Genomic DNA, 113920 nt, shown 5'->3' with positions numbered 1-113920 from the left:
CAGCGAATCGCCGTGCTCCAGGGCTTCGAGCATCGGTTGCAACGGGTTATCCACAGGGTCTTTGCGTTCGCGGTCGATCAGCACGCCGTTGAATACCCGGTTGATGATGTAGCGGCGCAGTGCGCTCTTGTTCCAGTAGTCGGTGCCGGCCACCGGGCGCGTGGCCTTGCGCAGGTTCTGCGGCAACGACGCCCATAGCAGCACGAAGTCGCCGTGGCTGCTGTGGTTGGCAAAGTAGATGCGCTGCACGGGTTCTGGGGCGCAGCCCAGCCACAGGCTGCGGGCGCCGGTCACTGTGCGGGCCATGGAGGTAATCAGGGTCGCGACCAGGGGTTCGAACATAAGGATTCCTTATCCGGCGAAGGGCAGCCACGGGCTGGCCAGGATGACGGCCAATGTCAGTAACACTTGCGCACCCAGCAGGTAGGCCTGTTTGCGCAGCAATTTGAGGGCGCCACGCCGGCGTTCGGTCCAGGGCCGGCTTGCGCGGTTGGCGGGTTGCAGGCCCAGGGTTTGCAGAGTCTGGTCCAGCTCGCTGGTGCGTTCTATGTCCTTGGCCATCAGCGCAAACAGGTCGGCATCGAAGGCCACCCGTAGCGCCCAGTACTTTTGCAGCAGCCCGAGGATAATCATCCACAGGCTGAGCAACAGGCAGATCGGTGTGATACTGACCATCAACAATTGCGCCAGGCCAAACAGTACCCCGAGCAGGGTCAGGCCTGTGGATAACTGATCCAGCGAACGGCCGCGGCGCAGCAGGCTGGCGACTACCTGGAGTTGCATATCAGCGGGCATAGGGCAGTGCTCCCAAGGCTTGGCGGTGATCGGCATGCAGGACCACATCCGATCGTGCTGTACGAATAATAGCCAGTGCCTCGTCCACCGTGGCCGCCCGTCCACTGTGCAGCAGCCAGGCGGCCACGGCGCTGGCGCTGCGGGAATAGCCGAGGGCACAGCACACCAGCAACGGGCCGTGCTCGCGCAAGCGCTCGATGGCTTGGGCCGCCTCCAGGCACTGTGCCGGTGTGGGTGCGGTCAGGTCGAGGACGGGCAGGGCATGGTAAGCGCGGCCCTGTGGATAAACAGGCAATTCGGCACACAGATCGACCACCGCATTGAAAGAACTCAGCTGCGCTGGCGTCGGAATTCGCCCCAACCATACGTTATCCACAACCCGGTCAGGCTGCGGATGCTTGCGCGTCCACAGCCGCGAGTTGAGCCACGCCGCCGCGAGATAAGGCGCATACAGCCAGCGTGCTGCCGGGCTGAGGCGGCCATCGGCGCGTTTCTGAAAGCCTGCGGCGCCCAGCAGCCAGTAGTTGAGCGCCACCAGCAACACCGCGACGGCAGGCCACAGCAGCCATAGCCAGGCACCGCCCCCGGTAAAGGCCACTATTGTCAGCACCAGGGCGCCCATGGCGTAGCGCAACCCCAGGCGCCAACGTTTCGGGTCTTTGGCCGGCCGCGCATGCAACAGCGGGCTGGGTTGATCCACCGGCCATAGCCACACACACAGCCAGCCGGCCAGGGCGCCTGTGGGTAAGTCTATAAAGTGGTGTTGGTAAGTGGTCAGCACCGAAATGCCAATCAGCGCGAACCAGCCATGCACCAGCCAGCGCCACAGGCCTTGGCTATGCCGCTGGTACATCACCCACAGGATCACCAGCAAAGCGATATGCAGCGAGGGTGCCTGGTTGAACGGTTTGTCGAACCCGGCCAGTACCGCAAACAGCCAGCCGAACACGCCGTCCATTTCCGGGCGCTCAAAGGTGAAGCGCAGCGGCCATAGCAGGAAGCAGCTCACGGCAATCACCTGCGCACTGAGCAGACGCAGGGCATGTTGCTTGAGCTCATGGCGGCTGTTAGGCAGCAGCAGGGAGAAGCCGTAGAGCAGGTCGATCGACCAGTAGGGCACGATGGTCCAGGCCCAGAACGGCATATGGGTTTCCCAGCCGAATACCAGGGTGCCCACGTCGCTGCGCTGGCTGGTGACCCAGGTGGCTAAGCCGTAGGTGCTGAAAAACAGCGGCGCCAACAGCAGCAGCCAGAGCAGGGCTGGTTTGAAGAGACCTGGTTCGCGCATGGTCAGATCTTCTGCGCCAGCGACACGCTGAAGATGCCCCACTCATCCACACGCTGGGTGATCTTGCGAAAGCCCGCGGCTTCCACCAGTTGATCCATTTCCGCCTGGCTGCGACGGCGCATCACCCAGGCCTGGCCCTGGCGATGGCTGGTCAGGGCGCGGGCGATCAGTTCCAGTTGCGGGTGCCACGGTTGGCCGGTGTACACCAGGTATCCGCCGGGCTCCACGGCTTCGGCCAGCCCTGCCAGGGAACCACCGACCATGGCGTTATCGGCAAACAGTTCGTACAGCCCGGACACCACTGCCAGTGTCGGCGTGGGCGCCAGTGCGGCGAGGTCGGCCCGGTCAAAGGCATCGCCTTTGACGAACTGCGCAATCTCCCCCAGGCCTTTCTCGCGGATCAGCGCGCCACCGTCGCGCACGTTGATATCGCTGTAGTCGCGCAACAGGATTGACTCAGGCAGCGGCGAAACGCCCTGCAAGGCTTCCAGAATGTACCGACCATGCCCTGCGGCAATGTCGACGATACGCACTTCGCGCCCGTCGTCGCGCAGCTTGGCCATGGCCAGGCGCAACAACTCTTCAACATGCAGTTTGCGCTGGCGAATCCCGCGCCAGCCGATGGAGTTCAGGTAGTTGGTATCAATCATCCGCCCCAGCGCGCCCTTGCCGGTGGGGGTATTGCGGTACACGTAGTCCAGGGTACTGCCCGAGTCGAAGCCGGTGTCGAAGCCCAGCTTCACGCCCTCGGACAGCTTGCGGCCCAGGCCCATGCTGGCGCGGGTCATGCGCCAGTACAGGTCGCGCAGGGAGTTGTGCGGCAGCGGCGCGGCGAGGGATTCGGATTCGGCGCAGGTCGCGCCGATTTTGTCGGCGTCCAGCAGGCTGGCGCGGTCCAGCGGGTGCGCGAAGTTTTGCAGGATAAAACGCCTGGCGCTGGCCAGTGCCACGGCGCGGTCACGTTCGCCGAGGGTGTCGTGGAAAAAGCCGGGCAGGATGTGCAGTTCCTTTTTCAGGCTGCCAAGCCGCTCGAAGAACTGTTGCTGGGGTTTGCGGTGCACCACAAAGTCCGAGCCGGAGATCAGCAGTTGGGTCGGCACCTGGATCGCCTGGGCATCGGCGACCACGCGGTCGGCCGCTTCGTACAGGCCCAACAGCACATTTACCGAGATCGCCTTGGTGATCAGTGGGTCTGTGTCATAGGACGCGACACGCTCGGGGTCATGGCTGAGGAACTTGGCCTTGACGTAGCTGTTGACGAAAAAATTGCCGCGAAAGCGCCGCATCAGCGCCAGGCCCGGGCGAGCGAAGGGCACGTAGAGCTTGACCTTGAACGCCGGGGAGGCGAGCACCAGGGCCCTGATATTCGGGGCGTAGTCGTGGACCCAGGTGGCGGCAATCACTGCGCCTACGCTCTGGGCGATCACTGCAAGGTTTTCTGGCGCGATGCCATAGGTGGCGCCGATATGGTCGCAGAAGGTCTGCACGTCCCGCGCGCTGGTGGCAAAGCTCGGGCTGTCGCCACGCTCGCCGGGGGACTGGCCATGGCCACGGGCGTCCCAGGCGAAGAAATCGAACTGTGGCAGGTCCAACTCGTCCACCAGGTGCGCAATGCGCCCGGAATGCTCGTGGCCACGATGGAACAGCAGGATCGCCTGGCGTGGCTCAGGCCCGGTGGCACTGGTCGCGGGCCAATGCCGATAGAAAAGCTCTACGCCGTCATGGGTACTGAAGGTGTGCTGTTGCTGTTCGCGCATCGCAAGATCCTTATGCCGTCGGAGAGATGTCGGATTGTTCTTTGAGGCCCTGGCGCACACGGTTGACCAGGGTGTAGGCGAGCAATGCCGCCACCAGCCACATCACCCCGTCGACCCAGCCGGCGCCGAGCCAGCCCAGGGCCACGCCGGTGGCGAGTACGCCAAGGACAAACGCCCGATCACTCTTGCCCATGGGCCCGTCGTAGCGGCGCGAGGCACCGACCATCGGCCCGAGTACGCCGGCGTATTCGCTGAACACCGCCAGCAGCGTCACCAGCAACACCGGCGCCAGGCTGACCCCGGGGAGCAGGGCAAATGGCAGGATCAGCGCGCTGTCGGCGATCACGTCGCACAGTTCATTGAGGTAGGCGCCCAGGCGTGATTGCTGGCCGAATTCCCGGGCGAGCATGCCGTCGATGGCATTGAGGGCCATGCGCAGGATCATCCACAGCGGGATCAGTACGAACACCCAGGCGTGCTGGGCGAACCCCGCGATCAGCAGGCCGACGAGCAACGACACGATCCCGGCCAGCACGGTGATCTGGTTGGCGGTGGTGCCGTTGTCATACAGGCGCTGCACCAGGGGCCGCAGCAGGTTTTGAAAACGCGGTTTGAGCTGATAGATCGAAATCATGAGGGTGACGCTTCCTTGTCCGTGATCCCACGAAAAATCTGCTGTGAGTGTGACGATAAATCGCGGTGCGCACTAGTGATGGCTCCTACAACGGTTCAGGAAACCAGGAAAATTTTCACGGCGCTGTAACGCCCCTGCGGCACCTCACTCTAGTGCTGTGTCGGGACTGGACAAACCGTTCAGCCGACCCCCTACAGACCCATGAGGAATACCACAATGAACTTCAAGAACGCTGTTTCCGGTGCTGCCCTGGCCATTGCTGCCGCCACGATGTTTGCCGGTGTCGCGACCCAGGCGCAGGCCGCCGATGAGGCGAACGTGCATTGCTACGGCGTGACCTCCTGCAAAGGCATGAACGACTGCAAGACCGCTGAAAACGCCTGCAAAGGCCAGGCTGTCTGCAAGGGCCATGGCTTCAAGGCAATGACCAAGGCCGCTTGCGATGCGGCTGGCGGCAAAGTCGGCGAGTAACCGCGAATACGTGATCCCGCAGCGGTGTGCACGTCGCTGCGGACACTTTCCAGGAGTTCGTCATGTCGGTATCGGTTCCTTGCCTGGGCTACGGCCTGGGGCTACGCAGTCATTACTATCAACACATCATCGAGCAGTCGCCGGAGGTGGACTGGTTCGAAATCGTCTCCGAGAATTATCTGGTCCAGGGCGGCAAGGCCCTGTACTACCTGGACGCCATCGCCGAGCGTTATCCGCTGGTGATGCATGGGGTGTCCCTGTCCATTGGCGGCCCCCATGCCCTCGATAGGGACTACCTCAAGCAACTCAAGCAATTGGCCGACCGGGTCAAGCCGGCATGGGTCTCCGATCACCTGTGCTGGAGCCGGGGCAACGCCCATCAACTGCATGACTTGTTGCCGCTGCCCTACACCGAAGAAAGTCTCTACCACGTCGCCACCCGTGTGCGGCAGGTACAGGCGGTGCTGGAGCGGCCGCTGGTATTGGAAAATGTCTCCAGCTATGTGCGATCCAAGGCCGATGAATTCACCGAGTGGGAATTTCTCAGCGCCTTGAGCCACCTCAGCGGTTGCGAGCTGCTGTTGGACGTCAACAACGTGTATGTCAGTTCGCGCAACCATGGCTTCGACGCCTGGACCTTTATCCGCAACCTGCCGCCGCAGAGCATCCGCCAACTGCATTTGGCCGGGCATATGGACTACGGCGACTACGTGGTCGATACCCATGACCATCCGGTGTGTGATCCGGTGTGGCAGCTGTTTCAACAGACACTGGAACACCTGGGGCCAGTGGCGACGTTGCTGGAGCGCGATGACCATTTCCCGCCGTTTGCCGAGCTGCTCGACGAGTTGGGCAAGGCCCGTGAGTTGGGGGCGGATGCCTTGGCCCGGAGGTCGCTATGCGCCTGACCGACTGGCAACTGGCGTTTGAACGGCATTTATTGGCAGACGCCGACGACACTGGCTTTGCCGGCACCTTGATCGGTGGCCCGACACTGGATGTCGACACCGGCCTGGCGATCTACCACAACGCCTATCGGGCCCGTTTGCTGGAAGTGATGCAGGGGGATTTCCCGGCGGTGTGGCATTGGCTGGGGGACGACGAGTTTGCCGGGCTGGTGGTGGCCTATGTGCAGTGCTATCCATCCACGCATTTCAGCCTGCGCTGGCTGGGGCAACGGTTTGCAGACTTTATCGACGAGCATCTGGTCGCCGAACAAGCCGCCCCCCTGGTGGAGCTGGCGCGCCTGGAATGGGCCTTTACCCTGGCGTTTGATGCGCCTGCGGGCCAACCCCTGACTCTTGAAGACATGGCCCGGCTGGCGCCCGAGGCCTGGCCGTTATTGCAGGTTGAGTGGACGCCGGCGGTGCAGCAAGTGCTGTGTCGCTTCAACAGCCTGCAGATCTGGCGTGCGGTCAAGGCGCAGGCTGGGTTTCCCGGTAGCCAGGCGTTGCCGCTGGCCGAGGTGTGCCTGATCTGGCGTCACCAACAGGTGTGCCGTTACCGGAGCCTGGAGCCTGCCGAGGCGTACGCCCTGGCCGGGATGGCCGACAGCGGGTGGAGTTTTTCAGAACTGTGCGCCGAATTGGCAGTCACTTATCAAGAGGGCGCGCCGCTGCAAGCTGTCACGTGGTTGAAACAGTGGGTTGAGGACGGTTTGCTGCAACGTCGGGCACCATAAAAGGGCGTTATTGAACCGATAGCCTGCTAATTTTTGTGGATGGTCTACCCTCATTTCGGACGTCTGAAACAAGGGGGGACTACTCATGCTCGCGCAACTTCCACCGGCCTTACAGAATCTTCAGCTACCGCTGCGTCTGCGACTCTGGGATGGCCATGAATTCAACCTGGGCCCGGAGCCCAGCGTTACCATCGTGGTCAAGGACCCGGTGATGGTGACGCAACTGACCCACCCCACGCTCGATTCCCTGGGCGCTGCTTTCGTTGAAGGCAAACTGGAGCTGGAAGGCTCGATCAGCGATGTGATCCGGGTGTGTGACGAATTGAGCCACGCACTGCTAGAGGAGGACGAGCACGCCGGCCCGGTGCGTTCGATTCACGACAAGGCTACGGATGCGGCCGCGATTTCCTACCACTATGACCTGTCGAACGAGTTCTACCAGCTCTGGCTGGACCGCGACATGGCCTATTCCTGCGGTTACTTCGAGACCGGCAGCGAATCCCTCGACCAAGCCCAACAAGACAAATTCCGCCACCTGTGCCGCAAGCTGCGCCTGCAGCCTGGGGAGTACCTGCTGGATGTCGGTTGTGGCTGGGGCGGGTTGGCGCGTTATGCGGCCCGCGAGTTCGGGGTCAAGGTGTTCGGCATCACCCTGAGCAAGGAACAATTGGCACTGGCCAAGGAGCGGGTAATCGCTGAGGGCCTGGAAGACCTGGTTGAGTTGAAATTGCTCGACTACCGCGACCTGCCCCAGGACGGGCGGTTCGACAAAGTCGTCAGCGTCGGCATGTTCGAGCACGTCGGCCACGCCAACCTGGCGCAGTACTGCCAGACCCTGTTCGGCGCCGTGCGTGAAGGGGGGCTGGTGCTCAACCATGGCATCACCGCCAAACATACCGATGGCCGCCCGGTGGGGCGCGGTGCCGGCGAGTTTATCGAGCGTTACGTGTTCCCCAATGGTGAGCTGCCGCACCTGGTGATGATCAGCGCCGAAATCAGCGAAGTCGGCCTGGAAGTGGTCGACGTGGAAAGCCTGCGCCTGCATTACGCACGCACCCTCGACCACTGGAGCGAACGCCTGGAAGACAACCTGGAGGCGGCGGCAAAAATGGTCCCGGCCCAGGCACTGCGTATCTGGCGCCTGTACCTGGCGGGTTGCGCCTATGCGTTTGCGCGTGGGTGGATCAACCTGCACCAGATCCTGGCGGTCAAGCCCCATGCCGATGGCAGCCATGAGTTGCCGTGGACGCGGGAAGATCTCTACCGCTGAGCCAACCGATGGCTGAGTGTGGGAGCTGGCAAGCCAGCTCCCACCTTCTGTCGGGCGCAATTTATAAGATAGGGGAAATCAGCCGCGCCACGCGCATGCCCAGTTGCTGCAGGCGGCGGGTCTGCTGGCTTTCTTCCTGGCTGGTTTCGTGGGCCTGGGCGAAGTCATCCAGCAGCATGTGTTCCACCTCGCTGGCGAAGGCTTCGTCGACTGTCAGCAACATCACTTCGAAGTTGAGGCGGAACGAACGGTTGTCCAGGTTCGCACTGCCGATGGCGCTGATTTCCCGATCTACCAGCACCACTTTCTGATGCAAAAAACCCGGTTTGTAGCGGAACACCCGGACCCCGGCGCGCACCGCTTCAATCGCGTACAGGCTGGAGGCGGCATACACAATGCGATGGTCGGGGCGTGACGGCAGCAGCAAGCGCACGTCCACGCCACGCAACACCGCCAGGCGCAGCGCGGCGAATACCGCCTCATCGGGGATGAAATACGGGCTGGTGATCCACACCCGCTCAGTCGCCGCATGAATGGCTTCGACGAAAAACAGCGAACAGGTTTCATACGGGTCCGCCGGACCGCTGGCCAGCAATTGGCAGAGCACGCCGTCATCGGCATAGGTATCGGGCAGGATCAGCGGCGGCAGTTCGCGCGCGGCCCAGAACCAGTCTTCGGCAAACGATTCTTGCAGGCACGCCACCACGGGGCCGCTGACTTGCACATGGGTGTCGCGCCAGGGGGCGAGCGGCGGCTTCTTGCCCATGTATTCGTCGCCGACGTTATGCCCGCCGACAAAACCGGTCAGGCCATCGACCACGACAATCTTGCGGTGGTTACGGAAATTCACCTGAAAGCGATTGAGCCAGCCGCTGCGGGTGGCAAACGCCTTGATCTGCACCCCGGCATCGCGCAGCGATTGCACATAGCGGTGGGGCAGGGAGTGGCTGCCGATGCGGTCATACAGCACGTAGATGGCTACACCTTCGGCGGCCTTGGCCCTGAGCAGTGCATGCAATTGGCGCCCCAGTTCATCGTCATGAATGATGAAGAACTGCACCAACACGGCAGTCTTGGCGGCGCGGATGGCGTCGAAGATGGCGCTGAAGGTGGCATCGCCATTGACCAGCAAACGCACCTGGTTGTTCGCCAGACACGGCATGCGTCCCAGCTTGGGCATGGCGCGCAGGGAGGCGTAGGCCAGGGAGTTACGCGCAGCCAGGGCTTCTTCGACCCAAGGGCGCCAGTTCAACTCAGTGATTGCCTTGTGCATTTCCTGGTTGGCCTGGCGCCGCGCCTGGATATAGGCGTCGAAGCTGCTGCGGCCAAAGATCAGGTAGGGGATCAGCGTCAGGTACGGCATGAACATCAGCGACAGTGCCCAGGCGATTGAGCCTTGGGCGGTACGCACGGTGAGCACCGCGTGCAGGGCAGCCAGCGAGCCGAGAAAATGCAGGGTTGCGATGAAGTAGCCAAGCAAGTGCGGGCCGAAGAAATCCATGGGCAACGGTACTCCTGACAATCCAATGCGTAACAGACCATGTTCGGCGGCGATTGTCGCTATTTTATTGAGCATGCAACGCCGACCACTTTACGACGTCTAACGCCGACAATTACCCAGGAGTTACCCGATGAATGCTCGTCTGCTTGGTTTGGCCATGGTTGTTGGTTTGACGCTGCCGGTGGCAGCGCAGGCGCAGATGTTGGCGCCGGGCTTGTGGGAATTGACCACCAGCAATATGAAAGTCGATAACCAGAATCTGCCGGACTTGTCGTTGATCCTCGGTCAACTGAAGCAACAGATGACCCCGGAACAACGCGCAATGCTGGAAAAACAAGGCATCACCATGGCTGGCAAGGGCGTGCAGGTCTGCCTGACCCCGGCCCAGGTGGCCTCTGATTCCATCCCGCTGACCGACCCGCAATCGGGTTGCAAGCAAGAGGTCACAGACAAGACCGGCAACCAGTGGAAATTCCGCTTCAGTTGCCCGAAAGCCCAGGGCACTGGCGTGGCCACGTTCCAGAGCCAGAAGGCGTTCACCACCACGGTCAACGGTACTTTCAATGCCACCGGCGTGCAGCAGAACGGCAGCCTCGACACCCATGCGCAGTGGCTGGGCAACGACTGTGGCACGGTCAAACCCCGGGCCTGAACGGCTCCTGGGTTTTAGCGCAGAAAATGCAGGGGCAGCCCCTGGCAACTGTCGATCACCTGCCCCTGGTGCCAGGCCACATGGCCTGACACCAGAGTAGTGCTGACGCTATGGCGAAAGCTGCGCTCGGCAAAGGGTGTCCAGCCGCAGCGGGCGAGGATCGGTTGGCTGCTCACCGGTTTGCCTTCGGGCTCGGGTTTGATCAGCACCAGGTCGGCCCAGTAGCCCTCGCGCAGGTACCCCCGGTCGGGAATGGCGAACAGGTCGGCAACGCGATGACTGGTTTTCGCCACCAATGTGGTCAGGGGCAACAGGCCGTCCGCCACCAACTCCATCAATGCCGGTAGCGCATGTTGCACCAGGGGTAACCCCGCTGGTGCCTCGCGGTACGGCCGCTGTTTTTGCTCCCATGTATGAGGCGCGTGGTCGGTGCCGATCACATCCAGGCGATTGCTCAGCAGTGCCAGGCGCAGGGCATTGCGGTCGGCCCGGGTTTTGATCGCCGGGTTGCATTTGATCTGGTGGCCGAGGCGGGCGTAGTCGCGGTCGTCGAACAGTAAGTGGTGCACGCACACTTCTGCCGTGATGCGTTTTTCTGCCAGCGGTTTATCTTCAAATAACGACAGTTCCCGGGCGCTGGTCAGGTGCAGCACATGCAAGCGCGTGCCGTGGCGGCGCGCCAGCTCCACGGCCAGGGACGAGGAGCGATAGCAGGCTTCGGCATCGCGGATCAGCGGGTGGGCGACGGCGGGGATCGCCTCGCCAAACCGGTTTCGCAAGCGTTGTTCATTGGCCTGGATGCTCGGCGTGTGCTCGCAATGGGCGAGGAGAATGGTCGGCACCTCAGCAAATAAACGCTCCAGGACGCGTGGATCATCCACCAGCATATTGCCGGTGGAGGCGCCCATAAACACTTTGACCCCGGCGACCTGCCGCGGATCAAGGTCAGCCACGGTGTCGAGGTTGTCGTTGCTGACACCAAAGTGAAACCCGTAGTTGGCTACCGAGTGCAGTGCGGCGCGGCGTTTTTTGTCGGCCAGAGCTTCCAGGGTCAAGGTCGCGGGCTGGGTGTTGGGCATATCCATGAAACTGGTAATGCCCCCGGCCACTGCGGCGCGGGACTCGCTGTAAAAACTGCCTTTGTCCGGCGCGCCAGGTTCGCGGAAATGCACCTGGTCGTCGATCATGCCCGGCAGCAGCCATTGGCCTTGGGCATCAATCTCAATCTCGGCTGTTTGCCCCTGGATGCTGCCGGCGATTTTTTCGATACGGCCGTTGGCGACCAGCACGTCGGCATCGAATTCCTGGCCTTCATTCACCAGGCGGGCGTTGCGGATCAGCAAGCGGCTCATGTTTAGAACTCGTTTTGCAGGGCTTTGTAGCCGCGCACCAGGTCGACATTGGTACGCGCCACGTCTTCGGAAAACTCCGATGCGCTGATGCTCACGGGCGGGAACTGCGACAGATCGGTGTTGGGGCCGATGCGCGTGGTGGACGGCACATAGAACGCGGCGGGCAAGTCGCGGCCATCGACCACCGAGTTATGCCGCACCACGCAGCCATCTCCGACCACACAGTTGAACAGCACACTGTTGAAGCCGATAAACACCCGGTCGCCGACAGTGCAGGGGCCGTGGACAATCGAGCGATGGGCGATCGAGCTGAACTCGCCGATAGTCACCGCCGCACCGGATTTGGAGTGGATCACCACGCCGTCCTGGATATTGGAATTGGCGCCGATGGTGATCGGGTCCATGTCGCCGGTGGCATCGACTTCGTCGGCGCGGATCACCGCATAGGGGCCGACAAATACATTCTCGCCGATGATCACCTTGCCGCAGATGATCGCGGTTTTATCGACGTAGGCCGACTCGGCAATGACCGGCAGATCGCCGGAAGGGTTCTTGCGGATCATGCTGTAGGTTCCTTGAGAGGCGCGGTGATGATGTGCACTTGATCGTTTTCGATAGCGTTGTAAAAACAGGTGGGTCGGCCGGTATGACAGGCAGGGCCTTGTTGGTCGACGATCAGCAACACGGCATCGCCGTCGCAATCCAGGCGTGCTTCGATCAACTGCTGCTGGTGGCCAGAGCTTTCGCCTTTGCGCCACAACTGCTGGCGCGAACGTGACCAGTAGCAGACCTGGCCGCTGGCGAGGGTCTCGTCGAGGGCCTGGCGGTTCATCCAGGCCAGCATCAACACTGCGCCGCTGCCGTGTTGCTGGGCGATGGCGGCGATCAGGCCGTCACTGTTCCACGGCAGGGCATCCAATACGGGGGCCAGGGGAAAACGGCTACCCACGGCTGCCGCTTCCAGGTCGAGCATCGTCAGCTTCATGGGGTGCCCGAGGCGCCTCTCGTCCAATGGCTTTCGGCCACGGCGTCATGGGCGTGCAGGCTTTCGGCGTGGATGACTTTGAGTTGGATGGCTTGCACCGCATCCGAGCGTTTCAGTGCCAGGTTCAAGCGGCGCGCGGCGTCTTCGCAAAACATCAGGTTCTGGCCGTTGGCCAGGGCGAACGCCTGTTCATCGGCGCGCTTTACAGCGGTTTGTACGGCGGTGCCGAGGGCTGCTTCGGCCTGGTCGATCAAGGCTGTCAGGGGTAAGGCTTGGACGTCGGGTTGCAGATGGACCTGCAACAGCGCACTGCTGCGTTGGCTATGGGGCGTGGCGACGATGCCATTGGCGCTGCCAAGCCAGGCCAGTACATCTTCGTGTTGCAACGACTTGTTGCCGAAGTGATCGACAAATTGCTGTTGAATCAACTGCCTGGCGAGGGCCGCAGAGCATGGGCAGGTGGAAGAGTAGGTCACGTCAATTTTTAGTTCCACGTGGAACATCTGTTTTTCCAGACGCGCTTCGATGGTCACCGGGTAAGTCTTCCAGCCCGATAGCGGGCTGACCAACGCCGGGCGTTTGAGCAGCAAATCGGTGTGAATCCGCAGGTAGGCGCTGCTCGATAACCCTTCATGGCTATCGAGAAATCGCTGCAACACCTGACGCAGCAGCGCCGGTTGCAGGTCTTGTTGCTCGAGCATTTCCAACGCCAGGTACAGGCGCGACATATGAATGCCCCGCGCCTCGCCGTCATCCAGGCTCACGCCGGCATCGGCCTTGGCACTCAAACGTTGGCCGTCGATCAGGATGGGAAGAGCAATGCCGCACATACCCACCCAGTCGAGGGGCAAGGCTTGGCGAGAAGCCTGCGCGGCGATATCGGGCAGAGTCAGCGCATTCATGAGCAGGTCCATCGTTGGAGATAATCTGGCATGTTATAGTATAACAATTAGATCGACGATGATTTTTCTACGACCGCTCTAGCACCCGCTGATACGGCTGCAGGTGAACTTGGCGCTGGAGCCTCCGGAACTGGAGAACCGGTTGATCGTGGTCCAGCCCACACGCCGTGTGTAGCCGACCCACGCCTCACCGTCTGAGGCCAGACCGGTAAAGAACGTCAATTGGCCGTAGCGGCTATTGGTCTGCGCCCAGTAACGCTTGCCGATCACCTCGAATCCGCGCAAATACGTGGTGTTGCCTGCGGTCGCGACACTGTAGGCATTGCCCTGGGCATCGACACAGGCCAGCAGGGTGGCGCTGCGGGTGCATGTGGCCAGGGGGCTGGCTACTTGGGCGCCGGCCTGGGTCGCTACCAGCAGCAACACACCGCATAACAGGGATTTCATCGCGTTTCTCGGGGCCTGGAGGCGTTCAAGGATTGTGCCCTTCGTCGTGACGGGCAAGAGGGGATTAGCTTATTTGTATTGTTATACTATAACATCAAAATACAGCCTGACCCGTGAACCGACCTGATGACTGAACAAGACCTGCTCGCTCAACCACCTGCTGATTATATGAATGAGGCCCAGCAGGCCTTTTTCCGCGAGCTGTTGTTGGCTCAGCGCTATGACCTGCAAGCGCGCATCGAAGCCGAGTTCATCGTGCTGCGCGAGCAGGAACCCCATAGCGATCCCGCCGATGTCGGCAGCGCCGAAGAACAGCGCCAATGGCAACTGCGTCTGCTGGAGCGGGAAAAGAAGCTGCTGGACAAGATCGACGAGGCCCTTGAGCACCTCGCCCGTGGTGAGTACGGCTGGTGCCGTGAGACAGGCGAGCCGATTGGCCTCAAGCGCCTGTTGCTGCGGCCCACGGCCACCCTGTGTATTGAAGCCAAAGAACGTGAAGAGCTGCGCGAACGCCATCAACGGGCGATTTGACCGGCCAACCTGATGAGGAACACCCGATGACCGACCGTCTACCCGTAACCGTGCTGTCCGGCTTTCTCGGCGCCGGTAAAAGCACGCTGCTCAATTACGTCCTGCGCAACCGCGAAAATCTGCGAGTGGCGGTGATCGTCAACGATATGAGCGAAATCAACATTGATGGCGCTGCGGTACAGCGCGACGTCAGCCTCAATCGCGCCGAAGAAAAACTGGTGGAAATGAGCAACGGCTGCATCTGCTGCACTTTGCGCGAAGACTTGCTCGTTGAGGTCGGAAAGCTCGCCAGGGAGGGTCGGTTCGATTACCTGCTAATCGAATCCACTGGCATTTCCGAACCGCTGCCCGTGGCAGAAACCTTCACCTTTCGCGATGAAAACGGTCAGAGCCTGGCCGACATTGCGCGTCTGGACACCATGGTCACCGTGGTCGACGGCATGAACTTCCTGCTCGACTACCAAGCCGCCGACAGCCTGGCGTCACGGGGCGAAACCCTGGGTGAAGATGATGAACGTTCCATCACCGACCTGTTGATCGAGCAGATCGAGTTTGCCGACGTCATCCTTATCAGCAAGATCGACCTGATCAGCAGCCACGAACGTGAAGAACTGGTGGCCATCCTTGAACGCCTGAATGCCCAGGCGCGCATCATTCCCATGGTCATGGGCGAAGTGCCGCTGGCCGAGATCCTCAATACCGGGCGTTTTGACTTCGAGCGCGCGGCCCAGGCGCCGGGCTGGCTGCAGGAACTGCGCGGCGAACATGTGCCGGAGACTGAAGAATATGGCATCGCCTCCACGGCCTATCGGGCGCGGCGGCCATTCCATCCCCAGCGTTTTTTCGACTTTATCGACCGCCCGTGGGTCAACGGCAGGCTGCTGCGCTCCAAGGGATTTTTCTGGCTGGCCAGCAAACATCGCGACGCCGGCAGTTGGTCCCAGGCCGGTGGCTTGATGCGCCATGGTTTTGCTGGTCGCTGGTGGCGCTTTGTGCCCAAGAGCCAATGGCCCGAGGACCAGCAAAGCGTCGCGGCGATCATGGAGAACTGGCAACCGAGCACCGGCGATTGCCGCCAGGAACTGGTGTTTATCGGGCAGAACATCGACTTCGTGCGCCTGCGCGCGGAGTTGGACGCGTGCCTGCTGACCGACGATGAAATGGCCCAGGGCGTCGAAGGTTGGCGCCTGCTGGTCGATCCTTTTGGCCCTTGGTATGAGGAGGCAGCCGCCTGATGTTGGCCCCTGTGATTCAACTGCGCCCGGTGATTCGCCAGACCCGTGGTGAAACCCCGTTGGCGCTCGCCGATATCCTCGATAACGGGGTGAACCTGGCGCTGTGGCAGCGTCAGTTGCCGCTGCATATCGCCGAGTTTGGTGCGTTGCTGGTCTCGCTGAACGAGCCGCTGGCAGAATCGCTGGTGGTTGAGTTGGACAGTGAAGATGCTGAGCCCAACTTGCAGGGCTTGGCCGCAGGTTGTCGTGACCTTGAGGGCTACGACGGGTTTATCGCCGATGTGGCATGGCTGGTCAGCGCCTTTGCCTGCCTGCTGGGCGCCAAGCGTATTGGCGTGCGGTTAAGGCTGTTGGACAAGGCTATGTGCCCGCGTTTTCACGTCGATCATGTGCCCGTGCGCTTGATCACCACCTATGCCGGTATCGGCAGCCAATGGTTGCGCGAAGGGGTGATGGACCGACGTCAGTTGAGTCAGGCGGACGCGGAGCCCACCGAGCGCATCGAACAGATCCACTGCGGTGAAGTCGCCCTGCTCAAAGGCGAAAAGTGGCGTGGCAATGAAGGCTACGGCTTGATTCATCGTTCGCCGGCGCTGGCCGCCAATGAACGACGGCTGATTCTGACGCTGGATTGGCTGGCATAACCGGGTAGGATCAATCGTCTCTACACGGCCTGAATAATGTCCACGATGCTGCAGAATATTCCCACGCATGTGATTGCCGGCCCCTTGGGGGCTGGCAAGACCAGCTTGATCAAGCACCTGTTCACCCAGCGCCCGGCCAATGAGCGTTGGGCGGTGTTGATCAATGAGTTCGGGCAGATTGGCCTGGATGCTGCGCTGCTGACCCTGGATGACGACGGTATTGCCATCGGCGAAGTGGCCGGTGGCTGTTTGTGCTGTGTGAATGGTGCGCCATTCCAGATAGGGCTAGGTCGCCTGCTGCGTAAGGCCAAGCCGGACCGCCTGTTTATCGAACCCTCAGGGTTGGGGCACCCGGCGCAATTGCTGGCGCAGTTGCGCCAGGCGCCCTGGCAAACCGTGCTGGCCGTCCAGCCTTGTGTGCTGGTCCTGGATGCCCAGGCACTGGCGGCAGGCAGACCGTTGCCCGACGCGCAACGCGAGGCATTGGCCAGTGCCGGGTTGCTGGTGCTGAACAAGGAAGAAGGGCTGGATGCCGCGCAACGCAGCGTTATCGAAAACACATTACCAGCCTGCGAGGTTTACTGGACTCGACAGGCGCAACTGCCATTGGTCCGCCTGCCAGGGTTCGGCGCACAGGCTGGAGCGCCTGTGGATAACTTTGAAATGCCCAAGGGGTTGACGCAAATCCCGGCAATCTGGAGCGATCCGTGCGTGCCGATTTGCCTGCACCAGGCGCAGGCAGGCGGCTGGAGCATCGGTTGGCGCTGGCACCCGAGCCAGCAGTTCGATCCCGCGTTGCTGCGGCAATGGTTGCAGGGCCTGGACTGGCGCCGTGCCAAATTGGTTATCCACAGCGCAGATGGTTGGGTTTCGGCCAACGCTGTGGATAACACCATGCTCACTTGGCAGCCCAGCGAATGGCGCCGGGACTCACGCATCGAGCTGATCTTCAGTGAAGAGAAGGACGTGGCAGAACTGCAAAAGGCCCTGGCCGCTTGCCGTCAGTGACGGCTCTTGCCGTGCTCCTGACGCCACTGGCTCAGTTCAATCACTTCGGCGCTGGGCGGCGGGGTCTTTATTTCAAACGGGTAGGGCGCCAGTTCGATCTGCGCACTGTGGGCCCCAAACTGGGTGATGGTGCCAGGGTGGCGGGCCTCACCGGTCACGGTGAACTCAAAGTTGTAGACCCGCGCCAAACGCCGGCGGCCGCTGGCGTCCTTGACGAAGCCGATGCGTTTCAAGGCCACGGCGCCGTCGAGCAATTCGATGTCGAGCTTGGCGCAATGCTGTTTGACCCTCTCCAGCGCACGCTCGCGCAAGCCGTGGTTGTGCCACACCCAGGCGGCAGCCGCCGCCAGTAGCATCAGCACAAAGATATTTCCCAGGGTCAGCATGCGATTTGCTCCAACAAAGTAAGGCCAGCTTAACTGTGTCTCCGGTCTGTCGTACAGGATGCTTTTAGTCGCATACTGCGCGGCCAGAATTCAACGGTTTTACGGAAGTTTCCTGCATGAAACGCACACCTCATCTGCTTGCGATCCAGTCCCATGTGGTCTTCGGCCATGCCGGCAACAGCGCCGCCGTATTTCCCATGCAGCGAGTGGGGGTGAATGTCTGGCCGCTCAACACCGTGCAGTTCTCCAACCATACCCAGTATGGCCACTGGGCGGGAGAAGTGTTGGCGCCGCAGCAAATTCCGGCGCTGGTGGAGGGGATTGCGGCGATTGGCGAACTGGGCAACTGCGATGCGGTGCTGTCCGGCTACCTGGGCAGCGCCGCCCAGGGGCGGGCGATCCTGAGCGGGGTGGCGCGGATCAAGGCGATCAACCCCAGGGCCCTGTACCTGTGCGACCCAGTGATGGGCCATCCGGAAAAAGGCTGCATCGTGCCCCAGGAAGTCAGTGATTTTTTGCTGGACGAAGCGGTGGCCATGGCCGACTTCCTGTGCCCCAACCAACTGGAGTTGGACAGCTTTTGCGGGCGTAAACCGCAGTCGCTGTTCGATTGCCTGGGTATGGCGCGCGCCCTGCTGGCGCGGGGGCCCAAAGCGGTGCTGGTCAAGCACCTGGACTACCCGGGCAAGCTGGCGGACGGTTTCGAGATGCTGCTGGTGACGGCCGAAGGCAGCTGGCACCTGCGCCGGCCGCTGCTGGCATTTGCGCGCCAGCCGGTGGGGGTGGGCGACCTGACATCGGGCCTGTTCCTGGCGCGGGTGCTGCTGGGCGACAGCCTGCTGGCCGCGTTCGAGTTCACGGCGTCGGCTGTGCATGAAGTGCTGCTGGAAACCCAGGCATGCGCCAGTTACGAGTTGGAATTGGTGCGGGCCCAGGACCGTATCGCCCATCCGCGCGTGCGCTTTGAAGCCACGCCGATCAGTCTGTAACACCCACAATCCCCCTGTAGGAACTGGCAAGCCAGCCCCTACAGGGGGATTGTGTTTTACAGCGCGTCGGCCTTGATTTCCTGGTAGCGCTTCTCCAGCTCCTGGCGAATCTGCCGGCGCTGTTTGCCCTGGATAAACCGGCGCTTGTCTTCACTGTTCTGTGGCTGCAACGCTGGCACGGCGGCCGGTTTGCGGGCGTCGTCGACGGCAACCATGGTGAAGAAGCAACTGTTGGTATGGCGCACCGAGCGCTCGCGGATGTTCTCGGTGACCACCTTGATCCCCACTTCCATTGACGTGTTGCCGGTGTAGTTGACCGAAGCCAGAAATGTCACCAGTTCGCCCACATGGATCGGCTCACGAAAAATCACCTGGTCCACCGACAGTGTGACGACATAGCGGCCGGCATAACGGCTGGCGCAGGCGTAGGCCACTTCGTCGAGGTACTTGAGCAGGGTACCGCCGTGGACATTGCCTGAGAAATTGGCCATGTCAGGGGTCATCAATACCGTCATTGACAGCTGGGCGTTTCCGGGTTCCATAGCACACTCACGGTTGTAGGCATTGGTTGGGGGGGGGCACCTCTGCGGATGCTCGAATCATTACAGCGCCATCCCTAACGGGACGCCGGGACGGGGCTTGCCGTCACGCCCAGGGCGATCTGTTTCCATATATTGCACCGGCTTTCTGCCGCAAGTCGCGGTGTTACCCTTGAAAAGCCCATTTCAAGGGCATTTCTTACGAATAAGGCAGACTTTTCCTTCCGCATATTGCGCGCCGTTGTGGCGGCTGCCTGGAATTCGGGACAGTGCCAGTACCCTCAAGGAGCCCCTCGCCATGCACGCCATCAGTTTTATCCAGGACTTGGCCGTGATCATGCTCGTGGCAGGGGTGGTGACCATCCTGTTCCATCGCTTCAAGCAGCCGGTCGTCCTGGGGTACATCGTCGCCGGCTTTATCATCGGCCCGCACACCCCGCCTTTCGGCCTGATCCACGACGAAGACACCATCAAGACCCTGGCCGAGCTGGGGGTGATTTTCCTGATGTTCTGCCTGGGCCTGGAGTTCAGCCTACGCAAGCTGTTCAAGGTCGGCGCCACGGCGTTTATCGCGGCCTTCCTGGAAATCATCCTGATGATCTGGATTGGCTATGAAATTGGCCAATGGTTCGACTGGAACACCATGGATTCACTGTTCCTCGGTGCGATCCTGGCGATTTCCTCGACCACCATCATCGTCAAGGCGCTCAACGACCTGAAGATGAAAAACCAGCGCTTTGCCCAACTGATCTTTGGCGTGCTGATCGTCGAGGACATCCTGGGCATCGGCATCATCGCCTTGTTATCAAGCATCGCCGTCAGCGGCACGGTCAGCTCCGGCGAGGTATTTTCCACGGTCGGCAAGCTCTCACTGTTCATGATCGTGGCCCTGGTGATTGGCATTTTGCTGGTGCCACGCCTGCTGGCCTACGTGGCCAAGTTTGAAAGCAACGAGATGCTGCTGATCACCGTCCTGGGCCTGTGTTTTGGCTTCTGCCTGCTGGTGGTCAAGCTGGAGTACAGCATGGTGCTGGGCGCCTTCCTGATCGGTGCGATCATGGCCGAGTCCCGGCAATTGCTGAAAATAGAACGCCTGATCGAGCCGGTTCGCGACATGTTCAGTGCCATCTTCTTCGTTGCCATTGGCTTGATGATCGACCCGCAGATCCTGCTGCAATATGCGTGGCCGATTGCGGTGATTACTGTGGCCGTGGTGCTGGGCAAGATGCTGTCCTGTGGCCTTGGCGCGTTTATCGCCGGTAATGACGGCCGCACCTCGTTGCGGGTGGGCATGGGCCTGTCACAGATCGGCGAATTTTCTTTCATCATTGCGGCGCTGGGGATGACCTTGCAGGTCACCAGCGACTTTCTCTACCCGGTGGCGGTGGCCGTTTCCGCCATCACTACGTTGCTCACGCCATACCTTATTCGTGGCGCCGACCCATTGTCCTTGAAGATCGCGGCTGTGATGCCACAGCGTCTGAGCCGGGTGTTTGGCATGTATGGCGAATGGCTGCGCAGCATTTCGCCCCAGGGCGAAGGCGCGATGCTGGCGTCGATGATCCGCAAGATCATCTTGCAGGTAGGGGTAAACCTGGCGCTGGTGGTGGCGATCTTCTTTACCGGCAGCTTCTTCGCCGCGCGCATTGGAGGGTATCTGGAAGGCTGGATCAGTGATCCGAGCTGGCAGAAGGCATTGATCTGGGGTGGTGCGTTGCTACTGTCGCTGCCGTTTCTGATTGCCGCATATCGCAAGCTCAAGGCGCTGTCGATGCTGCTGGCGGAAATGAGCGTGAAGCCGGAAATGGCTGGGCGCCATACCCAACGTGTACGGCGGGTGATTGCCGAACTGATCCCGATTCTCTCGCTGCTGGTGATCTTCCTGCTATTGGCGGCCTTGTCGGCCAGTATTTTGCCGACCAACAAGTTGCTGGTATTGATTGCGGTGGTGACGGCCGCAGTGGCTGCCGTGCTCTGGCGCTGGTTCATCCGCATCCATACGCGCATGCAAGTGGCCTTGCTGGAAACCCTGGATAATCACAAGGACACGCCGGAGCATTGAGCGTATGTGGCGAGGGGGCTTTGCACACCGCCCCCTTGTCACTGGTTTTGGCTCAGCTTTCCAGCCACACGTCCCGCGCCCAGTGCCACACCGATTCCCATGACTCTTCGGTTACCAGTTCTTCTTCGCCGGACCACAAGACCACCGTGCCGTCTTCTTCGACGCAGTAGTAGTCGTCGCCATCCTGGCAAATCGGGATCAGTTCGCGAGGCACGCCGATATCCCAGGCATTGGCGGCGACTTCCGGCAGGTAAGTGTGGGACTGGGGGTCGGTGATGGTCACCGGTTCCAGGCTGCCATACACCACATCGCTGACGGTCAGCAGGAATTCCTTGAACACAAACGGGATGTTGATAAACAGCTGTTCTTCGACTTCCACCAACTGGTCTTCGTCGGGCAGTTCCAGAGGAACCGGTACCGGTTCGTTGGCTTCACGCAATTGTTCGATAACTTCTTCCACTGCCGGGATCCTCATGCTAAATGGCGCGGTTTATAGGGGCGTTTTATACAGTAGCTCGCTATAAGTGCAACCGCGAAATAGAAAACCCGGGGTTATTGGTTAAAACTGCTTTTCCAGCTTTAGGCTGATGCTGTTTTTATCGTAGGAATAAAGCCAGTCGACATTGCTGACGACCTTGTTGTACTTGACCGTCAGACTGGGCACCACATCCATCACCGCCAGGCGTGGGGCGCGCAGGATAAAGGTGTAGCCCTGTTCATCGTCGTTGCGTCGCTCATCGACAATGGCGCTGTAGGCATCGTATTGGCGCTGGCGGTATGAGGCGAACAGCACAGCGCTGACGCCCACCTCGAAATCCTTGGCGACGCCCAGTCGCACACCTTTTTGCAGGTAAGCCTGGGTGCTGTCCCGGGCGTTGCGCTGGCTCAGGTCCACGCCGCCGAACAACGTCCAGCGCTGGGGCAGGGCCTGCCACAGAGTGGCGTAGAAAGAACTGATGCCGCCGTCGAGGTTGCTATTGATTTCGTGTTTGTAGGCCATGTCCTTGTATTCGCCTTCCAGCTTGAACATCCGCGTGGCTGACAGCGTGTGAATCCATTCGCCGCGCAGCCCCCAGGCGCTGTACATGGCGTTGTCGGCGATGGTGTTGAATTCATAGGATGGCCCGAGGGCGTACTGGTTTTTCGCATCGTGATAGCTGTAGCCGGCGTTGTTGATAATTGTGCTTTCGTTGTACTTGCTCTCCTTTTCATACGCCTGGCCGTACAACAGCGAGCGCATGAACACCCCGTGATGGCCGCTAAGGGCGATGCGCTTGTTGAGCGTTGCCTCGTAATCGGTGCCGTGGGCAGACACTGCCTTGGGCAGCGAGCGTTGGACCAGAATGGTTTCTTCGGCAGTGACATAGCGATACGTCACTGTGCTTTCGGGGGACTGGTTGAGATTTTTGCCCCAGGTCGGGCCGATGGCGAAGGAGCCTTGCCAGTCTTCACGGTGATCCAGGGCCTGCTTGAAACTGTCGACGGTCTTGCCCAGGCCCATGGCCTGCGCGTCGGAGGGGCTGAGGCCACTACTGATCTGCTGGAATACGGCGTTGGACTCGCCATCCTTGCGGCTTTCGAACAGCACCCGCGCCAGCTCCAGGCGGCCCGGCAGGAAGTCGGACTGTATCGCCAGCAATTGGCGGTAATAATCTTCGGCTTGCTCCAGGTCGCCATCGGCGCGGGCCAGGCCACCCTTGGCATAGGCGGTGAGCATCGGGTCGTGGCCGGGCAGGGCGGTGTAGCGTTTGAGGTAGTCCCTGGCTTGGGACCAGTTCTGGCGCGAGATCGACACATACACTGCACGGCCCAACTCATCCAGGGTGTTGCCAACGGTGTAGTCCTGACCGTCGATGTTCAAGAGTGGCGCGGCACCGTCGCTGGGCATTTCATCTTTGAGCAACTCGCGCTCTTGCTGATTGGCGCGGTACTCGATGGTCTGGTTCAGGCGCAGGCTGGTGTCCTGGTCGGCAGCAAATACCGTAGGGGTTATGAACAGCAGTAGGAAAAAGGGCAAAACGTGTAGCGTGAGGGATCGCTTGCAGTAGGGCTGGGGCATTACCGGGCTCTCGGGATCGCTTCAAAACGCCCAAAGCGAGTGCCTGGGGGCAGGCACTTGCTTAGGTGGTGCTACAACAGGTTCAACCGACGATTACTTGGCGACACCACCGAAGGCGGTGTCGTAGTTGCGATCGGAGAACTTAGCGATACCGGCCAGCGACGCGGTGGAGCCTGCGCCGAAGAAGCTGCCTTGGGTGGTGCCGGTTGACAGGCTTGCGTTACTCACGGCGTCACGCGCTCGTGCAGTACCGGCGAAGCTGGCATCGGCAGTGTTGATGTTGGCCGACAACTGGACTTTCAGGGCGCTGTTGCTCAACGAGCCGGTCAGGGTTGGTGCCGCTGTACCGAAGGAAGCGGTCAGGTCGCCGGACAGTACGTTAGCGCCGGAGTAATTGTTAATGCCCTGTACCGCATAGGTCACGTTGGCAGTTGGCAGTACGCGGCCAGTGGTGTCGCCGGAGTAGTACACAACACGGGTTGGGTCATTGTTGGCGCCGGTTTGCGACCACTCGCCGTAGTACACCTGTTGGTTGGCGACTTGTTTGAAGTCAAAGTTGCCCAGTGTGGAGTGGGAAGCCGGCATCATCGCGGTAGTAATGGTGGATACACCATTTGCGTCGTTGGCAGCCATGCCTTTCAAGCCGCTGAAGGCAACTTTTGTACCGTTGTAAAACGCTTTTACGCCAATGGCAGGCTGACCCGCCGAGCCAGGGTGGTTCGTAGAGCCGGTGCCACTGGAACCGTCAACAACGATGGTGCCATCGTAACTTTGACCAGAAGAAGTGGCTGCTTGAGCAACGCCAGCCAGACCCAGAAGTGCCACTGCCAATACTGTGTGTTTGAAAGATTTCATTTCATCATCCATTGAGTGATTTAAATTAAGTCAACACGTCAAGCATTTGCCGATTGCTTCTTTAGCCTCCCATGTCACACCTCGCAAGTTGGAACGTAGTGATAAAATGATTTCAATAGAAACTTATGTTCATTTAACAACCCCGCCGAAAGCGGTGTCGTAATCACGATTCGTAAATTTGGCGATACCGGGCAGCGATGCATTGGTGCCGGCACCGAAGAAGCTCCCCTTGGTGATGTATACGTTGGACATTTAATTCAGGCGTTACTGTCTCTGGTTTGCTGAGCCTTGAAATTTAAAAAGTGGTAGTAAATGCAAGTTTTAATGTGCGGCCGGGTGCGGGCATGGCCGAACGCGTCATCGGGTCGATATAGTAGAGGTTGCTCAAGTTAGTGCCCGTCAGCTCGATGGAGGCATCATCGGTCAACTTGTAGTTTACATAAGCATCATAAGTGACGATTTTGTCCCATGACATGGGCGTGTTGATGTAGTAACTGACCATGGCGCTGTTTGGGTAATTGCTGTTGAACTTGCTCTCGTGCTGACGGTAATAAATCGCGCGGCCACCGATCTCTAGTTTACGGTCGAGGAAACGTGCACCCAATCCAAGGTTGGCTGACCACTCGGGCTGAGACATGCTCACCAAGTAACCGCCCACAAAGCCATCATCCACGCAGTCAGGGGTACTGCCATCGGTGCTGATGGATAGGGCTGAATCTTCATCACAGACTTTATTTTTCAGGACATGGGCGAGGCTGAAATCGGTGAAAAAGCGCCCGCTATCGTAGCGACCTTGAAACTCCACGCCGGAGGTCATCTGTTTTTCCAGGTTACTGAAGCGCAGTTGGGGGCTGCGTTCAATCACGTTCTTCGTGGTGTTGTTGTAATAGGTCAATTTGACGTCGGCGCTCTCACTACCACCCCACCCGGCAAGGTTATGAATGTAAGCGACTTCGTAGTTATAGGCGTGCTCCGGCTCAAGTCCCCAAGGGTTTGTAGACGACGAGAATCCTATGGTGCTTTCAAACATGCTTGGGTAGCGGATGGCTTCACTGTAGCGAAGATAAACTCGACCATTTTCCGAGGTGTAAAAGGTCACTGATAAATTTGGCACCCAGCCGCTGTCTTTCTGATGTTTGGCACTGATATCTTTTTGCTCGGTAATATAATTGTCGTCTGCTGTGCACTGAATAATATTTTCCCCAGCGTTCACACCATTAATACACGGATTGTTATCGCGTGAATAACGACCTTTTCCATCATGTGCCCAGTTAACAAGGTGTTTGGTATCTTGAATACGCTTCGTATCTCGTTTGATCCGTTCTACATCCTCTAAACGCTCTTCATCCGTCATACCGAAGCCATCCCAAAACTGGCTCTCGTACGCTATTTTTTCATCAATCAATACTTTCAATTCGTGGTCTGTCAGCGTTTTTTGAGTGACGTAAGACACTCGCCGACCGGTTGGTACGTCTTGCGTTATTGTCCCTGTCTTGTCTTGGTCGCCTTTGAGATAGTCATCAAATGCCCAATACGATGAATAACGCATCCCGGCGTTGAATCGGGCAAATGTGACGGGTCTCCAATCGAAGTTGAAGTTGTACTCTTTTTCCACCCGGCGTCCGGCGCGGGGATACATGCGCAATGTGTCGCCGATGATGGGGTCTTGATAGTTATCGTTCGAGCCCAGCTTTTCATGTTGGTAGCTGCCGCCGAGGGTCAGGTCGAGGCTGTCGAGCAGCTTGAGTTTGTTGCTTGCAGTCAAACCGACGCGGTCATGCTGGGCATTGGCTACGGCCGTGTTCCGGTACACTCGATCATCTTCGGTGGTCTGATTGGGTACACCGCCGCTGCTGTAAGTATCGCTGCGGGTATTGGTTGCCCAGAGGTTGGAATAGAAGTCCACCCATGGGTTGCCCTCAGGCTTGAGATTGTATTCCAGGTTGTAGGCTTTGCTTTGTACATGACTCAAGGGCCACTGCGGTACGCCGTAAGTGGCTGCGTCATAGAGGTCCTGGGGCCTGAAGAACGAGATGCGCGATGGCATGATTTCGCCATATAGCGCATCCGTATCGCGGTAGCCGAACTCCAGGGATTGGCCTTCATCGATCTTGAGTTTGGCCTTGCCCAGCCAGGACTCCATCTTGCTGGAAGTGTTGGGTACCTCATCGCCCGGCTTGTAGATATTTGCCAGGTTGGGGATGTAGTCAAATTGGCCGTTGATCTGTTTACCGGTGGAGTAAAAGTCGGTCTTGTTCTTGCCTGCGTAGTGGTTGCCCTTTTCCCGGAAGGCGTAGGCCGCCAACAGTTCGAATTTCTCCTGACGTGTGCCCAAGGCTAAACGATAGGCAGAATCATCGCTGGACAGGAGTTTGTTGTTACTGCTCGTGCGCGGATGTTTGTACAGCGAAGGATCGTAGTAAGAGTGGAGGGGAATGTGCTGATAGTCGGGACTGCGCGTCTGCCCGGTCAGCAGCGTCGGCAGCTTGGGCGACACCGAATTGTTGCTGCCTTCGATCTTGAGTTCGCCACCGAACGCCTGGTCTTCCTTGAGTATGTCGTCGACGTTCAGGGTGTTGGCTACCACTGCCCCCCCGACGCCGCTGTAGACGTTACGCTCCAGGTTCGGGCCCTTGAGCACCTTGATGCTGCCGATCAAGTTGGGGTCGATGTAATTACGGTTGTTGGCGCCCATGTAGCCGCGATAAGCGGTGATTGCCTGCTCGGTGCCGTCGATGGTCACCGGCACGCGGCCGGGGCCCTGGATGCCGCGGATGTTTGGGTCCAGTGCGCCGCTGTTGCGCGAGTCGCCGCTGTACACGTTGAGCATGCCCTTGAACATATCGGCGGGGGCCGCGCCTTTGTAGCGTTCGATCTGCTCCTTGCCGGCATACACCGAGGAGATGTCCTGGTCGTAGATATCGTTGTAGCCCTTCTCGTCCCGGGACTGCTTGCCTTCCATGCCCATGATGTACGTCGGATGCAGGTCGCCGGCCTGGATGCCCGCCGAGTTCGGCATCGATTGCACTTGGATGATCGGGCGTTCGGCAGAGCCGGTGAGGCTGTAGCTGACCCCTTGGTTGGCCAGCAGCGTTTGCAGTGCGGCATCCAGGGAGAGGCGACCCTTGACTGGGTTACCGTAGCTTTTGGTGAGGTCGTTACTGCCCAGGTAGAGCTCGACACCGGCTTGACGCGCCAACAGCACCAAGGCTTCGTCCAGCGCCAGGGTGGGTACGTTGAACGTGTATAGGTCAGTGGCCGGGGCGTGGTTTGCACTGGCGGCTGGTGCCGCCAGCACCGCGCTGATGGTCGCGGCATCGGCGACCAGCGCAATGACGGCCAACTGGATCCCCAGGCTCAGCCGGGTACGTTTTGTTCCCTGGCGTTTTTTGTTGTTCTCTTGCGTCTGCAAAACCGGCCTCACTAAAGTAAATAAGATTTATTCACATGTAGTAGAAACGGCCCAGCTGCAAAAACGCGATAGATCGTTATGATCTATGTATGTAGTTTTTTATCCGATTTAGAAACTTACGCTGCCTGAGGTTACTCAGTAGATCAGCGTCAGCCCTGGCAGGTCGACCATGCGCCCGTGGACTTGCGCCACCAGGTGTTCAAGCGCGTCGTCCAGGTTATCCAGGCGCATCACCGCGCTGACCCGGGCGTTGCGCAGCGCCTCGCCCTTGACCAGCACCAGCCCGGGTCGGTAACGGTTGATGCGGGCGGCGACATCGGCAAGGGACTCGCGCTGGAATACCAGCCGGCCTTCCTGCCAACTGGCCAGTTCCTCGGGGTTGGTGTTCAGCGGCACCAGGCCCGTTTTGGGGCTGAAGCGCAGGCTGTTACCCTGCTCCAGCAGCGCGGAGCCGGCGGCCTCATCGCGCCCGTGCGGGGTCAGGTTGACCTCGACCCGGTGTTGCAGCACACCCACCCAGCCTTCGCGATCCTTGCCCACACCGACCAGATAACGCGTGCCTCGCGCGGTGATATCGGCCCCGGGCGCTTGTACGGTGAAGGGCCGCCGCTCCTGTTCATTCATTGGCGCAGGGGTGAAGACCGCCTCGCCCTGGCTCAGGCGCACCCGCCGGGTCTGATCGTCGTAGACCAGGCTCAGGATACTGTGGCTACCCAATTCCACCTGGCTGCCATCGGCCAGGGTGATCTGGCGCACTTCGCCAAAACCGGTGTGATAGTCGCTGTTCAGGGCTTGTAGCCAGAAGGGTGGGGTCAGCAGCATCCAGCAGCCCAACACCAGTGCAGCCACGGCGCTGCCGCCGACCACCGGCATGCGCAACCAGGCAGACCGCGGCGGGCGCTGGGGTTTTACATAACCGGGGCGTTGCTTGAGCTGGGCGGTAGCCTGCCATGCACGATTGGCGCGCTCGGCGGCGGCGGCGTGCAACGGGTCGGCGGCCAGCCAGCGCTGAAAAGCCTCGAGTTCACGTGCCGAAAGCTGTCCTTGGCGATGGCGCATCACCCAGTCGGCAGCTTTGCGCTCTACCGGGTCGATAGTCTGTGGGGAGGCGTTCACGGTTCGGTCTATTTACCTTTTGGCTCTTTGTCGTACACAAGGCTCAGCCCTCTTGGCCCGGCTCAAGCGCCCGGCCAATCCTGGCCAGGGCCATGGCCATGTGTTTTTGTACAGAGCTTGTGGATATCCGTAAATAGCGCGCGGTCTCTTTGTGCGTCATGCCCTCCACCCGGCACAGCATGAACACATCGCGGGTACGCGGTGGCATGCGCTCCAGCAGGCTTTCCAGGTGCTCCAGTTCCAACGCGCCGAGGGCCTGTTCTTCAGGGCAACTGGTTTCGTCGACCAGGGTGGCGAAGAAGGCGCTGGGGTCGTTGTCGTAACGCTTTTCACCATAGCGGCGGTGATGGTCGATCATCAGGTTGTGCGCTACCCGAAACAGATAGGACGGCGCGCACAGCACGCGCTCCAGGCTCTCCAACTGGGCGATGCGCAGGAAAGTGTCCTGCACCAGGTCCGAGGCCAGGCTTGGGGAGCACTTTTTGCGCAACAGATAGCGATGCAACGCGGGTGCATGTTGAGTGAACAGTTTTTCCAGCACGGCGGCACTTTCCTATGCTCGGGCAGAACCGGGGAGGGCGAGTATAATGAGAGTCGTTCTCATTAATCCAGCAAAACCCCATGCCGACTTTTCCACAGGCAAAAAAACACCCCGGCTGTGCAGGCTTCTTAAAGCGCTGCACAAGACCGGGGTGTTCGTTACAGCAGGCTGTAGGCCTTTGCGGATCAGCCGTTCTGGCGGATACCGGCTACCAGCCATGGCTGGTTTTCGCCCTGTGGACGTTCCATGTTCCAGCTTTCGCTGAACACTTCGCCCTGGTCGAAGCGCGAGGTCTTCGACACACCGCTGAAGGTCAGGGTGGCGATGGTCTTGTCGGCGCGGTCATCCACACCTTCCAGTTGTACGCGCAGGTCGTCGATATAGGTCGACTGGAAAGCGTCGCCCAACTCGGCACGTTCGCGCTTGAGGAACTCCAGCAGTTGCGGGGTCACGAACTCGGCGATCTTGTCCATTTCGTTGGCGTCCCAGTGTTGCTGCAGGGACTGGAAGTGGTTGCGGGCCGCTTCGACGAAACGCTCTTCGTTGAACCAGGCTGGCGCATTGATCACCGGACGGGCGGCAGCAGCCGGTGCCGCCGAGCCGCCGAAGATCGAACCCATGGCAGGCTTTTGCTCGAACACTTCACGCTGCATCGGCGCGCCGGCTGGAGCCAGGTGCTCCTGCTGCTTGCGGCGACGGGCGGCGATAAAGCGGAAGATCACAAAGGCGATGACGGCCATGATCAGGATGTCGAAGATCTGCATGCCCTGGAAGCCGCCGCCCATGAACATGGAAGCGAGCAGGCCACCGGCAGCGATACCGGCCAGAGGGCCCAACCAGCGCGAAGCACCGCCGGCCTTGGCAGCAGCGCCTGCGGCACCGGCTGCACCTGCGGTGGCAGCCGCTCCGCCCATGCCGCCAGCGGCTGGGGCCATTTGGCTGGTCTGGTGGCTCGGCGCTGCGCCGGAGCTTTTACCGCCACCGAAGCGTTTGGCGTTGGCGTCGAGGCTCATCGTCAGGCCGATGCACAACGCCATGGCGATGCTAAGAAAACGTTTCATAAAGGGAATTCCCATTTGTGGATTGCACGCGCGCCATGTTGCACAGGTGTAGAGGCAGTGGCTAGCGGCATAATGTTTCGGGCTTTTGCGTAAGACCTATTCGGAATGGTCTGTAGGACTAATTACAGATATTGGCCCGTACGTGTGAAAAACAAGGGCAAGGCGACCCATTACACCCAGGCAGAGCGTCCGGGCGCTCCCACGCAGAGCGTGGGAACGCTCAGTCAGACCGCTTCGAGCTTGGCGTAACCCATCATTAGCCACTTGCTGCCTTCGGCGAAGTTCACCTGCACTCGGGCCTGGGCCCCGGCGCCTTCGAAGTTGAGGATCACCCCTTCGCCAAAGATCGCATGCCTGACCTGCTGGCCAAGGCTGAACGGGGTCTCGGGAATTTCCGAACCGGCAAACATGCTGCTGGAGTTCTGCTGCTGGCCGCCGCCAAACGGCCGGCTGACGCTATTGGACAAGCGCACTTCCTGAATCAGCCCTTTCGGCACTTCCCGTACGAAGCGCGAGACCTTGTTGTAGGTTTCGCTGCCATACAGGCGCCGTGTCTCGGCGTAGGTCATCACCAGGTTCTGCATCGCCCGGGTGATACCCACGTAGGCCAGGCGGCGTTCTTCCTCAAGGCGGCCGGGCTCTTCCAGGCTCATCTTGTGCGGGAACAGGCCTTCTTCCATGCCCACCAGGAACACGTAGGGGAATTCCAGGCCCTTGGCACTGTGCAGGGTCATCAACTGCACGCTGTCTTCGTGCTCGTCGGCCTGGGTATCGCCCGCTTCCAGGGAGGCATGGCCGAGGAACGCCGCCAATGGCGACAGGTCGGCATCTTCCTCACTGTTCTCGAACGCCCGGGCGGCGCTGACCAGTTCCTCAAGGTTTTCTACCCGGGCCTGGCCTTTCTCGCCTTTTTCCGCTTCGTGATAAGCGATCAGGCCGGACTGTTCGATCACGGTCTGGGTCATCAGGTGCAGCGGCATTTCCAGGCACTTGGCGGCGAGGCTGTCGATCAACTCGACAAACCCACCCAAAGCCCCGGCAGCGCGGCCGGTCAGGCCTTTATTGGCGATCAGCAGGCGCATGGCCTCCCACATCGACACATCGCTGTGACGCGCATGCTCGCGGATCGCCTCGACGGTTTTCTCGCCGATGCCCCGTGCCGGTACGTTGATCACCCGCTCCAGCGCTGCATCGTTGCCGCGGCCTTCCAGCAAACGCAGGTAGGCCATGGCGTTCTTGATTTCCGCACGCTCGAAGAAGCGTTGGCCGCCATAGATGCGATACGGGATGCGCTCGCGCAGCAAGGCTTCTTCCAACACCCGCGATTGGGCGTTGGAACGGTACAAAATAGCGATATCGCTGCGGGCCAGCCCGGTTTTCAGGGCGCTTTCAATGGTTTCGACCACATAGCGCGCTTCGTCGTGCTCGTTGAAGGCGGCGTAGAGGTTGATCGCCTCGCCTTCGCCGCCATCGGTCCACAACTCCTTGCCCAGGCGCCCGGTGTTATTGGCGATCAAGGCGTTGGCGGCCTTGAGGATCCCGGCGGTGGAGCGATAGTTCTGCTCCAGGCGAATAGTCTCGGCGTCGGGGAAGTCGTCGGAGTACTGGTAGATGTTCTCGATTTTCGCGCCGCGCCAGCCGTAGATCGACTGGTCGTCGTCGCCCACCACCATCAGGCTGTCGCCGCCCTTGGCCAGCAGGCGCAACCAGGCGTACTGCACGGCGTTGGTGTCCTGGAACTCGTCCACCAGGATGTGCCGGAAGCGCTTCTGGTAGTGCGCGAGCAAACCGGGGTTGTCGCGCCACAGGTCGAGGGCGCGCAGTAGCAGTTCGGAGAAGTCGATGACGCCGGCACGCTGGCAGGCCACTTCATAGGCTTCATAAATGCTGCGCATGGTGGCCAGGAACAGGTCGCCACTGGCCTGGATATGTTGCGGGCGCAGGCCTTCGTCTTTCTGGCCGTTGATAAACCACTGGGCCTGGCGGACCGGCCAGCGTTGTTCATCCAGGCCCAACTCGCGGATTACCCGCTTGACCAGGCGTTGCTGGTCATCGCTGTCGAGAATCTGGAAGGTCTGGGCCAGGCCTGCCTCCTGCCAGTGGGCCCGCAACAGGCGGTGCGCCAGGCCGTGGAAGGTGCCGACCCACATCCCGGCCGGGCTGATGCCCATCAACTGCTCAATGCGGTGGCGCATCTCGGCAGCGGCCTTGTTGGTGAAGGTCACCGACAGGATCGAATGCGGGGATGCGTTCTCGACCTGGATCAACCAGGCGATACGGTGCACCAGCACGCGGGTTTTACCGGAGCCAGCACCGGCCAGGACCAACTGACGGCCAACGGGGGCTGCTACGGCCTGGCGTTGGGCATCGTTGAGGGAGTTCAGCAAAAGGGAGAGATCATCGCGCATCGGCGCATTCTAGGGTGCCGGGGGAAGGGGGGCAAATCCCATTGCCGGGTGGTCGCTACAAAAAAACCGCCGGCGCTGTTCAATCGGTAAATATTCCAGCCACGGTGATGACTGGTAAGTCATCCTCTGCAGCCCGCGCCCTGTCTTGTTCAGCCCCTCTGGGTCCATGGTTTGCGGGGGTTTATTCGCGGATTTTTATGATCCAGAGCAGTTTGGTCTGCCCGTCTGCTTGTGTATGCTCCGTCGACGTTTCGGGCTCACCATTATAAGAACACTGCCTATGACCCTCAGCACTGACTTGCCCGGCCCTTCTGTCGCGCCGGAGCAGGTTATCCGCAAGCACTACGCCATGGAGATGGCGGTCGAGCGCACGCGTCTGTTGTACCAGGGGTCGTTGCTGCCCACGTTATTGATGCTGATTAACGGTCTGGTCTGCGCCTGGTTGCTCTGGAGCCCGCAGCGTTATGTGCTGGTCGGCAGTTGGCTGGTGTGGTTGCTGGCCCTGGTGGCGATGCGCGTGATCCAGGTGGCGGCCTTCGACAGCGCCTTGCCCAGCCGACAGGCTCAGCCGGTCTGGCGGCGGATGTTCATGCTCGGTTCGGCGGCCAGTGGCCTGACCCTGGCGAGTGCGGCCATTGCCCTGGTGCCGTTGGATAGCTTCGTGCAGCAGGCCTGGGTCTTTGGCCTGATTGGCGCGGCCACTTTATCGGCCAGCGTGGCCTACGCCGTGAGTTTGCCGGCGTTTTTGTCGTTTGCCTTGCCCTGCCTGGTGCCCACCATCCTCTATCTATTCTGCAGCGGCGAACCGCAACTGCAGGGTTGGAGTTACCTGGGCCTGATCCTGCTGGCATCCCTGAGCCTGGTGGCATGGCAGGTCAACCGCCTGATCCAGCGCGGTTTGCTGAGGCGCTTCCAGAACCAGGCCCTGATCGAGCACTTGCAACAGGCACGTCAGCGTAGCGAGCAGTTGAATCAGGACCTGGTGCGCGAGGTCGAGCAGCGCCGCCAGATCGAGCAGGAACTGCGCGAGGCCCAGGTCGGCCTGCAACAGCGCGTCGAACAGCGCGGCCAGCAATTGGACGCCGCCAGCCTGGCCCTGAGCAAAAGCGAGGCGCGCCTGGCCATGGCGTTGCAGGCCAGTGAGCTGGGATTGTGGGACTGGAACCTGCAAACCGATGAAGTCCACCACACCCAACTCAAGGAGTTGTTCGGCCTGGAGCCGGAATACGTCACGGCGATGCTGCGCGACCTCAAGCCACGCCTGCACCCGGACGACTTGCCGCTGCTCAAGTACGCGCTGGTGGAGCACTTGAAAGGGCGCAGCGAGGACTATCAGGTGGAGTACCGCGTGCGCCATGGCGACGGGCGCTGGGTGTGGATCGAGGACCGCGGGCGCGCCGTAGAGCGCACCGCCAGCGGGCGCGTGACGCGCATGCTCGGTACCCGGCGCGATATCAGCGCCGGCAAGGCGGTGGAAGAGCAGTTACGGCTGGCGTCCACGGTGTTCGAGGCGGCCAGCGAAGGCATCGTGATCCTGGACCCGGAGTACGTGTTGATTGCGATCAACCAAGCCTTCAGCCGTGTCACCGGCTTTGATATCGACGACATGCTGGGGCGCAATGTCGTGGAGTTGCCGTGCAGCCGCGACGCTCGCCGGCACTTCCCGGTGATTCGCCAGGCCCTGTTGAACCACGGCAGTTGGCAGGGTGAACTGGTAGAGGCGCGCAAGAACGGCGAGCTGTACCCGCAATGGCTGCAATTGAGCGTGGTGCGCGATGTTCGGGGAAATGTCAGTCATATCGTGGGCTTCTTCGCCGATTTGTCCGCCCGCCGCGAGTCCGAGGAGCGCATGCGCTACCTCACCCATTACGACGAACTGACGGGCCTGGCCAACCGCTCGCTGTTCCGCGAGCGCCTTCGTGAGGCCCATCAACGGGTGCGTCAAGGCGGCCGCAGCCTGGCGTTGCTGCATATCAACCTGGACCGCTTCAAGCTACTCAATGACAGCCTGGGCCACGAAATTGCCGACCAATTGCTGCAAAAAATGGCCAGGCGCCTGATCAATGCCTTGCCGGAAGCCGACACCATTGCGCGACTGTCTGGCGACGAATTCGCGGTGTTGTTCGACGCCTATGGCAGCCTGTCGAGCCTGGCGCGGGTGGCCACCCGACTCTTGGCCAAACTGCGGGTGCCGGTGGCGGTGGAGGGGCATGAGTTGGTGGTCAGCGCTTCAATCGGTGTCAGCCTGTTACCGGATAACGCGCGGGAAATTTCCGCATTGGTCAGCCAGTCAAACATGGCCATGCAACACGCCAAGCATCTGGGCGGCAATAACTTCCAGTTCTATACCGACAGCTTGCAGGCCAGCACCCTTGAGCGTTTGCAGCTGGAAAACCAGTTGCGCAAAGCCATTGATGAGCGCCAGTTGAAGGTGTTCTACCAACCCAAGCTGTGCCTGGCCACCGGCAAGATGAACGCCGCCGAGGCGCTGGTGCGCTGGGACCATCCGCAGTGGGGCAGCGTGCCGCCGGGTGATTTTATCGGGCTGGCGGAAGAGACCGGGTTGATCGTGCCATTGGGCGAGTTTGTATTGCGCCAGGCCTGCTGGCAGGCCTGTGAATGGCAGCGCCAGGGCCTGGCGCCGATCCGCGTGTCGGTCAACCTGTCGGTGCACCAGTTGCGCCAGGGCAAGTTGGTCAGCCTGGTACGCCAGGTGCTGGACGAAACCGGGTTGGCCCCGCAGTACCTGGAGTTGGAGCTGACTGAAAGTCAGTTGCTCGACAGTGTCGAGCACATCATCGCCACCTTCCAGCAACTGCGCGATCTGGGGGTGAAGCTGGCCATCGACGACTTTGGCACCGGCTATTCGTCCCTCAGTTATCTCAAGCGCATCCCGGTGGATTACGTGAAGATCGACCAGACCTTTATCCGCGGCCTGGGCCAGGGGCGTGAAGACTTGGCGATTACCCGGGCCATCATCGCCATGGCCCATGGGTTGTCGCTCAAGGTGGTGGCCGAGGGTGTGGAAGATCAGCAGCAGCTGGATTTCCTGCGCGCTGAAAACTGCGATGAGGTGCAGGGCTATTTGATCAGCCGGCCGATCGAGGCCGAAGGACTGGCGGATTTGTTACGGAAAAATGCAGATTTTCCTGACGGCTAGCCAGGCGCCATCGGGTGCTACATCGCATTTGCCCGCTGATTCAGGGGGCAGTAGGGCGATTTAGTGATGCATCGAGCGGGCAAATCAGCAATTCTTGTAGTATAACTACAAGCTTGCTACATCCCTGGCGTCTGCCAATAACAAGAGTCCTGCCCTTTGAACCTGTTGCAACATATCGCCCAGTCGCGCCACCTGTTACGCAAATCGGAACTCAAGGTTGCCGATCACGTGCTGCTTGACCCTGCGGCCGTGATGCACAGTTCCATGGCTGACCTTGCCCACAGCGTGGGGATCAGCGAGCCGACCATCGTGCGCTTCTGCCGCGCCATCGGTTGCTCGGGGTTCCAGGACTTGAAGCTGAAACTGGCCCAGAGCCTGGCGGCCGGTGCCAGCTTCGGGCAGTTCGCGATTCATGAAGACGACTCCGTCGCCGACTACAGCCTGAAAATTTTCGACACCACCCTGCACACCCTGATGGAAGTGCGGGAGAAGCTCGACCCGATCGAGCTGCAAAAAGCCGTGACTGCCATGTCCCAGGCCCAGCGCGTGGAGTTCTATGGCTTTGGTGCGTCGGGTGCGGTGGCGGCGGATGCCCAGCACAAGTTCTTCCGTCTGCTGCTGACGGCGGCGGCCTACAGCGACCCGCACATGCAGGCGATGTCGGCGGTGACGTTGAAACCCACCGATGTAGCGATCTGTATTTCCCAGTCGGGCCGTTCCAAGGACTTGCTGATCACCGCCAACCTGGTGCGTGAAAGCGGCGCCTCACTGATCACCTTGTGCCCGAGCCAGACGCCATTGGCGGAGCTGTCCACGGTCAACCTGGCGATTGATGTGCACGAAGACACCGAGATCTACACCCCGCTGACCTCGCGGATTGCCCACCTGGTGGTGATCGACGTGCTGGCGATGGGCGTGGCCATGGCGCGTGGTCCGAGCCTGGTCAACCACCTCAAGAGCGTCAAGCGCAGCTTGCGCAGCCTGCGGCTGTCGCCCAAGTCCGTCAAAGCCCTCGACGACTGACCCAAGGTGGCACTCGGTCAACTGTGAGAGCAGGCAAGCCAGCTCCCACAGATTTGCTCGGTGTTGCACCGGCAAGATTCATCGTCCTGTAACCCGCGTGCCGCCAAACCGTCATCCCCCGCGCCCATCCTGAACTCCCCGTACTCGCATTGGGAGACTCGAAATGGCCCGGCACTACGAAGACAGCACCAGCACCGTCAAAACCCGTCGTCAGCAGGAAGACCAGCGCCGCATGGCGTTCCGTCGTGCAATTGAAGACCGTTGTGACCAGCGTCAACTGCTGCAGAGCATCAGCGACTATCCGGAGCTGCACTGGCAGGCGCCCGCGGCTGCCCAGCGAAGCGTTCAGCCAGCACGCTGATTTGCACCCGCTCGCTGCGGATAAAGCCCAGGAACGCATGGGCCACCGGTGACAGGCGCTTGGCCTTGGCCTGCACCAGGCACCAGCTGCGGTACAGCGGCAGCTCTTCCACCGGCAACTCCTTGAGCCCGCCGGTGGCCAGCTCCAGGTTCAGGGCGTGGCGCGTCAGCAGGGCCACGCCCAACCCCGCCACGACGCACTCGCGCTGTGCCTCGGCCGAGGCCACTTCCACCGTCTGGGTGAAGTGCACGCGCTTTTCCTTGAAGTACTCCTCGCAGGCCAGGCGCGTCCCGGAGCCCGGCTCGCGCAGCAGCAAGGTGTAGGGTTCCAGATCCTGCAGGCGCAATGGGCCTTGCAGGTTCAGTGGGTGGTCCGGCGGGGCCACCGCGACAATCGGGTTGTTGAGAAAGGGCAAAAATTCCAGGCCCATGTCCTGCGGCACCATGGACATGATCACCAGGTCGTCACGGTTGTCCGACAGCCGGCGGATCACCTGGGCGCGGTTGACCACCGTGAGGTGCAACTGCACCTCGGGATGCTGGCGCTTGAAGGCGGCGAACAAGTGCGGCACGAAGTATTTGGCACTGGACTCCACCGCCAGCTTCAATTGCCCCTGCAGCGAGCCCTGCATGTCCGAGAGCTGCATATCAAGGTTTTCCAGGCGCCCGAAGATGTCCCGGCTGGCCCGCTGCAGGGCTTCGGCGGCTTCGGTCATGTAGAGCTTTTTGCCCACATAGTCGAACAACGGCTGGCCGACCAGCTCTTCGAGCTGGCGAATCTGTAGGCTGACGGCGGGTTGTGTAAGGGACATTTCCTCGGCAGCGCGGCTGTAGGAGCGCAAATCGCAGACTTCATTGAAGATCTGCAATTGACGTAATGTCATACGCATCAGTGACTTACGCATAATTCAAAGCGGCTCGCAGGGGGCTGTGGGGTCAACTATAAGTCTTTACTTATACACAACCCAATAATTATTGATTTTTGTTAATCCCTAAGTGCGCATAGTGTGTGTCTGGCGACTGACCTGAAACATTTAGTCACGCGCCGACCTGGTCTAGCAGGTCGAAGAACGCAGCAATCGGCTCAAGGGAATTTCCAAGTGATAACAAAGATCCTGATCGCCAACCGTGGTGAGATTGCCGTCCGCATTGTGCGGGCCTGTGCCGAAATGGGTATTCGTTCGGTGGCGGTCTATTCCGACGCTGACCGGCACGCCTTGCACGTCAAGCGCGCCGATGAGGCCCACAGCATTGGTGCCGAGCCCCTGGCCGGTTACCTGAACCCGCGCAAGCTGGTGAACCTGGCTGTGGAAACCGGCTGCGACGCGTTGCACCCTGGCTACGGCTTCCTCTCGGAAAACGCCGAACTGGCGGACATTTGCGCCGAACGTGGAATCAAATTCATTGGTCCATCGGCCGAAGTCATTCGCCGCATGGGCGACAAGACCGAAGCGCGCCGCAGCATGATCAAGGCCGGCGTGCCGGTGACGCCGGGCACCGAAGGCAACGTCGCCGACATCGCCGAGGCGCTGACCGAAGGTGACCGCATTGGTTACCCGGTGATGCTCAAGGCCACCTCCGGTGGTGGCGGTCGCGGCATTCGTCGCTGCAACAGCCGTGAAGAACTCGAACAAGCCTTCCCCCGCGTCATCTCCGAGGCCACCAAGGCCTTTGGTTCGGCGGAAGTGTTCCTGGAAAAATGCATCGTCAATCCCAAGCACATCGAGGCGCAGATCCTCGGCGACAGCTTTGGCAACGTGGTGCATCTGTTCGAACGTGATTGCTCGATCCAGCGCCGTAACCAGAAGCTCATCGAAATCGCCCCCAGCCCCCAACTGACCCCCGAACAGCGTGCCTACATCGGCGACCTGTCGGTGCGTGCGGCCAAGGCCGTGGGCTATGAGAACGCCGGCACCGTGGAGTTCCTGCTCGCCGAGGGCGAGGTGTACTTCATGGAGATGAACACCCGGGTGCAGGTGGAACACACCATCACCGAAGAAATTACCGGCATTGATATCGTTCGCGAGCAGATCCGCATCGCGTCCGGCCTGCCGCTGTCGGTAAAACAGGAAGATATCCAGCACCGTGGCTTTGCGTTGCAGTTCCGTATCAACGCCGAAGACCCGAAGAACAACTTCCTCCCAAGCTTCGGCAAGATCACCCGTTACTACGCCCCCGGCGGCCCCGGCGTGCGTACCGACACGGCAATCTACACCGGCTACACCATCCCACCGTTCTACGACTCCATGTGCCTGAAACTGGTGGTATGGGCGCTGACCTGGGAAGAAGCCATGGACCGCGGCCTGCGAGCCCTGGACGACATGCGCCTGCAAGGCGTGAAGACCACCGCCGCCTACTACCAGGAAATCCTGCGCAACCCGGAATTCCGCAGCGGCCAGTTCAACACCAGTTTTGTGGAAAGCCATCCTGAGCTGACCAACTACTCGATCAAGCGCAAACCCGAAGAGCTGGCCCTGGCCATCGCCGCCGCCATCGCCGCCCACGCAGGCCTGTGAGGAATATAACAATGAGCAAGAAGATCTTCGTTACCGACACCATCCTGCGCGACGCCCACCAATCGTTGCTGGCCACCCGCATGCGCACCGACGACATGCTGCCGATCTGCGACAAGCTCGACAAAGTCGGCTACTGGTCCCTGGAAGTCTGGGGCGGCGCGACCTTCGACGCTTGCGTACGCTTCTTGAAAGAAGACCCGTGGGAGCGCCTGCGCAAACTGCGCGCCGCGTTGCCCAACACGCGCCTGCAAATGCTGCTGCGTGGGCAGAACCTGCTGGGCTACCGCCATTACAGCGACGACGTGGTCAAAGCCTTCGTGGCAAAGGCAGCGGTAAATGGCATCGACGTGTTCCGTATCTTCGACGCCATGAACGACGTGCGTAACCTGCGCGTGGCCATCGAAGCGGTAAAAGCGGCCGGCAAACACGCCCAGGGCACCATCGCCTACACCACCAGCCCGGTGCACACCATCGAGGCGTTCGTGGCCCAGGCCAAGCAGTTGGAGTCCATGGGGTGCGACTCCATTGCGATCAAGGACATGGCCGGCCTGCTGACCCCGTATGCCACTGGCGAACTGGTCAAGGCGCTGAAGGCCGAGCAGAGCCTGCCGATCTTTATCCACTCCCATGACACCGCCGGTTTGGCCGCGATGTGCCAACTCAAGGCTATCGAAAACGGTGCCGACCATATCGACACCGCCATCTCCAGCTTCGCCTGGGGCACCAGCCACCCGGGTACCGAGTCGATGGTCGCCGCCCTCAAAGGCAGCGAATTCGACACCGGCCTCGACCTGGAGCTGTTGCAGGAGATCGGTCTGTACTTCTATGCCGTGCGCAAGAAGTACCACCAGTTCGAAAGTGAATTCACCGCCGTCGACACCCGCGTGCAAGTCAACCAGGTGCCGGGCGGGATGATTTCCAACCTGGCCAACCAGCTCAAAGAGCAGGGCGCCCTCAACCGCATGAGCGAAGTGCTGGCGGAGATCCCACGGGTACGTGAAGACCTCGGCTTCCCGCCGCTGGTCACGCCAACCTCGCAAATCGTCGGCACCCAGGCGTTCTTCAACGTGCTGGCCGGCGAGCGCTACAAGACCATCACCAACGAAGTGAAGCTGTACCTGCAAGGCGGCTACGGTAAGGCGCCGGGCACGGTGAACGAGAAGTTGCGTCGCCAGGCCATCGGCAGCGAAGACGTGATCGACGTGCGCCCAGCCGACCTGCTCAAGCCGGAAATGACCAAGCTGCGTGGCGAAATCGGCGCGTTGGCCAAGTCCGAAGAAGACGTGCTGACCTACGCGATGTTCCCGGACATCGGCCGCAAGTTCCTTGAAGAGCGCGACGCCGGCACCCTGGCCCCAGAAGTATTGCTGCCGATCCCGGAAGCCGGCGGCGTGGCCCGTGCCGGCGGTGAAGGTGTGCCGACCGAGTTCGTGATCGACGTGCACGGCGAAAGCTACCGCGTGGATATCACCGGTGTTGGCGTCAAGGCCGAAGGCAAGCGTCACTTCTACCTGTCCATCGACGGCATGCCGGAAGAAGTGGTGTTCGAACCGCTCAACGAATTCGTCGGCGGCGGCACCAGCAAGCGCAAGCAGGCCAGCGAGCCGGGCCATGTGAGCACGGCGATGCCGGGCAATATCGTGGATGTGCTGGTCAAGGAAGGCGACGTGGTCAAGGCCGGCCAGGCTGTGCTGATCACCGAAGCGATGAAGATGGAGACGGAAGTGCAGGCGGCCATCGCCGGCAAAGTCACCGCCGTTCACGTAGCCAAGGGCGACCGGGTCAACCCGGGTGAAATCCTGATCGAAATCGAAGGCTGATCCCCAGCCTTCGAGACTACCGCTTAATCCTCGGGGGGGCATGTGCCCCCTTTTTTTTCGTCTGCAAACCGTGCGAAATCAGAACGTCAGGGTCCATTGGCCCATCACGGCCTGGTTGCTGCTGCGCGCGCCAAAATCGCCGGTGTAGGTCAGGCCCACGCTCTGGGTGGTTGATACGCCCAGCCCCAGCCCGGCTTGCAGGGCCATGCTATTGCGGTCCAGGGCAGTGCCCTCGATGGTGAAATCGCTGTTGAACACCGACCTGTCCACCCAGGCCGAGGACTGGCGCACGCGGTTGCCGACATCGCCATACAGGTGTTTCCAGCGGGCGCTGAAATGGGGTTTGAGGGGCATCTGGTTGTCCAGGGTATAGAGGCTGGTCATGCGCAGGCCGAAGGTGCTGCTCAGGTTCTGCTGGGTCTGCTCGCCGACACTCAGGGCGCTGAGGCCGCCTTTTTCCTTGAAGCGCTCGCGCTGGTAGCGCTGATAACCGAGGCCCGCGAACGGTTCGACGGTAAAACTGCCGTGGTCCGCGCGATAGCCCATTTCGCTGAAAACCGTCTGGCTTTGCGCGGTGTACTTGCCCTTGAGTTGTTCGCGATGGTCGATGAAATCAAAATCCACGCTGCGCTTGTTCAACCCGGCGTGGTTGCTGTGGATCGCCCCCAGGCGCAAGGCCAGCGGCCCATCCTGGCGCACCGCGTAAGCCCCCAGGTGCCAGCTGTCGAGCGCGGCCTTGAAGCGTTTGGCGCTCAGGTCACTGGTCGTCTTGGCCCCCATCACACCCATGCGCCAGGCGGGGTCCACGGCCCAATCTGCGCCCAGCACCACGCCCTGGTTACGCTGTCGCAAATCGCCACCGCCGTGCTGGCCGTCCAGGCTGCCGGCGTTGCCCAGGCCCTGTAGCCAGACACGACCGTTGGCATCGCCGCTCACGTCGCTCATGGCCGCCAGCAAACTGCTCTGCAGTGGCTTCAGGCTGTTCTGGGTGGCGCTGCCTAGGTTGGCGTTCTGGCTGGCAGCCAGTTGCTCCAGCACCGCGCCGATTCTTCCAGGGGCCAGGTTGCCCATATAGCGGGCGTCATCTGCAATCAGATACTTTTCTCGCGCGCTCAGGTCGCCCGACTCCAGCAACGCATCCACCGCACGGTCCAGCACCTGGGCCACAGCCCGGCCATTGCCGGTGGTGGCGTAGTCAATGAAATAAAAAGGACTGGCCGGTTCAGGTTCGCTGGGCGGCGACCCCATATCCCCGCGTGCAGCGGCCAGTTGAATGCTCAACGCACTCAGCGCGAAAGTGATGACAAGGGCGAGTCGTTTGGATGTGCAGGGCATAGGTCCGAACCTCTGAGATGTGAGGCGGGAAATTTAGCGAGGCGCTGGAGGGATAACTGTCAGGGTAAGCGTTTGCGGTTTGCGGGAGAGATCTTCAGTGCCAGGTGAATAAAGGCGTAAGGGTTGTGGCCTGGAGGAATGTGTATTTTATTGGATACACGCGCCTTGTTGATCGAGAGTGTGGAGCAGGGCCTGGCCGAAGGCACCCTGCAGCTCGGCGAAGCCGTGCGCCGGCTGCGCGTGGAGGTCACCGGCCTGCACCAGGGCCAGTTCGCCAGGATGTGCAGGATTTCCCTGCGCACCCTGGTGCATATCGAGCACGGCGAGGGCAATCAGATGCTCAAGTCGTTGAACGCGGTGTTCCGGCCGTTCGGCTTGCAGATGGGCTTGGTCAAGGTTCGGCGTCCGTTGAGCTGAACGTCAGCCCCGGCATTCAGTCAGGGTTTTCGCCTGTCCATCGGCCGTCTGGTTAGCCTCGCCAAGCCAGGCCTCAAACCCGGCGCCGACCTTCGGCCATTCTCCATCGAGGATCGAGTACCACGCCGTGTCGCGGTTCTGCCCCTTGACCACCATATGCTGGCGGAACACCCCTTCAAAACTGAACCCCAGGCGCTCGGCTGCGTATTTGGAGCGGGCGTTACCGTTGTTGCACTTCCATTCCAGGCGCCGGTAGCCCAGCTCAAACGCGTGCCGGGCCAGCAGATACACGGCCTCGGTGCTTTTCGGTGAGCGCTGCATTGGGGCGCCGAAGGTGACGTGGCCGATTTCGATGCGGCCCTGGGCCGGGACGATCGACATCAGGCTAAGGATGCCCTGCACGTCGCCGCTGGCGCGGTCGATCACGCTGAAAAAGTACGGATCGCTATTGGCCGCGTGGTTGTTTAGCCACGCATCAAAAGCGGCGCGCTCGGTAAACGGGCCGTAGGGCAAATAGTCCCACAGCTTGGGGTCGGCACCGGGGCCCTGGAGGGCTTGCCACAGGCTATCGGTGTGGCGGGCCGGGTCGAGTTTTTCCAGGCGGATAAAGCGCCCTTCGATCAGTTGGGCGGTGGGCGCCGGGGCGCCTTTCCAGTCTGCGAGTGAGGTCGACATGCTGTGCTCCTTAAAGGCCTTTGCGAAACTGGATAAAGCCGGGACGTTCGGCGATGCGTTCGTATAACGCAATCGCAGTGGCATTGGTCTCATGGGTCAACCAGTGGACCTTGCAGCACCCCTCGGCCTTGGCGGTGATGTAGACGAATTCGATCAATTTGCGACCAACTCCGGCACCGCGCTGGGTGGCGTCCACGAACAGGTCTTGCAAGTAACAGGAGCTTTCGATGCTCCAGTTGGAGCGGTGATAGATGAAGTTGACCATACCCACCGCCTTGCCGTCCTGCCAGGCCAGGGCCGAATGGGTCGGCTCGTTGCGGTCGAGCAGGCGTTGCCAGGTGCTGGTGCTGACGGCGTCCGGCAACTGCGTGTCGTAGAAGCGCAGGTAGGCCTGCCACAGTGGCAACCAGGCAGCGTGGTCGGCGGCTTGCACCCGGCGGATGTCGATCTGGCTCATGAAGGCTCCTTGGGAATGAATCGGGCGAGGGTTTGGTCACGCACGTCAAAGCTTGCGGCCAGCCCTTCGCGTACGCCGGCGATATCCGCCGCGCTGCGGTTCTGGCTGAGCTTGCGCTTGCCTTGCAGGCGCTGGATCGGCAGGGCGAACCCGACGATGGCCTTGAGCATGCCGTCGATGTAGTCCGCCGGGGCATCGCTGACTTTCCACGGTTGGGCGCGCCCGTTTTCGTGGCGGTCGGTCAGGGCGCTGACCAGTGTGAGCAGGCGCTCGGCATCGGTGAACACCTCGGCCTGGCCATAGGCGTGGACCGCCAGGTAATTCCAGGTGGGCACCACTTTGCCGTGTTCGGCCTTGGCCGGATAAAACCCTGGGCTGACATAGGCCTCGGCACCGGCAAAAATCACCAGGGCCTCGCTGCCGTTCTGCAGGTCTTGCCACTGGCGATTGGCCTTGGCCAGATGGCCGTAGAGGGTGCCATTGGGTCCTTCATCGGGGTTGAGCAGCAGCGGCAAATGGCTGGCCTGCAGGCCGTGCTCGCCAAAGGTCACCAACTGCGCCAGGCGCGTGTGCCGGATCAGTTGCTGCAGTTCGGGCAAATCGTCGAGGGCAAAGGCGCGAGGCGTGTACATAAATATTTTCCTTGGCGAATGCCTGCATCCTAGGCAGGCTAATGGTCTGTTGTAAGAGCCATCTCAGGCCAATTTCATAGGTCCAATATGTCGCCCATGTCATTCAACCCTGCGGGTATTGAGCTGGATCGCCGTCAGGGCCTGACACGCCAGCTGTACGAGGCCCTGCGCCAGCGGGTGCTGGATGGGCGGCTGGCCAGTGGGACCCGGCTGCCCGCCAGCCGGGATCTGGCGGCGGCGTTGTCGATTTCCCGCAACAGCGTGGTGCGGGCCTACGATCAGTTGTATGCCGAAGGCTTTATCGAAGGACGGGTGGGCGATGGGACCTATGTGGCGCAATTGCCCACCACCGACCCGGGCACAAAAAAATTATCCACAAAAGTGTCCACAGGGTTATCAACAGGCTTATCCCCAGCCTTATCCACAAAACCCGCAAATATAACTGGGAATTTATCCAGTGAAGTTATCCACAGTCCCGCTCTGGGTCGTCTGGAAAACAACCATTTACCGCTGCCACCCAGTGGCCCTCCACGGGCTTTTCGTGTCGGTGTACCGGCCTTCGATCTGTTCCCGTTTGACGTCTGGGCCAAGCTGAATGCGGCTTTTTGGCGCAAGCCTGACCTGCAACAACTGTGTTACGGCAACCCGGCGGGGGATGAGCGATTGCGTGGGCTGATCGCGGCTTACTTGCGCAGCTCGCGAGGCATGCAATGCACCGCTGAGCAAATTGTGATCACCAGCGGCGCGCAACAGGCAATCAGCCTTTGTGCACAGCTACTGGTGGGCCCTGGGGATAGCGTGGCAATTGAAAATCCCGGCTACCGGGCGGCAGGGCATGCGTTTGCCAATGCCGGGGCAAAACTCCAGGGCGTGGAGGTGGACGCAGAGGGCATCGACTGCACGGCATTGAACGCGCTCAACGATTGCCGCCTAGCCTATGTCACGCCTTCCCACCAGTACCCGACGGGGGTGGTCATGAGCCTGGCCCGGCGCCTGGAGTTACTGGCCTGGGCCGAGCGCACGGGCGGCTGGATCATCGAGGATGACTACGACGGTGAGTACCGTTACAGCGGCGCGCCCCTGGCACCGCTGGCGGCCCTGGATCGCAGTGATCGGGTGCTCTATGTGGGGACTTTCGGCAAAGTCGCATTCCCGGCGTTGCGCCTGGGTTATCTGGTGCTGCCGCCGGGCTTGGTGAGCGCCTTCACCCAGCGGCGCGCCGTGGACGTGCGGCATTCGGAGGTCAGTACCCAGGCGGTGATGGCCGAGTTCATGGCAGCGGGGCACTTCCAGCGGCACATCCGGCGCATGCGCCGCGCCGCCTTGAGTCGTCGCAATGTCTTGCTGGCCGGTTGGCCCGACGACGTGCCTGGCGTGGGTAGCCTGCCCGGTGTCGCGGCAGGCTTGCACCTCACGGTACGGGTGCAAAGCCTGGCCCGTGAGGCGCAGTTAGTCGCCCAGGCCCTGGCAGCGGATGTAGAAATCAACGCCCTGAGCAGCTATTGGCTGCCCGACACCCACTCGGCACCGGCCCAGCGCGCCGGCCTGGTGCTGGGGTTTGCCGCCGTGCCCGAAGCGGCTATCGCCCAGGCCCTGGCGCGGCTGCGCAAGGCCTGGCGGGTGGGATGATCTGGGCGCGCGATCGCTTTCGGTGAGGTGGCGCCGGGGCCGGAGAGGGTGCTCCCCGGCCATGATTGCTCAGGTCCCGGACTTGATCTTGGTCCAGGCGCGGGTCCTGGCGCGCTCGGCGTCACGGGTCAGCGGCTTGAGGGTGTAGAGCGTGGCCATCGCCGCCTCGGTCGGGTACAGGTTAGGGTTGTTGCGGATCGCCGGGTCCACCAGCCCGGTCGCGTCCTTGTTCGGGTTGGGATAGCCGACAAAGTCGCTGATGGGCGCAATGACCTGGGGTTGCAGCAGGTAATTGATAAAGGTGTAGGCGTCCTGCGGGTTTTTCGCGCCCTTGGGAATGGCCAGCATATCGAACCAGATCGGCGCGCCCTCTTTGGGCAGGCGCATGTCGACAATCACCCCGTTCTTGGCTTCCCTGGCGCGGTTGGCCGCCTGGGAGAAACTGCCGGAGTAGCCGACGGCCACGCAAATGTCACCGTTGGCGATATCGGCCATGTACTTGGAGGAGTGGAAGTAGGTGATGGAGGGGCGGATCTTCATCAGCAACGCTTCGGCTTTTACATAGTCCTTGGGGTTGCTGCTGTTGGGGTCCAGGCCCAGGTGCTGCAAGGCCAGGGGCAGGATTTCCGATGGCGAATCCAGCAGCGCGACCCCGCATTGCTTGAGCTTGCTGATGTTCTCGGGCTTGAAGATCAAGTCCCAGCTGTCCACCGGCGCGTCGGCCCCCAGCACGGCCTTGACCTTGTCCGGGTTAAAGCCAATCAGGATGGTGCCGTACATATAGGGCACGGCGAATTTATTGCCCGGGTCGTTGGCTTCAATCAACTGCATCAGCTTGGGATCGAGGTGGTTCCAGTTCGGCAACTGGCTGCGGTCCAGGGGTTGGAACACCCCGGCCTCGACCTGCTTGGCCAGGAACACGTTGGACGGCACTACCACGTCGTAGCCGGAGTTGCCGGTCAGCAGCTTGGCCTCCAGGGCCTCGTTGGTGTCGAAGATGTCGTAGATCAGTTTGATCGCCGGGTTCTGGGCCTTGAAGTCGTCCAGGGCCTTGGGGGTGATGTAGTCGAACCAGTTATAGACCCGCAGGGTTTTTTCTTCGGCGTGGGCGGCGGTGCTCAGCACGGCGGCACAGAGCACAAGCGACTTGAGCATGTTCATTGGGCAGCCCCCTCAAAACCTTCGAGAACGTTGACGGCATTGATGCCGATTTCTTCCACCGCATAGCCGCCTTCCATCACAAACAGCGTCGGCTTGCCCAGGCGAGCGATACGCGCACCCATGGCCAGGTAGTCCGGGCTGTCGAGCTTGAACTGCGAGATGGGGTCGTCCTTGAATGTGTCGACGCCCAGGGACACGACGATGATGTCCGCGCCATAGCCTTCGATTGCCTGGCAGGCCTGCTCCAGTGCGGCGCTCCAGGTGTCCCAGGCGGAACCGGCCGGCAGTGGGTAGTTGAAGTTGAAGCCTTCACCGGCACCGTCGCCCAGCTCATCGGCGTAGCCGAGGAAAAACGGAAACTCTGCCTCCGGATGCCCGTGGATCGAAGTGAACAGCACGTCACTGCGCTCATAGAAAATCGACTGGGTGCCGTTGCCGTGGTGGTAATCGACATCGAGGATCGCGACCTTTTTGCGGCCCTGATCGAGAAAGGCCTGGGCGGCGATGGCGGCGTTATTGAGGTAGCAATAACCGCCCATCAAGTCACTGGCGGCATGATGCCCCGGCGGGCGGCACAGGGCGAAGGCACTGTGGGCACCGTTTTGGATCGCGTGTTGTGCGGTCAGCGCGACCTGCGCTGCGCTGTAGGCGGCTTGCCAGGTGCCGGCGGTGATCGGCGCACCGCCATCGAAGCTGTAATAGCCCAGTTGACCATGCAGGCTGGTGGGCAATACGCGGCGCAGGGTGCGGGCGGGCCAGGTGTAGGGCAGCAGGTCACCGTCCTGGCCGAAGGCCGTCCAGCGTTGCCATGCCCCTTTGAAAAACTCCAGGTAGTCGCGGCTGTGAATACGTTGCAGCGGCGCCAGGCCAAAGTCCTGCGGCGCTTGCACCGGGCCCAGTTCACGGTCCTTGACCCGTTGCAGCACATGGTCGGCGCGCGAAGGCATTTCGAAGCAGGGCATCAACTGGCCGTCCATCAATTCGCAACGGCCATGGTGCAGGTGGTGATCGTCCGAGTAGATCGTCAGCATTTTTATTGTTCTCCGCAGGCAGCTTGGGATGCCTTGCAGTGTTGCGGTGTACGCAGGTTTGGAGAACGGCAGGAGCGGCCAAAAGGGGATAAATATGGCCAAATTGTCTGTCCGAAATTCGCCCCTACATGGGGCGTCATGCTCGAAATTGACTCGGCGCTACACCGCTCCAGCGTACAAAGGCATGCCGGAAGCTCGCGGTCTCACTGAAACCCAACTGCTCGGCGATGCGGTAGATCGGCCACTGGTCTTGCGCCAACAGTTGCTTGGCGCGCTCAAAGCGCAGTTCGTCCAGCAGTTCCTGGTAGCTGCAGCCCAGGTCATGCAGGTGCCGGCGCAGGGTGCGGGGTGAACAGTTCATCTGCTGGGCCAGGCCATCCAGCCCGGGGGCGGCGTGCAGTTGCGCCGCGAGCAACTGGCGCACCCGCCCCAGCCAGGCCTCGCGCCCGGTGAATTCGGTGTTCTGTTTGCGGCAGCGCTCGGCCATCGCCCGATGGGTCACCGTGTCGGCCAGGGGCAACGGTTGGGCGAGCCAGCGTTGGTCAAAGGCGAACGCATTGGCAGTGGCCTGGAATTGCAGCGGGCAGTCGAAACACTCGGCGTAGCGCGCCTGATAATCCGGCGCGGCATGCTCAAAGCGCGCACCCAGCAGCGGCAGCGGGTGGCCGAGCAAGTCGTCGCAGATTACCTTCAGCGATCCCAGGCACAGCTCCACATTGAAGGCGGTCAGTGCCGGGCTTTCGCGGTAATCGCTGGCGGTGAACCAGATACGCTCACCGTCTTGCTCCAGGCTCAGCTCGAACAGTGTTCCCAACAGCGCCGGATAACGTAGGGCCAGGCGCAAAGCGTCACCGAAAGTGGCACTGGTGAGCAGCGCATAGCCGAGCATGCCGTAGGCCGATACGTGCATCCGTCGCCCCACGATCAGCCCGATATCACGCTGCAAGGCCACGGCATTGGCGCACACCTGCATTTCCTGGTGCGTGGCGATGCGTGTGTCGGCGCGGCTCAAGTCCGCCGCACAGATGCCACTGCCGGCCAGCAGCGCTTCGGCGGGCAAGCCTTCGGCCTTGAAGGTGCTGAGCACCAGGGAAACGGCATTGAGGGTGGTGAGGTGGGAGTGCAGCATGGGAACTTCCAGCCAGGGGATGGCTGGAAGTGGAGCAAGTTATATGCCGCTCAGCTCAGTTCACCGCACAGGTCCAGTTCGACCAGACGCCGTACTGCGTCGTTGGGCAGCCCGGCGCCGAGCAGGGCTTGCAGCTTGCCGAACACGGCTTCGCGGGTCATGCCGCCACCGGACAACACGCCGACCCCACGCAAGCGGCTGCCCGCTTCATACACGTCCAGTTCCACGCCACCTTCATGGCATTGGGTGATTGCGACCACCACCACGTCCCGATCCAGCGCGCGCTGCAGGCTGGCGAGGAACGCCGGGTTATCGCTGGGCCCGGTGCCGCTGCCAAAGCATTCGAGCACCAGCGCCTGGATGCCGCTGGCGACCAGGGCGTCCAGTTGCCCGGCATCAATGCCCGGCACCAGCGGCAACACACCGACATTGGCCAGGGCCTTGGGCTGGCGGTAGTCCAGGGCGGCGGGCAGGGCCTGGGCCTTGGCCACGCCACCGTTGCGCTGCAGTGCAGCAAAGGGATGGCGGCCAAAACTGCGGATTTTCGCGCAGCGGGTCGGCGCCATCAGTGCGCCGTGGAAGTACAGGTGCACACCGGGCGCGAGGCCTTCGCCCAACGCTGTCAGGGCGCCGCTGACGTTTTCCCAGGCATCGCTGTCAGGCACGCCGGCCGGCAGCATTGAACCGGTGAACACCACGGGCGCCGGTAGGCCCAGCAGCTGGAAACTCATGGCTGCCGCGCTGTAGGCCAGGGTGTCGGTGCCGTGCAAAATCAGCACGCCATCGCAGCCCTCGTCCACAGCCTCGACCACGGCGCTGCGCAGGCGTTGCCAGTAGGCGGGCGTCATATTGGCGCTGTCGATCAGCGGCGACATTTCCCGAAAGCGCCAGGCTGGCGCAGGCAGGTGGGCAAGCTGTTCGCGCATGCGCGCTTCAAAGCCCGAAGCGGGCGCCAGGCCGTTGGCGCTGGCCTGCATGCCGATGGTGCCGCCGGTGTAGAGCACCATGATGGTGTTAGCTTTGGACATCGAAGAATCTCCTGAACGAAAAACGCCGCCGGGCCCAGAGCATGCCCAAGGCCGGGCGGCGTGTCATCTATCTAGGCTCAGCGTTGCACTTGGGCGTTCAGTTCAGCAGTCGCTTGAACCGTTGGCTCCGGCTGCACCGGGTTGGCCGGCCAGGCCTTGCGGTCCAGGTCCAGGTCAGGGAACTGGCTGGAATCGAACACCGGGGTCTTGATGCCCGCCGCGCGCTGGCTGTCGTAGTCGTTGAGGATGCGCATAGCGATCTTGAACAGGAACGCCAGGGCGAACAGGTTGACGAACGCCAGCATGGTCATGGTGATGTCGGCGAAGGCGAACACGGTGCTCAGGTTCTCGATCGAACCCCAGAAGATCAGCACCAGCACCAGCGCGCGATAACCGATCAGCACCTTGCGGTTGTTGCCCACCAAAAAGCGCAGGTTGCTCTCGCCCAGGTAGTAGTTGTACATGATCGAGGTGAACACGAACAACGCCAGGGCCACCGAGATAAACATCCGGCCCCAGTCACCGACCACCGCCGCCAGGGAGTTCTGGGTCAGGGCAATGCCGTCGCCTTCAAAGCCTGGGGTGTAGAAGCCCGAGAGCAGGATCAGCAGGGCAGTGCAGGTGCAGATGATGAAGGTGTCGAGGAACACGCTGAACGCTTGCACCACACCTTGGGCGACCGGGTGTTCCACCGAGGCCACGGCTGCCACGTTGGGCGCGCTGCCCAGGCCCGCTTCGTTGGCAAACACGCCGCGCTTCACACCCATGATGATCGCGCTGCCCACCAGGCCGCCGAAGGCCTGGTCCAGGCCAAAGGCGCTCCTGACGATGGTCGCGAGCATGGCCGGCACCTGGTCGAATTGCAGCACGATCACGTAGACCGTCACGGCGATATAGACCAGGGTCTTGACCGGTACCAGCAGGTCGGCAATCGAGGCAATGCGCTTGATCCCGCCGATAAACACCAGGCCCAGCAACACCGCCAGCGCCAGGCCGGTGTAGGTGGTGTCGAAGCCAAAGGCGTTGTTCAGCGAGTGGGTCACGGCATGGGCTTGCAGGCCATTGAAGGCGAACCCGAAGGTCACCAGCAGCAGAAACGCCATGACCATCCCCAGCCAGCGTTTTTGCAGGCCGTGCTGGATGTAATAGGCCGGGCCGCCACGGTAGGTGCCTTCGGCGTCGGTACGTTTGTAGAGCTGGCCCAGGGAGCACTCGATAAAGCTCGAAGACATGCCCACCAGCGCGGTGACCCACATCCAGAACACTGCGCCCGGGCCGCCCAGGGTCACGGCAATGCCGACCCCGGCGATGTTACCGGCACCCACTCGTCCGGCCAGGCTGAGCATCAGCGCCTGGAACGAGCTGAGTTGGCCGGCACTGCTTTTCAGGCTGTCGCGAAACACCGCGAACATATGAAAGAAGTGACGAAACTGAACGAAACGCGAGCGGATCGTGAAGTAACCACCGAGCCCGACAATGAGCACGATCAGTACTTTTCCTGAGAGGAAGTCGTTGATGACTTCTAGCATGGAGTATTCCTCGCTGTTTTCTGTAAAGGCAAAAGCCGGACGGCTCGACTCCACACCATTTCGCAGACAGCACGATAGGTGGGGCGAGGGCTCGTCCCGGTTCCATGTCGCGGGTTGTTATTAGTTCGGCGTTCGCATGCGGCTGACGATCGTGCATGCGAAGAGGGGCGGCACTATACCTAGGTGTGCGCCAGCCGTCTGCAAGCAGCGCAATTGAGCGAGGAATGGTCGAGTGTCACACTGACCTAATGTGGGAGCTGTTGAGCTTTGGTGAGGCTGCGATGGGCATGAGTCTCTACGCGACTTGCTCTTTTTTGGTTGTTGGGTATGAGTACATATCCGTTGCTGCGGTCATGGCGGCTATTGGTTCCGCTCTTACAGCGGGTCACTTTTGGAAAAGAGCCCCAAAAGTAACCAAAAGGGCTCCTGCCCCACCACTCGGCACCTCGCCTAGGCTCGGTGTGCCCGTCATCCGACATTGATTTGGGGGGCCGCCGCGATGGGCCATCCCTGGCCCAGCGCGGCTAAACCGGCGTCCTGCCGGTTTACCCCCCAAATCAAAATCGGATGACGGCCAGCGTGGTTTAACGGGGCGCCTCAGATCAAAAGCAAAGCGAGACGGCCTGACAGCCGACCTGATCGTCTAGGCGTACGCTTATACCTGTGGGAGCTGGCTTGCCTGCGATGGTGGTGTATCAGTCGATAAATGTATTGGCTGATGTACCGCCATCGCAGGCAAGCCAGCTCCCACAGGGAATGCAGCTTCGCGCTCTGGCTTTGCTGTTGCTGTGGCTCTGCTTTTGATCTGGCTTTTGATCTTGATCTAAGGCGCCCCGTTAAACCACGATGGCCGCAGGCAGGTATTGCGCAGTGGGCACCCCGGCATGGATGCCGGGGTAGCCGCGACACGGCCATGGATGGCCGATCGCGGCGGGCCCACGGAGCAATGCCTGACTGCGGGCATGCCGAGCCTAGGCGAGGCACCGAGTGGTGGGGCAAGAGCCCTTTTGGTTACTTTTGGCTGGGCCGGCACTCCGGGCTCTTTTCCAAAAGTGACCCGCTGTAAGAGCGGAACCAATAGCCGCCATGACCCCAGCAACGGATATGTACACAAACCCAATAAGCACCAGAGAAAAGAGTTGTGTAAAGACTCATGCCTATCGCAACCTCGCCAAAGCTCAACAGCTCCCACCTTTGATTTTTGTTGCCTGGTTAGAAGTAGTAACCAATATTCACGTTGGTGCGGTAATACCACTCGTTGCTGCCCACCGAGCTGGTATTGGTAAAGCCGCTGCCATTCTCGGCCCCGCCATAGGGGTTGGCGTTGCGCGCCCAGGTAAAGTCGACCCAGGCCATCACCGGCATCGCCAGGAACTGCGCGCCCACGGTGAACATCTGCGAATCATCCCAGGCGCTCTTGTCTTTCATCATCCGGCTGTAGTCGGTGTACAACTTGACCTTCTTCAACTGCCCCAGCGTCGGCGTGTAGACGTCATAGCCGAGGTTGATCGAGGCGAGGGTGGCCTTGGATGCGATCAGGTACGCGGGGGTCAGGCCGTTGCCACCCATCAGCACCGAGTCCTTGCTGACGCCGGTGGGGTTTTCAGGGTCGTATTCGTAGCGGATGGCCTGGCTGGTAACGGTCCACAGCCCCTTGTTGATGATGGCGTGTACACCGGCGGCCCAGTAGTCGCCGTCGTCCCGGGTGGTGGCGTTGTACAGCTGGGCGGTGGCCAGCGAGGCGCCGATCTCGGTTTTCCAGCCATCGCTGTTGAAGGTCCGTGCTACGCGGGCGTTGAGTTGGTTGCGCTTCTCGTTGTCCTGGCGCGATTGGATCGCGGCAATCGCATTGTCCTTCAGGTCGGCGTAACGCCCGACTTCAGGCGAATAGCGAAGGTCGCTGGGCAACATGCGCGGGAAGAAGCCAAGCTGCACGTCCCAGTCCTGGTCCTTGTAGCTGTACTTGAGGCCGGTGCCGGCACTTGAGGCATAGCCCATGAAAAACGGCAGGTGGTAACTCCAGCCAAATTGCGGATACGGCTCCAGGCCAAACGGCTTGAACGGCGCTCCCAGTTGCACGTTGGAGTTGGCATTGAGCCGATAGCCGACGAAACCACGGTCGATGGAGCGCTTGCCGTCGTCCTGGAACCAGTAGCCGATATCGCTGTAGAGGCTCTTGTAGGTGGCCTGCACGTCCAGGCGGAACGTGTCGAAGAGGAAGCGGCCATTGTTCTCGGTGGTGTCCCAATGCTCGTCGCGATAGTTGGTACGCAACGCACCGCCGATATCCAGGCTGGCGTCGCCGGCCTCACTGCGCCAGGCAATATGCGGGAATGGTTTATTGGCGGCGTTGGCCCGCACCGGTTCGGAAGGGATGGGTTCTGCGGCGAAACTGCTGAAACTGGCAAACATCAATCCTGCACACAAGACACGCTTCATAGAGACCTCTCTACCGGGTAATCGGCAACACTCGTCCGCTTGCCTTTAAAGGCAACTAAGGAGGGAGCGGGTCTTACCGGGTTTAAGTGTTGGTTATTATTGTTTTATCGGCGAAACGCCGTTTAATCAGTGAATGCACAGGGGTAGAGCAGGAAGTGTGCCAGGCGGCGTATTTACTGGGGTTTTATAAAAACCTGCTTGAAAACAATTGTTTATATGGGAAACAAAGCGCTTTGTATAACCCATGAAACAACCTGTAAGTGCGGTAACAAAGTTGCTCGGGATAGGTGCGTCTTTATTGCACGCTGCCAATGAAACGGGCAATTTTGTGTTTTACGGGTGAATAATAAGTTGCCTACTTATTTACTCGATAGATCGTCTGCCTGACATCGTGGCGAGGGGACAAGCCCCCTCGCCACAACAGCCCCACCACCGAGCCTATGCAGACTAAAGGTCCAGCACCAAGCGCCGGCTCTTGCAGCCCGAAACGCACACCATCATCGACGTGTTCGCCGCACGCTCGGCCTTGGTCAGTACCCCGTCGCGGTGGTCGATCTCGCCTTCCACCACCCGCGTTTCACAGGAGCCGCACACCCCCTCGCGGCAGCTGTGGTCAATGTCGCAACCGGCTTCGAGCAACACATCCAGCAAACTCAAACCGGGCTCCACCGACAGCGTCTTGCCGGACTTTTTCAGCTCCACGCTATAGCGGCTCTGGGCATCTTCGCTGGGCGGCAGTTCGGCGGCGGTAAAGCGCTCGATATGCGCATGGGGATAACCCAGGCGCTCACAGGTGCCCTCGAACGCATCCAGCATCGGCGTCGGCCCGCAGCAGTAGAAGTGCGTATCTGCCGGCTGGCCAGCGAGGTAGGCGGCGAGGTCCGGCGGCACGCCTTTCTCGTCGTTGAAGTGGTACACCACCCGCGCATCCAGGCCGTTCAAGGCTTCCACCAATGCCGCTTCCTGGCGCGAGCGCGCGCAATAGATCAGCTCGGCGGATTTTCCCTGGGCCAGCAACTGGCGGAACATGCAGTAGATCGGGGTAATGCCGATGCCACCGGCCACCAGCACACTGTGGCTGGCGCTCAGGTCCAGCGCGAAGTTGTTGCGCGGCGCCGAGATCGACAGCGGCATGCCGACCCGCAGTTGGCTGTGCACATATTCCGAGCCGCCGCGGCTGTTGCGGTCACGCAGGATGCCCACGGTGTAGCGCCCCTGGTCGCTGGGGGAGTTGAGCAGCGAGTAGCTGCGCACCAGGCCGTTGGCCAGGTGCAGGTCGATGTGCGAGCCGGCCTCGAACGGCGGGAACACGGTATCGCCCAACGGCCGAAACTCCACGCTGATGATGCCTTCGGCTTCATAGCGCAGGGTATGCACGCGGGCATTGAGCAGGGAGGGCTTAGACATCATTCACCTCTGTGACGGTACGCAGGTCGACATCGAGCTGGGCACTGGCCTCGATCTCGACCCGTAGTTCAGGAAACACCAGTGCGTTGACGGCCACCAGGGTGGACGTGGGAAACACGGCCTGCCCGGCGAAAAAATCCCGTCGGGCGCGGCCCACTTGGTCTTTGTCGGCGATATCAGTGAGGTACACCGTCAGCCGGTAGATATTGCCCACGTGCCCGCCGGCCGCCGTCACCAGCGCCTGGATCTTGCCCAGCACCACCAGGGTCTGGGCGTAGCAATCCAGGGGGGCCTCGCGGCTGGCGGGGTGCGCGGTCATCCCCGACATCACCACTTCGCGGCCGATCAGCAGCGCATTCGACCAACTGGCCCCGGCGGGCGCCACCACGACCGCGTTCATGGCAGTTGCTTCGCGTCGATCAGTTCAAGCTGGGCCTTGGCCGCGTTTTTCAGGTAACGGCGCATGCGCACCACGCCCAGGTCGTGCTGGTAGAGGTTTTCGCGCTGGTTGGCGTCCGGCTCCATGAATTCCAGCAGCACCCGATCCTGCTCCAGCACGGCCCAGTGCCGCGCTTCCAGGCGGTTCTTGTAAAGGAAGCGCCAGGTGTCGCGCTGCCAGCCGGTCAGCGGTCGGCAGCGCCAGTGGAACACCGCCGAGAGCGCGCGGCTGCTCGGCGTGTAGCTGCCGATAATGGTGAAGTTGCCGCCCGGGCCGCCGGTTTTCGGGTAGGGGATTTCCAGGCGCAGCCAATGGCAGCCGTTGTCCATGAACTCGGTCCAGTCGAAGTTCACCCCGCGCTGGCCTTCCTTCTCGAAGAAGAACCCGTTGTCGGTGTCGCGGGTGACGAACTTGGCGGTGGCTTCGCCTTCACTCATCGAGTGCGACATCTTGTGCAGGTAGGTGCCGTGCATCGGGTCCATGACGTTGTCGATCACGTAGCGGTAGTCGCCTTTCCACTCGGTGTAGCAGACGAAGCTGCTCCACTCCGGCGAGGTCAGTTGCTCGGGCAGCACCAGTTCCGGCGGGGTCTCTAAATGCGCGTCGGTGGCATTGAACAAAAAGATCGCGCCTGCCGCTTCGCGGGTATGGAACATGCGGGTCGGGCGGCTGCCTTCGAGTTTGCAGCCGGGGCTGCCGGGCACCTTGGTCACGGTGCCGTCACAGCGCACTTCGACGCCGTGATACGGGCATTGCAGGCGATCACCCAGCACCGGGCCCTGGGACAGCGGCGCGCCGCGATGGGGGCAATGGTCTTCGAGGGCGTGTACGCGGCCATCGTTGTCGCGCCACAGGGCGATCTTGTAGCCGAGGCGGCGCACCGACACCGGCTTCTCCCCCAACAGGTCCGAAGGCAACACCGGGAACCAGAGGTCTTTGAGGCCATTGGCCAGATGGTTTTCAACAGGGTCGACGGTCAATTGCATAGTCATTGTTCTATTCCTTCTGCCGGGTCATTCGCCCAGCCGGGCCATCAGGGTTTGATAGGCATCTGCCGTCCACTCGCCGCTGGTCAGCGGGCAGGGCGGGCCGGCCAGGTTGAGGTGGGCGAGCAGCGCCGGCAGCTCGGTCACGCCGTTGCCGAAGGCGCGTTCGATGGAGTCGCCCAGCAGCTCTTCAAACTGGGTATTGGGCCGTTTGCGCGCCTGATGGGGCTCGAGGAAGCGTTCGGTAGTGCTCATGTCATTGACCTCCGTTGCGTACCCGTTCGCGGATGGTTTCGCGCACGGGGATAAAGTCGTATGTCGGGAAAACTTCAGTGCTGAACACGCCCCACGCCGAGCGCTCAAGCTCGACGTTAAGGGCTGGCAGCAGGCTCGGCGGCAAGCGCAGGGTGACGATCTGGCCCAGGCCCATGGCCACGGTCCAGCTCACCAACTCCACGCCCTGCGGTGGAAAACGCTCCCACCAATCCTGCTGCTTCATATGCCGCTGAATGTCTTCCAGGTTCTTCGATTGGTCGTGCTTGAGCAGCACGGTCACCAGCAAGCTGTCGCTCATGTTCAGGCCGCGCTTTGGATGGGGATGGTCCAGGCGTCGTAGCCATAGACCCAATCGGCGTTGCCGCCGTCCTTGAGCCACTGGTTGCCCCGCGAGCCGATCTGGATCTGGCTGGTGCGTTCCAGGCGCGCCTGCTGATAGCCCTGCAAGGCCGCGGCGACCTGGGACGGGCTGTCGAGGTCTTGCAGGTAACGGGCGAGCACCACCGCATCCTCGATGGCCTGGCCGGCACCCTGGGCCATGAACGGCATCATCGGGTGGCAGGCATCGCCCAGCAGGGTGATCGGGCCCTTGGACCAGAACGGCAGCGGGTCGCGCTCATACAGCGCGGTCTTGAGCACATCGCTGCACGCATCCAGCAGGGCACGGGCGTCGGGGTGGAACGCCTGATAGTGGCTGCGCAGCTCGTCGGCATCGCCAGCGCTGGTCCACGACTCTTCGTGCCAGCTGTCCTGGGCGGTGGTGGCGAAGATAAAAATATCTTTGCCCTGGTTGAGCGGGAACGTAACGATCTGGCTCTGCGGGTTGGGGCCCCACCACTTGGTAAAGGCCTGGATATTCGGCACATGGGCCACCAACTCGGCCGGCACCACCGCGCGGTACGCCACCACCCCGGTAAAGCGCGGGTGCTCTTCGCCAAACAGCGCGTTGCGCACCACCGAGTGGATGCCGTCGGCGCCGATCAGCACATCGCAGCGGTGCTGGCTGCCGTCCTTGAAGTGCAGGCAGATGCCGTCGTCAGTGTGCTCAACCCGCTCGGCGCGCTTGGCGAATTGCACCTGCTCCAACGGGAACACTTCGGCCAGGGCAGCCAGCAGGTCGGCGCGGTGGATGGTCAGTTGCGGGGCGCCGTACTTTTGCTCGGCGGCGTCGGACATTTCCAGGCGTGAAGTCTCTTCGCCGCTGTCCCACATCCGGCTGATGCGATGGGTCGGCCGGGCGGCCGGGATGCGCACGGCGGCGCCAATCCCCAGGCCATCCAGCGCACGTACCGCGTTGGGGGTGAGGTTGATGTCGGCGCCGACCCGCAAAAAGGCCTTGGACTGTTCAAACACGGTGACCTGGTGACCGGCGCGGTGCAGGGCGATGGCGGCGGTCAGGCCGCCGATACCGGCACCGGCGATAGCAATATTCAGGGAAGGCATGGGCGACTCCTGCTCAGGATTTGGGTTTGTCGGTGAGGAACTTGCCTTGCGGCGCCTCGACGTGTTGTTGGCGCCGGGTATTGCCGTCGATACCGCCGGCAATTGCCCATTCGGCGAACACCGTGGGGCCCGGCTCAAAGGTGCGTGGCTGCCATTCGCCGGTCAGTTGATCTTCGTCGGCGTAGTACTCCACCAGCGCGCCGGCGGGGTTCTTGAAGTACCAGAAAAACGCCGAAGACACCGGGTGACGCCCAGGGCCGATCTCGGTCGGCCAGCCGCTGCGGGACACGTGCATGCCACCGCCAAACACCTCGTGCACATCGCGCACGGTAAAGGCCACATGGTTCAGTCCCGCCCGTGGCGCCGGCAGTTGCAGCATGAACAGGTCGTGGTGGCCGCCTTCCTCGGCGGTGCGCAAAAAGGCCCCGCGATCCGGGTAGCGGTCCGAGGCCTGGAAGCCGAAACGCTCGTGGTAGAAGGCTTCGCAGGCGTTCACGTCCTTGACGAAAAACACCACGTGACCGACTTCAATCGGCGTGGCGCGCTCGTAGATCGGCGCCGCCTTGTTGATCCGGCCCTTGGTCTGCCAGGTGTTGTGGCCGCTGCACTCGATCTCCAGCTCGCGCTTACGCGTGACTTGCAGGCGGATCGCTAGGCCGTTGGGGTCGGTGCAGCCGATGCGCCCGTTACCCTCGATAAACCCCGGGTCGTTGGCGATGCGTTCGGCGTACAGCGCAAGGTCCGTCGCGTCGGCCACGCCCCACACCACTTCGCGCACGGTGGAGCCGGCCTCGATGGCGGGCGGCAGGCCGGGTTTGTTCAGGTCGGCGAGCACTACGCGGCAGCCATTGAGGGTCTCGAAGATCACCTCATCGGGTTGCGTGCTGACCTGGGTCAGGCCCCAGTCGCTGAAAAAACGCACGCAGGTGTCGAGGTCCTCGACGCCATAGGTGACTTCATCAATACCTAAAACGCTCATCACGCTACCTCGTGTGGCACACCGGCCCAGGCCAGTGGCTGTTGGTTCATGCCCCAGTAGAGGCTCTTCTGTTCCATGTATTGCAGGATCCCCAGGCGGCCTTTTTCGCGGCCCAGGCCGCTGTCGCGCCAACCGCCGAACGGTGTGGAAATCGAGAACTGTTTGTAGGTGTTGATCCACACGGTGCCGGCCTGCAAGCGCCGGCCCAGGGCCCAGGCGCGCTTGTAGTCGCGGGTCCAGATGCCTGCCGCGAGGGCGTACAGGCTGTCGTTGGCCTGCTCCAGCAATTGCTCTTCGTCGTCGAAGGGCATGGCCACCAGCACCGGGCCGAAGATTTCTTCCTGGCATACCTGTTGTTGGTTGTGCAGGCCCTCAAGGATGGTCGGCGGGTAGAAGTAGCCCTGGTCATACAGGCCACCGCTGGGGCGCTGCCCGCCCAGGCGCAGGCGCCCGCCTTCGGCCAGGCCGAGGGCGACATAACGTTCCACCGATTCACGATGGCCGGCGCTGATCAGCGGGCCCATCTGCGTGTTTTCGTCGGCCGGGTCGCCCATGCGCAGGTTCGCGGCGGCGGCTACCAGGCGTTGCATAAAGGGCTCGTACAGGGCGCGCGCGACAAACAGCCGCGAGCCGGCAATACAGGCCTCGCCCGAGGAGCTGAAAATGCCGTAGAGCACGCCCGCCACTGCGTGGTCGAGGTCGGCGTCATCAAGGACGATGGTCGGCGACTTGCCGCCCAGCTCCAAAGACACCGGCATCATCTTGTCGGCGGCGATATGGGCGATGTGCTTGCCAGTGCGGGTGCCGCCGGTGAACGACACGCGCTTGACCAGCGGGTGGCGGGTCAGGGCGTCGCCCAGCAGCGAGCCCTTGCCGGGCAGCACGCTGATCAGGCCCTTGGGCAGGCCGGCCTCTTCGCACAGACTGGCCAGGCGCAGGGCCAGCAGCGGGGTGATTTCCGCCGGTTTGATCACCACCGCATTGCCCGCCGCCAGGGCTGGCGCGACCTTCTGCGCCTCGCTGGCAATCGGTGAGTTCCACGGGGTGATCGCGGCGACCACGCCCATCGGCTCATACACGCTCATGCTGACGAAATCACCGCGCGACGGGGTGATGGTTTCTTCCAGGGTTTCGCAGGCGGCGGCGAAGAACTGGAAAGTGCCGGCCGCACTGGCCACCAGCGCACGGGTTTCATTGATCGGCTTGCCGTTGTCCTGGCGTTGCAGCTGCGCCAGTTCCTCACTGTGCAGGCGGATCAGCTCGGCGATGCGGTACAGCACACCGGCCCGCTCATGGGGTTTGCGCTGGGCCCAGCCGCTGTGCAGGAAGGCCTGGTGCGCGCCCTGGATGGCGTCTTCCACATCCTGCAAATCGGCAGCGTTAAGCCAGGCCACGGCCTCGCCAGTGGCCGGGTAGCGGCTGGCGTAGCGCTCGCCACGGCCCAGGCGCCAGTGGCCGGCGATGCAGATCGGTAAAGTCTGTTCGAGGGTCATCGACGGGCTCCTAAATTGAGATGGCATGGGCGTGGTTGCCCAAGGCACGGACCACGCTGTACACGGTCAGCGCCGAGGTCTTGGGGTTGGCCAAAAGCGGCTTGCCGCGCAGGCTCAACTCGAAACGGCCAAAGGCGCCACGGGCTTCGAAGTGGTGGACGTTTTCGTCGCTGTGGGGGTCGGCGATCAGCGTGACGTGGGTGCGATCCAGGCCCAGCCCGGCCAGGGACAGGGTGGCCGCAACGTTGGCGTTTTTCGGGTACAGCCGCGCGGCCTCACGGGCACTGCCCTGGAAGATCACCGTGGCTTCGCGGATGCTGTCCAGGTCGCAAGCCTGCTCGCCGGGAGTGTTCTTCCAGGCGCGGGCTGGCTTGCGCCCGGTGTAGTTGACCGAGTCCAGGCCGCCGACCTTGGCCGCCGACAACGCATCAATACCGCCAATCGCCCCGGGCAGCAGCTCGATGCGGGTCTTGCCGCGCTCGGCGGCGGCCTCCAGGCGTTCCACCAGGCCCACTTCGGACAAGGCACCGACCGACACAATCAGGCAGGCAATCCCACGCTCCAGGGCCGGCAGCACATGCTCTTCGATGGCGCGGTGGCCGGCGCACTCCACCAGCAAATCCGGGCGCGTATCGGCCGGCAAGGCGGTCAGCACCTGCGGCGGTTGTTTGAAACTGGCCAGGCGCTGGCGCACCAGGGCTTCGGAGCCCTCGGAAGCGATGACGTAATCCACGCACAACTGCGGATCGTTCTCCAGCAGCTCCAGCACGCCGACGCCAATGGCGCCGCAGCCGATCATGGTGATATGCAACATGCGACGATCCTCAGGCGGTGGCCTTCTGGGCTTTGGTTTCGCTGTTGGGCGGGCCGGCGAACTGGGTGGCGAAGTTGCCCACGCTGAGCATGTCCACTTCCAGCAGGAACGGGCCGGGCTGGCTCAAGGCGCTGTCGACCACCTTGCCGAAATCCTTGAGGTCGGTGACCAGGCCATGGCGCAGGCCCATGGATTCGGCGAGCTTGGTGTAGTCCGGGGTGTGCAGGTCGACATAGCAATGCCGGCTGCCGTAGACCGCGTCTTGGATATTGCGGATCACCCCGTAGCGCTGGTCGTTCATCAGCAGAATCACCAGGTTGGCGCGCTCCTGGACCAGGGTCGCCAGCTCTCCCAGGTTGAGGATGAAACCGCCATCGCCCGCCAGGGCAAACACCTTGCGCTCGGGCGCGGTTTCAGCGGCTGCCACCGCGGCACCGATGCCCATCGCCAGGCCCTGGCCAATACCGCCGCCCAAGGCGTGAACCCCGGCGCGTGGGTGGTACAGGTTGAGCAGGCGGTTGCCCCAGATGCTGTTGGACAGGGTCACATCGCGCACCCAGGAGAAGTTGCGCCCGGTGCTGGCCTGCAATTGCTCGACCATCGCCGAGTACGGGCCCAGGTCTGCCACCAGTTGGCTGCGCGACTGTTCACGCACGGCCTTGAGTTCGGCGAGGAACTGCGGGTCGGTGTGCAGGCGGCCTTCCAGGCGGTCAGCCAACCCTTCCAGGGCCAGGGCCGCGTCGCCGCAGATAAACAGTTCGCTGGCATAGCTGCGGCCTTCGATGGCCGGGTTGGCGTCGATGCGCAGCGTGTTCTGCGGCAGCTTGAGCGCGTACTTGAAGGTCTCATTGCTGCGCAGGCGCGACCCGACGATCAGCAGTGCATCGCAGGTTTGCAGGAACTGCTCGACCCGCTTGTTCTGCGAAAAGGCCCCCAGGCAACGTTCGTCGTCTTCGTTAACCACGCCGCGACCCTGGGTCGAGGTGATCACCCCCACGCCCATCGCCAGCAGGCGCTTGACCTGCGCCCCGGCATGCCGCGCGCCGCCGCCGAGCCAGAGCATCGGGCGTTTGGCACTGGCCAGGCGCGCGGCCACCAGGTCGAGGGCTTCCGGTGCCGGTACAGCGACCGGGATCGGCAGTGGCGACAGGTCGGTGGGCATTGGGATAAAGGCCGACTGGATGTCGATCGGGATCTCGACGCTGACCGGGCCGGTGGGCGCGGTGAGGGCGGTCTGCACCGCGAGCTTCAGGGTGCTGATGGCGGTCTCGACGCTGCGCACGCGGAAGGCGGCCTTGGACACGGCCTTGAGCATGTTCAACTGGTCGCGGGCTTCGTGGATATACGCCAGTTCCTGGTCCAGGTACGGCGTCTCGATCTGCCCGGTGATGTGCAGCACCGGGGTGCCGGCAGTCTGCGCTTCAACCATGGCCCCAGCCGCATTGCCGGCGGCAGTGCCGGTGGAGGTCAGGCACACGCCCAGGCCACCGGTGGTGCGGGCATAGGCGTCGGCCATGTTGGCGGCGCCGGCTTCACCCCGGGCCATGACAAAGCGGATATTGCCGCGCACGGCGAAGGCATCGAGGATCGGCATGTTGTGGATCGAGATCACGCCAAACGCGGCCTTGACGTCGCATTGTTCGAGAAAGGCGGTGATGGCAGCGCCCACGGTGACAGTGTTTTCATTACGCATGGCGGGACAGGCCTCCAGAGACATCGATATGGCTGCCTGTGGTGTAAGCCGACAGAGGCGAGGCCAGAAACAGGATCGCGCGGGCCGCTTCAATCGGCAGGCCCAGGCGCCCCAGGGGAATATGTTTTTGTTGGGCCAGGCGGGCGGTCCATTGCGCCCAGTCGAGGTCGCGTTCTTCACGCGCTTCGAAGCGGCGGCGCCATTGCCCGGACTCCACCAGGCCAATCAGGATGCCGTTGACGCGGATGCCTTGCGGGGCGAATTCGGTGGCCATCGAGCGCACCAGGTTCTTGATCCCGGCGCGGGCAGCGGAGGTGGCGACCATGTGCGGTTCCGGCTGGCTGGCCAGCAGTGAGTTGACGCAGACAATCGCGGCGTCGGCCTGGCTTTGCAGCTGCGGCGTGAAGGCGCGGACCGGGTTGATCACCGAAAAAAACTTCAGGTGCAGCTCTTCGGTCCAGGCGCTGTCGGTGGTGTCGGCAAAGGTCGAGACCCGGCCTTGCCCGGCGTTGTTGATCAGCACGCTGGCGGCGCCCAGCGCGGCCAGGCTGGCGCTGGCAAAGGCGTAGACCGATTCGCCATCGAGCACATCGCACACCTGGGCCAGCAGTTGGCCTTGCGGGAAACGTTGGCGCAGGTCGCTTTCGGCACGGCGCAGGCGTTCTGCATCGCGGCCGCAAAACGCAACGCCCGCACCGGCTTCCAGCAGCAGTTCGACGCATGCCAGGCCTATGCCCGAGGAGCCTCCGGTGACGATTGCGGTGCGGCCCTGCAATGAATAAAGGCTCATCTCAATCTCTCATCAAGGCAGTGACGCGGGGCTGCCCGCTGTGGGCGCCGCCGTTGTAGTTGAGCAGGCGCGACAGCTCGTCGGCGCTGCGCCGCACTTGGTTCAGCAGCTCTTCAAAATTCACATGACCGATCTGCGTGGTCGGGATGGTCACGCCGAGGGCGGCCACGATGTCGCCGCTCTGGTCGCGCACGGGCGCGGCCACTGTGGAAATCGCCGATTCAAAGAACCCTTCGCCGCTGACAAAGCCGCGCTGGCGGTCGGCCTGGAGCATGTCGAACAGCTCCATCACGGTTTTCGGGGTGCAGTGGGAGTGCTGTTCCAAGTGCTCCTCGGGGTACAGCTCGCGCAGTTCGGCCAGTGACAGGTCTTCGAGGAGGATGCGCCCCAGCACCGTGGCATGGGCCGGCAGGCGGGTGCCGACGTTGACCGCGTTGGAGAACACCGAAGGCGGCGACACCTTGGCCACGTACACGATGGAACGCCCGTCGCGCACCACCAGGTTGCTCGGGTAGTTAACCCGGTCGCACAAACGCGCCAGCAGTGGCTGGCCGAGTTCGGTCAGCTCCAGCGACGCCAGGTACTCGAATCCCAGGCGCAGCACCGACATGCCCAGGCGGTATTCGTTGCCGCTGCGGGTGACGAAGCCCATGGTTTCCAGGGTGGTCAGCAAGCGGAAAATCGTCGAGCGCGGCAGCGCCAGGCGCCGCGCCAGTTCCGGCGCGGTCAGGGTCCGGTTGCGCCGGCTGAACTCGCAGAGCAGCAACAAGCCGCGCTCCAGGCCCGGCACGATGTATTTGTCCTGAGCATCCTTCAGCAGATCTGAGTCGTTCATAGGGTTCTACCTGTCAGGGATTGTTTGAGGGCGTAGGCCAGGCGACCGGCAACCACTCGCGGTTGTTCGATGGGGCTGGCATGGCCTGCGTCGGCGATCAGGTTGAAGCTGGCACCCAGGGCCTTGGCCACGCCCAGGCAGGTGTCGGGTGGGGTGATGCTGTCGGCTTCGCCGCAATGCACCTCGCAGGGCATTGCAGGTTGGCCGTGGCGCAGCAAGTCGTCGCCGCACAGCAATTCGATGGCCTGGCGATAGCCCAGCGGGTTCAGGCGGGCCATGTTCCAGTGCACCCAGGCCAACGCTTGGGGCTGGGCACTGGGCGAGAGCATGTGGGCGCTGCGCTGCTCGGCCAGCCCGGCGATGCCCAGGCGTTGCAGGTTGTCCAGGCGTTGCTGGCGCACTTGCTGGCGCTGCGCGTTGCGCTCGGGCGCGCCATAGCCGCGAGCGGGGCTGATCAGTACCAGGCGGCTCACGCGTCTGGCCTGGGCACTGCGGGCCAAGGCCAGGGCGGTCAGTGCGCCCAGGGAATGGCCGACCAGCACGCACTCGTCCACCTCCAGCGCATCGAGCATCTGCACCAGGCGCGCGGCGTATTGCTCGGCCTTGGGTACTTGCGACTCCAGGGGGCTGGAGTCGCCATAGCCGGGCGCGTCCCAGGCGATGACCCGCGCCTGGGACGCCAGATGTTGTGCCACCTGCAGCCAGGACGCCGCGCCCGAGCCGATGCCGTGCAGCAACACCACTGCCGGTCCCGTGCCGCATACCCGCAGGGCCTGCTGGCCTCCTGCTGACGCGACCCGTTGCTGGGGGAAATCGCGCTGCAGTTGGGCTTGCAGGTCGGCCGTCGGCGCGGCGTGCGTGAGTCCTGGCAACATGGGCTTACCCGCGCTTGATCGAGGCCAGAGGGTGCTCTGGCGGATAGGTCGGGGTGATCGGTTTTTTCGCGCCGAGCATCACGCACATCAGCGCGTCTTCATCGCCGATGTTGATTTCTTCGCGGTACACGCCGGGCGGCACGGAAATCACGTCGCGGTCGGTGAGGATGGTCTCGAAGCGCTCGCCGTCCTTTTCCAGCACCACCTTGAGTTTGCCGCGCAGCACGAAAAACACTTCTTCGACGTCAATGTGCAGGTGCGGCGGGCCTTCATGGCCGGCCGGGATGACCATGGTGGAAAAGGTGAAGTGCTCCGACGGGATGGTGTTCATGTCGGTGCTGATGCCAGTGCCGCCCGTGCCGATGTAGCGCATTTGCGCGCGGCGGAACTTGGGGTCGTAGTCAGCCTGGAACTTCAGGGCATCCCAGTCGTACTTGCGCGTCTCGTAACGGGCGATGCGCGTGCTCATCCAGCTTTCCAGGCTGGCGCCGGCAGGGCGGTCCCAGCTTTTCGGGGTGTCGTTTTGGGCAGATAGATCAGTCATGACAGTCTCCAGATCAAGGCATGACGAACCCGCCGTTGACCGGCAGGGTTTGTCCAGTGATAAAGCGGGCAAGGTCGGACAGCGCGAACAGCACGGCGCCGCTGACGTCTTCGGGCAATTGTGGGCGTTGCAGGGCCCGTTGGTCGTTGTACAAACGGTGGCGCGCCTCGGGCACGTAGGCGGTGGCTTCCACCAGCACCAGGCCGGGGGCGATGGCGTTGACGGTGATGTTGTCGCTGCCCAGCTCCCGCGCCAGGCTGCGGGTCATGGCGATGATCGCGCCCTTGCTGGCGACATAGGCCAACAGGTTCGGCGCGCCCCACAGCGGAGTGTCCGAGGCCAGGTTGACGATGGCGCCCTGGCCGCTGGCGCGCAGGGCCGGCAGGCAGGCGGTGGTCATCAGCCAGGTGCCGCGCACGTTGACCTGCATCACCTGGTCCCAGGTGTCGATGCTCAATGCTTCGCAGCCCTTGCCGCCGGAGTTGGTGATCGAGGCGTTGTTCACCAAGCCATCGAGGCCGCCCAGCAGGCTGATCGTCGCGTCGACACAGGCCTGGATCGACGCGGGTTGGGCCAGGTCGACGGTGACGGCCTGCACATCCAGGCCCAGCGCCTGCAACTCACCGGCGGCCTGCTGCACACGTTCGTGCAGTACATCGGCAATCACCACTCGGGCACCGGCCTGGCCGATGGCCTGGGCAAAGGCATAGCCCAGGCCACGGGCGCCACCGGTGACCAGCACGCGACGGCCTGCAAGCAAAAGGTCATGGCGGCTCATCATTGGGTGCTCAACATGGCTTTGGGCATGTAGTGCAGGACGCGTTTTTCCGCCCACACCACTGCGCCGTAGGCGATCACCCCAATCAGGGTCAGCGCGACAATGGCGACGAACACCCCGGCTGTGTTGCCCTGGCCCTCGGCGTCCACCAGCAAAAAGCCCAGGCCCTGGTTGCCGCCCACCAGCTCACCGACGGTGACGCCGATCACGGCCAGGGTCGAGGCAATGCGCAGGCCGGAAAACAGTGCGGCCATGGCCGAGGGGAACTCCACCAGGCGGAAGATCTGCCAGCGGTTGGCGTTCATGGTGCGTACCAGGTTGATCATGTCCGGGTCGACGGTGCGGATTGCCGAGAGCACGTTGATCATCACCGGGAAAAACACGATCAGGATCGCGATCAGAATCTTCGGGTAGATGGTGTAGCCCAGCCACATCACGAACAGCGGCGCGAAGGCGACTTTCGGCGCTATCTGCAAGGCCAGGATGTACGGCGACAACATGGCTTCGGCAGCCGGCGACAGGCCCAGCGAGACGCCGATCACCACCCCTAGCAGGGCGCCGAGGGCGAAGCCGACAACGATCTCCAGCGCGGTGATCAGGGTGTGTTGCAGCAGGCCGCCGGTCTGCCACATCACCAGGCCTTCCTGGGCCACGCGGCTGAGTTTGGGCATGACGAACTCGGGCATGCCGAGCAGGCCGGGGCCCCATTGCCAGAGGACCAGGAACAGGATCAGCAGCGCGACGCTACCGAGCACGGAGTTATTGTTTTTCATCGTGTACGTACCTCAATGTCCCGGTGGTTCACTGTGCGGCGACCGGGCTGTCGACGAATTGGTTGGTGAAGAGGTCTTCAAGCGGAGTCGCCTGGGTGACGATGCCTTCGCTGACATAGAACTGCAGGACCTTGTCCAGGTGCTGCGGATCGATGTGCCCGAGCACGGCCTGCTTGGCGTAGACGTGTTCGACGTAGAGCTTGAAGATCTTCTCCAGCGAGTCCTCCTTGCCGGCATACGCCGGTACCGCCTTGGCGAAGGTCACGGCAGCGGCGCGCGGGTCCTGGATGATGTCGCGCATGCCTTGCAGGGTGCCCTGGACCACGCCGCGCACGAGCTTGGGCTGGTTCTTGATGGCGTCGTCGGAAGCGAGAATCGCCTGGGCCATGCTTTCGAAGATCTGGTCCTGGGGGATCAACTTGATCTGCACCCCGGCTTCCTCGGCATTGATCACCCAGTCCGGCACCCCGGCCATGGCCTGGGCCTTGTTGGCGGAGAACAGCTGCCAGACTCCGGCGGGGCCGGCGGCCTGGATGTTCACGTCGTTCTTGCCCAGCCCGGCTTTACGCAGCGAAGCAAGCAGGGCGTAGTAGGTGGTGTCGGAGTACGACATCACCGTCATGGTCTTGCCCTTGAGGTCGCTGATGCGGTTGATGTTGTCCTTGGCGTTGGTGGCGATCATCGTCACGCCGCCGTCGCCCAGCACCGCCACGGCGCGTACCGGGATGCCATTGGCCCGCACCACGATAGGCGTGTCACCGATGGCCCCGCCGATCAACGCGTTACCGGCGCCGATCTGCTTGGCCACATCCACGCCACCTTTGGCGGCGATGAACGTCAAGTCCAGGTCCTGGGCCGTGTAGTAGCCCTTTTCCTTGGCGATGATCCACGGTGCGAACGCGGGCGAGTTGGGCGGCGCCGGCAGCAGGTAGGTGACCTTGGTCGGCTGCGCCTGGGCGGCACAGGCCACACCGAGGCCCAGGCTGAGGGCGCAAAGACGTTGAAACAGAGACTTGAGCATGGGGACTCCGGAATCGGTTGGGGGCCGCAAGGGCGGTGATCAGTGCAGTTCGGTGTCGGCGCCGACCTGGAGCAACTCCATCAGGCGGCCTACCAGCGGGCCGATTTCCGGCAGCTTGCGGCGCTCCAGGGGGTTGTCGCGAAACGGCAGGTCGATGCTGATTTCTTCGATGATCGTGCCGGGGCGGGCGCTCATGACCAGCAAGCGGTCGGACATGGCGATGCCTTCGATCAGGTCGTGGGTGATGAACAGCGCGGTTTTCTTCTCGTCGAAGAGCATCCGTGCCATGTCCTGTTGCAGGATCATCTTGGTCTGGGCATCGAGGGCCGAGAACGGCTCGTCGAGGAACAGCACCTGCGGGTCGATGGCCAGGGTGCGGGCCAGGGCGGCGCGCTGGCGCATGCCACCGGAGAGCTGGAACGGGTAGTGATCGGCGTAGCCATTGAGGTGGCAGCGGTCGAGCAGGTCCAGGGCCACCTTCTGCCGGGTGGCGGCAGGCACGCCCTGGATTTCCAGGCCCAGTTCGACGTTGCGGCGGATGCTGCGCCAGGGCATCAGCAGGTCCTTTTGCAGCATGAACGCGACCTGCGGCACCGGCCCGGTGACCGGCTCGCCACCGACGAACACTTCACCTTCGCTGGGGCGGTACAGACCCGAACCCATGTTCAGGATGGTGCTCTTGCCGCAACCGGAAGGGCCGATGATCGACACCACTTCACCCCGGCGAATCTTGAAGTTCACCTCGCGAATGGCGAAGGGCGCGTCCGCTTTACCCTTGGCCGGGAAACATTTACCGACATTGCGAAATTCAATTTCAGTCGGCTCCAGCTCTTCCCTGAGAGCTTGGTTATTCCATTGGGGCGTCACGGCGTACATCTCTTTCACAGCCATCAGGAAGGTACTCTGGTCTGTTTTATAGGTGATACGCCGTTTAGTGCATGAACAATGCCAGGGGTTTATTTCCTACAGGTTTTTAGTAAATGTCCTTTTATATGAATGACTTGGGGTTAAGTAATTGAAAGTTTGACGTTTCATATATGAAACGTTGGTTCTTATATGGCACGAATTTGCACACTGTTCGGGCATGTAATGGGAAGTTGCGAGAGGTCGGTGCTTTTTCAGGTAACGCGGGGAAGTTAATAAACGGCTTATTTGTTTTATATATAAAACGCAGTTGCGCGCTTCTATATAGGTGTTAGTGGGAGCGAGCCAACTCGCTCAGGGGGCAGGCGTTAAAAAAGCAAAAAAAAGGGCCTGAAGATCGAAATCTTCAAGCCCTCAAAAGGGTGAGAGGTGTCTAGTCCCTCAACCTGGTGAGCGGTGCTACATGCGTTCAGGCCTTCAAAGGCACCAGACGCGGGGCAATCATGTTTTCCGGGCGCAGGATGTCGTCGAGCATGGCGTCGTCGAGCAAGCCTTCTTCGCGCACCAGTTCCAGCACGCCACGGCCGCTTTCAAGGGCGATACGGGCGATGCGGGTGGCGTTTTCATAGCCGATGTACGGGTTCAGCGCGGTGACCAGGCCGATGGAGTGCTCCACCAGTTCGCGGCAGCGTGCTTCGTTGGCGGTGATGCCGACGATGCAGTGTTCGCGCAGCATGTCCATGGCGCGTTGCAGCAGGCGGATCGAGTCGAAGATCTTGAAAGCGATCAGCGGCTCCATCACGTTCAGTTGCAGTTGGCCGCCTTCGGCCGCCATGGTCAGGGCCAGGTCGTTACCGATGACCTGGAAGGCCACCTGGTTCACGGCTTCCGGGATGACCGGGTTGACCTTGCCGGGCATGATCGAGCTGCCTGGCTGACGCGCTGGCAGATTGATCTCGTTGATCCCGGTACGTGGGCCGCTGGACAGCAGGCGCAGGTCGTTGCAGATCTTCGACAGCTTCACCGCGGTACGCTTGAGCATGCCGGAGAACAGCACGAACGCGCCCATGTCGGAGGTGGCTTCGATCAGGTCGGCCGCCGGTACCAGCGGCTGGCCGCTGATGGTGGCCAGGCGTTGCACGGCCAGGGCCTGGTAGCGCGGGTCGGCGTTGATGCCGGTACCGATGGCGGTGCCGCCCAGGTTGACTTCGGTCAGCAGCTCCGGAGCCAGGGTCTTGAGGCGTGCCAGGTCTTCACCCAGGGTCGTGGCGAAGGCGCGGAACTCCTGGCCGAGGGTCATCGGCACGGCGTCTTGCAGTTGGGTGCGGCCCATTTTCAGAACGTGGCCGAACTCGACACCTTTGGCGGCGAACGCCTGGATCAGGCTGTCGAGGCTGGCCAGCAGCGCGTCATGGCCCAACAGCAGACCCAGGCGGATCGCGGTCGGATAGGCGTCGTTGGTCGACTGCGCCATGTTCACGTCGTTGTTGGGGTGCAGGTATTGGTATTCGCCCTTGTTGTGGCCCATGGCCTCCAACGCGATGTTGGCGATGACTTCGTTGGCATTCATGTTGGTTGAAGTGCCAGCGCCGCCTTGAATCATGTCCACCACGAACTCTTCGTGGAAGTCGCCGCGTATCAGGCGGGCACAGGCTTCGCTGATGGCAGCGTGCTTGGCTTCGCTGAGCTGGCCCAACTCGCGGTTGGCATCAGCGGCGGCTTGCTTGACCATTGCCAGACCGACCACCAATTTCGGGTAATGCGAAATCGGAACGCCGGAGAGACGGAAGTTGTTCACCGCTCGCAGGGTCTGGATGCCGTAGTACGCTTGGGCAGGTACTTCGAGTACGCCAAGCAGGTCTTTTTCTGTACGGAATGATGCAGCAGAGGACATGACGGAAATCATCTCGATATGGACCCGGGCTAGGCCGGAACGCTGTGAATGCTAGGCTTGTGGAAATTTTTGGGCCAATGCTATTAAGCGCTGGCCTATGCACAAACGGCATAATGTTGATGTGACCCGGTTATCATGGCGGGCGTGTGTGCCAAAATGGTGCATGCCCTGGAGAATCAGATGAACCTTGAAAGCAAATGGCTGGAAGACTTTAGCGCCCTGGCGGCCACGCGCAGCTTCTCCCAGGCGGCGGAGCGGCGCTTTGTCACCCAGCCGGCCTTCAGTCGACGCATCCGCAGCCTTGAGGCGGCCCTGGGACTGACCCTGGTCAACCGCTCGCGCACGCCCGTCGAGCTGACGGCGGCGGGGCAGTTGTTTTTGGTCACGGCGCGCACGGTGGTCGAGCAACTGGGTGAAGTGCTGCGGCATTTGCATCACCTTGAAGGCGGCCAGGGCGAAGTCATGCAAGTGGCGGCAGCGCACTCCCTGGCGCTGGGTTTTTTCCCACGCTGGATCGCGCAATTGCGCAACGAAGGGCTGAACATCGCCACGCGCCTGGTGGCCACCAACGTCGGCGATGCGGTGCATGCCCTGCGCGAAGGCGGCTGCGACCTGATGTTGGCGTTCTACGACCCGGACGCAGCCATGCAAATGGATCCGGAGATTTTCCCGTCACTGCACTTGGGCAACACTGAAATGCTCCCGGTGTGCGCCGCCGATGCCGATGGCAAGCCGTTGTTCGACCTGGAAGGCGAGGGCAGTGTGCCGCTGCTGGCCTACAGCGCCGGGGCGTTCCTCGGCCGTTCGGTGAACCTGCTGTTGCGCCAGCGCGCGCTGCGCTTTACCACGGTGTATGAAACCGCCATGGCCGACAGCCTGAAAAGCATGGCCCTGGAAGGGTTGGGGATTGCCTGGGTGCCACAGTTGAGCGTGCGCGCCGAACTGGCCCGGGGCGAGCTGGTGGTGTGTGGCGGGCCGCAGTGGCATGTGCCGCTGGAGATTCGCCTGTATCGCTGTGCGTTGGTGCGCAAGGCGAACGTGCGATTGCTGTGGCGCAAGCTGGAAGGTGGGGCGGCGCAGAATAGCTGAGCCCAACACAAACTCAATAAGCACTAGATAGAGAGTTGTGTAGATACCTATGCTGCGATAGCGGTGTATCAGCCGACATTGCAGGCAAGCCAGCTCCCAGAGTATTTCGGGGTGTTTTCGCTGACTCTAAAGTCAATAAAACCGCAGGTTTGAAGCGTAAGACAGATGGTCGGCACAGGGGCTGTTTATCTGCATTATTACGGTATACTGCGCGGCCTTCGGCCGGTCCAACCGGCCTTAATTCGTACAACAAGCCACGCCGGATTTCCCGCGTGGCTTGTTGTTTTTTGACGCGCCTGCGGGCGCCCAGAGAGAAGAGGCACGACGATGAGTGCATTGGTTGGCGTGATCATGGGCTCCAAGTCCGATTGGTCCACCCTTAGCCACACCGCCGATATGCTGGAAAAACTCGGCATTCCGTTTGAAGTGAAGGTGGTTTCCGCCCACCGCACGCCGGACTTGCTGTTCCAGTATGCCGATGAAGCAGAATCCCGTGGCATCGAGGTGATTATCGCCGGTGCCGGTGGCGCAGCCCACCTGCCGGGCATGTGTGCGGCCAAGACCCACTTGCCGGTGCTCGGCGTGCCGGTGCAGTCGTCGATGCTCTCGGGTGTGGATTCGCTGCTGTCCATCGTGCAGATGCCCGCCGGGATTCCGGTGGCCACCCTGGCGATTGGCAAGGCCGGCGCGATCAACGCGGCATTGCTGTCGGCCAGTATCCTGGGCGCCAAGCATCCACAGTTCCACGCGGCCCTGAAGAAATTCCGCGCCGAACAGACTGACAGCGTCCTGGACAATCCAGACCCACGCATCGCCTGAGGTTGTTGATTGATGAAAATCGGTGTAATCGGTGGCGGCCAACTGGGTCGCATGCTGGCCTTGGCGGGTACGCCGCTGGGGATGAACTTCGCGTTTCTTGATCCGGCGCCGGACGCCTGTGCGGCGGCCCTGGGCGAACACCTGCGGGCGGACTACAGCGACCCGGACCACTTGCGCCAATTGGCCGATGAAGTCGATCTGGTGACCTTCGAATTCGAAAGCGTGCCAGCCGAAACCGTGGCGTTTCTGTCGCAATTCGTCCCGGTGTACCCGAGCGCTGAAGCACTGCGCATCGCCCGTGACCGCTGGTTCGAAAAGAGCATGTTCAAGGACCTGGGCATTCCGACTCCGGCCTTCGCCGACATCCAGTCCCAGGCGGACCTGGATGCGGCGGTCGCCAGCATCGGCCTGCCGGCGGTGCTGAAAACCCGCACCCTGGGTTATGACGGCAAGGGCCAGAAAGTCCTGCGTACCGAAGCCGATGTGGTCGGCACGTTCGCCGAACTGGGCAGCGTCGCCTGCCTGCTGGAAGGCTTCGTGCCGTTTACCGGCGAAGTTTCGCTGGTGGCCGTGCGCGCCCGTGATGGCGAAACGCGCTTCTACCCGTTGGTGCACAACACCCACGACAGCGGCATCCTCAAGCTGTCCGTGGCCAGCACCGACCACCCGTTGCAGGCCCTGGCCGAAGACTATTCCAGCCGAGTGCTCAAGCAACTGGATTATGTCGGCGTGATGGCATTCGAGTTCTTTGAAGTCGACGGTGGCCTCAAGGCCAACGAAATTGCCCCGCGCGTGCATAACTCCGGGCACTGGACCACCGAAGGCGCCGAGTGCAGCCAGTTCGAAAACCACCTGCGGGCGGTAGCGGGCTTGCCACTGGGTTCCACGGCCAAGGTGGGCGAGAGCGCGATGCTCAACTTCATTGGCGTGGTGCCGCCGGTAGAGCAGGTCATTGCGATTGATGACTGCCACCTGCATCACTACGGCAAGGCGTTCAAGGCCGGGCGCAAGGTCGGCCACGCCAACCTGCGTTGCAAGGACCGCGCGACACTCGACGCGCAGATCGCCAAGGTCCAGGCGCTGATCGCCGCGCAATAACCCACGGGCTGGCGGGAACCATTGGTGACCGCCATCCTCTGATTGCAGGACGCCAAAGTCTGACTAGGCTTCAGCTAACTTTCATTCAGAGGGAAATGCCATGGGTATCATTGGGACCATCTTTATCGGTTTGATCGTCGGCCTGCTGGCGCGTTTCCTGAAACCAGGCGACGACAGCATGGGCTGGATCATGACCATCCTGCTGGGTATCGCCGGCTCCCTGGCGGCGACCTATGGCGGTCAGGCCCTGGGTATCTACCAGGCAGGTCAGGGTGCAGGTTTCATTGGCGCGCTGGTGGGTGCCATTGTGTTGCTGGTGATCTACGGTCTGCTGAAAAAGAAGTAATTTAGCGACAAGCCCTCTGCGCTGCGCAGGCGCAGAGGGCTAGAATGCCGGCACTGTTCTTATTTGCCGAGCCCCTTCATGCGCCGCCTTCTGTTGACTGTCCTTTTGCTGGGTTCAAGCCTGGCCCACGCCGCTGAGCTTACGGAAACCGACTGGCTGGAACTGATGCCCGAGTCGGACCAGAAGGCTCTCGAACAAATGCCGGATATCGACCACAACTCCCCAGAAGCCCTGGGCACCTTTACCGAAAAGGGTGGCCTGAAACAGAGCAAGGGCTTGCCGGCGGTGATGTATTCGACCAAGACCGTGGCCGCCATGAACGGCAAGCACATCCGTCTTGGCGGTTATCCGGTGCCATTGGAAACCGATGCCAAGGGCCGCAGCACCCTGTTTTTCCTGGTGCCTTACCCGGGCGCCTGCATTCACGTACCGCCGCCGCCGCCCAATCAACTGGTGCTGGTGCGCTATCCCAAAGGCTTGAAGCTGGACGATATCTACACGCCGTTGTGGGTCACTGGCACGTTGAAGGTGGAGACGGTCAACAACGACCTGGCGGATGCAGCGTATGCGCTGGATGCGGGGGTGGTGCGGGTGGTGCAGGAATCGGACCTGTAACCGGCGCCAAAAATCCCCTTGTGGGAGCAAGCCTGCTCCCACATTCGATTGGGTTTACAGGGGCAGGCTGGCGATGCTCACACCCATGGTGTGACTAGCACCCGGTGCCAATGCCACCACATCGTCCAGCACGTTCGCCGTCTCGATGCACAGCATGCCCTGCCAGCCATCGTCGGCCATATCATCGAAAGCCTTGGCCCGTTCGGTCCAAGGGTTCCAGATCACGGTCGATTTGGACCCTTCGCTGGTGAGCTGGATCCGGCGTTGCCAGTCTTGATCGACGATGTTCAATTGAGCTGGAGTATCGAGGTAGATACGATCGGTCTCTGCAGCGAAGTGCAGTGCGCCGGCCTGTTGCTTGGTCACCCAGCCGTCGGCGGTATCGATATAGTCCAATCCGTCCAGGCCTTCGACCTGCACCTTGCGCACGTCGCTGACTGCGAAGTAGCTGTGCAGCGCCTGGCTGATGGTCACGGTGTCGGTGCCACGGTTGTGGCTGGTCAGGCGGATATGCAGTTGCTCGTCGAGCAGGATGCTCATTTTCAGATCGACCTGATGCGGCCAATCCGGGAAGCCGCCAGCAGGTGCCGGCAATACCAGCTCAACCCGATTGTCTTCGACGCCGGCCAAGGTCCAGATGACCGTGCGCGCGAAACCATGGGCGCCGGCCGGCTGATCACTCTGGCGCATCGCCTTGACGCTTTGCGGGTTGCGGTCAAACACACCAAACCACGGCCAGCACACCGGCACACCCGTACGGATACCTTTGCCAGCCTTGAACACGGCCTGGTCGTTGGGCCAGATCACCGGCTTGGCGCCCGCGGGCTGGTAGCTGAAGATGTGCGCGCCTTGTTGGGCCACCAGCACTTCGGCGCCGTTGTGGCGGATGCGCCAGCAGTCCAGCTCATCCATTTTCACGGTTTCAAGGTGGGGCGTAGGCATACAAGGCTCTCTTAGTGACAGGCAATGGGGCAATGGACCGCCAAACCGCCGCGAGGTTTAACGCGCCCGCGACGGAACCGAGCGAGTGCGACCGCTGCCATCAATGGCGACGAACACAAACACCGCCTCGGTGACTTTGCGCCATTCGCTGGACAGCGGGTCATCGCTCCACACTTCGACCATCATCTGGATCGAGCTGCGGCCGATTTCCAGGGCCTGGGTGTAGAAGGACAGTTGCGCGCCCACTGCCACCGGAACCAGGAAGGCCATGCGGTCAATGGCGACGGTAGCCACGCGACCACCGGCGACCTTGCTGGCCATTGCCGTGCCAGCCAGGTCCATCTGCGCCACCAGCCAGCCGCCGAAAATATCGCCGAAACCGTTGGTTTCACGGGGGAGTGCGGTGATTTGCAGGGCGAGATCGCCTTGCGGGATAGGATCTTCTTGTTCGAGTTCGATCATGCCGGGGGTGCCTCTGACCCGTGACTCTTGGACTATGTAATCGGTGAATAGCCGTCTTGGAAAAACGATTCAGCCCCGAACATACTACGTTCGTCACGTTTTTCGAAAGGCGCCTGAAGGGAAACTCTGCGAAATCGGCTGGCCGGTGCCAACGACGTTTTCGCGCAACTTCCACGGATATGCCGGTGCAAGGTGGGCAGTATATCGGTCGATAGCCTGCGCGACGACCGTCCGGCCCTGATTTTGTACATCTATCTGCACCGCTTTACAGGCACCAGGGAAATGGCCAAAACAGTCATGCAACTTGAGGGGTTTGACCATTGTGCCTTTTGAACTCTGCGCTCCAGTATTTGCTGGCGTTTTCGGTCCCCGATAATAATTCGAAGAGGGAATAGGCGGGCCTTGCAAGGTGGTGACTTTGCGAGTCGGCGCCAGTCGCTGTGCAGGTGTTTAGACTGTGCTTTTGCGGGCAATTTGTTATCTTGCCTGACCTGCCAGGCCAAACCAGCACTGTTGCGGATTCCTGATCTGACCTAATAAGAGAAGCCTTGCCATGACCACAGTGCCTTCAAGCATTGCGCCGCCCGCACGACCGCTGAACCGCAACGACTACAAAACCCTGTCGCTGTCCGCCCTGGGGGGCGCGCTGGAGTTCTACGACTTCATCATCTTCGTGTTCTTCGCCACTGTGGTCGGGAAGCTGTTTTTCCCCGCCGACATGCCCGAATGGCTGCGCCTGATGCAGACCTTCGGCATCTTCGCCGCCGGCTACCTGGCGCGGCCGCTGGGCGGGATCATCATGGCGCACTTCGGCGACCTGCTGGGGCGCAAGAAGATGTTCACCCTGAGCATCTTCATGATGGCGGTGCCGACCCTGATCATGGGGCTGTTGCCGACCTACGCGCAGATCGGCCTGTGGGCCCCGATCCTGTTGTTGCTGATGCGCGTGATCCAGGGCGCGGCGATTGGTGGAGAAGTGCCGGGCGCGTGGGTTTTTGTTTCTGAACATGTACCGCCACGCCATATCGGCTATGCCTGCGGCACCCTGACCAGCGGCCTGACCGCCGGGATCCTCCTGGGTTCGCTGGTGGCCACCGCGATCAACACGATCTACACCCCGGAGCAAGTGTCGGACTACGCCTGGCGGATCCCGTTCCTGTTGGGCGGTGTGTTCGGCCTGTTCTCGGTGTACCTGCGCCGCTGGCTGCACGAAACCCCGATCTTCGCCGAAATGCAGCAGCGCAAGACCCTGGCCGCCGAGCTGCCATTGCGTGCGGTCCTGCGTGACCACCGTGGCGCCATCGTGCTGTCGATGCTGCTGACCTGGCTGCTGTCGGCCGGCATTGTCGTTGTGATCCTGATGACCCCGACCGTGCTGCAGACCATCTACCACTTCAGCCCGACAGTCTCGTTGCAGGCCAACAGCCTGGCGATCGTCACCCTGAGCCTGGGCTGCATCCTCTCCGGCGCACTGGCTGACCGCTTCGGCGCCGGGCGCGTGCTGATCGCCGGTTGCGCGTTGCTGCTCGCGACCTCGTGGACGCTGTATCACAGCCTGCTGGACCACCCAAACTGGCTGTTCCCGCTGTACACCCTTACCGGCCTGTTCGTCGGCGTGGTCGGCGTGGTGCCCTACGTGATGGTCAAGGCCTTCCCACCGGTGGTGCGCTTCAGCGGCCTGTCGTTTTCCTACAACGTTGCCTACGCGGTGTTCGGTGGTCTGACGCCGTTGGTGGTGTCGCTGCTGATGAAAGAAAGCCCGATGGGCCCGGCGTACTACGTCGCCGTGATCTGCACCATGGGGATGCTGGTGGGTGCCTACCTGTGGAAACGCGGGCGGTAAACGCCTCGGGCTTACTGATGCACATGGATGTGCTGATCAAAACTCAGGAAGGTTCGGACGCCAGGTAGACAGTCGGGCTTGGCATTCTGATACGGGCAAGCGAGAGCCTCCCGCTAACATGGTGTCTAGCGCCGTCGCTGCGTCGCCAGAGCTGATGACTTGATGCTCGACCATAAGGTCGAGTAGCCACAGTGCACCATGTACTTGCAGCCCGTCCTGGATAGCCTGGCGACGGAGCTTCCCATCTCCTGTGAGCAGTGGTCTTCCGGTTATCTGTGCCAGCAGGTAGCAGGAGACGTCAGCCAAGGCGCTGTTGTTGTGTGCAATTTTGAGCGCCCAGAGTTTTTGTACACCTCGCTCGTCAAATGACTCGACCACCAGCCCTTGGGCGAGCAGTTCATCATGAGCGAAGTCCTCGAGTTCGTGCATGACGAAATCAGTGCAGCAGAGCGTGAAAGGTAGCCTGAACATATGCTCCAGCAATCCCGCGTTTCTGAAATCAATCCAGATATTGGTATCGCTGATATAGATCAGGCTCATGCACTCTCCAGTGAGCCCAGAAAATTAGGGTCTAGAGCCTTCACTGGGCGACGCAGTAACTCAGCTGCCCGTGACTTGGTGATCAAGCCCTCCGCCAGGCCCCAGAACACCAGCGATTCGAAACGCTGAGGCGGCTTGCACGGCAACTGCTCGGGTTCTGCCTTGCGCCAGCCATTGCTGCTGAACTGAATAGTCAGGGATTTGTAGCCACTTTCTCCCAGCAGATTGAGGTCCTTCAACCGACGGAGCGCCGCATGCATCGAGAGTCCATACTGGCGTTTGGCAATCAAGAGTTCGCGAGGGTGGACGCGTGAGCGTTGATGGCTCCCGAAATCTCCGGTGACACTTTTGGCTGGATAAAGAAAAGCCCCCGCGAAGCGGTGACAGCAGTGTTCTTTATCGCGTTCGGACATCTCATCGGGTAGCTGCATCACCCAGTGTCCCAACTCATGAGCGGCGGTAAAGCGAATGCGCTCGCCTGGTCGTTGGGCGTTCAGAGCTATCAGCACATGTTCGCCATCATGGGTGGCGGCACAGGCTCCGTCGAAATCATCCGGGCCGTTGAGCATCACCACTTTGATACCGTGCTCCTCAAGTTGCTCAGTCAGATGGGCGATTGGGTCTGCGCCGATGCCCCAATATTTGCGCAGCTCCTCGGCCGCCCATTCGGCCTCCTCTATAGAGGTAACGGACAACATCTGTGGCGGCGTTCTGGCGGTCTGGATATCCAGCGGATCGAAGCACTCCTCTAGGGCTATGTATCGCTCCAGGTGTTCACGAACCTGTTCCTCGACCTGTACCTGGCGGTATTGAGGCATCTTCGCCAGCTTGCGGAACTCCAGCGGCGCAAGTGGCAGGGCTTCAGGGCGGAAAAAATACTCCGGGCTCACCTCCAGCGCCCTGGCCAATTGCAGAAGACGCTGGGAGTTCGGAGTACTCAAGCCTTTTTCATACTTGCTCAGGCCTTGCTTGGTGATGTCGCCGAGACTGAGTGCCAGTGCTTCCAGCGACATACCACGCAACAACCTTGCGCGGCGAATTCGGTCATTGATCATGTGAGGTCTCCTTAGGTTGACAAGACTATGCTTTTCTTGTTTTTTGTCAACCTAAGGGGGCCTCTGGTTACGTCGTGTCATTGGCAGCGACGTGCGGAGGTTAGTCAGTGCGGTTCCTAGAGGAAACCCTAAAGATCTGTCGGAAAATTCCGGGCGACCTTTCGCTCAATACTGGCCTTTCATCTAATTGTCATATTCCAGACATAGAGTGTTCACACGGCCTACCGATACTTGGCCCCGATCCAACTATCCCTATCTGCTAGGAGTAAGGCATGAAACTGAAGCGTTTGATGGCGGCAATGACTTTTGTCGCTGCTGGCGTTGCGACTGCCCACGCGGTGGCCGCTGGTGTTGACCCGGCAATTCCGGCTTATACCAAAACCACTGGTGTATCGGGCAACTTGTCCAGCGTCGGTTCCGACACCCTGGCCAACCTGATGACCCTGTGGGCCGAGAACTACAAAAAAGAATACCCGAACGTCAACATCCAGATTCAAGCCGCCGGTTCTTCCACCGCGCCGCCTGCACTCACCGAAGGCACCGCTAACCTGGGCCCTATGAGCCGCAAGATGAAGGACAACGAACTGCAGGCTTTCGAGCAGAAGTACGGCTACAAGCCGACTGCTATCCCGGTGGCCGTGGACGCCCTGGCTGTGTTCGTACACAAGGACAACCCGATCAAGCACCTGACCATGGCCCAGGTTGACGCCGTGTTCTCGTCGACTCGTCTGTGCGGTGCCAAGGCTGACGTCAAGACCTGGGGCGACCTGGGTGTGACCGGTGACCTGGCCAACAAGCCGGTGCAACTGTTCGGTCGTAACTCGGTATCCGGCACCTACGGCTACTTCAAGGAAGAAGCCCTGTGCAAAGGTGACTACAAGCCCAATGTCAACGAACAGCCAGGTTCGGCTTCGGTCGTGCAGTCCATCAGCTCCTCGCTGAACGGCATCGGTTACTCGGGCATCGGCTACAAGACCGCCAGCGTGAAAACCGTGGCCCTGGCCAAGAAAGAAGGCGGCGAGTTCGTCGAAGACACCGAAGAGAACACCCTGAACGGCAAGTACCCGCTGTCGCGCTTCCTCTACGTGTACATCAACAAAGCCCCGAACAAGCCTCTGGCCCCGCTGGAAGCCGAGTTCGTGAAACTGGTTCTGTCCAAACAGGGCCAGGAAGTTGTAGTCAAAGACGGCTACATCCCACTGCCAGCCAAAGTTGCCGCCAAGGCATTGGCTGACCTGGGTCTGCAAGAAGGCAAATAAGCCTGTACTACCTGGTGTAGATGCATGCTCTTGTGTGGGAGCGGGCTTGCCCGCTCCCACAACAAGCCGGCCTACACCCCTAATTTTTCGGTCCGCTGCCAGCCCTGCTACGCGGCGGATTTCTTGCGTCACTGCATTGTCATCTTTCTGTCATACAGGATCGCTAGGGTGTGCGCATGAATGATCTGGCCAATTCCACCATGACGACGACTTCTCCTCCCAAGCGCATTGACTTCAATACGCCTGAGCTGCAACGCAAGCGCCGCATCCGCGCGCTCAAGGACCGCCTGACCCGTTGGTACGTGCTGGTCGGCGGTCTCGCCGTCCTCGGCGCTATCACCCTGATTTTCTTCTTCCTGGCCTACGTGGTCGGGCCGCTGTTCCAGGGTGCCAGCCTGACCAAGGACGAGGCCCTGACGCCTGCCTGGATGCAGGATGCCGGCAAGCCGTTGCTGATCTCGCTGGAAGAACAGAACCAGGTCGCCATGCGGGTTTCCGACAAGGGCCAGGCATTGTTCTTCACTGTCGACACCGGCGCTGAGCTCAAACGGGTCGACCTGGCCCTGCCGGCCGGCGCCAGTGTGGTGTCCATCGGTGAAGACCAGCCGGGCAGCCCGCTGGTGATCCTCGGTCTGTCCAACGGCCAGTCCCTGGTGTTCCGCCACACTTATAAAGTGTCCTACCCGGACGGTAAGAAGACCATTTCGCCGGAAATCGAATACCCCTACGGCGAAGCGCCGATGGTGCTCGATGAGGCCGGTCGTCCGCTGGAGCATGTGGCCCTCAACGCCACCGAGACCTCGCTGGTCATTGCCGGCTCCTCTGGCTCGCACCTGAACGTGCTGTCGGTGAGCCGCGAAGAAAACATGATGACCGGCGAAGTGGTCAGCGAGCAGAAGCGCATCGACTTGCCGCAAATGACTGAGCCTGTGAAAGCGATCTTCGTCGATCCGCGCCAGCAATGGCTGTATGTGATCAACGGTCGCGCCCTGGCCGATGTGTTCAGCCTGCGCGACAACAGCCTCAACGGTCGATACAAGTTGTTGGAAGATGGCAGCGCCGAAATCACCGCCAGCACCCAGCTGGTGGGCGGTATCTCGCTGATCGTCGGCGACTCCAAGGGCGGCCTGGCCCAGTGGTTCATGGCCCGCGACCCGGATGGCGAGCAACACCTCAAGCAGATCCGCACGTTCCAGATGGGCAGCACACCGGTGGTGGAAATCACCGCTGAAGAGCGTCGCAAAGGCTTTACCGCCCTGGATGCCTCCGGCAACTTCGGTGTGTTCCACAGCACCGCGCATCGCACCCTGCTGGTGGACCCGGTGGTAGAAGGCCAAGGCATCTTCGGCATGTCGCCACGGGCCAACCGCGTGCTCGTCGAAGCCGGCGGCAAGCTGCAGCCGTTGTCCCTCGACAACCCGCACCCGGAAGTGTCCTGGAGCGCGTTGTGGAGCAAGGTCTGGTACGAAAACTACGACGAACCTAAATACGTCTGGCAATCGACCGCCGCCAACAGCGACTTCGAACCCAAGATGAGCCTCGCGCCGCTGACCTTCGGTACGCTAAAGGCCGCGTTCTACGCCATGTTGCTGGCTGCACCACTGGCCATTGCCGCGGCGATCTACACCGCCTACTTCATGGCCCCGAGCCTGCGCCGCAAGGTCAAGCCGGTGATCGAGCTGATGGAAGCGATGCCGACGGTGATCCTCGGCTTCTTCGCCGGCCTGTTCCTGGCGCCGTATGTCGAAGGGCACCTGCCGGGGATTTTCAGCCTGCTGATGTTGTTGCCGATTGGCATCCTGGTGGCGGGTTTTGCTTTCAGTCGCCTGCCTGAGTCGATCCGCCTGCGTGTTCCCGATGGCTGGGAAAGTGCGATGTTGATCCCGGTGATCCTGTTTGTGGGCTGGCTCTCGTTGTACATGAGCCCGTACCTGGAAACCTGGTTCTTCGGTGGCGACATGCGCATGTGGATCTCCCACGACCTTGGCATCACCTACGACCAGCGCAACGCCCTGGTTGTCGGCCTGGCCATGGGTTTTGCGGTGATCCCGAACATCTACTCCATCGCCGAAGACGCCGTGTTCAGCGTACCGCGCGGCCTGACCCTGGGTTCCCTGGCCCTGGGCGCCACGCCTTGGCAGACCATGACCCGCGTCGTATTGCTGACCGCCAGCCCGGGGATTTTCTCGGCGCTGATGATCGGCATGGGCCGTGCGGTGGGTGAAACCATGATCGTGCTGATGGCCACGGGTAACACCCCGGTCATGGAGATGAACCTGTTCGAAGGCCTGCGAACGCTCGCAGCCAACGTCGCGGTGGAAATGCCCGAGTCGGAAGTGGGCGGCAGTCACTACCGGGTGCTGTTCCTCTCGGCGCTGGTACTGCTGTTGTTTACCTTCGTCATGAACACCCTCGCCGAGCTGATCCGTCAGCGTCTGCGCAAGAAATACTCGTCGCTTTAAGAAAGGTAGAAGTCTGTGAAACAGAACTCCCTGAATGGATGGTTCAAGAGCGGCGCCCCCGGCGTCTGGATCAGCGGTGGCGCGGTGGCCATCGCGGTCATCATGACCATTGGTTTGCTGGCTGTGATTGCCGTGCGCGGCTTGGGTCACTTCTGGCCGGCTGACCTGATCCAGGCCAACTACGGCGTGCCGGGCCAGGCCAACCACATCGTCATCGGCGAAGTGGTACAGAAAGAACAAGTGCCGCGCGAGCGCCTGAAAAGCGCTGGCCTGCCGGTGCCGGACGAAGGTCCGGAGTTCATGACCCGCGAGCTGATCAAGGTCGGCAACCGTGACTTGAACGGCAATGACTTCACCTGGATCGTCGGCGAGTGGCTGACCAACCAGACCACGCCTGCCGAGTTGATGGCCATCGAGCGTCGTGAGTGGGGTAACTTCTACGGCACCCTGGTCAACGTCAAGCAGGATGGCAAAGTCATCGCCGAAGGCGAGGCTGCGTGGCCAGAGCTGCAGGCGCGGGTTGAGCGGGTGAACAAGCTGGCTGCCGATCTCAAGACCCTTGAGAAGAGTGACATCGGCGCGATCAACGCCGGCCTCGAGCGCATCCGCCTGCAAGGTCGCAAGCTGGAACTGAACGGCAAGCTCGACGCCGCCGCCCAGGCCGATATGGATGCCGATCGCGCCGAGCTGAATGCCCGTTACCAGGCTGTTGAAGCGCGCCTGGCCGACCTGCACGCCCAGTTCAACCGCGACAGCCTCACGGCCCGCGATGCCAACGGCAAAGAGCTGGAAATCAATATTGGCCACGTGGTGCACGCCTACCAGCCGAACGCCATGGGCACCCTGACCAAGATGGGTTTCTATGTCAGTAAGGTCTGGGAATTCCTCAGCGATGACCCACGGGAAGCCAACACCGAAGGCGGGATTTTCCCGGCGATCTTCGGCACCGTGATGATGACCCTGATCATGGCGATGATCGTGACCCCATTCGGCGTGCTGGCGGCGGTCTACCTGCGTGAATACGCCAAGCAGAACGCCTTGACCCGCATTATCCGTATCGCGGTGAACAACCTGGCGGGCGTCCCGGCGATTGTCTACGGCGTGTTCGGCCTGGGCTTCTTCGTCTACGTGCTGGGTGGCTCGGTGGACCGCCTGTTCTTCCCCGAAGCCCTGCCGGCACCGACCTTCGGTACGCCGGGCCTGTTGTGGGCTTCGCTGACCCTGGCGCTGCTGGCGGTACCGGTGGTGATCGTGGCCACTGAGGAAGGCCTGGCGCGAATCCCACGCACCGTGCGTGAGGGTTCCCTGGCACTGGGTGCAACCAAGGCGGAGACCCTGTGGAAAATCGTCCTGCCCATGGCCAGCCCGGCGATGATGACCGGCATGATCCTCGCTGTGGCCCGCGCCGCGGGTGAAGTCGCACCGCTGATGTTGGTGGGTGTGGTCAAGCTGGCGCCGTCGCTGCCGCTGGACGGCAATTACCCGTACCTGCACCTGGACCAGAAGATCATGCACCTGGGCTTCCATATCTACGACGTCGGCTTCCAGAGCCCCAACGTCGAAGCGGCCCGCCCGCTGGTGTACGCCACCGCGTTCCTGCTGGTGCTGGTGATCGCCACGCTGAACCTGTCGGCGGTATGGATTCGTAACCACCTGCGCGAAAAATACAAGGCGCTGGATAGCTGATTGAATTGAACGCGGACCTAATGTGGGAGCGGGCTTGCTCGCGAATGCGGTGTCTCAGTAATAGATTGGTTGACTGACCTGACGCTTTCGCGAGTAAGCCCGCTCCCACAGGGAACCGAGTTGGAAACAGATTTGAGGTAAACCGCAAGGCCCACTATGAAGCCGCGGTTCAACGAAACGAATTGGTAGCACAGGGAGCATCCCATGCAACATGAAACCCATTCCCACGGCATCAACATGTCAGCCCTGGGTCGCGACAAGCAGAGCCTGAGCCTGGCCGAAGAAACCGTGGCCATCGAAGTTCCGGGCCTGAGCCTGTACTACGGTGAGAAGCAAGCGCTGTTCGACGTCAGCATGAACATCCCCAAGCAGCGCGTGACCGCCTTTATCGGCCCGTCGGGCTGCGGCAAGTCCACGCTGTTGCGCACCTTCAACCGCATGAACGACCTGGTGGACGGTTGCCGTGTGGAGGGCGCGATCAACCTCTACGGCAGCAACATCTACCGCAAGGGCGAAGATGTGGCCGAGCTGCGTCGCCGGGTGGGCATGGTGTTCCAGAAGCCCAACCCGTTCCCCAAGACCATCTACGAAAACGTGGTCTATGGCCTGCGCATCCAGGGCATCAACAAAAAGCGCATCCTCGACGAAGCAGTGGAGTGGGCCCTCAAGGGCGCGGCGCTGTGGGATGAGGTCAAGGACCGCCTGCACGAATCGGCCCTCGGCCTGTCCGGCGGCCAGCAGCAGCGTCTGGTGATTGCCCGGACCATCGCCGTGGAGCCGGAAGTACTGCTGCTCGACGAACCGTGCTCGGCACTCGATCCGATCTCGACGCTGAAAGTCGAAGAGCTGATCTACGAGCTCAAGTCCAAGTTCACCATCGTCATCGTGACCCACAACATGCAACAGGCGGCACGGGTTTCCGATTACACCGCGTTCATGTACATGGGCAAACTGGTGGAATTCGGCGATACCGATACCCTGTTCACCAATCCGGCGAAGAAGCAGACCGAAGACTACATCACCGGTCGTTACGGCTAGGAAGCTGTGGTTCTGATTGCACTGACGCTGCGGTTCTCCGCACCTTACCGGACGCTCCAAGGACGCCAACATGATTAGCAAAGAAGGCCTTACCCACCACATCTCCGCGCAGTTCAACGCCGAGCTTGAGGAAGTGCGCAGCCACCTCCTGGCCATGGGCGGGCTGGTGGAGAAGCAAGTCAACGACGCGGTCACCGCGCTGATCGAGGCCGACTCGGGCCTGGCCCAGCAAGTGCGCGAGATCGACGACCAGATCAACCAGATGGAGCGCAACATCGACGAGGAATGCCTGCGCATCCTCGCCCGTCGCCAGCCGGCGGCGTCCGACCTGCGTCTGATCATCAGCATTTCCAAGTCGGTGATCGACCTCGAGCGTATCGGCGACGAAGCCACCAAAATCGCCCGTCGCGCTATCCAGTTGTGCGAAGAAGGCGAAGCGCCACGCGGTTACGTCGAAGTGCGCCACATCGGCGACCAGGTGCGCAACATGGTGCGCGACGCGCTGGATGCCTTTGCGCGCTTTGACGCCGACCTGGCATTGTCCGTGGCCCAGTACGACAAGATCATCGACCGCGAGTACAAGACCGCCCTGCGTGAGCTGGCGACCTACATGATGGAAGACCCGCGCTCTATCTCGCGGGTGTTGAGCATCATCTGGGTGCTGCGTTCCCTGGAGCGGATCGGCGACCACGCGCGCAATATCTCGGAATTGGTGATTTATCTGGTGCGCGGCACCGACGTACGGCACATGGGCCTCAAGCGCATGAAAGCCGAAGTTGAAGGCACAGCCGATCAAATCCCTAATGTTCCGGCCGAATCTGACGATAAGTAAGATTGCCCGAGAAATAAACGCCCGACCTCTGGTCGGGCGTTTGCGTTTGTGGCGTATGAGTTTTGCGCTGCGGGCGGCTGTAAAGTCCCGGCGTGACTGACGAGTTTTTGGCAAAATGCCATCAGTTAAGCGTTTTGCTTGCCGGGGTTTTGAGAGGATGAAGGGTCGATGAGTAAAGTCAGTGTATTGGTGGTGGATGACGCCTCGTTTATTCGCGACCTGGTGAAGAAGTGCCTGCGTAACTACTTCCCCGGTATCAAGATTGAAGATGCGGTGAACGGCAAAAAGGCCCAGGCCATCCTGATGCGCGAAACCTTCGACATGGTGCTGTGCGACTGGGAAATGCCGGAAATGTCTGGCCTGGAACTGTTGACCTGGTGCCGTGAGCAGCCTCAGCTCAAGTCCATGCCGTTTGTCATGGTCACCAGTCGCGGCGACAAGGAAAACGTGGTCCAGGCCATCCAGGCCGGCGTCTCCGGCTATGTCAGCAAGCCGTTCACCAACGAGCAATTGCTGAACAAGGTCAAGCAGGCCCTGAACAAGATCGGCCGCCTCGACGCCTTGCTGGCCAGTGCGCCGACCAAGATGAACTCGGCCTTTGGCAACGACTCCCTCAGCGCCCTGACCGGCGGCAAGCCCGAAGCGGTCAAGCCGGCCCCGGTGGCTGCGCCGAGCAAAGGTTTGCTCAACAGCCCGGCAGTGCAGCCCACCGCCGCCCCCTCGGCCGCCAGCGGTCGCGGCCAGGGCCAACTGCGCCTGTCCAGTGGCACCCAGCAATGTGTGATCAAGGGCCTGAGCATCAAGGAGGCGCTGCTGGTGGTACGCCGGGGCGACGTCCTGCCACAAGTGCTGGAAAGCGCGGTGCTCGACCTTGAACAAGGCGAGAACGCCGAAACCGCACGCCTCAACGGCTACCTGCACGCCATCGTCGCCTACGAGCCGCGCCCTGACAGCGACTGGCTGCAACTGACCTTCCGCTTTATCGACCAGGACGCGCAGAAGCTCGACTACATCTCCCGGCTGATTGCCCGGGGCACCGCGCAGAAGCATTTTGTGCCGGGTGCCTGAAGCAAAACCTCGATCACCTGTAGGCGCTGGCTTGCCAGCGATCTCGGTCTGTCTGTCGCTGCATCAGTGACAGGCAGGCCGACTCCTACAGGGTCGTTGGTCCACACAACATTGTCATGAACCCTTGCTAGCCTGCCGTTCAGTCATACCCGGCAGGTTTATCCGATGCTTGTGCGTTTTATGTTGTTTTGTGGCCTGTGCGCGGTCGCTTCATCGACCCTGGCCATGACCCTCTATCGTTCCACCGATGCCCGTGGCGTGGTGTTTTTCAGCGACCAGAAGACTCCTGGCGCCCAGGCGTTTGTCTTCCAGGAGCGCCGGGTGGCACCGGTAAAGCGCCAGGCGCTTGATCCCCAGCCGCCACGTCACCTGCGGCCCGCCCAGTTCCAGCGTTACGCCTTGCCCTGGCGTGGCGGTCCGTTCCGCCTGACCCAGGGCCCTGGGGGCACGTTCAGTCACTCTGACGTCAAGAGTCGCTACGCCATGGATATCGCCATGCCTGAGGGCACGCCGATCATCGCTGCGCGGGGCGGCTTGGTGGTGAAGACCGAGAACAACCAAGCCGGGCGCGGCAGTGACCCTTCGGGCAACTTCGTGCGGGTGTTGCACGATGACGGCACCCAGGGCGTGTATCTGCACCTCAAGCAAGGGTCGGTCAGCGTCAGGGGCGGGCAGCGCGTGGGGGTGGGCAGCCCGCTGGGGCTGTCGGGCAATACCGGCAACAGCAGCGGGCCACACCTGCATTTTGTGGTGCAGCGCGATACGGGGGCAGGGTGGGTGTCGATTCCGTATGAGTTCACGCAGCCGGTACAGGCCTTGCCCAACTTTGCGTCGGGGTTGTAGGAGCCGGCAAGCCGGCTCCTACAGGGGTTCAGTCGAGCATCAGGACCTTGGCCAGCACGATTTTCGGGCCTTTCATCTTCTTGATGATGATCCGCAGGCCTTCCACTTCCAGCACTTCTTCCTCTTCCGGCACCCGGTTGAGGGTGTCGTAGATCAGGCCGGCGAGGGTTTCGGCTTCGATGTGGTCCAGGTCGATACCCAGTAGGCGCTCGATCTTGAACAGCGGCGTGTCACCACGCACCAGCAGCTTGCCCGGCTGGTAGGCGAGAATGCCGCGCTCGGCCTTGCGGTGTTCGTCCTGGATATCGCCCACCAGCACTTCCAGCACGTCTTCCATGGTCAGGTAGCCGATGATGTTGCCGTCGGCTTCTTCTACCAGGGCAAAGTGCGCGCCGCCCTTGCGGAACTGCTCGAGCAGTTGCGACAGCGGCATGTGCCGGGATACGCGCTCCAGTGGGCGGGTCAGTTCGGCCAGGTTGAACGACTCGGGAATATGGTCCAGGGCCGCCAGTTCCAGCAGCAGGTCCTTGATGTGCAGCAGGCCGACAAACTCACCACGCACCGGGTCGTACACCGGGTAGCGGCTGAATTTGTGGCGGCGGAACAGTGCAAGGATTTCCTTGAGCGGCGCGTTGAAGTCCAGGGTCACCAGGTCTTCCCGCGAGTTGGCCCAGTCCACCACTTCCAGCTCGCCCATTTCCACGGCCGAGGCCAGCACGCGCATGCCTTGGTCGCTCGGGTCCTGGCCACGGCTGGAGTGCAGGATCAGCTTGAGCTCTTCACGGCTGTAGTGGTGCTCGTGGTGCGGGCCGGGCTCGCCCTGGCCGGCGATGCGCAGGATCGCGTTGGCGCTGGCGTTGAGCAGGTAGATCGCCGGGTACATGGCCCAGTAGAACAGGTACAGCGGCACCGCCGTCCACAACGACAGCAACTCGGGTTTGCGAATGGCCCAGGACTTGGGCGCCAGCTCACCGACCACGATGTGCAAGTAGGAAATCACGAAGAAGGCAGCGAAGAACGACACACCCTTGATCACTTCGGCCGATTCGACGCCCATGGCGCCCAGCATCGGCTCCAGAATGTGCGCGAAGGCCGGCTCACCGACCCAGCCCAGGCCCAGGGAGGCAAGGGTGATACCCAGCTGGCAGGCCGACAGGTAGGCGTCGAGCTGGCTGTGTACGGTGCGCAGGATCTGCCCGCGCCAGCCATTGGTGTGGGCGATCGCCTCGACACGGGTGGCGCGCAGTTTGACCATGGCAAATTCCGCCGCAACGAAGAAACCGTTGAGCAGTACCAGGATCAGTGCAAAAAGAATCATGCCGAAATCGGCGAAGAGTGTCGCGAGGGTGATACCAGGGGAAGGGTCCATGATGGGGTTTTGCGGGTTCCGTGTATTCAAAAAGGGGTGAGGGCTGTGCCTCAAGGGCGGGCACAAGTCAGGCAATGTAGCGGCTGAAGGGGCGCTTGCCTAGTGGCGGCTGCCGGGTGGATCCGTGAATGCCTGCTGCAGCGGGCTTATGCGGGAGCTGGCTTGCCTGCGATGCAGGCGCCTGGGGCTTACAGAAGCACCCAGGAGATGCTATGGCAGGCAAGCCCGGTCCCACCGGCGGTGGGGGGTATTTTCAGATTAATCCTTCACCGCGATTGTTTGCGCATGGGTGACCTGGGTCGGCGCGAAGTGGCAGGTAAAGGTACTGCCGTGGCCCAGCACACTGCTGATTTCCAGGCGGGCCCGATGACGCAGCAACACATGCTTGACGATCGCCAGGCCCAGCCCGGTGCCGCCGGTGTTGGAGTTACGGCTGGAGTCGACGCGGTAGAAACGCTCGGTCAGGCGTGGCAAGTGCTTGCTGTCGATACCAATCCCCGAATCCTGCACGCTCAGGTGCGCCCCTTGGTGATCGGCCCACCAGCGGATGCGGATCGTGCCTTTGTCCTGGGTGTACTTCACGGCGTTGAACACCAGGTTGGAAAAGGCGCTGCGCAACTCGCCCTCGCTGCCCTTGAGCAGCACCGACGGGTCGGCTTCCAGGGTAATGATCTGGCCGCGCTCGCCGGACAAGGCCTGGGCATCGTTCTTGATGGTCTGCAGCAGGCCCTGTACGGCCACGGGGTGGTTGTCCGAGGGGTAGTCGGTGGCTTCCAGCTTGGCCAGCAGCAGCAGGTCGTTGAGCAGGGTCTGCATGCGTGAGCCTTGTTGCTGCATTTGCTGCAAGGCACGGCTCCAGCGCGGGTTGACCTCTTCGACGTTGTCCAGCAGCGTCTCCAGGTAGCCACAGATCACGGTCAGGGGCGTACGCAATTCGTGGGAGACGTTGGCGACGAAATCCTTGCGCATCTGTTCCAACTGATGGATGCGGGTGACGTCGCGCACCAGCATCAAATGCTCGTTGTTGCCGTAGCGCGTGAGGTACAGCTGGATGCGCACCCGGTCGTTGGTGGGCGAGGGGATTTCCAGGGCTTCCTCATAGTTTTCCTGCTCGAAGTATTCCTTGAAGCGCGGATGGCGTACCAGGTTGGTCACCGGCTGGCCGCTGTCCTGAGGCGTCTTCAGGCCCAGCAGGGTCTCGGCGGCGCGGTTCCACCATTCCAGGTTGCCGTCGCTGTCGAGCATGATCACCGCGTCCTTGAGCGCGGCAGTCGACTCCTGGACCCGGTCGATCACCGCCTGCAGGCGGCCACGTACCCGCTGATCGCGGCGTTGCAGGTGGTAGATGCTGTCAAACACCTCGCCCCACAGGCCGTAGCCGTCGGGTGGTGCCTCGTCGGGTTTGTGCTGGCGCAGCCATTCGTGCAGGCGCAGCAATTGCTTGAGGGTCCAGCCCAGGTAAAGGCCCAGGCCAATGGCCAGGCTCCAGCCGTAGTAGCCGCTGATCAGGCCCACCAACAGGCAGCCGGTGACCAGCAAGAGCATGTGGCGGATCAGGGTGCCATGCCAGTTTTGATTCACTTGAACATGCGTCCTTGTCGGCTGTTAAGTCTGAGTGGGGCTGGCTCAGCCCTTGGTGGAAAACCGATAACCGGTACCGCGCACGGTTTGTACCAGGTTCTCGTAGGCATCGCCCAAGGCTTTGCGCAGGCGGCGGATATGCACGTCCACGGTGCGTTCCTCGACATACACATTGCCGCCCCACACCTGATCGAGCAATTGCCCGCGGGTGTAGGCGCGCTCCTGGTGGGTCATGAAGAACTGCAACAGGCGGTATTCGGTGGGGCCCATCTCGGCAGGTTTGCCGTCGATGGTCACGCGGTGGCTGATCGGGTCCAGCAGCAGGCCACCGACTTCAATCGGTGCCTCGCCATCGGTCGGGCCGGCGCGGCGCAGCACGGCCTTCAGGCGGGCAACCAGTTCCCGTGGGGAAAATGGCTTGGTGATGTAGTCGTCGGCGCCGACTTCCAGGCCCTGGATCTTGTTGTCCTCTTCGCCCTTGGCGGTGAGCATGATGATCGGGATATCCCCGGTCAGCTCATCGCGCTTGAGGCGCCGAGCCAATTCGATGCCGGAGGTGCCGGGCAGCATCCAGTCCAGCAGGATCAGGTCCGGCTTGCGGTCGACGATAATGGCGTGGGCCTGCTGGGAGTTCTCTGCCTCCAGGCAGTCATAGCCGGCCATTTCCAACGCAACGGCGATCATTTCGCGAATGGGCGCTTCGTCGTCAACGATCAGAATGCTCCTGCCAACCATGCTAAGTCCTCTTGTCATTTAACTGTCTTGCGCCGCATTAGATAACGGAATTATTGCAGTCGTGTGACAGTATTTTACTGGCCTGCGCAATAGGCGTGGTCCTGAACTACGCTTTGAGTCCGAATCCTGACAACCGCAAAAGGAAGGTTCCGATGAATCAACGTACTTTTTCCTGGAAAGCCCTGCTGGTCACGGCGGCGTTGACCCTGCCGACACTGGCTTTCGCGGCAGAGCCCGCCATGACTAAAGACGGGATGTTGGTGGATCACAAGGAGATGACCCTCTACACCTTCGCCAAGGATGCCGACGGCAAGTCCATGTGCAATGACAAGTGCGCGACCAACTGGCCGCCGTTGAAGGCCGAGTCCACCGATAAACCGATGGGCAAGTGGACCGTGATCACCCGTGACGACAACACCAGCCAGTGGGCCTATGGCGGCAAGCCGCTGTACACCTTCATCATGGACAAAAAAGCTGGCGACGCGACCGGCGACGGCAAAATGGACGGGGCCTGGAAGATCGCCAAACCCTAAGCCATTACTGTGGCATGCGGGCTCCTCGTGATGAGGGTGTGGCCCGCTCGCCACGGTTATCGCAGGGCGTAGTCAGCGACAATCCCGAGGAAGATCGCCAACCCCGCCCAATGGTTGTGCAAAAATGCCTTGAAGCACTTCATCCGGTCCCGATCCCGGGTGTACCAGAACTCCCAGGCAAAACACCCTGCTGCCGCCAGCAACCCCAGGTGGAACCAACCGCCCAGCTCGAAGCGTGAGCCCGCCAGCAGCAGACAGAGCAGCGCCAAACCCTGCAGGGTGAGGATGATCATCCGGTCGGCATCGCCAAACAGGATCGCGGTGGATTTGACGCCGATTTTCAAATCATCATCGCGGTCAGTCATCGCGTAATAGGTGTCGTAGGCCACCGTCCACAGCAGGTTGGCGATATACAGCAACCACGCAATGGCCGGCAGGCTGCCGGTCTCGGCGGTAAACGCCATGGGCATGCCCCAGGAAAACGCCGCGCCCAGCACCACTTGCGGGTAATAGGTGTAGCGCTTCATGAACGGGTAGCTGACCGCCAGCGCCAGGCCGCCCAGGGACAGCCAGATGGTCGCGGCGTTGGTCAGCAGCACCAGCACAAAGCTGATGCTCATCAATACGGCAAAAAACACCAGGGCTTCTTTCGAGCTGATCTTGCCGCTCGCCAACGGGCGTTGCGCGGTGCGCTTCACGTGGCCGTCGACCTTGCGGTCAGCCCAGTCATTGATGACGCAACCCCCGGCTCGGGTCAGCGCGACGCCGAGCACGAAGATCACGATATTGCTCAACGAAGGCGAGCCCTCGCCGGCAATCCACAACGCCCAGAGGGTGGGCCAAAGCAGCAGATAGATGCCGATGGGCTTGTCCATCCGCGTCAGTTGCACGAAGTCCCAGGCCCGTGGGTTCAGGCGGTTCAGGGATTGGAGCAGGCGCTGGTACATCAGCCATTCTCCGCAGATTGCTGCACCGCTTGCCACAGGCTCGGCAGGAACACTTCCGCCACCAACACGCTCAACGCCCCGCGATCAAAACGCGAGCGCCGCGCCCATAAGCCACTGGCCTGATCTGCCTTCGGCAGCCAGGCGCGTGGGTAATGGCAGACTTCGATGGCCTGGCGGCTGAAGGCCCGGTCACAGAACAGCAGCTCACCCAGGGAGCGACTGCCCAACTCATCCATATGCAAGCCATCGCCCTGCAAGGCACTGCGCGCTGCAACGCTGCGGGCGAAGACCCAGGCCTGGCCGTGACCGCGCAAATACACCTCGCGCACCCAGCCAATACTGGCGGCGGCTAGGTCGAGGGCGGCGCATTCGTCGTCTCGCAGGGGCTGCCAGCCTTCGTACAATGGCGTGACACTGAAGCCGTCGTTGGACAGGTGCGTCAGGCGGCGGGTCAGCGAGCCCTCATCGAACAGCCAGTCGAGGGCAGGAGGCGTGGGCAGGGGGTGCAGAAGGCTCTGGTTCAGCCATTGGCAAGCATCGGGAACGGCAATCGAATGCGGCACGGGGAGTCATTATTGGCAGTTAATGAGGCGCCGAGCTTACCATGCTCACCCGGATTTTTGCCGGGTTGCGCCAGGACATTGGGTCGAACGTGCTTGCATCTGGGCGCCCCGATCAGTACAAAACGCCCTGAGCCGCACAGCAATGCTGGATCTATCGACTGTCGGCCAGTACGCCTGGACCCTGAGGAAGTAAGTAATGAAGAAGTGGCAATGTGTAGTCTGTGGCCTGATCTACAACGAAGCGGACGGATGGCCGGATGACGGGATCGCCCCCGGCACCCTGTGGCAGGACGTCCCGGAAGACTGGCTGTGCCCGGACTGCGGCGTCGGCAAAATGGATTTCGAAATGATCGAAATCGGTTGATTCGCTGAATTTAAGAAACGTACTACAAGGAGAATGGAATGAGCGCACCTGTCGTGATCATCGGTACGGGCTTGGCCGGTTACAACCTGGCTCGGGAGTTTCGTAAACTCGACAGCGAAACTCCGTTGTTGCTGATCACCGCGGATGACGGGCGTTCCTACTCCAAACCCATGCTCTCCACCGGCTTTGGCAAAAACAAGGACGCCGATGGCCTGAGCATGGCGACCCCTGGCGCGATGGCCGAGCAACTCAAGGCCGAAGTGCGCACCCATACCCGCATCAGCGGCATCGACCCTGGCCACAAGCGCCTGTGGATCGGCGAGGAGGCGGTGGTCTACCGCGACCTGATCCTGGCCTGGGGCGCCCAGACGGTACAGGTACCGGTCGAGGGCGATGCCGCTGATCTGATTTTCCCGATCAACGACCTGGAAGACTACGCGCGCTTTCGCCACGCCGCTGCCGGCAAGCGCCGTGTGCTGCTGTTGGGCGCGGGCCTGATCGGCTGTGAGTTTGCCAACGACTTGATCCTGGGCGGCTACACCATCGACCTGGTGGCACCGTGCGAGCAAGTCATGCCGACCCTGCTGCACCCGGCCGCGGCCGCAGCAGTGCAAGCTGGGCTGGAAGGCCTTGGGGCACGCTTCCACCTGGGGCCGGTGCTCAACCGCCTGCAACGCACGGTGGACGGCCTGGAAGCCCATCTGTCCGATGGCACGGTGATCGAATGCGACCTGGTGGTCTCCGCCATTGGCTTGCGCCCACGGGTGGACCTGGCGGCTGCGGCCGGCCTGCAAATCAACCGTGGAATCATGGTCGACCGCCACCTCAAGACCTCCCACGCCAATATCTACGCCCTGGGCGACTGCGCCGAGGTCGATGGCCTGAACCTGCTGTACGTCATGCCCCTGATGAGCTGCGCCCGCGCCCTGGCCCAGACCCTGGCGGGCAACGCCACGGCGGTCAACTACGGGCCGATGCCCGTCACGGTGAAAACCCCGGCGTGCCCACTGGTAGTCTCGCCGCCGCCACGGGGCCTTGAGGGCGTGTGGAGCGTCGAAGGGCAGGGCGGTGACATCAAGGCCTTGTGCCGCGATGCCAGCGGGCGCCTGCTGGGTTACGCGCTGACGGGCACTGCGGTCATGGAAAAACTGGCCCTAAATAAGGAACTTCCGCCTCTGCTGGCGTAAATGCTGGTCGTTCTGTCGGAATAAGCACCTTTTTCCCCCTAGAAAGGTCGCCGCGAGACTGGCGCAGGCACCAATGGCATGCCATTCTCACTCCCGTCTGCCGCAGAGTAGAGCCTGCGGCGCCTTGGCGCTGCTCCAGCAGAGAGCAGCACGGACATAACAACAAAAAACCGTCAAAGAGGCTTCACCTATGCGTAAACCAGAACTCGCAGCCGCCATTGCAGAAAAAGCAGACCTGACCAAAGAACAGGCCAACCGCGTCCTCAACGCCGTTCTTGAAGAAATCACTGGCGCCTTGCACCGCAAGGACAGCGTGACCCTGGTTGGTTTCGGCACCTTCCTGCAGCGCCACCGCGGCGCCCGCACCGGCAAAAACCCGCAAACCGGCGAGCCGGTGAAAATCAAGGCGAGCAACACCGTAGCGTTCAAACCGGGCAAGTCGCTTAAAGACAGCGTCAACCCGTAAGCACGGCACCGTCTCGAAGGGAGGCGGGGAGGTATGAAAAATGGGCACGCCGACTGGGTTGGGTGCCCATTTTTATTTGCTCTTGAACAGCAACTGCATGCTGTACGCTGCCTTGTTTACACGTTCAAGTCCAATGTTTCTATCAGCTCGCAAGTCTTCCGGTAAATCAAAGTGCCCCATGCATTCGTTTTCCCCGATGGCTTCTCGTAGATGAGTAATTACGCGAAAAACAACATGGTCCCTTCGCCAACAGGGGGAATGCTCTATCCCCGAAAGTTGTTCTGCGGTCGCTGGATGGCTGGTACCACCCATCCAGATTCGCCTTTATAAAGGCAAATTGGATTTTGTCGTAATGGGAGTTGGGTTTTTTATACCCCGGATCACTGAAAAGTATCTTCCAGCTTGGAATGCCCGACGAGCGCAGGCTGCAGAATATCGGCCTGAATAATCGGCGCGACGTGTCTACTATCCTCGATAGAGGCAGGGATCTTTGTACAAAAATGGGCGAACACCTCGATCAAATGGCCGAGCGCTGGTGGTATGAGCTCAATGTAGCGTGCGATCACGAAGCCCGGTTCATCGTTTGCATTGACGGCCGGAAAGTAAAATAAATCGCCGGGCTTAGGTGCTGTCAGATCCGTCATGAATTGGGTTAGTCGCAATAAATAAAAACATTCAGTTTTTTGCTATAAGCACTTTGAAGGAACTTGACTAGATCTTTCAATTCGCTGGAGTTTAAGTTTTTTAACTTTGTCGCTTTTTCGATTTCAGTCACTAAAGGTAGAATTTCGCCGAATAGAATACTTGTGTCGGCGTAATAATCAGAAAATTTGTGCGTCTTTGGGAAATCTTTTCTTGGTGCTGATGCGCCCATAAGAGCGCCATGGGTAGATTCACTCAAGCAAAAAACTGGAGTGTTCTCATTAATGTCTTTCTGATTTTCTGCTGCCATAAAGTCAAGGGGCATAAAAATTTCCGTGTTGGACGGGACGAATATCACAGCACTTTATCAAATGAGGATCGTGATCTGTCAGGTTATCTCTAAATATCTTAAATAAATATTTAAGCTTTTTCCTGTGCCCGGCGGAATAATTGAGAATTTTAAGGGGCAGCGCTCAAGGAGTAAAAAGGTTAATGCGGGAGTTTCTTTGAATTGGCATTTGTAATTTACGAATTAAATGATAAGAATAAGTGATTCTGTCGTTTGTTTTTGAGCGTTCGTGATGTTTTTTGTATGAGTTGTTATTTTTCTGTTAGGTCTGAATTTATTATGGTCATACCTATCCTCGGGATAGCGTAAACCAAATAAGCAGTCAATTACTGTATCGACATTTTTGCCATAGTCCTCAGGGAACCCGATTTTTTCAGCAAGAGCTACGTACAGTTGATCCACGCCTTCTATTTTAGAAAAGTCCAGTTCAATAATCTCTTTTATATTCACAAATTTCACCTGCCAAGGTTGATTTCTATGAATGAAATCATGGGGATTTGAGTGTAATGGACTTTAAATAAAATAGTCCCGTTTTCCCCTTTGGTAAGTTTGCTCGCTTACTATCAGTTGGCCACTTTGCTCTTAAAAAGGCAAGGTGTTTTTGATGGCTGAAAGTTTCTCCACTATGGCACCTCTGCTGATTAAGTGACTCAATGCTTCATCGAGACTCGGAAATGTCAGTATTTCTTCGTTTTCATCATCTTCAATGACTTCCATTTGGGACTCGTCTATTGAGAAAAAATAGGTGTAATACAGATTGTTCTGTTTTTTTATGGCGTATTGAAATAGAAATGAGGCCCCATCTATTTCACGTCTTTCCTCGTAGCCTCGGCGTTTCCCAGCGTTGAGTGCCTCTATGAGATTGTTCATACTCTAACCTGTAATATCAATGCGGACCATTGTGCCATCGGCGCGCTTAATGTTGACGTGCGGTAGTTCACCGTGGCCTGTACCTTTCGGATCGTCGTGGCCATAAACACGACCTGTTTCTTTATTAATGGGGTAATCTTTTCTGTATCGTACTTTTCCATCTCTCTTTTTGAATTGGTCCATCTTGTTTTTCTTTCTTATACCTTGGGCGTCTTGCGATCCTATGCCTCTGACTTTTTGGCTGTTTGGAAATGCTTCTTTCAATAACTCGTTCGCTTCTTTTTTAGTTTTCACTTTTACGACGGTTTTTTGAGGGCCGTTACGCAGGGCGTCCACTTTCTTGGCGCAGGCTGCCAGGCCCAAGGGGTCTGACCACATGAATGGGTTGGGTGAGTAGGCATAGGTGTTTAGACCTCCCGCCAACCCAATCGGATCCGGCGTAGTAAACCGCCCCACATCCGGATCATAAAACCTGAACGTATTGAAATGCAGCCCCGTCTCCCGATCCAGGTACTGCCCCTGGAACCTCAGGTTCTGCTCTTCAATAAAGTAAGGCTCCCGCACCTCCTCCACGGTATTGCCCCACACCCGATAAGTCGCCTGCCACAGGGTGTGCCCATCAGCCTCGGTCAGTTGCTCCGGCAAGCCATTGAGGTCGTTGTGGTAATAGCGAATTTTTTGCAGCGCCCCGATGCCATCGACGCGGGCCAGGGGTTGGTAGCCTTCGTCTTCATAGAGGTAAAGGCTGGTCTGGCTGTGCTTTTGCTCCTGTAACAGGCGTAAACCGTCCCACATGAACTGGGTTTCGCCCAGTGGATAGCCATTGCTGTCATGTTCGGTTTTTCCGATGCGTCGGCCCAGCGGGTCGTAGGCCATGCGCACCACGCTGCCGCCTTCATTGCGCACTTCAATCAGCCGGCTTTCGGCGTCGTAGGCAAAGTATTGTACGCCACGGGCGCCGCTGCGTTTTTCGATCATCCGGCCAAAGGCATCGTAGCGGTAGCGTTTGTCCTGATAGGTCAGCAGCTTGTTATGCACCACCAGCCCGGCCCCGGACTGTGGGCCGTCCAACAGGTTGGCGGCCGCGTCGTAGGCGAAGGTTTCGCGCTGGCCGTGCAGGCTGTCCTGGCTGGCGATGACGCGGCCGGTGGCGTCGTAGTGCAGCAGTTGGCGATGCTGCGTAGAGGGTTGCTGGTCGAGCTTGCCGATCAGGTTGTCGGCGGGGTCGTATTCGAAGTGCTTCTGTACCGCCGCCGGCAACAACGCCGGCTGGCTGGTGTGGCGGCGTTGGCGCGCGCGCAGGCGGCCGCTGCGGTCGTACTCGCTGCGGGTGCTGATCTGGCCTTGGGTGCGCAGGACTTCGCGGTGCAGGCGGTCGCGCTCAAAGTCACTGATGAGTTGGCCGTCGAGGTTGATCTGGTGCAGATGGCCGCTGCCGTAGTACAGGCGGTTGAGCCAGCGGCCGTCCGGCAGTTGGCTCTGGATCAGGTTGCCGAGTTCATCGTAGTGGTGCTGCAGTTCGCCGGCCGAGCTGCGTTCGGTGAGCAATTGGCCAACCGCGTCATAGGCAAAGCTCAAGGCTTGGGCATTGCCCTGCAGGTCGGTGAAGGACACGTCCGTAAGCTGGTCCAATGGATCGTAGGTGTAGTCGGTACGGCCATCTTCGGTGGTTTTGGCAATCAATCGGCCAACCGCATCGCGTTCCAGTCGATGCACGATGGGGGCGGGCGGCGTCTCGGGGACCACGGCCATGCCTGTGTCGTAAGGTGCCGCCAGGGCGGTCATGGTGGTGACGTTGTCCAGGCGGTCGTAGCTGTAGCGCTTGGCGCTGCCGTCGAGATCTTGCTGCTCCGTCAACCGATCCCCATCATCCCAGACAAACCGATAACGTTCGCCGTTCTCGTTGATCAGCGCCTGCAGCCGACCAAAGCTGTCATACCCGAACTGCACCTGCCGGCCATGGGCATCGGTGCGTTGGCGCACCTGGCCGCGCCGGTTGTGTTGATAGCGTGTGGTGTGGCCGGCCGGGTCGGTGTAAGCGGTCAGTTGGCCGCTGATATCTCGCTGGTACTGCTCGCGACGACCGTCGGGTAATTGGCTGCTGAGCAGGCGGCCCTGGGCGTCATAGTGGAATTGGGTACGTTCGCCGAGGGCGTCGGTGATGACTTGCAAAAAGCCCTGTTCGTTGTAGCTGAACCGTGTCGGGTAACCCGAGCAGTCGACGTGCTCGAGCAGTTGCCCGAGCGGGTTCCAGCGCAGTTTTTTGCTTTTGCCCGTGGCGTCGATGATCTCGACGACTTGGCCATGGGCGTCATAGCGATAACGGGTGACATGGCCCAGCGGGTCAATGGCGACGGTGCAGTTGCCGCGCTGATCATAGCGGTAGCGCCAGCTGTTGCCGGCGGCGTCGGTTTGCACCAACGGCAGGGCCCAGTGCTCGAGCCATAACGTCGAGTCGCTGCGCCCCAGTGGGTCGGTTTCGCCGATGAGGTTGCCGGCCTCGTCGTAGCTGTATTCATAGCGGCCGCCGTGAGGGTCGGTGGCGTTGAGCAATTGACGCTCGTCGTTCCATTCGAACAGCCAGGTCTGGCCGAGGTTGTCACTGTAGCGGGTGATCTGGTGCTGGCTGTTCCAGTGCCGGGTGCTGACACGCTGCAAGCTGTCGGTAATGCGTGTGGTGCCGGCCAGCAGGTCATAGTCGAACCGGTAAGCATCGCCTTCATTGGTCCAGTGCTTGACCACCCGCCATTCCTGGCCATCCATCAGGGCCCACTCGTAAAAGCAGTGCAAGCCGGTGGGCAACTGGTGTTCCACCATGCGCTGCCCGGTGTTGTAGGCGAAGCGCCGTTGCACCTGGCCGCTGGCATCGCGTACCTCGGCCAGGTTGCCGATGGCGTCGTAACCATAGCTGACGAGCACTTCTCGGCGTTGATCGGGGTACACGCGCTCGATGCGGGTTACGTGGAGCGGGTCGCGGATCAGTTCGACCTGCACCAGGTCGAAGGTGTCGCGCAGCCGCACCAGGCTTCCGGCCTCGTCATAATCAAGGTAGATGCGGTTGTCGTTGCGGTCACCCAGTTGGCTCAGGCGCAATCGCGACGGGTTTGCCGGGGTGGCTTCGAACAGGCGATACACACCATCGTCGCTTTCAATCAGTAACGGCCCATCGCGGTGGCGCCGTACAGCAAGCCCTTCACCGGCACTGAACACCGCGCCGCCCAGTGGGATGGTGCCCATGTCGATGGGCCGGCCCTGTTCGTCGGTGTAGAGCAGGGTGTCGCCGCCTTCGGGGTGGGGCAGCACGTCGACGCACACTTCGTAGGGCACGCTCCAACCGGCGCCAAACAAGCTGCCTTGGCGTTCGTCGCGGCTGTTGTAGACGCGCTGCCAGTCAATCGGCAACAGGCCGGGCAGGACGAAATCCAGATCATCATCGCCGCCGAGCACCTTGGCCCCGGTGGCCGCATGTACCGGGTTCGACGAGCCCATGGCCGCGTTGGCCGCAGCACCCATGGCACTGCTGACGGCCATCGACACCGCCCCGCCAACCAGCATGCACGGCAATTTGCTGAAGAACTTGCCCTTGCCCCCCTTGAGCATCAGCAGCACTGTCACGGCCAGCCCGACCCCCGGGGTCTTGCCGCTGCGAATCTCGCGCACCACCACCGAACCGCCGCCGATGGTGACGTCGGAGGAGATCAGCCCGGAGGACACCACTTTCGCATCGCAGGTGCTGCGGTCACCACTGCGTACCGCGGGCTGACCGTTGATGGTCACCTTGGCCGAGCCTTCGGCCATGAACTGCGGCGGCATCGGTGGGTGCTTCGTGCAAAGCACCAGGTCTTCGGGCTTGGTCTCTGTGCCTGGCGCAGGTGAAGCCACGGTGGGGCGCCACATCTGTGAGAAGAACTCGCCTGCCATGTCCAGGTAACTGGCTTCGGCTTCAGGCGCTTCTTCCGGCGCCTGCATTTCCAGCTCGGTGCCGGCCGGTGCCACATGGGACACAACCGCCCCGGCGGCACGGGCCGAGGGGATGTTGTTGGTAAACGTGTCGAAGGAACCGGTGAGGATATTGGCCTGCACCGTCGGCGGGAACAGCGCGTTGCCGATGCCCTCGCATAAATTGCTCAGGCCCTTGTCGGCCCCGCTCTTGCTCATCGCAAGCCCCACGACCACGCCCACGACCGCGCCGAGGAGGAAGCACCCCAGCCCGCCCGTGACAACCGTGATCCCGGTGGCGGCGACTACTGCAGCGGTGGCCAGCGCCGTAATCGCGATGTTCGCCGCCACCTCCAGCACGCCGCCGAGAATGTCGGCCATCATCGACGTGTGGTCCATGGCATCGCCCATTCGGGCGGCCCATAACGCGTCAGACATGCAGGATGCCCATCACGCAGGCACGTCGAACGACAACGAGTTTTTGATGATCGCCCAATGCGCCGCCTCGGCATCACCAAGCTTGTCGGCCTTCACATAACTCAAGGCAAGCATCTTGCGCGTCCCCGGCAACACCAGGGCCAACTGGTACTGGAACACCTTGTCGTTGCCCTTGTTGAACTGGCTGCACAGCTCGATCCCTTCGACCTCCTGGGCGGCGCCCAGGCGTACCGGCACGCTGGGCAGGCAGCGCAGGTCCTGCACCTGTTTTTCCAGGCGCTTGAGCTGGTCGTCGAAGTTGCTGTGCAAGGTTTCGCCTTCCGCCAGCAAGCTGCGGCTGACGATCAGCGAAGTCCCCAGTTCCGGGAACTTGAGGATATTGATCGTCGCGTCCTGCAGCTCGCCGGCGGGCAGTTGAAACTGGAATTCGTTGATGCGGTACGTCATGGCAAACAGGTCTCGTCAGGAGCTTTTAGGCGCGGGGAACGCGGCTTTGATATTGGCGTCGATGCTGGTTTTTATGCCTTGGCCATCCGGTGTGGCGCCAGGCCCGCCGCCGTTGTTGAGGTGCAGCACGCCGCCGGTGTTGAATTCGGCGTCGCCGCTGGCGTAGAAGCTGATTTGCACGCCAGTGAGGTTGATCTGCCCGCTGGCGTTCAACTCGAGGATGCTTTCCCCGCACACCAGGCGCAGGTTTTCGCCGACCTCGATGACATAGCTCTGGCTGATGCTGTCGGTCTTCTTCTGGCCAACGGAGAGCACGTCTTCCTGCTTGACGATGCGCAGGCGGTTATTGCCAATGGTCACCGTCTCGTTATGCCCAATGCTCTTGTTGCGGTCATGCCCCACCGAGTGGCTTTCATCCACCTCCACCACGATGTCCTGATTGCGCTCGGCATGGATGTACAGCTGCTCCAGGCCCTTCTTGTCCTCCATGCGGATTTCATTGAAGTTCGCCGGGCTGCCGCCCTTGCTGGAGCGGCTTTTCATCCCGCTCTGGGTGGCGTTTTCCGGCAGGTCGTAGGGCACCGTCTGTTCGGCGTTGTACACCCGCCCGGTAATGATCGGCCGGTCCGGGTCGCCCTCAAGGAAGCTCACAATCACTTCCTGGCCGATGCGCGGGATCTGCATCGAACCCCAGTTTTTGCCGGCCCAGGATTGCGACACGCGAATCCAGCAGGAGCTGTTTTCGTTGGACTGATCGTGGCGGTCCCAATAGAAATGCACCTTTACCCGGCCATACTGGTCGGTCCAGATTTCCTCGCCCTTGGGCCCGACCACCAGTGCGGTCTGCGGGCCTTTGACGATGGGCCGGTGGGTGTTGGCCAGCGGGCGGAAGCTCTGTTGAGCGTCGATGCAGGTCAGGCTGCTGTCGAACTGCGCCGACGCCGCGCCGCCTCCGGATTCCAGGCGCTCCTGGGTGATGTAGTAGCGCGCGCCGAGGATCAGGTACTCGCGGTTCTGGTCGCGGCGGCTGAAGCCGGTGAGGCTGAACAGATGGCCGGAGCCCAGGCCCCGGGCGTTGCCGCTGAACTCCACTTGTTCGTGCAGGGTTTGCAGGGCTTCGATACGGGTGCGTGCGTAGTGTTCGCCGTCTTCGCTTTTGACGTAGGTGCCGGGGTAGTCGTACAGCGGATAGTCGCCAGCGGTGTGCGGGCGCGGCATGGCCGAGCGCACGTCGATGCTGGCGCTGGGGCGCTGAAAGTCGTAGTCGTTGAGCTCAAGGGAACCGGGCTGGACTTGCTGCACCAGGTGCCAGTTGTGCATATGGTCGCGTTCGCGCTGCTGCTCGTCCTTGGGGTAGTAGGGCACCGAGGTGTAGCCGGGCACCGTGGCGTGGGCGCCATAGGCGTCGGCCAGCACCAGCACGTGGCGGTCCTGCTCGTGACGGAAGAAGTAGTAGATGCCTTCCTGTTCCATCAGGCGGCTGACGAAATCGAAGCTGGTCTCGCGGTACTGCACGCAGTATTCCCACTCGCGATACGGCCGGCTCAGGGCATCTTCGAAGTCGGAAAAGCCCAGGTCGCGGAACACCTGCTTGATGATCTGCGGGATGCTCAGGTTCTGGAAAATCCGGCAGTCGGAGGTGCGGCTCAGCAGCCATAACCACGGGCGCAGGGTCACCTGGTAACTGGCGAACTGGCCCTGGTCGATGTTCTGGCTGCAGCGTGCGACGAGCCCATGGAAATACCGCTCGCCGCCATCCGCCAGTTGCAGGCTGACGCTCATCGGCTTGCCCAGCAACTGGTTGAGATCGATATTGGCGTCCAGCGAGTTCAGTTGCAGCTCGTAGCTGAACAGCCGCCCCAACTCTTCGTCACCGCCCATTTCATTGAGCAGCAGCACATCCGGCCCCAGGGGGCTGGTGATCTTGGCCAGGCGTGAGGCTTGGTTGAAAAGCATCGGTTGTCCCGTAAGTGTCTTAATAACTGAAGAAACCGAATCCGATGTGGGAGCGGGCTTGCTCGCGAATGCGGTGTATCAGTTGATACATCCGGCGACTGACTCACCGTATTCGCGAGCAAGCCCGCTCCCACATTTGGATTGCACTTCGTCAGGTTATTCGGTGTCGCTGAAGGTGTAGTGCAATTCGTTATCCCGCGTGCCGATCCGCACCCCCGCCAGTGCCTTACCTTCGAGCATGCGCGTGAGGAACTCGCGGCTCATGTCCGGCAGCAGGCTGTTGGTGAGGATGGTGTCGATCATCCGCCCGCCGCTTTCGGTTTCGGTGCAGCGCGAGACGATCAGGTCGATCACCGCGTCGTCGTAGTCGAACGCGACTTTGTGGGTGTTCTCTACACGCTTCTTGATGCGGTCCAGTTGCAGGCGGGTGATCGCCTTGAGCATCACGTCGCTGAGTGGGTAATACGGAATCGTCACCAGGCGCCCGAGCAGGGCCGGCGGGAAGATTTCCAGTAGTGGCTGGCGCAGGGCCTTGGCGATGTCCTCCGGGTCGGGCACGTTTGCCGGGTCTTTGCAGACGTGGGAAATCAGCTCGGTGCCGGCGTTGGTGGTCAGCAGGATCAAGGTGTTCTTGAAGTCGATCACCCGGCCTTCGCCGTCCTCCATCACGCCCTTGTCGAAGACCTGGAAGAAAATCTCATGCACGTCCGGGTGAGCCTTTTCCACTTCGTCCAGCAGCACCACGCTGTAGGGTTTGCGCCGCACGGCTTCGGTCAGCACGCCGCCTTCGCCATAACCGATATAGCCCGGTGGCGCACCTTTGAGGGTCGACACGGTATGGGCTTCCTGGAACTCGCTCATGTTGATGGTGATCACGTTCTGCTCGCCGCCGTACATGGCTTCGGCCAGGGCCAGGGCGGTTTCGGTCTTGCCCACGCCGGAGGTGCCGGCCAGCATGAACACGCCAATCGGCTTGCTCGGGTTGTCGAGGCCGGCGCGGGAGGTCTGGATGCGCTTGGCGATCATCTGCAACGCGTGGTCCTGGCCGATGATGCGTTTCTTCAGGTGCTGGTCGAGGTTGAGCACCGTCTCCAGTTCATTGCGCGCCATACGGCCCACCGGGATGCCGGTCCAGTCGGCAACCACCGAGGCCACGGCCTGGTAATCCACGGTCGGCAGGATCAGCGGGGTTTCGCCTTGCAGGGCGCTGAGGCGCTGTTGCAGGTCCACCAGTTGTGCGCGCAACTCGTCGTTGCCGCTGTCGACAGCGCCAGCCTTCTCGCGCAGGGTCGCCCGGGTGGCGAGCAGCTCGTCCACCAGGGTTTTCTCGTCGGCCCAGCGGCTTTCCAGCGTTGCCAGGCGCTCGCGCTCGGCGCTCAGCAAGGCTTCGCTATTGCTCTGGCGTGCACCAATGGCGATGCCGATCGCATGCTCACGGGCGATGATTTGCAGCTCGGTTTCCAGGGCTTCGATACGGCGGCGACTGTCGTCCACCTCGGCCGGCACTGCGTGGAGGCTGATGGCGACGCGGGCGCAGGCGGTGTCCAGCAGGCTCACCGATTTATCCGGCAACTGGCGTGCCGGGATATAGCGGTGGGACAGCTTCACCGAGGCTTCCAGGGCTTCATCGAGGATCTGCACCTGGTGGTGTTTTTCCATGGTCGAGGCCACGCCGCGCATCATCAGCAGCGCCTTGTCTTCCGACGGCTCGGCCACTTGCACTACCTGGAAGCGGCGGGTCAGGGCCGGGTCTTTCTCGATGTGCTTCTTGTACTCGGCCCAGGTGGTGGCCGCCACCGTGCGCAAGGTGCCACGGGCCAGGGCCGGCTTGAGCAGGTTGGCTGCATCACCGGTGCCGGCGGCGCCACCGGCACCGACCAGGGTGTGGGCTTCGTCGATAAACAGGATGATCGGTTTTGGCGAGGCCTGGACGTCTTCGATGACCTGGCGCAGGCGCTGTTCGAATTCGCCTTTCATGCTGGCGCCAGCTTGCAGCAGGCCCACATCCAGGCTGCGCAGTTCTACGTCCTTCAACGCCGGCGGCACGTCGCCGGCGACGATGCGCAGGGCAAAACCTTCGACCACCGCCGTCTTGCCCACCCCGGCCTCACCGGTGAGGATCGGGTTGTTCTGGCGTCGACGCATCAGGATATCCACCAGTTGCCGAATTTCTTCGTCACGCCCCACGATCGGGTCGAGCTTGCCGCTGCGCGCCTGCTCGGTGAGGTCAACGGTGAAACGCTTGAGAGCTTCCTGCTTGCCCATGGCACTCGGCGCCATGGCGCCGCTGGCTTCGCCCGGCACGGCACCGGCGTTGAAACCGTCACTGGCGCTCAGGGCGTTTTCCGGCGAATCACCGACATATTCATCAAAGCGCTCGCTCAGGGCCTCGGCCTTGATCTTGTCGAACTCCCCCGACAAACCCAGCAGCGCATGCCGCAGGCTCGGCGTCTTCAGAATGCCCAGCACCAGGTAGCCGGTACGCACCTGGCTTTCGCCAAACATCAGGCTGCCGTACACCCAGCCGCGCTCTACTGCTTCTTCCACGTGGGACGACAGGTCGGTGATCGAGGTCGAGCCACGGGGCAGGCGGTCCAGGGCTTCGGTGAGGTCGCGGGCCAGGCGCGCCGGCTCGACGTTGAACTGGCGGATGATGCGATGCAGGTCCGAGTCCTGCAGTTGCAGCAACTGGTGAAACCAGTGGGCCAGCTCCACGTAGGGGTTACCGCGCAATTTGCAGAACACCGTGGCGGCTTCGATGGCCTTGTAGGCCACGCTGTTGAGTTTGCCGAACAGTGCGGCGCGACTGATTTCACCCATGCTCTGAATTCCTTGAGGTGGTGGCCTGATCGGCGTAATGCCGGGCCAGGATTAGGTCGTTGGCGTCGTGCCCGGGTTGGCCGAGCCACGTGTTGAAGCCCAGGCGGAACTGGCCGTTGAGTTGCAGCGCCGGGACTTCGGGTTGTTGCAGAACCAGGTTCAAGTCCCAGTCCAGTTCATGGCCCAGGTATTCGGCAACCCAGGCCACAAGCTCGTTGAACGGCTGGCTGCCGGGCAACATGCCCATGTAGTCGTCCAGCATGAGCGGGCCCAGGCGGATGCGAAATTTATGCTGGCGGTCCCACACATGGCTGCCCAGGCAGAAGTCCACGCCCAACTGATTGGCGCTGACGCTGACCCGGCTGCGCTCTGGCAGCTCCAGCCATTGGCCGACGTACTCTTCAATCTCCACCGGCAGGCCGAAATACTCGCCGAGAATCGCCTTCAGGCCGTCCGGGTAGCGGGTTTGTGCCGAGAGGTGGCCGCTGTAATGCAGCTTTGCGGTGTCGGGGATCAGGCCCTGGTCGAGCAGGCTGGGCATGCCCCGGCCACTCAAGGCGGCGAGGCGTGCGGACCAGTAATCATCGTCGGGCCGATCATGGCTGACGGTCGGCCGCGCTTCGGCCCAGGCCCGGTAGAACAGGGTCAGCAGGCGGTGGTGGAACACATCAAGGAAGCGCTTGCTGGTGCTGTCGGCGTTGTTGCGCTGGCGTTCGCGCACGTATTCGGTGATGTGCAGCGGCAGCGGACCATTGGGGCCGCCGAGGCCAAAAAAGAACTGCTCCAGGCGCGCAGGCGTGCCGTCGGCGCCGGGCGCTACCGACGCCAGGGTGGCCGGGGCGAAGGTGCAATCGGCCTGTTGTCCGAGGCGCAACGGGTCATCGGCCAGGCGCAGGGAATGGCCCAGGCGCGGCAAGTCTGGCGATTCGCACTCGATACGGCGCAGCGCCTGGAAGAAGTCATATTCCCAGGGCTCCTGGTGCATCGCCTCCAGGGTACTCACAGGGTCGGACGACGTCCGGGCTTGGCTTTCCATCGCATGATCTCGCCGCGTTCGGTGGTACGGATCACCGTCTCGGTAAAACTGTTGATCGACACATAACGCGCCAGGAACCGTTCCAGTACCGCACCGAGCAGGAACACGCCGGTGCCGCGAAACGCGTTTTCATCAAATTCCAGGGTGATCTCCAGGCCACGACCAAACACGATCGGGCCGGGCATCGGCAGGCGGCGGGTCACCGCTTTGCTGCTGACCTCGCGCAGGCCTTCGATCTGCAGTTGCAGGGCGGCGTCGTTGCTGTCGCCATACAGGCGCAGCAGTTCACGCAACGCGGCGGCGCCCTGGCCCTCGCTGAGGGACAGGTAGTTGAGCGACAACTGGCTGATCAGCCGCCAGGCCTTGGCATCATGGGCGTGGCTGGCGCGCGGACGGCTGGGTCCGGCGACGCAGCGCACGGCCAGCACCGGGGCGCTGTCGGACAGGGTGAAGTCAGTCTTGCCGTTGCCCACACTCATGAACAGCGGCAGGTCGCGGTTGGTGCACAGCGCGGTCACGCCCAGTTGGCGCAGGTCGTGGCGGTAGGGCGCCTGCTGACTGTCGACCAGGCTGACAAAGGTCTCGCTGCCCACATACGTGGAGCGCGGGCCATTGCGCCGCTGGTCGCTGGATAGCACGCGCGGCTCGCGGCGCACGCTGTAATAACTCTGGTCGCGGCCGTAGCGCGACGGATCGCGCACGGCGTAGAACGGCAAAAAGGCTTGTTCCGGCCCGGTGCCATGGCCGGTGATGCCGCTCAGGGAGTGAATCTCGAAGTCCATGGGCCGGGTGCGGTCGGCAATCACATGGTGCTCGTTGACCCGTTCGGACAGGTGAATCCGGTCCACGCGCTTGGGGAACAGGTTGATCGCCGGGGTGCAGAACGGCACGAATTGCGCGGCCCCCACACTGCCTTCCAGGCTCGGGTCGTGGCGGTCGAACAGCACGATCAACTCCAACTCCTGGCCATCGCAGCGTCGTACCGCGCGGCTCAGTTCAGCGAACTCGACGAACAGGTAGCGATGGGGCAGGGCGAAGTATTCCTGCAACAGGCGATAACCCTGGAACGCCCGCGATACCACTGGCATCGCCGCCTCGGCGTCGTCGAACCCGCGCGGACGCAGTGCGTCCTGTGGCAGACGCTCCACCCAGTCACCGCCGGGCTGGCGCGCAAACACCGCGCAAACATTGCCGAGCAACTGCTCGTAGAGGCGGAACGGTTGCTCATCGGCGCCGCTCAGGTACAGCGGCAGGCTGTCCAGGGCCAGGCTGTTGAAGGGCAGCTCGGCGCCGGTACGCAAGGTCAGGCGCAAACCGGCCTTGGCCTTGGGTTCGCTGGCGGCCAGGCGCCCGAGCACGGCGGACGGGTTGCCGAAGTAATCGGCCTGGCTGACCTGCAACGGCCACAGCATCACTGGGTGCGCGGTGCGGTACTCGCAGCAGGTCTGGGTTTCGCGGCCCAGGGCGGCACGCAATACGGTGTCGCGAGGCAGTGGAAAGCCGCTGGCCAGGGAGCCCTCATCGGGATCGGCCTGCAGCTGCACCACGGTCATCGACGGGGTCGGCGCCAGGTAGTGCGGGTAGGCGATTTCCAGCAGATTGTGGGTGAAGGTCGGGTACTCGGCATCGAGCTTGAGCTGCACCCGGGCGGTGAGATAAGCGAAGCCTTCGAGCAAACGCTCGACGTACGGGTCGGCGCAGTCCATGCCGGACAGGGTCAGCCGGCTGGCGATCTTCGGGTATTCCTTGGCGAACTCCGCAGCGCTCTCGCGCACATGGTGCAGTTCCTGGTTGTACAGCTCCAGCAGGCGCGGGTTCATGGGCGTCTCCGCTGGTCGGCATTGACCACGCGTACATGGCCGGACTCCAGGTCCAGGTCGGTCTGCAGCAGCAGGCGCAAGGGCACCGGCTGCGCCCACAGGTCGCCTTCGATCTCGAAACTCAGGGCGTTGTGATTCATCTCGCCATGGGCCACGCGCGCCTTGACCCGCAGGGTGTGGCGCAGGATGCGCGGCTCGAAGGTGGCAATCGCCTGGTAGATCAGGGCTTCCAGAGCATTGATATCGACACTCGATGCACTGTTGCCCGCCAGCGCCGGCAGGCCGTAATTAATCACCGACGTCCCCGCCGGGGTGTGCAACGTGGCATCGGCGCTGAGCAGCGACGTGGTATTGAGCAGCCACGCCAGGTCCCGCAGCACCGAGGCTTTGAGCTGGGTCAGGGACAGCACGCGCTTGTCCGCGCTTTCCTTGGGATTGCTCGGCTCGTCGTCGGTCAACCGGTCCAACAGGGACGGTTGCAGGCGGTCGCGGGTGGCGATTTCGGTTACCACGTAAAAAATGCCACGAAGTTTTTCTGGTCCATAGCACCAAGCAAACAATGACCGCTTTCGGCAACCATAGACGCCTCCAAGCGACCCTCAATATGTCTGATGGCCTGATACTGAGAGCGACACTCCTGGCTCGGTGCAGGTTCTGGTGCAAAGTGCTGCACAATGATGATCTGTGCATTGTTAAAACTCTCGACCCTTGGTTGGCCATTGCGGTCGATGCTCAGATGGCAAGGCCAAGGCATATCCAGAGTCAACAGGCTCTGGTCGGGCTTACGCAATGCACAGCGTTGTGCATGACTTTCCAAGGTCAGTCGTTGACCTCCAACCACCACCTCGGGGTTGGATTGGGTGGCGTCGATTTGTTCAGCTTGCTCCGCACAGGCATTCAGGCTCAACAGCACGCTCATTGACAGTATGCATTGCAGGGTGCGTGTGATCATTTCAACTCCCAGAACCAGACCTGTCGGGATCGGTGCGCCTGGTCGGCAAAGTCACCCGTTACTGAGCCTCGGTTCCATAGGTC

At 61.4% G+C, this 113920-nt stretch carries 109 protein-coding genes (2 of these 109 running past the window's edge); 35 read left to right on the top strand and 74 right to left on the bottom strand.

Annotated features, from left to right (window positions below; genetic code table 11):
* The 5 genes in view from PSH73_RS26665 to PSH73_RS26645 are tightly spaced (at most 10 nt apart) and all read right to left on the bottom strand, a layout consistent with a single transcriptional unit that may run on beyond the window.
* On the bottom strand, positions 1-342 hold the 5' portion of the coding sequence (locus tag PSH73_RS26665) for a 1-acyl-sn-glycerol-3-phosphate acyltransferase (RefSeq protein ID WP_057440592.1). Its footprint begins 279 nt before the window's first position; 342 of the gene's 621 nt are visible here — the first part of the coding sequence; its start codon is at positions 340-342; its stop codon lies off the left edge, out of view.
* Between the two features lie 9 nt (positions 343-351).
* Positions 352-795, bottom strand: a complete 444-nt coding sequence (locus PSH73_RS26660; protein ID WP_057961225.1) for a hypothetical protein — start codon at positions 793-795, stop codon at positions 352-354.
* Positions 785-2083 (bottom strand): phosphatase PAP2/dual specificity phosphatase family protein, encoded by a 1299-nt coding sequence (locus PSH73_RS26655; RefSeq protein ID WP_057961224.1) that lies wholly within the window; start codon positions 2081-2083, stop codon positions 785-787. The genes PSH73_RS26660 and PSH73_RS26655 overlap by 11 nt, the downstream gene beginning before the upstream one ends.
* Before the next feature lie 2 nt (positions 2084-2085).
* On the bottom strand, positions 2086-3840 hold the full coding sequence (locus PSH73_RS26650) for a bifunctional alpha/beta hydrolase/class I SAM-dependent methyltransferase (protein WP_057440589.1): 1755 nt from the start codon (positions 3838-3840) through the stop codon (positions 2086-2088).
* A 10-nt stretch (positions 3841-3850) separates the two neighbouring features.
* Positions 3851-4474 (bottom strand): CDP-alcohol phosphatidyltransferase family protein, encoded by a 624-nt coding sequence (locus PSH73_RS26645; RefSeq protein ID WP_057961223.1) that lies wholly within the window; start codon positions 4472-4474, stop codon positions 3851-3853.
* 216 nt (positions 4475-4690) lie between these two features.
* Here PSH73_RS26645 and PSH73_RS26640 point away from each other — a divergent pair, with 216 nt between their 5' ends.
* The 4 genes from PSH73_RS26640 to cfaB all read left to right on the top strand — a co-directional run bounded on the left by PSH73_RS26640 (position 4691) and on the right by cfaB (position 7896).
* Positions 4691-4945, top strand: coding sequence for a hypothetical protein (locus tag PSH73_RS26640; protein WP_057440587.1), 255 nt, complete (start codon positions 4691-4693; stop codon positions 4943-4945).
* A 62-nt stretch (positions 4946-5007) separates the two neighbouring features.
* Positions 5008-5853 (top strand): DUF692 domain-containing protein, encoded by an 846-nt coding sequence (locus PSH73_RS26635; RefSeq protein WP_057961222.1) that lies wholly within the window; start codon positions 5008-5010, stop codon positions 5851-5853.
* On the top strand, positions 5844-6626 hold the full coding sequence (locus tag PSH73_RS26630; RefSeq protein WP_057961221.1) for a DNA-binding domain-containing protein: 783 nt from the start codon (positions 5844-5846) through the stop codon (positions 6624-6626). Before PSH73_RS26635 ends, PSH73_RS26630 begins: the two co-directional genes overlap by 10 nt.
* Positions 6627-6711: 85 nt before the next feature.
* A complete protein-coding gene (gene cfaB, locus PSH73_RS26625; RefSeq protein ID WP_120734377.1) occupies positions 6712-7896 on the top strand; it encodes a C17 cyclopropane fatty acid synthase CfaB in 1185 nt (394 codons plus the stop codon).
* Between the two features lie 61 nt (positions 7897-7957).
* Here cfaB and cls read toward each other — a convergent pair whose 3' ends face one another.
* Positions 7958-9397: a cardiolipin synthase gene (gene cls / locus PSH73_RS26620; protein WP_057444243.1), complete on the bottom strand. Its 1440-nt coding sequence runs from the start codon at positions 9395-9397 to the stop codon at positions 7958-7960.
* Between the two features lie 130 nt (positions 9398-9527).
* On the opposite strand from cls, the gene PSH73_RS26615 reads away from it, so the two are divergent.
* Complete coding sequence (locus PSH73_RS26615; protein ID WP_057961218.1) at positions 9528-10049, top strand: DUF3617 domain-containing protein; 522 nt, start codon at positions 9528-9530, stop codon at positions 10047-10049.
* A 14-nt stretch (positions 10050-10063) separates the two neighbouring features.
* Here PSH73_RS26615 and PSH73_RS26610 read toward each other — a convergent pair whose 3' ends face one another.
* The 5 genes from PSH73_RS26610 to PSH73_RS26590 form a co-directional block, all read right to left on the bottom strand.
* Entirely contained in the window at positions 10064-11401 is a 1338-nt protein-coding gene (locus PSH73_RS26610; RefSeq protein ID WP_305461650.1) for a dihydroorotase, read from the bottom strand.
* Between the two features lie 2 nt (positions 11402-11403).
* Positions 11404-11964: a DapH/DapD/GlmU-related protein gene (locus PSH73_RS26605; protein WP_057440583.1), complete on the bottom strand. Its 561-nt coding sequence runs from the start codon at positions 11962-11964 to the stop codon at positions 11404-11406.
* Positions 11961-12386: a phosphoribosyl-AMP cyclohydrolase gene (hisI, locus tag PSH73_RS26600; protein ID WP_057961216.1), complete on the bottom strand. Its 426-nt coding sequence runs from the start codon at positions 12384-12386 to the stop codon at positions 11961-11963. The genes PSH73_RS26605 and hisI overlap by 4 nt, the downstream gene beginning before the upstream one ends.
* Positions 12383-13288 carry a GTP cyclohydrolase FolE2 gene (gene folE2, locus PSH73_RS26595; protein WP_057440581.1) on the bottom strand — a complete coding sequence of 302 codons (906 nt, stop codon included), beginning with the start codon at positions 13286-13288 and terminating at the stop codon, positions 12383-12385. The genes hisI and folE2 overlap by 4 nt, the downstream gene beginning before the upstream one ends.
* Positions 13289-13366: 78 nt before the next feature.
* Positions 13367-13735 (bottom strand): hypothetical protein, encoded by a 369-nt coding sequence (locus PSH73_RS26590; RefSeq protein WP_057440580.1) that lies wholly within the window; start codon positions 13733-13735, stop codon positions 13367-13369.
* Between the two features lie 126 nt (positions 13736-13861).
* Between PSH73_RS26590 and dksA the strand changes: the two genes are divergently transcribed.
* The 4 genes from dksA to PSH73_RS26570 are packed head-to-tail and all read left to right on the top strand — an operon-like array spanning position 13862 to position 17153.
* Positions 13862-14266: an RNA polymerase-binding protein DksA gene (dksA, locus tag PSH73_RS26585; RefSeq protein WP_057961215.1), complete on the top strand. Its 405-nt coding sequence runs from the start codon at positions 13862-13864 to the stop codon at positions 14264-14266.
* Positions 14267-14292: 26 nt separating this feature from the next.
* The gene (gene zigA, locus PSH73_RS26580; protein ID WP_120734373.1) at positions 14293-15501 is read left to right on the top strand and encodes a zinc metallochaperone GTPase ZigA; all 1209 of its coding nucleotides are present in this window, start codon (positions 14293-14295) and stop codon (positions 15499-15501) included.
* Positions 15501-16145 (top strand): DUF1826 domain-containing protein, encoded by a 645-nt coding sequence (locus PSH73_RS26575; RefSeq protein WP_057440577.1) that lies wholly within the window; start codon positions 15501-15503, stop codon positions 16143-16145. Before zigA ends, PSH73_RS26575 begins: the two co-directional genes overlap by 1 nt.
* Before the next feature lie 45 nt (positions 16146-16190).
* Complete coding sequence (locus PSH73_RS26570; RefSeq protein ID WP_305462741.1) at positions 16191-17153, top strand: GTP-binding protein; 963 nt, start codon at positions 16191-16193, stop codon at positions 17151-17153.
* Here PSH73_RS26570 and PSH73_RS26565 read toward each other — a convergent pair.
* Entirely contained in the window at positions 17147-17539 is a 393-nt protein-coding gene (locus PSH73_RS26565) for a DUF3301 domain-containing protein (protein WP_057961211.1), read from the bottom strand. The genes PSH73_RS26570 and PSH73_RS26565 overlap by 7 nt on opposite strands.
* A gap of 116 nt (positions 17540-17655) precedes the next feature.
* On the opposite strand from PSH73_RS26565, the gene pdxY reads away from it, so the two are divergent.
* Positions 17656-18528 (top strand): pyridoxal kinase PdxY, encoded by an 873-nt coding sequence (gene pdxY, locus PSH73_RS26560; RefSeq protein ID WP_057440574.1) that lies wholly within the window; start codon positions 17656-17658, stop codon positions 18526-18528.
* Between the two features lie 56 nt (positions 18529-18584).
* Here pdxY and PSH73_RS26555 read toward each other — a convergent pair whose 3' ends face one another.
* The gene (locus tag PSH73_RS26555) at positions 18585-19070 is read right to left on the bottom strand and encodes an acyl-CoA thioesterase (RefSeq protein WP_057961210.1); all 486 of its coding nucleotides are present in this window, start codon (positions 19068-19070) and stop codon (positions 18585-18587) included.
* A gap of 295 nt (positions 19071-19365) precedes the next feature.
* On the opposite strand from PSH73_RS26555, the gene PSH73_RS26550 reads away from it, so the two are divergent.
* On the top strand, positions 19366-21129 hold the full coding sequence (locus PSH73_RS26550; protein WP_057961209.1) for a cation:proton antiporter: 1764 nt from the start codon (positions 19366-19368) through the stop codon (positions 21127-21129).
* A 52-nt stretch (positions 21130-21181) separates the two neighbouring features.
* Here the strand turns inward: PSH73_RS26550 and PSH73_RS26545 are convergent, their stop codons facing one another.
* The 9 genes from PSH73_RS26545 to uvrD form a co-directional block, all read right to left on the bottom strand.
* Entirely contained in the window at positions 21182-21589 is a 408-nt protein-coding gene (locus PSH73_RS26545; RefSeq protein WP_029290059.1) for an SMI1/KNR4 family protein, read from the bottom strand.
* A gap of 99 nt (positions 21590-21688) precedes the next feature.
* Positions 21689-23146: a surface lipoprotein assembly modifier gene (locus PSH73_RS26540; protein WP_305461641.1), complete on the bottom strand. Its 1458-nt coding sequence runs from the start codon at positions 23144-23146 to the stop codon at positions 21689-21691.
* A gap of 135 nt (positions 23147-23281) precedes the next feature.
* A complete protein-coding gene (locus tag PSH73_RS26535) occupies positions 23282-24043 on the bottom strand; it encodes a Slam-dependent surface lipoprotein (RefSeq protein ID WP_233093208.1) in 762 nt (253 codons plus the stop codon).
* 129 nt (positions 24044-24172) lie between these two features.
* The gene (locus tag PSH73_RS26530) at positions 24173-24295 is read right to left on the bottom strand and encodes a hypothetical protein (RefSeq protein WP_305461637.1); all 123 of its coding nucleotides are present in this window, start codon (positions 24293-24295) and stop codon (positions 24173-24175) included.
* A gap of 43 nt (positions 24296-24338) precedes the next feature.
* Entirely contained in the window at positions 24339-27455 is a 3117-nt protein-coding gene (locus PSH73_RS26525; protein WP_305461635.1) for a TonB-dependent receptor domain-containing protein, read from the bottom strand.
* A gap of 135 nt (positions 27456-27590) precedes the next feature.
* Complete coding sequence (locus PSH73_RS26520) at positions 27591-28571, bottom strand: FecR domain-containing protein (RefSeq protein ID WP_305461633.1); 981 nt, start codon at positions 28569-28571, stop codon at positions 27591-27593.
* A 43-nt stretch (positions 28572-28614) separates the two neighbouring features.
* The gene (locus PSH73_RS26515) at positions 28615-29112 is read right to left on the bottom strand and encodes an RNA polymerase sigma factor (RefSeq protein ID WP_057440570.1); all 498 of its coding nucleotides are present in this window, start codon (positions 29110-29112) and stop codon (positions 28615-28617) included.
* A 185-nt stretch (positions 29113-29297) separates the two neighbouring features.
* Positions 29298-30173 carry a Tim44 domain-containing protein gene (locus PSH73_RS26510; protein ID WP_029290048.1) on the bottom strand — a complete coding sequence of 292 codons (876 nt, stop codon included), beginning with the start codon at positions 30171-30173 and terminating at the stop codon, positions 29298-29300.
* A 224-nt stretch (positions 30174-30397) separates the two neighbouring features.
* Positions 30398-32581 (bottom strand): DNA helicase II, encoded by a 2184-nt coding sequence (gene uvrD, locus PSH73_RS26505; protein WP_057961208.1) that lies wholly within the window; start codon positions 32579-32581, stop codon positions 30398-30400.
* Positions 32582-32861: 280 nt separating this feature from the next.
* On the opposite strand from uvrD, the gene PSH73_RS26500 reads away from it, so the two are divergent.
* The 3 genes from PSH73_RS26500 to PSH73_RS26490 all read left to right on the top strand — a co-directional run bounded on the left by PSH73_RS26500 (position 32862) and on the right by PSH73_RS26490 (position 37125).
* Complete coding sequence (locus tag PSH73_RS26500) at positions 32862-35741, top strand: GGDEF domain-containing phosphodiesterase (protein ID WP_057961207.1); 2880 nt, start codon at positions 32862-32864, stop codon at positions 35739-35741.
* A 156-nt stretch (positions 35742-35897) separates the two neighbouring features.
* Positions 35898-36764 carry a transcriptional regulator HexR gene (gene hexR / locus PSH73_RS26495; RefSeq protein ID WP_029290040.1) on the top strand — a complete coding sequence of 289 codons (867 nt, stop codon included), beginning with the start codon at positions 35898-35900 and terminating at the stop codon, positions 36762-36764.
* Positions 36765-36927: 163 nt separating this feature from the next.
* Positions 36928-37125 (top strand): PA3496 family putative envelope integrity protein, encoded by a 198-nt coding sequence (locus tag PSH73_RS26490; RefSeq protein ID WP_057444237.1) that lies wholly within the window; start codon positions 36928-36930, stop codon positions 37123-37125.
* Here the strand turns inward: PSH73_RS26490 and PSH73_RS26485 are convergent.
* Positions 37055-38029: a LysR family transcriptional regulator gene (locus PSH73_RS26485; protein WP_057961206.1), complete on the bottom strand. Its 975-nt coding sequence runs from the start codon at positions 38027-38029 to the stop codon at positions 37055-37057. The two genes, PSH73_RS26490 and PSH73_RS26485, sit on opposite strands and share 71 nt — an antisense overlap.
* A 195-nt stretch (positions 38030-38224) precedes the next feature.
* Between PSH73_RS26485 and PSH73_RS26480 the strand changes: the two genes are divergently transcribed.
* Together PSH73_RS26480 and oadA are read left to right on the top strand one after the other, a co-directional pair.
* Positions 38225-39640: an acetyl-CoA carboxylase biotin carboxylase subunit gene (locus tag PSH73_RS26480; protein ID WP_029290035.1), complete on the top strand. Its 1416-nt coding sequence runs from the start codon at positions 38225-38227 to the stop codon at positions 39638-39640.
* Positions 39641-39651: 11 nt separating this feature from the next.
* Entirely contained in the window at positions 39652-41460 is a 1809-nt protein-coding gene (gene oadA, locus PSH73_RS26475; RefSeq protein WP_115129316.1) for a sodium-extruding oxaloacetate decarboxylase subunit alpha, read from the top strand.
* A gap of 78 nt (positions 41461-41538) precedes the next feature.
* On the opposite strand, the gene PSH73_RS26470 is transcribed toward oadA, so the two are convergent.
* Complete coding sequence (locus tag PSH73_RS26470; RefSeq protein ID WP_305461629.1) at positions 41539-42795, bottom strand: autotransporter domain-containing protein; 1257 nt, start codon at positions 42793-42795, stop codon at positions 41539-41541.
* 138 nt (positions 42796-42933) lie between these two features.
* Between PSH73_RS26470 and PSH73_RS26465 the strand changes: the two genes are divergently transcribed.
* Complete coding sequence (locus tag PSH73_RS26465) at positions 42934-43212, top strand: helix-turn-helix transcriptional regulator (protein ID WP_169989921.1); 279 nt, start codon at positions 42934-42936, stop codon at positions 43210-43212.
* Between the two features lie 3 nt (positions 43213-43215).
* On the opposite strand, the gene PSH73_RS26460 is transcribed toward PSH73_RS26465, so the two are convergent.
* Genes PSH73_RS26460 through PSH73_RS26450 form a run of 3 tightly spaced genes read right to left on the bottom strand, consistent with a single transcriptional unit; the run spans position 43216 to position 44976 of the window.
* Positions 43216-43887, bottom strand: a complete 672-nt coding sequence (locus PSH73_RS26460; protein ID WP_057961202.1) for a GNAT family N-acetyltransferase — start codon at positions 43885-43887, stop codon at positions 43216-43218.
* Between the two features lie 10 nt (positions 43888-43897).
* Positions 43898-44344, bottom strand: coding sequence for a GNAT family N-acetyltransferase (locus PSH73_RS26455; protein WP_305461627.1), 447 nt, complete (start codon positions 44342-44344; stop codon positions 43898-43900).
* Complete coding sequence (locus tag PSH73_RS26450; RefSeq protein ID WP_186625686.1) at positions 44341-44976, bottom strand: FMN-binding negative transcriptional regulator; 636 nt, start codon at positions 44974-44976, stop codon at positions 44341-44343. Before PSH73_RS26450 ends, PSH73_RS26455 begins: the two co-directional genes overlap by 4 nt.
* 87 nt (positions 44977-45063) lie before the next feature.
* On the opposite strand from PSH73_RS26450, the gene PSH73_RS26445 reads away from it, so the two are divergent.
* Positions 45064-46605, top strand: a complete 1542-nt coding sequence (locus tag PSH73_RS26445) for a PLP-dependent aminotransferase family protein (RefSeq protein ID WP_120734361.1) — start codon at positions 45064-45066, stop codon at positions 46603-46605.
* A 69-nt stretch (positions 46606-46674) separates the two neighbouring features.
* Here the strand turns inward: PSH73_RS26445 and PSH73_RS26440 are convergent, their stop codons facing one another.
* The 25 genes from PSH73_RS26440 to aspA form a co-directional block, all read right to left on the bottom strand.
* Positions 46675-47766: a polyamine ABC transporter substrate-binding protein gene (locus PSH73_RS26440; RefSeq protein WP_120734360.1), complete on the bottom strand. Its 1092-nt coding sequence runs from the start codon at positions 47764-47766 to the stop codon at positions 46675-46677.
* The gene (locus tag PSH73_RS26435) at positions 47763-48797 is read right to left on the bottom strand and encodes a histone deacetylase family protein (RefSeq protein ID WP_305461624.1); all 1035 of its coding nucleotides are present in this window, start codon (positions 48795-48797) and stop codon (positions 47763-47765) included. Before PSH73_RS26435 ends, PSH73_RS26440 begins: the two co-directional genes overlap by 4 nt.
* 136 nt (positions 48798-48933) lie before the next feature.
* Positions 48934-49926: an AraC family transcriptional regulator gene (locus tag PSH73_RS26430; protein WP_057440561.1), complete on the bottom strand. Its 993-nt coding sequence runs from the start codon at positions 49924-49926 to the stop codon at positions 48934-48936.
* Between the two features lie 50 nt (positions 49927-49976).
* A complete protein-coding gene (locus PSH73_RS26425; protein WP_305461622.1) occupies positions 49977-50954 on the bottom strand; it encodes an asparaginase in 978 nt (325 codons plus the stop codon).
* Positions 50955-51031: 77 nt separating this feature from the next.
* The gene (locus tag PSH73_RS26420) at positions 51032-52483 is read right to left on the bottom strand and encodes a sodium:alanine symporter family protein (RefSeq protein WP_305461620.1); all 1452 of its coding nucleotides are present in this window, start codon (positions 52481-52483) and stop codon (positions 51032-51034) included.
* Positions 52484-53695: 1212 nt separating this feature from the next.
* A complete protein-coding gene (locus PSH73_RS26415; protein WP_057440559.1) occupies positions 53696-54922 on the bottom strand; it encodes a hypothetical protein in 1227 nt (408 codons plus the stop codon).
* A gap of 447 nt (positions 54923-55369) precedes the next feature.
* Positions 55370-56329 carry a PDR/VanB family oxidoreductase gene (locus PSH73_RS26410; protein ID WP_057440558.1) on the bottom strand — a complete coding sequence of 320 codons (960 nt, stop codon included), beginning with the start codon at positions 56327-56329 and terminating at the stop codon, positions 55370-55372.
* Entirely contained in the window at positions 56322-56729 is a 408-nt protein-coding gene (locus PSH73_RS26405) for a Rid family hydrolase (RefSeq protein ID WP_057961195.1), read from the bottom strand. The genes PSH73_RS26410 and PSH73_RS26405 overlap by 8 nt, the downstream gene beginning before the upstream one ends.
* Positions 56726-57760 (bottom strand): aromatic ring-hydroxylating dioxygenase subunit alpha, encoded by a 1035-nt coding sequence (locus PSH73_RS26400; protein WP_057440556.1) that lies wholly within the window; start codon positions 57758-57760, stop codon positions 56726-56728. Before PSH73_RS26400 ends, PSH73_RS26405 begins: the two co-directional genes overlap by 4 nt.
* A gap of 21 nt (positions 57761-57781) precedes the next feature.
* Positions 57782-58009 carry a recombinase-like helix-turn-helix domain-containing protein gene (locus tag PSH73_RS26395; RefSeq protein ID WP_034116488.1) on the bottom strand — a complete coding sequence of 76 codons (228 nt, stop codon included), beginning with the start codon at positions 58007-58009 and terminating at the stop codon, positions 57782-57784.
* Position 58010: 1 nt separating this feature from the next.
* Positions 58011-58328: a hypothetical protein gene (locus PSH73_RS26390; RefSeq protein ID WP_057440555.1), complete on the bottom strand. Its 318-nt coding sequence runs from the start codon at positions 58326-58328 to the stop codon at positions 58011-58013.
* 2 nt (positions 58329-58330) lie between these two features.
* Complete coding sequence (locus PSH73_RS26385; RefSeq protein WP_198817182.1) at positions 58331-59473, bottom strand: FAD-dependent monooxygenase; 1143 nt, start codon at positions 59471-59473, stop codon at positions 58331-58333.
* A gap of 13 nt (positions 59474-59486) precedes the next feature.
* The gene (locus PSH73_RS26380; protein WP_057440553.1) at positions 59487-60452 is read right to left on the bottom strand and encodes a VOC family protein; all 966 of its coding nucleotides are present in this window, start codon (positions 60450-60452) and stop codon (positions 59487-59489) included.
* Positions 60452-61945, bottom strand: coding sequence for an aldehyde dehydrogenase (locus PSH73_RS26375; RefSeq protein ID WP_057440552.1), 1494 nt, complete (start codon positions 61943-61945; stop codon positions 60452-60454). The genes PSH73_RS26380 and PSH73_RS26375 overlap by 1 nt, the downstream gene beginning before the upstream one ends.
* A 10-nt stretch (positions 61946-61955) precedes the next feature.
* Entirely contained in the window at positions 61956-62759 is an 804-nt protein-coding gene (locus tag PSH73_RS26370) for an aspartate dehydrogenase (protein WP_057444232.1), read from the bottom strand.
* Between the two features lie 10 nt (positions 62760-62769).
* Positions 62770-64452, bottom strand: a complete 1683-nt coding sequence (locus tag PSH73_RS26365) for a thiamine pyrophosphate-binding protein (protein WP_170044643.1) — start codon at positions 64450-64452, stop codon at positions 62770-62772.
* The gene (locus PSH73_RS26360) at positions 64445-65242 is read right to left on the bottom strand and encodes an SDR family oxidoreductase (RefSeq protein ID WP_057961192.1); all 798 of its coding nucleotides are present in this window, start codon (positions 65240-65242) and stop codon (positions 64445-64447) included. The genes PSH73_RS26365 and PSH73_RS26360 overlap by 8 nt, the downstream gene beginning before the upstream one ends.
* A gap of 1 nt (position 65243) precedes the next feature.
* On the bottom strand, positions 65244-66077 hold the full coding sequence (locus tag PSH73_RS26355; RefSeq protein WP_057440549.1) for an IclR family transcriptional regulator: 834 nt from the start codon (positions 66075-66077) through the stop codon (positions 65244-65246).
* Positions 66074-66952, bottom strand: coding sequence for an alpha/beta fold hydrolase (locus tag PSH73_RS26350; protein WP_057961191.1), 879 nt, complete (start codon positions 66950-66952; stop codon positions 66074-66076). The genes PSH73_RS26355 and PSH73_RS26350 overlap by 4 nt, the downstream gene beginning before the upstream one ends.
* A gap of 4 nt (positions 66953-66956) precedes the next feature.
* Positions 66957-67496 (bottom strand): cupin domain-containing protein, encoded by a 540-nt coding sequence (locus PSH73_RS26345; RefSeq protein WP_029289969.1) that lies wholly within the window; start codon positions 67494-67496, stop codon positions 66957-66959.
* Between the two features lie 13 nt (positions 67497-67509).
* The gene (locus tag PSH73_RS26340) at positions 67510-68274 is read right to left on the bottom strand and encodes an SDR family oxidoreductase (RefSeq protein WP_120734475.1); all 765 of its coding nucleotides are present in this window, start codon (positions 68272-68274) and stop codon (positions 67510-67512) included.
* Positions 68274-69047, bottom strand: coding sequence for an ABC transporter permease (locus PSH73_RS26335; RefSeq protein WP_057440547.1), 774 nt, complete (start codon positions 69045-69047; stop codon positions 68274-68276). Before PSH73_RS26335 ends, PSH73_RS26340 begins: the two co-directional genes overlap by 1 nt.
* 28 nt (positions 69048-69075) lie before the next feature.
* Positions 69076-70068: an ABC transporter substrate-binding protein gene (locus PSH73_RS26330; RefSeq protein WP_057961189.1), complete on the bottom strand. Its 993-nt coding sequence runs from the start codon at positions 70066-70068 to the stop codon at positions 69076-69078.
* A 39-nt stretch (positions 70069-70107) separates the two neighbouring features.
* Positions 70108-70944 carry an ABC transporter ATP-binding protein gene (locus PSH73_RS26325; protein ID WP_057440627.1) on the bottom strand — a complete coding sequence of 279 codons (837 nt, stop codon included), beginning with the start codon at positions 70942-70944 and terminating at the stop codon, positions 70108-70110.
* Positions 70945-71401: 457 nt separating this feature from the next.
* Positions 71402-72826, bottom strand: coding sequence for an aspartate ammonia-lyase (gene aspA / locus PSH73_RS26320; protein ID WP_038444539.1), 1425 nt, complete (start codon positions 72824-72826; stop codon positions 71402-71404).
* A 180-nt stretch (positions 72827-73006) separates the two neighbouring features.
* Here aspA and PSH73_RS26315 point away from each other — a divergent pair, with 180 nt between their 5' ends.
* From PSH73_RS26315 to PSH73_RS26295, 5 genes are all read left to right on the top strand, one after another.
* Positions 73007-73915 carry a LysR substrate-binding domain-containing protein gene (locus PSH73_RS26315; RefSeq protein ID WP_057440625.1) on the top strand — a complete coding sequence of 303 codons (909 nt, stop codon included), beginning with the start codon at positions 73007-73009 and terminating at the stop codon, positions 73913-73915.
* A gap of 327 nt (positions 73916-74242) precedes the next feature.
* Entirely contained in the window at positions 74243-74734 is a 492-nt protein-coding gene (gene purE / locus PSH73_RS26310) for a 5-(carboxyamino)imidazole ribonucleotide mutase (protein WP_057440545.1), read from the top strand.
* A gap of 12 nt (positions 74735-74746) precedes the next feature.
* Positions 74747-75832 carry a 5-(carboxyamino)imidazole ribonucleotide synthase gene (locus PSH73_RS26305; RefSeq protein WP_057444228.1) on the top strand — a complete coding sequence of 362 codons (1086 nt, stop codon included), beginning with the start codon at positions 74747-74749 and terminating at the stop codon, positions 75830-75832.
* A 100-nt stretch (positions 75833-75932) separates the two neighbouring features.
* Positions 75933-76178 carry a GlsB/YeaQ/YmgE family stress response membrane protein gene (locus PSH73_RS26300; RefSeq protein ID WP_029289950.1) on the top strand — a complete coding sequence of 82 codons (246 nt, stop codon included), beginning with the start codon at positions 75933-75935 and terminating at the stop codon, positions 76176-76178.
* 78 nt (positions 76179-76256) lie between these two features.
* Positions 76257-76793 carry a DUF3299 domain-containing protein gene (locus PSH73_RS26295; protein ID WP_057440544.1) on the top strand — a complete coding sequence of 179 codons (537 nt, stop codon included), beginning with the start codon at positions 76257-76259 and terminating at the stop codon, positions 76791-76793.
* 54 nt (positions 76794-76847) lie between these two features.
* Here the strand turns inward: PSH73_RS26295 and PSH73_RS26290 are convergent, their stop codons facing one another.
* Positions 76848-77735 (bottom strand): D-hexose-6-phosphate mutarotase, encoded by an 888-nt coding sequence (locus PSH73_RS26290; RefSeq protein WP_282405380.1) that lies wholly within the window; start codon positions 77733-77735, stop codon positions 76848-76850.
* 57 nt (positions 77736-77792) lie between these two features.
* Entirely contained in the window at positions 77793-78197 is a 405-nt protein-coding gene (locus PSH73_RS26285) for an acyl-CoA thioesterase (RefSeq protein ID WP_003176975.1), read from the bottom strand.
* 562 nt (positions 78198-78759) lie between these two features.
* Between PSH73_RS26285 and PSH73_RS26280 the strand changes: the two genes are divergently transcribed.
* Positions 78760-80040 carry an MFS transporter gene (locus PSH73_RS26280; protein ID WP_169955454.1) on the top strand — a complete coding sequence of 427 codons (1281 nt, stop codon included), beginning with the start codon at positions 78760-78762 and terminating at the stop codon, positions 80038-80040.
* Positions 80041-80076: 36 nt separating this feature from the next.
* On the opposite strand, the gene PSH73_RS26275 is transcribed toward PSH73_RS26280, so the two are convergent.
* Complete coding sequence (locus PSH73_RS26275) at positions 80077-80580, bottom strand: DUF3368 domain-containing protein (protein WP_057961186.1); 504 nt, start codon at positions 80578-80580, stop codon at positions 80077-80079.
* Positions 80577-81635 (bottom strand): helix-turn-helix domain-containing protein, encoded by a 1059-nt coding sequence (locus PSH73_RS26270; protein ID WP_057961185.1) that lies wholly within the window; start codon positions 81633-81635, stop codon positions 80577-80579. The genes PSH73_RS26275 and PSH73_RS26270 overlap by 4 nt, the downstream gene beginning before the upstream one ends.
* A 272-nt stretch (positions 81636-81907) precedes the next feature.
* On the opposite strand from PSH73_RS26270, the gene PSH73_RS26265 reads away from it, so the two are divergent.
* The 7 genes from PSH73_RS26265 to PSH73_RS26235 all read left to right on the top strand — a co-directional run bounded on the left by PSH73_RS26265 (position 81908) and on the right by PSH73_RS26235 (position 90823).
* Positions 81908-82894 carry a phosphate ABC transporter substrate-binding protein PstS gene (locus PSH73_RS26265; RefSeq protein WP_057961184.1) on the top strand — a complete coding sequence of 329 codons (987 nt, stop codon included), beginning with the start codon at positions 81908-81910 and terminating at the stop codon, positions 82892-82894.
* Positions 82895-83322: 428 nt separating this feature from the next.
* Positions 83323-85356 carry an ABC transporter permease subunit gene (locus tag PSH73_RS26260; RefSeq protein ID WP_169989492.1) on the top strand — a complete coding sequence of 678 codons (2034 nt, stop codon included), beginning with the start codon at positions 83323-83325 and terminating at the stop codon, positions 85354-85356.
* A 15-nt stretch (positions 85357-85371) separates the two neighbouring features.
* Positions 85372-87042, top strand: coding sequence for a phosphate ABC transporter permease PstA (gene pstA / locus PSH73_RS26255; protein WP_057961182.1), 1671 nt, complete (start codon positions 85372-85374; stop codon positions 87040-87042).
* 204 nt (positions 87043-87246) lie between these two features.
* Positions 87247-88080 (top strand): phosphate ABC transporter ATP-binding protein PstB, encoded by an 834-nt coding sequence (pstB, locus tag PSH73_RS26250; protein ID WP_029289934.1) that lies wholly within the window; start codon positions 87247-87249, stop codon positions 88078-88080.
* A 70-nt stretch (positions 88081-88150) separates the two neighbouring features.
* Positions 88151-88912 (top strand): phosphate signaling complex protein PhoU, encoded by a 762-nt coding sequence (gene phoU, locus PSH73_RS26245; protein WP_057961181.1) that lies wholly within the window; start codon positions 88151-88153, stop codon positions 88910-88912.
* A gap of 168 nt (positions 88913-89080) precedes the next feature.
* Complete coding sequence (locus PSH73_RS26240) at positions 89081-89980, top strand: response regulator (RefSeq protein ID WP_057961180.1); 900 nt, start codon at positions 89081-89083, stop codon at positions 89978-89980.
* 165 nt (positions 89981-90145) lie between these two features.
* Complete coding sequence (locus PSH73_RS26235; protein ID WP_128593292.1) at positions 90146-90823, top strand: M23 family metallopeptidase; 678 nt, start codon at positions 90146-90148, stop codon at positions 90821-90823.
* A 28-nt stretch (positions 90824-90851) separates the two neighbouring features.
* Here PSH73_RS26235 and PSH73_RS26230 read toward each other — a convergent pair whose 3' ends face one another.
* From PSH73_RS26230 to phoB, 3 genes are all read right to left on the bottom strand, one after another.
* Positions 90852-92192, bottom strand: coding sequence for a hemolysin family protein (locus PSH73_RS26230; RefSeq protein WP_057440537.1), 1341 nt, complete (start codon positions 92190-92192; stop codon positions 90852-90854).
* 258 nt (positions 92193-92450) lie between these two features.
* Positions 92451-93737 carry a phosphate regulon sensor histidine kinase PhoR gene (gene phoR / locus PSH73_RS26225; RefSeq protein ID WP_178112044.1) on the bottom strand — a complete coding sequence of 429 codons (1287 nt, stop codon included), beginning with the start codon at positions 93735-93737 and terminating at the stop codon, positions 92451-92453.
* 81 nt (positions 93738-93818) lie between these two features.
* On the bottom strand, positions 93819-94508 hold the full coding sequence (gene phoB, locus PSH73_RS26220; protein ID WP_003176964.1) for a phosphate regulon transcriptional regulator PhoB: 690 nt from the start codon (positions 94506-94508) through the stop codon (positions 93819-93821).
* A gap of 152 nt (positions 94509-94660) precedes the next feature.
* Between phoB and PSH73_RS26215 the strand changes: the two genes are divergently transcribed.
* Entirely contained in the window at positions 94661-95041 is a 381-nt protein-coding gene (locus PSH73_RS26215) for a hypothetical protein (RefSeq protein ID WP_057444223.1), read from the top strand.
* Between the two features lie 56 nt (positions 95042-95097).
* Here PSH73_RS26215 and ubiA read toward each other — a convergent pair whose 3' ends face one another.
* Entirely contained in the window at positions 95098-95988 is an 891-nt protein-coding gene (gene ubiA, locus PSH73_RS26210; RefSeq protein ID WP_057440536.1) for a 4-hydroxybenzoate octaprenyltransferase, read from the bottom strand.
* Positions 95988-96551, bottom strand: a complete 564-nt coding sequence (locus PSH73_RS26205; RefSeq protein WP_057961177.1) for a chorismate lyase — start codon at positions 96549-96551, stop codon at positions 95988-95990. The genes ubiA and PSH73_RS26205 overlap by 1 nt, the downstream gene beginning before the upstream one ends.
* 196 nt (positions 96552-96747) lie before the next feature.
* Here PSH73_RS26205 and PSH73_RS26200 point away from each other — a divergent pair, with 196 nt between their 5' ends.
* From PSH73_RS26200 to PSH73_RS26190, 3 genes are all read left to right on the top strand, one after another.
* Complete coding sequence (locus PSH73_RS26200) at positions 96748-96915, top strand: rubredoxin (RefSeq protein WP_032856748.1); 168 nt, start codon at positions 96748-96750, stop codon at positions 96913-96915.
* Between the two features lie 38 nt (positions 96916-96953).
* Positions 96954-98102, top strand: coding sequence for an NAD(P)/FAD-dependent oxidoreductase (locus PSH73_RS26195; protein WP_057961176.1), 1149 nt, complete (start codon positions 96954-96956; stop codon positions 98100-98102).
* A 190-nt stretch (positions 98103-98292) separates the two neighbouring features.
* On the top strand, positions 98293-98568 hold the full coding sequence (locus PSH73_RS26190) for an HU family DNA-binding protein (protein WP_003213368.1): 276 nt from the start codon (positions 98293-98295) through the stop codon (positions 98566-98568).
* A gap of 380 nt (positions 98569-98948) precedes the next feature.
* Here the strand turns inward: PSH73_RS26190 and PSH73_RS26185 are convergent, their stop codons facing one another.
* From PSH73_RS26185 to PSH73_RS26125, 13 genes are all read right to left on the bottom strand, one after another.
* Positions 98949-99212, bottom strand: a complete 264-nt coding sequence (locus PSH73_RS26185) for a hypothetical protein (protein WP_225923827.1) — start codon at positions 99210-99212, stop codon at positions 98949-98951.
* 8 nt (positions 99213-99220) lie between these two features.
* The gene (locus PSH73_RS26180) at positions 99221-99535 is read right to left on the bottom strand and encodes a hypothetical protein (protein ID WP_120734352.1); all 315 of its coding nucleotides are present in this window, start codon (positions 99533-99535) and stop codon (positions 99221-99223) included.
* A 207-nt stretch (positions 99536-99742) separates the two neighbouring features.
* Positions 99743-100009: a barstar family protein gene (locus PSH73_RS26175; RefSeq protein ID WP_162947778.1), complete on the bottom strand. Its 267-nt coding sequence runs from the start codon at positions 100007-100009 to the stop codon at positions 99743-99745.
* A 132-nt stretch (positions 100010-100141) separates the two neighbouring features.
* Positions 100142-100429, bottom strand: coding sequence for a hypothetical protein (locus PSH73_RS26170; protein WP_128593294.1), 288 nt, complete (start codon positions 100427-100429; stop codon positions 100142-100144).
* 3 nt (positions 100430-100432) lie between these two features.
* Positions 100433-104806 (bottom strand): RHS repeat-associated core domain-containing protein, encoded by a 4374-nt coding sequence (locus PSH73_RS26165; RefSeq protein WP_305461619.1) that lies wholly within the window; start codon positions 104804-104806, stop codon positions 100433-100435.
* Positions 104807-104818: 12 nt separating this feature from the next.
* Positions 104819-105253, bottom strand: a complete 435-nt coding sequence (locus tag PSH73_RS26160; protein WP_057961029.1) for a DcrB-related protein — start codon at positions 105251-105253, stop codon at positions 104819-104821.
* Positions 105254-105268: 15 nt separating this feature from the next.
* On the bottom strand, positions 105269-107209 hold the full coding sequence (locus PSH73_RS26155; RefSeq protein WP_057961028.1) for a type VI secretion system Vgr family protein: 1941 nt from the start codon (positions 107207-107209) through the stop codon (positions 105269-105271).
* A gap of 156 nt (positions 107210-107365) precedes the next feature.
* Complete coding sequence (gene tssH, locus PSH73_RS26150; protein ID WP_057961027.1) at positions 107366-110029, bottom strand: type VI secretion system ATPase TssH; 2664 nt, start codon at positions 110027-110029, stop codon at positions 107366-107368.
* A complete protein-coding gene (gene tssG / locus PSH73_RS26145) occupies positions 110022-111065 on the bottom strand; it encodes a type VI secretion system baseplate subunit TssG (protein ID WP_057961026.1) in 1044 nt (347 codons plus the stop codon). Before tssG ends, tssH begins: the two co-directional genes overlap by 8 nt.
* Entirely contained in the window at positions 111029-112885 is a 1857-nt protein-coding gene (gene tssF, locus PSH73_RS26140) for a type VI secretion system baseplate subunit TssF (RefSeq protein ID WP_057961025.1), read from the bottom strand. Before tssF ends, tssG begins: the two co-directional genes overlap by 37 nt.
* Positions 112882-113397, bottom strand: coding sequence for a type VI secretion system baseplate subunit TssE (tssE, locus tag PSH73_RS26135; RefSeq protein ID WP_057440531.1), 516 nt, complete (start codon positions 113395-113397; stop codon positions 112882-112884). Before tssE ends, tssF begins: the two co-directional genes overlap by 4 nt.
* Positions 113391-113837 (bottom strand): hypothetical protein, encoded by a 447-nt coding sequence (locus tag PSH73_RS26130; protein WP_057440530.1) that lies wholly within the window; start codon positions 113835-113837, stop codon positions 113391-113393. The genes tssE and PSH73_RS26130 overlap by 7 nt, the downstream gene beginning before the upstream one ends.
* Positions 113834-113920: the 3' portion of a type VI secretion system amidase effector protein Tae4 gene (locus tag PSH73_RS26125; RefSeq protein ID WP_120734345.1), read on the bottom strand. 354 nt of this gene lie beyond the right edge of the window; the window shows 87 of its 441 coding nt (coding positions 355-441); its start codon lies beyond the right edge, outside the window; the stop codon is at positions 113834-113836. The genes PSH73_RS26130 and PSH73_RS26125 overlap by 4 nt, the downstream gene beginning before the upstream one ends.

This window comes from Pseudomonas sp. FP2294, from assembly GCF_030687625.1.
Taxonomy (GTDB): Bacteria; Pseudomonadota; Gammaproteobacteria; order Pseudomonadales; family Pseudomonadaceae; genus Aquipseudomonas; species Aquipseudomonas shahriarae.
The sequence above is the reverse complement of the archived record's forward strand: the minus strand, read 5'-3'. Positions and strand labels throughout refer to the sequence as shown.

Bases quoted from the DNA above. Each gene is read 5' to 3' on its own strand.
- PSH73_RS26380 (WP_057440553.1), bottom strand. From the start codon at position 60,452: ATGAGCGTTTTAGGTATTGATGAAGTCACCTATGGCGTCGAGGACCTC.
- PSH73_RS26240 (WP_057961180.1), top strand. From the start codon at position 89,081: ATGAGTAAAGTCAGTGTATTGGTGGTGGATGACGCCTCGTTTATTCGC.
- PSH73_RS26265 (WP_057961184.1), top strand. From the start codon at position 81,908: ATGAAACTGAAGCGTTTGATGGCGGCAATGACTTTTGTCGCTGCTGGC.
- PSH73_RS26500 (WP_057961207.1), top strand. From the start codon at position 32,862: ATGACCCTCAGCACTGACTTGCCCGGCCCTTCTGTCGCGCCGGAGCAG.
- PSH73_RS26385 (WP_198817182.1), bottom strand. From the start codon at position 59,473: ATGCCTTCCCTGAATATTGCTATCGCCGGTGCCGGTATCGGCGGCCTG.
- PSH73_RS26415 (WP_057440559.1), bottom strand. From the start codon at position 54,922: ATGAAGCGTGTCTTGTGTGCAGGATTGATGTTTGCCAGTTTCAGCAGT.
- ubiA (WP_057440536.1), bottom strand. From the start codon at position 95,988: ATGTACCAGCGCCTGCTCCAATCCCTGAACCGCCTGAACCCACGGGCC.
- PSH73_RS26630 (WP_057961221.1), top strand. From the start codon at position 5,844: ATGCGCCTGACCGACTGGCAACTGGCGTTTGAACGGCATTTATTGGCA.
- pdxY (WP_057440574.1), top strand. From the start codon at position 17,656: ATGAAACGCACACCTCATCTGCTTGCGATCCAGTCCCATGTGGTCTTC.
- PSH73_RS26530 (WP_305461637.1), bottom strand. From the start codon at position 24,295: ATGTCCAACGTATACATCACCAAGGGGAGCTTCTTCGGTGCCGGCACC.
- PSH73_RS26215 (WP_057444223.1), top strand. From the start codon at position 94,661: ATGAATCAACGTACTTTTTCCTGGAAAGCCCTGCTGGTCACGGCGGCG.
- PSH73_RS26660 (WP_057961225.1), bottom strand. From the start codon at position 795: ATGCCCGCTGATATGCAACTCCAGGTAGTCGCCAGCCTGCTGCGCCGC.
- PSH73_RS26535 (WP_233093208.1), bottom strand. From the start codon at position 24,043: ATGAAATCTTTCAAACACACAGTATTGGCAGTGGCACTTCTGGGTCTG.
- PSH73_RS26345 (WP_029289969.1), bottom strand. From the start codon at position 67,496: ATGACTGATCTATCTGCCCAAAACGACACCCCGAAAAGCTGGGACCGC.
- folE2 (WP_057440581.1), bottom strand. From the start codon at position 13,288: ATGAATGCGCTGACTCTGCCCGATATCGCCGCGCAGGCTTCTCGCCAA.
- PSH73_RS26445 (WP_120734361.1), top strand. From the start codon at position 45,064: ATGTCGCCCATGTCATTCAACCCTGCGGGTATTGAGCTGGATCGCCGT.
- PSH73_RS26410 (WP_057440558.1), bottom strand. From the start codon at position 56,329: ATGTCTAAGCCCTCCCTGCTCAATGCCCGCGTGCATACCCTGCGCTAT.
- PSH73_RS26315 (WP_057440625.1), top strand. From the start codon at position 73,007: ATGAACCTTGAAAGCAAATGGCTGGAAGACTTTAGCGCCCTGGCGGCC.
- phoR (WP_178112044.1), bottom strand. From the start codon at position 93,737: ATGCTCTTGCTGGTCACCGGCTGCCTGTTGGTGGGCCTGATCAGCGGC.
- PSH73_RS26335 (WP_057440547.1), bottom strand. From the start codon at position 69,047: ATGAAAAACAATAACTCCGTGCTCGGTAGCGTCGCGCTGCTGATCCTG.
- PSH73_RS26370 (WP_057444232.1), bottom strand. From the start codon at position 62,759: ATGTTGCATATCACCATGATCGGCTGCGGCGCCATTGGCGTCGGCGTG.
- PSH73_RS26565 (WP_057961211.1), bottom strand. From the start codon at position 17,539: ATGCTGACCCTGGGAAATATCTTTGTGCTGATGCTACTGGCGGCGGCT.
- PSH73_RS26430 (WP_057440561.1), bottom strand. From the start codon at position 49,926: ATGCTGCACTCCCACCTCACCACCCTCAATGCCGTTTCCCTGGTGCTC.
- PSH73_RS26450 (WP_186625686.1), bottom strand. From the start codon at position 44,976: ATGTACACGCCTCGCGCCTTTGCCCTCGACGATTTGCCCGAACTGCAG.
- PSH73_RS26295 (WP_057440544.1), top strand. From the start codon at position 76,257: ATGCGCCGCCTTCTGTTGACTGTCCTTTTGCTGGGTTCAAGCCTGGCC.
- aspA (WP_038444539.1), bottom strand. From the start codon at position 72,826: ATGTCCTCTGCTGCATCATTCCGTACAGAAAAAGACCTGCTTGGCGTA.
- PSH73_RS26355 (WP_057440549.1), bottom strand. From the start codon at position 66,077: ATGAACGACTCAGATCTGCTGAAGGATGCTCAGGACAAATACATCGTG.
- PSH73_RS26180 (WP_120734352.1), bottom strand. From the start codon at position 99,535: ATGCCCCTTGACTTTATGGCAGCAGAAAATCAGAAAGACATTAATGAG.
- PSH73_RS26165 (WP_305461619.1), bottom strand. From the start codon at position 104,806: ATGTCTGACGCGTTATGGGCCGCCCGAATGGGCGATGCCATGGACCAC.
- PSH73_RS26260 (WP_169989492.1), top strand. From the start codon at position 83,323: ATGCAGGATGCCGGCAAGCCGTTGCTGATCTCGCTGGAAGAACAGAAC.
- PSH73_RS26390 (WP_057440555.1), bottom strand. From the start codon at position 58,328: ATGAGCGACAGCTTGCTGGTGACCGTGCTGCTCAAGCACGACCAATCG.
- PSH73_RS26275 (WP_057961186.1), bottom strand. From the start codon at position 80,580: ATGAGCCTGATCTATATCAGCGATACCAATATCTGGATTGATTTCAGA.
- PSH73_RS26605 (WP_057440583.1), bottom strand. From the start codon at position 11,964: ATGATCCGCAAGAACCCTTCCGGCGATCTGCCGGTCATTGCCGAGTCG.
- PSH73_RS26485 (WP_057961206.1), bottom strand. From the start codon at position 38,029: ATGCGTAAGTCACTGATGCGTATGACATTACGTCAATTGCAGATCTTC.
- PSH73_RS26615 (WP_057961218.1), top strand. From the start codon at position 9,528: ATGAATGCTCGTCTGCTTGGTTTGGCCATGGTTGTTGGTTTGACGCTG.
- PSH73_RS26470 (WP_305461629.1), bottom strand. From the start codon at position 42,795: ATGCCCTGCACATCCAAACGACTCGCCCTTGTCATCACTTTCGCGCTG.
- PSH73_RS26360 (WP_057961192.1), bottom strand. From the start codon at position 65,242: ATGAGCCTTTATTCATTGCAGGGCCGCACCGCAATCGTCACCGGAGGC.
- PSH73_RS26235 (WP_128593292.1), top strand. From the start codon at position 90,146: ATGCTTGTGCGTTTTATGTTGTTTTGTGGCCTGTGCGCGGTCGCTTCA.
- dksA (WP_057961215.1), top strand. From the start codon at position 13,862: ATGACTGAACAAGACCTGCTCGCTCAACCACCTGCTGATTATATGAAT.
- PSH73_RS26155 (WP_057961028.1), bottom strand. From the start codon at position 107,209: ATGCTTTTCAACCAAGCCTCACGCCTGGCCAAGATCACCAGCCCCCTG.
- PSH73_RS26440 (WP_120734360.1), bottom strand. From the start codon at position 47,766: ATGAACATGCTCAAGTCGCTTGTGCTCTGTGCCGCCGTGCTGAGCACC.
- cfaB (WP_120734377.1), top strand. From the start codon at position 6,712: ATGCTCGCGCAACTTCCACCGGCCTTACAGAATCTTCAGCTACCGCTG.
- PSH73_RS26655 (WP_057961224.1), bottom strand. From the start codon at position 2,083: ATGCGCGAACCAGGTCTCTTCAAACCAGCCCTGCTCTGGCTGCTGCTG.
- PSH73_RS26610 (WP_305461650.1), bottom strand. From the start codon at position 11,401: ATGAGCCGCTTGCTGATCCGCAACGCCCGCCTGGTGAATGAAGGCCAG.
- PSH73_RS26290 (WP_282405380.1), bottom strand. From the start codon at position 77,735: ATGCCTACGCCCCACCTTGAAACCGTGAAAATGGATGAGCTGGACTGC.
- PSH73_RS26230 (WP_057440537.1), bottom strand. From the start codon at position 92,192: ATGGACCCTTCCCCTGGTATCACCCTCGCGACACTCTTCGCCGATTTC.
- PSH73_RS26465 (WP_169989921.1), top strand. From the start codon at position 42,934: ATGTGTATTTTATTGGATACACGCGCCTTGTTGATCGAGAGTGTGGAG.
- hisI (WP_057961216.1), bottom strand. From the start codon at position 12,386: ATGAAGCTGACGATGCTCGACCTGGAAGCGGCAGCCGTGGGTAGCCGT.
- PSH73_RS26435 (WP_305461624.1), bottom strand. From the start codon at position 48,797: ATGCTGACGATCTACTCGGACGATCACCACCTGCACCATGGCCGTTGC.
- zigA (WP_120734373.1), top strand. From the start codon at position 14,293: ATGACCGACCGTCTACCCGTAACCGTGCTGTCCGGCTTTCTCGGCGCC.
- PSH73_RS26285 (WP_003176975.1), bottom strand. From the start codon at position 78,197: ATGATCGAACTCGAACAAGAAGATCCTATCCCGCAAGGCGATCTCGCC.
- PSH73_RS26330 (WP_057961189.1), bottom strand. From the start codon at position 70,068: ATGCTCAAGTCTCTGTTTCAACGTCTTTGCGCCCTCAGCCTGGGCCTC.
- PSH73_RS26305 (WP_057444228.1), top strand. From the start codon at position 74,747: ATGAAAATCGGTGTAATCGGTGGCGGCCAACTGGGTCGCATGCTGGCC.
- PSH73_RS26425 (WP_305461622.1), bottom strand. From the start codon at position 50,954: ATGTCCAAAGCTAACACCATCATGGTGCTCTACACCGGCGGCACCATC.
- pstB (WP_029289934.1), top strand. From the start codon at position 87,247: ATGCAACATGAAACCCATTCCCACGGCATCAACATGTCAGCCCTGGGT.
- tssH (WP_057961027.1), bottom strand. From the start codon at position 110,029: ATGGGTGAAATCAGTCGCGCCGCACTGTTCGGCAAACTCAACAGCGTG.
- oadA (WP_115129316.1), top strand. From the start codon at position 39,652: ATGAGCAAGAAGATCTTCGTTACCGACACCATCCTGCGCGACGCCCAC.
- PSH73_RS26160 (WP_057961029.1), bottom strand. From the start codon at position 105,253: ATGACGTACCGCATCAACGAATTCCAGTTTCAACTGCCCGCCGGCGAG.
- PSH73_RS26325 (WP_057440627.1), bottom strand. From the start codon at position 70,944: ATGTACGCCGTGACGCCCCAATGGAATAACCAAGCTCTCAGGGAAGAG.
- PSH73_RS26340 (WP_120734475.1), bottom strand. From the start codon at position 68,274: ATGAGCCGCCATGACCTTTTGCTTGCAGGCCGTCGCGTGCTGGTCACC.
- PSH73_RS26270 (WP_057961185.1), bottom strand. From the start codon at position 81,635: ATGATCAATGACCGAATTCGCCGCGCAAGGTTGTTGCGTGGTATGTCG.
- PSH73_RS26460 (WP_057961202.1), bottom strand. From the start codon at position 43,887: ATGTCGACCTCACTCGCAGACTGGAAAGGCGCCCCGGCGCCCACCGCC.
- phoB (WP_003176964.1), bottom strand. From the start codon at position 94,508: ATGGTTGGCAGGAGCATTCTGATCGTTGACGACGAAGCGCCCATTCGC.
- PSH73_RS26455 (WP_305461627.1), bottom strand. From the start codon at position 44,344: ATGAGCCAGATCGACATCCGCCGGGTGCAAGCCGCCGACCACGCTGCC.
- PSH73_RS26490 (WP_057444237.1), top strand. From the start codon at position 36,928: ATGGCCCGGCACTACGAAGACAGCACCAGCACCGTCAAAACCCGTCGT.
- PSH73_RS26650 (WP_057440589.1), bottom strand. From the start codon at position 3,840: ATGCGCGAACAGCAACAGCACACCTTCAGTACCCATGACGGCGTAGAG.
- PSH73_RS26200 (WP_032856748.1), top strand. From the start codon at position 96,748: ATGAAGAAGTGGCAATGTGTAGTCTGTGGCCTGATCTACAACGAAGCG.
- PSH73_RS26365 (WP_170044643.1), bottom strand. From the start codon at position 64,452: ATGCGTAATGAAAACACTGTCACCGTGGGCGCTGCCATCACCGCCTTT.
- PSH73_RS26555 (WP_057961210.1), bottom strand. From the start codon at position 19,070: ATGGAACCCGGAAACGCCCAGCTGTCAATGACGGTATTGATGACCCCT.
- PSH73_RS26195 (WP_057961176.1), top strand. From the start codon at position 96,954: ATGAGCGCACCTGTCGTGATCATCGGTACGGGCTTGGCCGGTTACAAC.
- PSH73_RS26420 (WP_305461620.1), bottom strand. From the start codon at position 52,483: ATGCTAGAAGTCATCAACGACTTCCTCTCAGGAAAAGTACTGATCGTG.
- PSH73_RS26185 (WP_225923827.1), bottom strand. From the start codon at position 99,212: ATGACGGATCTGACAGCACCTAAGCCCGGCGATTTATTTTACTTTCCG.
- PSH73_RS26375 (WP_057440552.1), bottom strand. From the start codon at position 61,945: ATGACCCTCGAACAGACTTTACCGATCTGCATCGCCGGCCACTGGCGC.
- PSH73_RS26640 (WP_057440587.1), top strand. From the start codon at position 4,691: ATGAACTTCAAGAACGCTGTTTCCGGTGCTGCCCTGGCCATTGCTGCC.
- tssF (WP_057961025.1), bottom strand. From the start codon at position 112,885: ATGAACCCGCGCCTGCTGGAGCTGTACAACCAGGAACTGCACCATGTG.
- PSH73_RS26635 (WP_057961222.1), top strand. From the start codon at position 5,008: ATGTCGGTATCGGTTCCTTGCCTGGGCTACGGCCTGGGGCTACGCAGT.
- PSH73_RS26130 (WP_057440530.1), bottom strand. From the start codon at position 113,837: ATGATCACACGCACCCTGCAATGCATACTGTCAATGAGCGTGCTGTTG.
- PSH73_RS26395 (WP_034116488.1), bottom strand. From the start codon at position 58,009: ATGAGCACTACCGAACGCTTCCTCGAGCCCCATCAGGCGCGCAAACGG.
- PSH73_RS26510 (WP_029290048.1), bottom strand. From the start codon at position 30,173: ATGAAACGTTTTCTTAGCATCGCCATGGCGTTGTGCATCGGCCTGACG.
- PSH73_RS26645 (WP_057961223.1), bottom strand. From the start codon at position 4,474: ATGATTTCGATCTATCAGCTCAAACCGCGTTTTCAAAACCTGCTGCGG.
- PSH73_RS26190 (WP_003213368.1), top strand. From the start codon at position 98,293: ATGCGTAAACCAGAACTCGCAGCCGCCATTGCAGAAAAAGCAGACCTG.
- PSH73_RS26350 (WP_057961191.1), bottom strand. From the start codon at position 66,952: ATGTTGCCAGGACTCACGCACGCCGCGCCGACGGCCGACCTGCAAGCC.
- cls (WP_057444243.1), bottom strand. From the start codon at position 9,397: ATGGATTTCTTCGGCCCGCACTTGCTTGGCTACTTCATCGCAACCCTG.
- tssG (WP_057961026.1), bottom strand. From the start codon at position 111,065: ATGGAAAGCCAAGCCCGGACGTCGTCCGACCCTGTGAGTACCCTGGAG.
- PSH73_RS26575 (WP_057440577.1), top strand. From the start codon at position 15,501: ATGTTGGCCCCTGTGATTCAACTGCGCCCGGTGATTCGCCAGACCCGT.
- PSH73_RS26405 (WP_057961195.1), bottom strand. From the start codon at position 56,729: ATGAACGCGGTCGTGGTGGCGCCCGCCGGGGCCAGTTGGTCGAATGCG.
- PSH73_RS26300 (WP_029289950.1), top strand. From the start codon at position 75,933: ATGGGTATCATTGGGACCATCTTTATCGGTTTGATCGTCGGCCTGCTG.
- uvrD (WP_057961208.1), bottom strand. From the start codon at position 32,581: ATGCGCGATGATCTCTCCCTTTTGCTGAACTCCCTCAACGATGCCCAA.
- PSH73_RS26400 (WP_057440556.1), bottom strand. From the start codon at position 57,760: ATGACTATGCAATTGACCGTCGACCCTGTTGAAAACCATCTGGCCAAT.
- PSH73_RS26550 (WP_057961209.1), top strand. From the start codon at position 19,366: ATGCACGCCATCAGTTTTATCCAGGACTTGGCCGTGATCATGCTCGTG.
- PSH73_RS26570 (WP_305462741.1), top strand. From the start codon at position 16,191: ATGCTGCAGAATATTCCCACGCATGTGATTGCCGGCCCCTTGGGGGCT.
- purE (WP_057440545.1), top strand. From the start codon at position 74,243: ATGAGTGCATTGGTTGGCGTGATCATGGGCTCCAAGTCCGATTGGTCC.
- PSH73_RS26590 (WP_057440580.1), bottom strand. From the start codon at position 13,735: ATGAAATCCCTGTTATGCGGTGTGTTGCTGCTGGTAGCGACCCAGGCC.
- phoU (WP_057961181.1), top strand. From the start codon at position 88,151: ATGATTAGCAAAGAAGGCCTTACCCACCACATCTCCGCGCAGTTCAAC.
- PSH73_RS26170 (WP_128593294.1), bottom strand. From the start codon at position 100,429: ATGAACAATCTCATAGAGGCACTCAACGCTGGGAAACGCCGAGGCTAC.